The organism is uncultured Nocardioides sp. (assembly GCF_947489365.1).
In the GTDB taxonomy this organism is placed as follows: Bacteria; Actinomycetota; Actinomycetes; order Propionibacteriales; family Nocardioidaceae; genus Nocardioides.
Genome location: NZ_CANLDB010000004.1, coordinates 1 through 110,618 on the forward strand (window position 1 = coordinate 1; position 110,618 = coordinate 110,618).

The 110,618-nt window shown below is 74.4% G+C and carries 115 protein-coding genes, 1 tRNA gene, 1 rRNA gene and 1 riboswitch (1 of these 118 running past the window's edge); of the genes, 74 read left to right on the forward strand and 43 right to left on the reverse strand.

All coding sequences use genetic code 11. From position 1 onward, the window contains the following. Positions 1 to 176 precede the first annotated feature (176 nt). Positions 177 to 294: ribosomal RNA gene (rrf, locus tag Q0858_RS12020) — 5S ribosomal RNA — on the forward strand. Between the two features lie 75 nt (positions 295 to 369). Here rrf and Q0858_RS12025 read toward each other — a convergent pair. Further along, complete coding sequence (locus tag Q0858_RS12025; protein WP_299054568.1) at positions 370 to 1,512, reverse strand: DUF1015 family protein; 1,143 nt, start codon at positions 1,510 to 1,512, stop codon at positions 370 to 372. 44 nt (positions 1,513 to 1,556) lie between these two features. On the opposite strand from Q0858_RS12025, the gene Q0858_RS12030 reads away from it, so the two are divergent. From Q0858_RS12030 to Q0858_RS12085, 12 genes are all read left to right on the forward strand, one after another. Then, the gene (locus Q0858_RS12030; protein WP_299054571.1) at positions 1,557 to 2,552 is read left to right on the forward strand and encodes an HAD-IIA family hydrolase; all 996 of its coding nucleotides are present in this window, start codon (positions 1,557 to 1,559) and stop codon (positions 2,550 to 2,552) included. 10 nt (positions 2,553 to 2,562) lie between these two features. Continuing rightward, complete coding sequence (locus tag Q0858_RS12035; protein WP_299054574.1) at positions 2,563 to 2,721, forward strand: hypothetical protein; 159 nt, start codon at positions 2,563 to 2,565, stop codon at positions 2,719 to 2,721. Beyond that, the gene (locus Q0858_RS12040; protein ID WP_299054577.1) at positions 2,721 to 3,554 is read left to right on the forward strand and encodes a TlyA family RNA methyltransferase; all 834 of its coding nucleotides are present in this window, start codon (positions 2,721 to 2,723) and stop codon (positions 3,552 to 3,554) included. Before Q0858_RS12035 ends, Q0858_RS12040 begins: the two co-directional genes overlap by 1 nt. Beyond that, entirely contained in the window at positions 3,551 to 4,510 is a 960-nt protein-coding gene (locus tag Q0858_RS12045; RefSeq protein ID WP_299054579.1) for an NAD kinase, read from the forward strand. Before Q0858_RS12040 ends, Q0858_RS12045 begins: the two co-directional genes overlap by 4 nt. A 4-nt stretch (positions 4,511 to 4,514) precedes the next feature. Further along, on the forward strand, positions 4,515 to 6,275 hold the full coding sequence (gene recN / locus Q0858_RS12050; RefSeq protein WP_299054582.1) for a DNA repair protein RecN: 1,761 nt from the start codon (positions 4,515 to 4,517) through the stop codon (positions 6,273 to 6,275). Between the two features lie 62 nt (positions 6,276 to 6,337). After that, a complete protein-coding gene (gene steA / locus Q0858_RS12055) occupies positions 6,338 to 7,546 on the forward strand; it encodes a putative cytokinetic ring protein SteA (RefSeq protein WP_299054585.1) in 1,209 nt (402 codons plus the stop codon). Next, positions 7,546 to 8,484: a copper transporter gene (locus Q0858_RS12060; protein ID WP_299054586.1), complete on the forward strand. Its 939-nt coding sequence runs from the start codon at positions 7,546 to 7,548 to the stop codon at positions 8,482 to 8,484. Before steA ends, Q0858_RS12060 begins: the two co-directional genes overlap by 1 nt. Before the next feature lie 30 nt (positions 8,485 to 8,514). After that, positions 8,515 to 10,239: a CTP synthase gene (locus tag Q0858_RS12065; protein ID WP_299054590.1), complete on the forward strand. Its 1,725-nt coding sequence runs from the start codon at positions 8,515 to 8,517 to the stop codon at positions 10,237 to 10,239. Beyond that, positions 10,236 to 10,853, forward strand: coding sequence for an NUDIX hydrolase (locus Q0858_RS12070; RefSeq protein WP_299054591.1), 618 nt, complete (start codon positions 10,236 to 10,238; stop codon positions 10,851 to 10,853). Before Q0858_RS12065 ends, Q0858_RS12070 begins: the two co-directional genes overlap by 4 nt. 43 nt (positions 10,854 to 10,896) lie before the next feature. Continuing rightward, positions 10,897 to 12,009, forward strand: coding sequence for an alanine dehydrogenase (ald, locus tag Q0858_RS12075; protein WP_299054594.1), 1,113 nt, complete (start codon positions 10,897 to 10,899; stop codon positions 12,007 to 12,009). 3 nt (positions 12,010 to 12,012) lie between these two features. After that, entirely contained in the window at positions 12,013 to 12,987 is a 975-nt protein-coding gene (locus Q0858_RS12080) for a site-specific tyrosine recombinase XerD (RefSeq protein ID WP_299054598.1), read from the forward strand. Next, positions 12,984 to 15,596, forward strand: coding sequence for a DUF3516 domain-containing protein (locus tag Q0858_RS12085; protein ID WP_299054600.1), 2,613 nt, complete (start codon positions 12,984 to 12,986; stop codon positions 15,594 to 15,596). The genes Q0858_RS12080 and Q0858_RS12085 overlap by 4 nt, the downstream gene beginning before the upstream one ends. On the opposite strand, the gene Q0858_RS12090 is transcribed toward Q0858_RS12085, so the two are convergent. Next, entirely contained in the window at positions 15,593 to 16,195 is a 603-nt protein-coding gene (locus Q0858_RS12090) for an HAD-IA family hydrolase (protein WP_299054603.1), read from the reverse strand. The two genes, Q0858_RS12085 and Q0858_RS12090, sit on opposite strands and share 4 nt — an antisense overlap. A 530-nt stretch (positions 16,196 to 16,725) precedes the next feature. Here Q0858_RS12090 and Q0858_RS12095 point away from each other — a divergent pair. Genes Q0858_RS12095 through der form a run of 13 tightly spaced genes read left to right on the forward strand, consistent with a single transcriptional unit; the run spans position 16,726 to position 26,290 of the window. Continuing rightward, complete coding sequence (locus Q0858_RS12095) at positions 16,726 to 17,541, forward strand: ParA family protein (RefSeq protein WP_299055703.1); 816 nt, start codon at positions 16,726 to 16,728, stop codon at positions 17,539 to 17,541. Further along, on the forward strand, positions 17,526 to 17,855 hold the full coding sequence (locus Q0858_RS12100; protein WP_299054605.1) for a hypothetical protein: 330 nt from the start codon (positions 17,526 to 17,528) through the stop codon (positions 17,853 to 17,855). The genes Q0858_RS12095 and Q0858_RS12100 overlap by 16 nt, the downstream gene beginning before the upstream one ends. A gap of 18 nt (positions 17,856 to 17,873) precedes the next feature. Next, complete coding sequence (locus Q0858_RS12105) at positions 17,874 to 18,692, forward strand: segregation/condensation protein A (protein WP_299054607.1); 819 nt, start codon at positions 17,874 to 17,876, stop codon at positions 18,690 to 18,692. Further along, complete coding sequence (scpB, locus tag Q0858_RS12110) at positions 18,676 to 19,335, forward strand: SMC-Scp complex subunit ScpB (RefSeq protein WP_299054609.1); 660 nt, start codon at positions 18,676 to 18,678, stop codon at positions 19,333 to 19,335. Before Q0858_RS12105 ends, scpB begins: the two co-directional genes overlap by 17 nt. Further along, positions 19,332 to 20,102, forward strand: a complete 771-nt coding sequence (locus Q0858_RS12115) for a pseudouridine synthase (RefSeq protein ID WP_299054612.1) — start codon at positions 19,332 to 19,334, stop codon at positions 20,100 to 20,102. Before scpB ends, Q0858_RS12115 begins: the two co-directional genes overlap by 4 nt. A gap of 31 nt (positions 20,103 to 20,133) precedes the next feature. Beyond that, positions 20,134 to 20,787 carry a hypothetical protein gene (locus tag Q0858_RS12120; RefSeq protein ID WP_299054615.1) on the forward strand — a complete coding sequence of 218 codons (654 nt, stop codon included), beginning with the start codon at positions 20,134 to 20,136 and terminating at the stop codon, positions 20,785 to 20,787. Beyond that, a complete protein-coding gene (locus Q0858_RS12125) occupies positions 20,780 to 21,559 on the forward strand; it encodes a helix-turn-helix domain-containing protein (protein WP_299054617.1) in 780 nt (259 codons plus the stop codon). The genes Q0858_RS12120 and Q0858_RS12125 overlap by 8 nt, the downstream gene beginning before the upstream one ends. A gap of 4 nt (positions 21,560 to 21,563) precedes the next feature. Beyond that, entirely contained in the window at positions 21,564 to 21,971 is a 408-nt protein-coding gene (locus Q0858_RS12130; protein WP_299054620.1) for a VOC family protein, read from the forward strand. A 43-nt stretch (positions 21,972 to 22,014) separates the two neighbouring features. Further along, complete coding sequence (gene aroH / locus Q0858_RS12135; protein WP_299054622.1) at positions 22,015 to 22,404, forward strand: chorismate mutase; 390 nt, start codon at positions 22,015 to 22,017, stop codon at positions 22,402 to 22,404. Next, positions 22,397 to 23,485 (forward strand): prephenate dehydrogenase, encoded by a 1,089-nt coding sequence (locus Q0858_RS12140; protein ID WP_299054625.1) that lies wholly within the window; start codon positions 22,397 to 22,399, stop codon positions 23,483 to 23,485. The genes aroH and Q0858_RS12140 overlap by 8 nt, the downstream gene beginning before the upstream one ends. 11 nt (positions 23,486 to 23,496) lie before the next feature. Further along, a complete protein-coding gene (cmk, locus tag Q0858_RS12145) occupies positions 23,497 to 24,216 on the forward strand; it encodes a (d)CMP kinase (protein WP_299054627.1) in 720 nt (239 codons plus the stop codon). Beyond that, on the forward strand, positions 24,213 to 24,974 hold the full coding sequence (locus Q0858_RS12150) for a lysophospholipid acyltransferase family protein (RefSeq protein WP_299054629.1): 762 nt from the start codon (positions 24,213 to 24,215) through the stop codon (positions 24,972 to 24,974). The genes cmk and Q0858_RS12150 overlap by 4 nt, the downstream gene beginning before the upstream one ends. Continuing rightward, positions 24,971 to 26,290: a ribosome biogenesis GTPase Der gene (der, locus tag Q0858_RS12155; protein WP_299054631.1), complete on the forward strand. Its 1,320-nt coding sequence runs from the start codon at positions 24,971 to 24,973 to the stop codon at positions 26,288 to 26,290. Before Q0858_RS12150 ends, der begins: the two co-directional genes overlap by 4 nt. Positions 26,291 to 26,315: 25 nt before the next feature. Here der and Q0858_RS12160 read toward each other — a convergent pair whose 3' ends face one another. Then, positions 26,316 to 26,630 (reverse strand): helix-turn-helix transcriptional regulator, encoded by a 315-nt coding sequence (locus Q0858_RS12160; protein ID WP_299054633.1) that lies wholly within the window; start codon positions 26,628 to 26,630, stop codon positions 26,316 to 26,318. Positions 26,631 to 26,772: 142 nt separating this feature from the next. Here Q0858_RS12160 and Q0858_RS12165 point away from each other — a divergent pair. Continuing rightward, positions 26,773 to 26,846, forward strand: a tRNA-Pro gene (locus tag Q0858_RS12165). A 225-nt stretch (positions 26,847 to 27,071) separates the two neighbouring features. Here the strand turns inward: Q0858_RS12165 and Q0858_RS12170 are convergent. Further along, positions 27,072 to 27,440: a VOC family protein gene (locus Q0858_RS12170; RefSeq protein WP_299054636.1), complete on the reverse strand. Its 369-nt coding sequence runs from the start codon at positions 27,438 to 27,440 to the stop codon at positions 27,072 to 27,074. 156 nt (positions 27,441 to 27,596) lie between these two features. Here Q0858_RS12170 and Q0858_RS12175 point away from each other — a divergent pair, with 156 nt between their 5' ends. From Q0858_RS12175 to Q0858_RS12230, 12 genes are all read left to right on the forward strand, one after another. After that, complete coding sequence (locus tag Q0858_RS12175) at positions 27,597 to 27,983, forward strand: AraC family transcriptional regulator (protein WP_299054639.1); 387 nt, start codon at positions 27,597 to 27,599, stop codon at positions 27,981 to 27,983. A 9-nt stretch (positions 27,984 to 27,992) separates the two neighbouring features. After that, positions 27,993 to 28,745, forward strand: coding sequence for a GAF and ANTAR domain-containing protein (locus Q0858_RS12180; RefSeq protein WP_299054641.1), 753 nt, complete (start codon positions 27,993 to 27,995; stop codon positions 28,743 to 28,745). A 186-nt stretch (positions 28,746 to 28,931) separates the two neighbouring features. After that, positions 28,932 to 30,107, forward strand: a complete 1,176-nt coding sequence (locus tag Q0858_RS12185; RefSeq protein WP_299054644.1) for an epoxide hydrolase family protein — start codon at positions 28,932 to 28,934, stop codon at positions 30,105 to 30,107. Between the two features lie 61 nt (positions 30,108 to 30,168). Then, positions 30,169 to 30,693, forward strand: coding sequence for a GtrA family protein (locus Q0858_RS12190; RefSeq protein ID WP_299054647.1), 525 nt, complete (start codon positions 30,169 to 30,171; stop codon positions 30,691 to 30,693). Positions 30,694 to 30,813: 120 nt separating this feature from the next. Further along, the gene (locus Q0858_RS12195; RefSeq protein ID WP_299054650.1) at positions 30,814 to 31,320 is read left to right on the forward strand and encodes an SRPBCC family protein; all 507 of its coding nucleotides are present in this window, start codon (positions 30,814 to 30,816) and stop codon (positions 31,318 to 31,320) included. 49 nt (positions 31,321 to 31,369) lie between these two features. Next, complete coding sequence (locus tag Q0858_RS12200; protein WP_299054653.1) at positions 31,370 to 33,688, forward strand: FdhF/YdeP family oxidoreductase; 2,319 nt, start codon at positions 31,370 to 31,372, stop codon at positions 33,686 to 33,688. A 26-nt stretch (positions 33,689 to 33,714) separates the two neighbouring features. Beyond that, positions 33,715 to 34,344 (forward strand): endonuclease, encoded by a 630-nt coding sequence (locus Q0858_RS12205; protein WP_299054655.1) that lies wholly within the window; start codon positions 33,715 to 33,717, stop codon positions 34,342 to 34,344. 16 nt (positions 34,345 to 34,360) lie between these two features. Then, positions 34,361 to 35,608, forward strand: a complete 1,248-nt coding sequence (locus Q0858_RS12210) for an aldolase/citrate lyase family protein (protein WP_299054657.1) — start codon at positions 34,361 to 34,363, stop codon at positions 35,606 to 35,608. Then, entirely contained in the window at positions 35,605 to 36,426 is an 822-nt protein-coding gene (locus tag Q0858_RS12215) for a bifunctional allantoicase/(S)-ureidoglycine aminohydrolase (protein WP_299054660.1), read from the forward strand. The genes Q0858_RS12210 and Q0858_RS12215 overlap by 4 nt, the downstream gene beginning before the upstream one ends. Further along, on the forward strand, positions 36,423 to 37,784 hold the full coding sequence (allB, locus tag Q0858_RS12220) for an allantoinase AllB (RefSeq protein ID WP_299054661.1): 1,362 nt from the start codon (positions 36,423 to 36,425) through the stop codon (positions 37,782 to 37,784). The genes Q0858_RS12215 and allB overlap by 4 nt, the downstream gene beginning before the upstream one ends. A 67-nt stretch (positions 37,785 to 37,851) precedes the next feature. Continuing rightward, the gene (locus Q0858_RS12225; RefSeq protein WP_299054664.1) at positions 37,852 to 38,667 is read left to right on the forward strand and encodes an SDR family oxidoreductase; all 816 of its coding nucleotides are present in this window, start codon (positions 37,852 to 37,854) and stop codon (positions 38,665 to 38,667) included. Next, on the forward strand, positions 38,667 to 40,133 hold the full coding sequence (locus Q0858_RS12230; RefSeq protein WP_299054666.1) for a protein adenylyltransferase SelO family protein: 1,467 nt from the start codon (positions 38,667 to 38,669) through the stop codon (positions 40,131 to 40,133). The genes Q0858_RS12225 and Q0858_RS12230 overlap by 1 nt, the downstream gene beginning before the upstream one ends. A 334-nt stretch (positions 40,134 to 40,467) precedes the next feature. On the opposite strand, the gene Q0858_RS12235 is transcribed toward Q0858_RS12230, so the two are convergent. Beyond that, the gene (locus Q0858_RS12235; protein ID WP_299054668.1) at positions 40,468 to 40,758 is read right to left on the reverse strand and encodes a DUF1330 domain-containing protein; all 291 of its coding nucleotides are present in this window, start codon (positions 40,756 to 40,758) and stop codon (positions 40,468 to 40,470) included. A 4-nt stretch (positions 40,759 to 40,762) separates the two neighbouring features. Further along, positions 40,763 to 41,659 carry a 3-keto-5-aminohexanoate cleavage protein gene (locus Q0858_RS12240; RefSeq protein ID WP_299054670.1) on the reverse strand — a complete coding sequence of 299 codons (897 nt, stop codon included), beginning with the start codon at positions 41,657 to 41,659 and terminating at the stop codon, positions 40,763 to 40,765. Between the two features lie 56 nt (positions 41,660 to 41,715). Between Q0858_RS12240 and Q0858_RS12245 the strand changes: the two genes are divergently transcribed. Together Q0858_RS12245 and Q0858_RS12250 are read left to right on the forward strand one after the other, a co-directional pair. Then, positions 41,716 to 42,135, forward strand: a complete 420-nt coding sequence (locus Q0858_RS12245; protein WP_299054672.1) for a hypothetical protein — start codon at positions 41,716 to 41,718, stop codon at positions 42,133 to 42,135. Positions 42,136 to 42,200: 65 nt separating this feature from the next. Then, positions 42,201 to 42,722 (forward strand): hypothetical protein, encoded by a 522-nt coding sequence (locus Q0858_RS12250; protein ID WP_299054674.1) that lies wholly within the window; start codon positions 42,201 to 42,203, stop codon positions 42,720 to 42,722. 7 nt (positions 42,723 to 42,729) lie between these two features. On the opposite strand, the gene Q0858_RS12255 is transcribed toward Q0858_RS12250, so the two are convergent. The 3 genes from Q0858_RS12255 to Q0858_RS12265 are packed head-to-tail and all read right to left on the reverse strand — an operon-like array spanning position 42,730 to position 46,594. Further along, positions 42,730 to 43,692, reverse strand: coding sequence for an alpha/beta hydrolase (locus Q0858_RS12255; protein WP_299054677.1), 963 nt, complete (start codon positions 43,690 to 43,692; stop codon positions 42,730 to 42,732). Between the two features lie 17 nt (positions 43,693 to 43,709). Then, entirely contained in the window at positions 43,710 to 44,981 is a 1,272-nt protein-coding gene (locus Q0858_RS12260) for a DUF1501 domain-containing protein (protein ID WP_299054680.1), read from the reverse strand. Between the two features lie 44 nt (positions 44,982 to 45,025). Continuing rightward, entirely contained in the window at positions 45,026 to 46,594 is a 1,569-nt protein-coding gene (locus tag Q0858_RS12265; RefSeq protein ID WP_299054682.1) for a DUF1800 domain-containing protein, read from the reverse strand. Positions 46,595 to 46,964: 370 nt separating this feature from the next. Here Q0858_RS12265 and Q0858_RS12270 point away from each other — a divergent pair, with 370 nt between their 5' ends. From Q0858_RS12270 to Q0858_RS12325, 12 genes are all read left to right on the forward strand, one after another. Further along, positions 46,965 to 47,576 carry a CDP-alcohol phosphatidyltransferase family protein gene (locus Q0858_RS12270; RefSeq protein WP_299054685.1) on the forward strand — a complete coding sequence of 204 codons (612 nt, stop codon included), beginning with the start codon at positions 46,965 to 46,967 and terminating at the stop codon, positions 47,574 to 47,576. Beyond that, positions 47,569 to 48,534 carry a DUF881 domain-containing protein gene (locus Q0858_RS12275; protein WP_299054688.1) on the forward strand — a complete coding sequence of 322 codons (966 nt, stop codon included), beginning with the start codon at positions 47,569 to 47,571 and terminating at the stop codon, positions 48,532 to 48,534. Before Q0858_RS12270 ends, Q0858_RS12275 begins: the two co-directional genes overlap by 8 nt. Next, positions 48,531 to 48,863 (forward strand): small basic family protein, encoded by a 333-nt coding sequence (locus Q0858_RS12280; RefSeq protein ID WP_299054690.1) that lies wholly within the window; start codon positions 48,531 to 48,533, stop codon positions 48,861 to 48,863. The genes Q0858_RS12275 and Q0858_RS12280 overlap by 4 nt, the downstream gene beginning before the upstream one ends. A gap of 4 nt (positions 48,864 to 48,867) precedes the next feature. Continuing rightward, entirely contained in the window at positions 48,868 to 49,614 is a 747-nt protein-coding gene (locus Q0858_RS12285) for a DUF881 domain-containing protein (protein ID WP_299054691.1), read from the forward strand. 32 nt (positions 49,615 to 49,646) lie between these two features. Then, complete coding sequence (gcvH, locus tag Q0858_RS12290) at positions 49,647 to 50,036, forward strand: glycine cleavage system protein GcvH (protein WP_299054694.1); 390 nt, start codon at positions 49,647 to 49,649, stop codon at positions 50,034 to 50,036. A gap of 103 nt (positions 50,037 to 50,139) precedes the next feature. Beyond that, positions 50,140 to 50,664: an FHA domain-containing protein gene (locus Q0858_RS12295; protein WP_299054697.1), complete on the forward strand. Its 525-nt coding sequence runs from the start codon at positions 50,140 to 50,142 to the stop codon at positions 50,662 to 50,664. Positions 50,665 to 50,723: 59 nt separating this feature from the next. Beyond that, on the forward strand, positions 50,724 to 51,422 hold the full coding sequence (locus tag Q0858_RS12300) for a MerR family transcriptional regulator (protein ID WP_299054700.1): 699 nt from the start codon (positions 50,724 to 50,726) through the stop codon (positions 51,420 to 51,422). Between the two features lie 52 nt (positions 51,423 to 51,474). Beyond that, on the forward strand, positions 51,475 to 51,939 hold the full coding sequence (locus tag Q0858_RS12305; RefSeq protein WP_240236247.1) for a bifunctional nuclease family protein: 465 nt from the start codon (positions 51,475 to 51,477) through the stop codon (positions 51,937 to 51,939). A 330-nt stretch (positions 51,940 to 52,269) separates the two neighbouring features. Beyond that, positions 52,270 to 52,893: a MerR family transcriptional regulator gene (locus Q0858_RS12310; protein ID WP_299054709.1), complete on the forward strand. Its 624-nt coding sequence runs from the start codon at positions 52,270 to 52,272 to the stop codon at positions 52,891 to 52,893. Positions 52,894 to 52,972: 79 nt separating this feature from the next. Continuing rightward, positions 52,973 to 53,074, forward strand: a riboswitch (glycine riboswitch). Between the two features lie 85 nt (positions 53,075 to 53,159). Continuing rightward, complete coding sequence (gcvP, locus tag Q0858_RS12315; RefSeq protein ID WP_299054711.1) at positions 53,160 to 56,039, forward strand: aminomethyl-transferring glycine dehydrogenase; 2,880 nt, start codon at positions 53,160 to 53,162, stop codon at positions 56,037 to 56,039. A gap of 10 nt (positions 56,040 to 56,049) precedes the next feature. After that, positions 56,050 to 57,378 carry a serine hydrolase domain-containing protein gene (locus Q0858_RS12320; protein WP_299054714.1) on the forward strand — a complete coding sequence of 443 codons (1,329 nt, stop codon included), beginning with the start codon at positions 56,050 to 56,052 and terminating at the stop codon, positions 57,376 to 57,378. Beyond that, entirely contained in the window at positions 57,375 to 58,919 is a 1,545-nt protein-coding gene (locus Q0858_RS12325) for a CYTH and CHAD domain-containing protein (RefSeq protein WP_299054716.1), read from the forward strand. Before Q0858_RS12320 ends, Q0858_RS12325 begins: the two co-directional genes overlap by 4 nt. Before the next feature lie 14 nt (positions 58,920 to 58,933). Here Q0858_RS12325 and Q0858_RS12330 read toward each other — a convergent pair whose 3' ends face one another. The 9 genes from Q0858_RS12330 to Q0858_RS12370 all read right to left on the reverse strand — a co-directional run bounded on the left by Q0858_RS12330 (position 58,934) and on the right by Q0858_RS12370 (position 71,848). Continuing rightward, on the reverse strand, positions 58,934 to 60,358 hold the full coding sequence (locus tag Q0858_RS12330; protein WP_299054719.1) for a TldD/PmbA family protein: 1,425 nt from the start codon (positions 60,356 to 60,358) through the stop codon (positions 58,934 to 58,936). After that, entirely contained in the window at positions 60,358 to 61,881 is a 1,524-nt protein-coding gene (locus tag Q0858_RS12335; RefSeq protein WP_299054721.1) for a TldD/PmbA family protein, read from the reverse strand. The genes Q0858_RS12330 and Q0858_RS12335 overlap by 1 nt, the downstream gene beginning before the upstream one ends. A 9-nt stretch (positions 61,882 to 61,890) precedes the next feature. Beyond that, on the reverse strand, positions 61,891 to 64,884 hold the full coding sequence (locus Q0858_RS12340; RefSeq protein WP_299054723.1) for an SMC family ATPase: 2,994 nt from the start codon (positions 64,882 to 64,884) through the stop codon (positions 61,891 to 61,893). After that, complete coding sequence (locus tag Q0858_RS12345; protein WP_299054725.1) at positions 64,881 to 66,056, reverse strand: exonuclease SbcCD subunit D; 1,176 nt, start codon at positions 66,054 to 66,056, stop codon at positions 64,881 to 64,883. The genes Q0858_RS12340 and Q0858_RS12345 overlap by 4 nt, the downstream gene beginning before the upstream one ends. 230 nt (positions 66,057 to 66,286) lie before the next feature. Further along, on the reverse strand, positions 66,287 to 67,123 hold the full coding sequence (locus tag Q0858_RS12350; protein ID WP_299054727.1) for a formate dehydrogenase accessory sulfurtransferase FdhD: 837 nt from the start codon (positions 67,121 to 67,123) through the stop codon (positions 66,287 to 66,289). 1 nt (position 67,124) lies between these two features. Beyond that, positions 67,125 to 69,608 carry an aminopeptidase N gene (gene pepN / locus Q0858_RS12355; protein WP_299054729.1) on the reverse strand — a complete coding sequence of 828 codons (2,484 nt, stop codon included), beginning with the start codon at positions 69,606 to 69,608 and terminating at the stop codon, positions 67,125 to 67,127. Between the two features lie 43 nt (positions 69,609 to 69,651). After that, positions 69,652 to 70,290 carry a flavin reductase family protein gene (locus Q0858_RS12360; protein ID WP_299054731.1) on the reverse strand — a complete coding sequence of 213 codons (639 nt, stop codon included), beginning with the start codon at positions 70,288 to 70,290 and terminating at the stop codon, positions 69,652 to 69,654. Continuing rightward, positions 70,283 to 70,948, reverse strand: a complete 666-nt coding sequence (locus Q0858_RS12365; RefSeq protein ID WP_299054733.1) for a peptidylprolyl isomerase — start codon at positions 70,946 to 70,948, stop codon at positions 70,283 to 70,285. Before Q0858_RS12365 ends, Q0858_RS12360 begins: the two co-directional genes overlap by 8 nt. A 42-nt stretch (positions 70,949 to 70,990) precedes the next feature. After that, positions 70,991 to 71,848, reverse strand: coding sequence for an aldo/keto reductase (locus Q0858_RS12370; protein WP_299054735.1), 858 nt, complete (start codon positions 71,846 to 71,848; stop codon positions 70,991 to 70,993). 17 nt (positions 71,849 to 71,865) lie between these two features. Between Q0858_RS12370 and Q0858_RS12375 the strand changes: the two genes are divergently transcribed. From Q0858_RS12375 to Q0858_RS12385, 3 genes are all read left to right on the forward strand, one after another. Then, a complete protein-coding gene (locus tag Q0858_RS12375; protein ID WP_299054738.1) occupies positions 71,866 to 72,579 on the forward strand; it encodes a M50 family metallopeptidase in 714 nt (237 codons plus the stop codon). 96 nt (positions 72,580 to 72,675) lie between these two features. Beyond that, positions 72,676 to 73,887 (forward strand): formaldehyde dehydrogenase, glutathione-independent, encoded by a 1,212-nt coding sequence (gene fdhA / locus Q0858_RS12380; protein WP_299054741.1) that lies wholly within the window; start codon positions 72,676 to 72,678, stop codon positions 73,885 to 73,887. Between the two features lie 128 nt (positions 73,888 to 74,015). Further along, positions 74,016 to 75,500, forward strand: a complete 1,485-nt coding sequence (locus Q0858_RS12385) for an ATP-binding protein (RefSeq protein WP_299055707.1) — start codon at positions 74,016 to 74,018, stop codon at positions 75,498 to 75,500. A gap of 356 nt (positions 75,501 to 75,856) precedes the next feature. On the opposite strand, the gene Q0858_RS12390 is transcribed toward Q0858_RS12385, so the two are convergent. The 3 genes from Q0858_RS12390 to Q0858_RS12400 are packed head-to-tail and all read right to left on the reverse strand — an operon-like array spanning position 75,857 to position 78,904. Continuing rightward, on the reverse strand, positions 75,857 to 76,591 hold the full coding sequence (locus Q0858_RS12390) for an SGNH/GDSL hydrolase family protein (protein WP_299054744.1): 735 nt from the start codon (positions 76,589 to 76,591) through the stop codon (positions 75,857 to 75,859). Then, entirely contained in the window at positions 76,588 to 77,862 is a 1,275-nt protein-coding gene (locus Q0858_RS12395; protein WP_299054746.1) for a competence/damage-inducible protein A, read from the reverse strand. Before Q0858_RS12395 ends, Q0858_RS12390 begins: the two co-directional genes overlap by 4 nt. 10 nt (positions 77,863 to 77,872) lie before the next feature. Beyond that, positions 77,873 to 78,904: an adenosine deaminase gene (locus Q0858_RS12400; RefSeq protein ID WP_299054749.1), complete on the reverse strand. Its 1,032-nt coding sequence runs from the start codon at positions 78,902 to 78,904 to the stop codon at positions 77,873 to 77,875. Positions 78,905 to 78,996: 92 nt separating this feature from the next. Here Q0858_RS12400 and Q0858_RS12405 point away from each other — a divergent pair, with 92 nt between their 5' ends. Further along, a complete protein-coding gene (locus Q0858_RS12405; RefSeq protein WP_299054751.1) occupies positions 78,997 to 79,245 on the forward strand; it encodes an Arc family DNA-binding protein in 249 nt (82 codons plus the stop codon). Continuing rightward, positions 79,242 to 79,652: a PIN domain-containing protein gene (locus tag Q0858_RS12410; protein ID WP_299054754.1), complete on the forward strand. Its 411-nt coding sequence runs from the start codon at positions 79,242 to 79,244 to the stop codon at positions 79,650 to 79,652. Before Q0858_RS12405 ends, Q0858_RS12410 begins: the two co-directional genes overlap by 4 nt. Positions 79,653 to 79,689: 37 nt before the next feature. Here the strand turns inward: Q0858_RS12410 and Q0858_RS12415 are convergent, their stop codons facing one another. Beyond that, on the reverse strand, positions 79,690 to 80,283 hold the full coding sequence (locus Q0858_RS12415) for a GNAT family N-acetyltransferase (RefSeq protein WP_299054756.1): 594 nt from the start codon (positions 80,281 to 80,283) through the stop codon (positions 79,690 to 79,692). A 34-nt stretch (positions 80,284 to 80,317) separates the two neighbouring features. On the opposite strand from Q0858_RS12415, the gene Q0858_RS12420 reads away from it, so the two are divergent. Further along, positions 80,318 to 80,974 carry an ElyC/SanA/YdcF family protein gene (locus tag Q0858_RS12420; protein ID WP_299054759.1) on the forward strand — a complete coding sequence of 219 codons (657 nt, stop codon included), beginning with the start codon at positions 80,318 to 80,320 and terminating at the stop codon, positions 80,972 to 80,974. Then, positions 80,971 to 81,798 carry an acyl-CoA thioester hydrolase/BAAT C-terminal domain-containing protein gene (locus tag Q0858_RS12425; protein ID WP_299054761.1) on the forward strand — a complete coding sequence of 276 codons (828 nt, stop codon included), beginning with the start codon at positions 80,971 to 80,973 and terminating at the stop codon, positions 81,796 to 81,798. Before Q0858_RS12420 ends, Q0858_RS12425 begins: the two co-directional genes overlap by 4 nt. Here the strand turns inward: Q0858_RS12425 and Q0858_RS12430 are convergent. Both Q0858_RS12430 and Q0858_RS12435 read right to left on the reverse strand, forming a co-directional pair. Continuing rightward, positions 81,779 to 82,660, reverse strand: coding sequence for a DMT family transporter (locus Q0858_RS12430; protein WP_299054763.1), 882 nt, complete (start codon positions 82,658 to 82,660; stop codon positions 81,779 to 81,781). The two genes, Q0858_RS12425 and Q0858_RS12430, sit on opposite strands and share 20 nt — an antisense overlap. A 9-nt stretch (positions 82,661 to 82,669) precedes the next feature. After that, positions 82,670 to 83,713, reverse strand: coding sequence for a S66 peptidase family protein (locus Q0858_RS12435; RefSeq protein WP_299054765.1), 1,044 nt, complete (start codon positions 83,711 to 83,713; stop codon positions 82,670 to 82,672). A gap of 52 nt (positions 83,714 to 83,765) precedes the next feature. Here Q0858_RS12435 and Q0858_RS12440 point away from each other — a divergent pair, with 52 nt between their 5' ends. From Q0858_RS12440 to Q0858_RS12450, 3 genes are read left to right on the forward strand one after another with little or no spacing between them, the layout of a single operon-like run. Continuing rightward, entirely contained in the window at positions 83,766 to 84,374 is a 609-nt protein-coding gene (locus tag Q0858_RS12440; RefSeq protein WP_299054768.1) for a dihydrofolate reductase family protein, read from the forward strand. 9 nt (positions 84,375 to 84,383) lie between these two features. Then, complete coding sequence (locus tag Q0858_RS12445; protein ID WP_299054771.1) at positions 84,384 to 84,884, forward strand: nucleoside kinase; 501 nt, start codon at positions 84,384 to 84,386, stop codon at positions 84,882 to 84,884. Further along, complete coding sequence (locus Q0858_RS12450; protein ID WP_299054773.1) at positions 84,881 to 85,819, forward strand: phosphotransferase; 939 nt, start codon at positions 84,881 to 84,883, stop codon at positions 85,817 to 85,819. The genes Q0858_RS12445 and Q0858_RS12450 overlap by 4 nt, the downstream gene beginning before the upstream one ends. A gap of 4 nt (positions 85,820 to 85,823) precedes the next feature. Here Q0858_RS12450 and Q0858_RS12455 read toward each other — a convergent pair whose 3' ends face one another. After that, complete coding sequence (locus tag Q0858_RS12455) at positions 85,824 to 86,381, reverse strand: winged helix-turn-helix domain-containing protein (RefSeq protein WP_299054775.1); 558 nt, start codon at positions 86,379 to 86,381, stop codon at positions 85,824 to 85,826. A gap of 78 nt (positions 86,382 to 86,459) precedes the next feature. Between Q0858_RS12455 and Q0858_RS12460 the strand changes: the two genes are divergently transcribed. Beyond that, positions 86,460 to 87,029 carry an alpha/beta fold hydrolase gene (locus Q0858_RS12460; protein WP_299054777.1) on the forward strand — a complete coding sequence of 190 codons (570 nt, stop codon included), beginning with the start codon at positions 86,460 to 86,462 and terminating at the stop codon, positions 87,027 to 87,029. On the opposite strand, the gene Q0858_RS12465 is transcribed toward Q0858_RS12460, so the two are convergent. Next, positions 86,918 to 87,604 (reverse strand): dihydrofolate reductase family protein, encoded by a 687-nt coding sequence (locus Q0858_RS12465; RefSeq protein ID WP_299054779.1) that lies wholly within the window; start codon positions 87,602 to 87,604, stop codon positions 86,918 to 86,920. The two genes, Q0858_RS12460 and Q0858_RS12465, sit on opposite strands and share 112 nt — an antisense overlap. Positions 87,605 to 87,693: 89 nt before the next feature. Next, positions 87,694 to 88,857: a GNAT family protein gene (locus Q0858_RS12470; protein WP_299054782.1), complete on the reverse strand. Its 1,164-nt coding sequence runs from the start codon at positions 88,855 to 88,857 to the stop codon at positions 87,694 to 87,696. A 346-nt stretch (positions 88,858 to 89,203) separates the two neighbouring features. Between Q0858_RS12470 and Q0858_RS12475 the strand changes: the two genes are divergently transcribed. From Q0858_RS12475 to Q0858_RS12485, 3 genes are read left to right on the forward strand one after another with little or no spacing between them, the layout of a single operon-like run. Beyond that, on the forward strand, positions 89,204 to 89,647 hold the full coding sequence (locus Q0858_RS12475) for a hypothetical protein (RefSeq protein WP_299054785.1): 444 nt from the start codon (positions 89,204 to 89,206) through the stop codon (positions 89,645 to 89,647). 32 nt (positions 89,648 to 89,679) lie between these two features. Beyond that, on the forward strand, positions 89,680 to 90,120 hold the full coding sequence (locus tag Q0858_RS12480; protein WP_299054787.1) for a hypothetical protein: 441 nt from the start codon (positions 89,680 to 89,682) through the stop codon (positions 90,118 to 90,120). A gap of 47 nt (positions 90,121 to 90,167) precedes the next feature. Further along, entirely contained in the window at positions 90,168 to 90,380 is a 213-nt protein-coding gene (locus Q0858_RS12485) for a hypothetical protein (RefSeq protein ID WP_299054790.1), read from the forward strand. A 118-nt stretch (positions 90,381 to 90,498) separates the two neighbouring features. Here the strand turns inward: Q0858_RS12485 and Q0858_RS12490 are convergent, their stop codons facing one another. From Q0858_RS12490 to Q0858_RS12500, 3 genes are read right to left on the reverse strand one after another with little or no spacing between them, the layout of a single operon-like run. Continuing rightward, positions 90,499 to 91,419, reverse strand: a complete 921-nt coding sequence (locus Q0858_RS12490; RefSeq protein WP_299054791.1) for an alpha/beta hydrolase fold domain-containing protein — start codon at positions 91,417 to 91,419, stop codon at positions 90,499 to 90,501. Further along, the gene (locus Q0858_RS12495; RefSeq protein ID WP_299054793.1) at positions 91,416 to 92,159 is read right to left on the reverse strand and encodes a DinB family protein; all 744 of its coding nucleotides are present in this window, start codon (positions 92,157 to 92,159) and stop codon (positions 91,416 to 91,418) included. The genes Q0858_RS12490 and Q0858_RS12495 overlap by 4 nt, the downstream gene beginning before the upstream one ends. Then, complete coding sequence (locus tag Q0858_RS12500) at positions 92,156 to 92,524, reverse strand: DUF2834 domain-containing protein (protein WP_299054796.1); 369 nt, start codon at positions 92,522 to 92,524, stop codon at positions 92,156 to 92,158. The genes Q0858_RS12495 and Q0858_RS12500 overlap by 4 nt, the downstream gene beginning before the upstream one ends. Positions 92,525 to 92,568: 44 nt before the next feature. On the opposite strand from Q0858_RS12500, the gene Q0858_RS12505 reads away from it, so the two are divergent. Beyond that, a complete protein-coding gene (locus Q0858_RS12505; RefSeq protein ID WP_299054799.1) occupies positions 92,569 to 93,138 on the forward strand; it encodes a GrpB family protein in 570 nt (189 codons plus the stop codon). 6 nt (positions 93,139 to 93,144) lie between these two features. On the opposite strand, the gene Q0858_RS12510 is transcribed toward Q0858_RS12505, so the two are convergent. Further along, positions 93,145 to 93,954, reverse strand: a complete 810-nt coding sequence (locus Q0858_RS12510) for a hypothetical protein (protein ID WP_299054801.1) — start codon at positions 93,952 to 93,954, stop codon at positions 93,145 to 93,147. After that, a complete protein-coding gene (locus Q0858_RS12515) occupies positions 93,951 to 94,511 on the reverse strand; it encodes an RNA polymerase sigma factor (RefSeq protein WP_299054804.1) in 561 nt (186 codons plus the stop codon). Before Q0858_RS12515 ends, Q0858_RS12510 begins: the two co-directional genes overlap by 4 nt. A gap of 91 nt (positions 94,512 to 94,602) precedes the next feature. Here Q0858_RS12515 and Q0858_RS12520 point away from each other — a divergent pair, with 91 nt between their 5' ends. Both Q0858_RS12520 and Q0858_RS12525 read left to right on the forward strand, forming a co-directional pair. Continuing rightward, the gene (locus Q0858_RS12520) at positions 94,603 to 95,070 is read left to right on the forward strand and encodes a GNAT family N-acetyltransferase (protein ID WP_299054806.1); all 468 of its coding nucleotides are present in this window, start codon (positions 94,603 to 94,605) and stop codon (positions 95,068 to 95,070) included. After that, entirely contained in the window at positions 95,067 to 95,987 is a 921-nt protein-coding gene (locus tag Q0858_RS12525) for an aminoglycoside phosphotransferase family protein (protein ID WP_299054811.1), read from the forward strand. The genes Q0858_RS12520 and Q0858_RS12525 overlap by 4 nt, the downstream gene beginning before the upstream one ends. Positions 95,988 to 96,386: 399 nt before the next feature. On the opposite strand, the gene Q0858_RS12530 is transcribed toward Q0858_RS12525, so the two are convergent. Continuing rightward, entirely contained in the window at positions 96,387 to 97,700 is a 1,314-nt protein-coding gene (locus Q0858_RS12530; RefSeq protein WP_299054814.1) for an HNH endonuclease signature motif containing protein, read from the reverse strand. Positions 97,701 to 97,800: 100 nt separating this feature from the next. Continuing rightward, on the reverse strand, positions 97,801 to 99,159 hold the full coding sequence (locus Q0858_RS12535) for an MFS transporter (RefSeq protein WP_299054816.1): 1,359 nt from the start codon (positions 99,157 to 99,159) through the stop codon (positions 97,801 to 97,803). Positions 99,160 to 99,657: 498 nt separating this feature from the next. On the opposite strand from Q0858_RS12535, the gene Q0858_RS12540 reads away from it, so the two are divergent. From Q0858_RS12540 to Q0858_RS12550, 3 genes are all read left to right on the forward strand, one after another. After that, positions 99,658 to 99,834 (forward strand): hypothetical protein, encoded by a 177-nt coding sequence (locus Q0858_RS12540; protein WP_299054819.1) that lies wholly within the window; start codon positions 99,658 to 99,660, stop codon positions 99,832 to 99,834. A 100-nt stretch (positions 99,835 to 99,934) separates the two neighbouring features. Next, on the forward strand, positions 99,935 to 100,459 hold the full coding sequence (locus Q0858_RS12545) for a GNAT family N-acetyltransferase (RefSeq protein WP_299054821.1): 525 nt from the start codon (positions 99,935 to 99,937) through the stop codon (positions 100,457 to 100,459). A gap of 65 nt (positions 100,460 to 100,524) precedes the next feature. Then, positions 100,525 to 100,917 carry a hypothetical protein gene (locus tag Q0858_RS12550; RefSeq protein WP_299054824.1) on the forward strand — a complete coding sequence of 131 codons (393 nt, stop codon included), beginning with the start codon at positions 100,525 to 100,527 and terminating at the stop codon, positions 100,915 to 100,917. 82 nt (positions 100,918 to 100,999) lie between these two features. Here the strand turns inward: Q0858_RS12550 and Q0858_RS12555 are convergent, their stop codons facing one another. Both Q0858_RS12555 and Q0858_RS12560 read right to left on the reverse strand, forming a co-directional pair. Continuing rightward, positions 101,000 to 101,413, reverse strand: a complete 414-nt coding sequence (locus tag Q0858_RS12555; protein ID WP_299054827.1) for a type II toxin-antitoxin system VapC family toxin — start codon at positions 101,411 to 101,413, stop codon at positions 101,000 to 101,002. After that, positions 101,397 to 101,651, reverse strand: a complete 255-nt coding sequence (locus Q0858_RS12560; protein WP_299054830.1) for a prevent-host-death protein — start codon at positions 101,649 to 101,651, stop codon at positions 101,397 to 101,399. Before Q0858_RS12560 ends, Q0858_RS12555 begins: the two co-directional genes overlap by 17 nt. 107 nt (positions 101,652 to 101,758) lie before the next feature. Between Q0858_RS12560 and Q0858_RS12565 the strand changes: the two genes are divergently transcribed. Then, positions 101,759 to 102,457 (forward strand): VOC family protein, encoded by a 699-nt coding sequence (locus Q0858_RS12565; protein WP_299054832.1) that lies wholly within the window; start codon positions 101,759 to 101,761, stop codon positions 102,455 to 102,457. 22 nt (positions 102,458 to 102,479) lie between these two features. Here the strand turns inward: Q0858_RS12565 and Q0858_RS12570 are convergent, their stop codons facing one another. The 7 genes from Q0858_RS12570 to Q0858_RS12600 form a co-directional block, all read right to left on the reverse strand. Beyond that, positions 102,480 to 103,409 carry a class I SAM-dependent methyltransferase gene (locus Q0858_RS12570; protein ID WP_299054837.1) on the reverse strand — a complete coding sequence of 310 codons (930 nt, stop codon included), beginning with the start codon at positions 103,407 to 103,409 and terminating at the stop codon, positions 102,480 to 102,482. A 131-nt stretch (positions 103,410 to 103,540) separates the two neighbouring features. Beyond that, positions 103,541 to 104,182 carry a GntR family transcriptional regulator gene (locus Q0858_RS12575; protein ID WP_299054839.1) on the reverse strand — a complete coding sequence of 214 codons (642 nt, stop codon included), beginning with the start codon at positions 104,180 to 104,182 and terminating at the stop codon, positions 103,541 to 103,543. Positions 104,183 to 104,221: 39 nt separating this feature from the next. After that, on the reverse strand, positions 104,222 to 105,877 hold the full coding sequence (locus Q0858_RS12580) for an ABC transporter ATP-binding protein (protein WP_299054842.1): 1,656 nt from the start codon (positions 105,875 to 105,877) through the stop codon (positions 104,222 to 104,224). Beyond that, entirely contained in the window at positions 105,861 to 107,696 is a 1,836-nt protein-coding gene (locus tag Q0858_RS12585) for a gamma-glutamyltransferase (RefSeq protein ID WP_366916014.1), read from the reverse strand. The genes Q0858_RS12580 and Q0858_RS12585 overlap by 17 nt, the downstream gene beginning before the upstream one ends. 19 nt (positions 107,697 to 107,715) lie before the next feature. Beyond that, on the reverse strand, positions 107,716 to 108,636 hold the full coding sequence (locus Q0858_RS12590; protein WP_299054844.1) for an ABC transporter permease: 921 nt from the start codon (positions 108,634 to 108,636) through the stop codon (positions 107,716 to 107,718). After that, positions 108,633 to 109,589 carry an ABC transporter permease gene (locus Q0858_RS12595; RefSeq protein WP_299054847.1) on the reverse strand — a complete coding sequence of 319 codons (957 nt, stop codon included), beginning with the start codon at positions 109,587 to 109,589 and terminating at the stop codon, positions 108,633 to 108,635. Before Q0858_RS12595 ends, Q0858_RS12590 begins: the two co-directional genes overlap by 4 nt. Then, positions 109,589 to 110,618 carry the 3' portion of an ABC transporter substrate-binding protein gene (locus tag Q0858_RS12600; RefSeq protein WP_299054849.1) on the reverse strand. Its footprint extends 653 nt past the window's final position, so 1,030 of the gene's 1,683 nt are visible here — the last part of the coding sequence; its start codon lies beyond the right edge, outside the window — the gene reads right to left on this strand; it ends in the stop codon at positions 109,589 to 109,591. Before Q0858_RS12600 ends, Q0858_RS12595 begins: the two co-directional genes overlap by 1 nt.

The following is a 110,618-nucleotide window of genomic DNA, read 5'->3' on the forward strand; positions in this document are numbered from 1 at the left end:
GCCACCCACCCGCCACGAGACCCACCACGAACCCCCAGTCATGGGGAACGGTGGAGCAACTGACGGTCACTGAGCAAGGCCCGACAACGCACGTAACGAACAAGATCTTGACTCCCCTGACAGGGGGTCGCGCGTCCACTCTGCGGTATCTGAACCACCAGACGGTTCACAGATGTCACGGCGGCCATGGCGGAGCGGGAAACACCCGGATCCATACCGAACCCGGAAGTTAAGCCCTCCAGCGCCGAAGGTACTGCAGTCGAGAGGCTGTGGGAGACTAGGACGCCGCCGGACTACTACGTTGAAGAAAGCGAAAGGCCCCTCCTCACGGAGGGGCCTTTCGTCGTTCCCGGACCGGGTCGGCTGCTATCAGCCGTCGACCACGGAGCGCATCAGGACGCCCGTCGTCGGCTTCGGCTGGAACGACGTGGCCTTCTCCGGAAGCAGCCCCTGCTCGGAGACGATGCGGTGCACGACGTCGAAGCCGGGAGCCGGCAGCAGCACGGCCGTCGTCCGACCGGGCTCGGTGCGGTGCAGGGCCGCGTCCACCCGGTGCACGTACTCCGTCGCGACGGGCGACGGCTCGAGGTGGGGCAGCACGTCGTGGTGGAGGACCTCCACGGCGGCGCGACACCGGACGGCGTCCGCGGTCGCGCCCGCGAAGGTGGTGACGGCCCAGCGCTCGCCGTCCGTGAGGACCAGGGAGCCCGGGCCCAGAGCCGCCACGGCGTCGCTCTCGCCCACCTCGGCCCACTCCAGACCGGGGGCCTGCCGTACCGCCGCCCGCAGGGAGTCGAGCCCGACCCCGCGGAGCACGCGGTGGATGGCCCCGAGGAACAGGGGCGTGTCGTCCTGGTCGACGAGCATCACGAGCCCGCGGTCCCAGGCCGTGCCCGGCTGCTCCTGCGACAGGCGCAGGTAGGCGGCGTACCGGTGGTGCCCGTCGGCGATCACCGCCTGGGTCTGCTGCAGGGAGTCCTGCAGCGCGCGGACGGCGGCCGGCTCCCGCACCGCCCAGATCCGGTGCCGCTGCCCCTCGGCGTCCTCGAAGGACTGCCAGGGCTCGGCGGCCATCGCGCGGTACACCGCGGCGCGGGTGACGGGCCGTGCCCGGTGGACGAGCAGGATCGGAGCCGGGTTGACGCCCATGTCGCGCATGCGGTCGGTGAGCTCGGCGGCCTGGTCGAGGTGCACGCCCTCGTGGGGCAGCACCGCCGGCTCGACCGAGCCCTCGGTGAGGTGGGTGAGGTCCAGCGACCCCACGAGGCCCCGCACCGTGATGCCGGACGTCGTGTACTCGTGCACGTACACCGCGGCCTGCGGGTCGCGGACCAGCCGTCCACCGGCCTCCCACTCGTCCAGACGCTCCGTCACGGCTCGGTAGGGTCGCGCCAGGACGCGCGCCACACCACGATGACCGGTGCGGCGGGGGTCCAGGCTGATCGCCCGGAACGGCAGCAGCCGGAACGGCGCGGCCACCACGGGTGGCGTCGTCACCGTCACCTCGTCCACCCCACGATCGTAGGGCGGACCCTCGCGGAGCGAAGGAGACCCTCGTGCTGCCGGACTCACCGCCGCTGGTGGAGACCCACGACCTGGTGATGCTCGACCTCGACGGGGTCGTCTACGTCGGCCCCGATCCCGTGCCCGGCGCGGCGGACCACCTGGCGGCGGCACGCGACGCCGGTGCCCGGCTGGCCTTCGTGACGAACAACGCCTCGCGCCCCGCCGCGGTGGTCGCCGAGCGCCTCACCGGGTTCGGTGTGCCCGCCGAGGTCGACGACGTCGTCACCTCCGCGCAGGCCTCCGCCCGGCTCGTCGTCGACGAGCACGGCGAGGGCGCCCGGGTGCTGCTGCTGGGCGGGGAGGGCCTGGACGCCGCCGTTCGCGAGGTCGGCCTCGAGCCCGTCGGGCTGGACGGCGACCCCGTCGTCCTCCTGACCGGCTACGGGCCCGACGTCCTGTGGAGCGACATCATGAGCGCCGCGGTCGCCGTCGAGGGTGGCCTGGCCTGGGTGGCGTCCAACACCGACCACACCATCCCCACCGCCCGCGGACGGGCCCCCGGCCACGGGGTCCTGGTCGACATGCTCCGCCGCTACACCGGCGTCGAGCCCACGGTGGCGGGCAAGCCGCAGCCCCCGCTGCTGCACGAGACCATCCGCCGGGTCGGCGGCGAGCGTCCCCTCATGGTCGGCGACCGTGTCGACACCGACATCGAGGGCGCGCACGCCGTCGGGGTCGACTCGCTGCTGGTCCTCACCGGCGTCACGGGTCTGCCCGAGCTGGCGGGGATCGCCGCCGAGCACCGCCCCACCCACCTCGCCCCCGACCTCGGTGGGCTGCACGAGCCGCACCGGGCGCCGCGTCGGGGTGACGACGGCTGGGAGGCCGACGGGTGGACGGCCACCGTCACCGACGGCTCGCTCGCCGTGTCCGGCGACGGGGGAGATGCGGACTGGTGGCGCACCGCGGCCTGCGCGCTGTGGGAGCACCTCGACGAGCACGGCTCGCCCGCGGACGTCGACGGCGTCACCCCGCCCGGCCGGTAGCGTGCGGGACGTGGACGACGAGGACCAGACCGAAGCCGACCTCGCGGAGGCAGGGGTCGTCGAGGCCGCGGTGGCGGCGCTCGACGGGCTCGAGGACCGCCCGGTCGGCGAGCACCTCGCGGCGTACGAGCAGGCCCACCGCGAGCTGCGGGCGGCTCTCGAGGTCTGATGGCCCGCTCCGGCAGCCCGCGTCGACAGCGCCTCGACGCCGAGCTCGTACGTCGGGGGCTCGCGCGGTCCCGTGGTGACGCCGCCGCGCTGGTCGACGCCGGCCGCGTCACCGTCGCCGGCGTGGTCGCGACCAAGCCCGCCACCGCCGTCTCGCTCGACGTCGCCGTCGTCGTGCGCGAGGACCCCGACGACCCCGGCTACGTCTCCCGCGGGGGGCACAAGCTGGCCGGGGCCCTGGACGCCTTCGTGCCCCAGGGGCTGCGGGTGGAAGGCCGACGCTGCCTCGACGCAGGCGCCTCCACGGGCGGCTTCACCGACGTCCTGCTGCGCGCGGGGGTCTCCCGGGTCGCGGCGGTCGACGTGGGCTACGGCCAGCTCGCCTGGAGCATCCGGACCGACGAGCGGGTCGACGTCCACGACCGCACCCACATCAGGGACGTCACGACGGAGCTCCTGGGCGGAGCGGTCGACGTCGTGGTCGGCGACCTCTCGTTCATCTCGCTGCGCCTGCTCCTGGCGCCCCTGGTCGCCGTGACCGACCCCGACGGCGACCTGGTGCTGATGGTCAAGCCGCAGTTCGAGGTGGGCAAGGACCGGGTCGGCAAGGGCGGGGTCGTCCGCGACCCCGCCCTCCACCTGGAGAGCGTGCAGGGGGTCCTGGCCGAGGCCGACCGCCTCGGGTGGGGCGTGGTCGGCGTGGTCCGCAGCCCGCTGCCGGGCCCGTCGGGCAACGTCGAGTTCTTCACGTGGCTGCGCCGAGGTCCCGCGCAGCTGGACGCGGAGGCCGTGGCCGCGGCGGTGTCGGAGCGGGGTGAGAGGCTGGCGCCGTGACCGACCACCTCGCCGCGGAGCCCACCGCGGGACGCCGCGTGCTGCTCCTCGCGCACACCGGACGGGCCGAGTCGTGCGCGGTCGCCAAGGCCTGTGCCGAGGCCCTCGCCGGGCGTGGCGTCGCCGTCCGGCTGCTGCCGGGCGAGGCCGCCGACCTGATCGGCGACGGTCCCGTGCCGGCCGGTCACGAGGTCTGGTCCCCCGAGGACGCCGGCCCCGGCGGGCCGGGTGCCGGCTGCGAGCTGGCCGTCGTCATCGGCGGTGACGGCACGATCCTGCGGGCGGCCGAGGTCACCCGCGACTCGGGCATCCCGCTGCTCGGGGTCAACCTGGGCCACGTCGGCTTCCTGGCCGAGGCCGAGCAGGACGACCTCGCCGTGACCATCGACGCCGTCGTGGACCGCAGCTACGACATCGAGGACCGCCTCACCCTCGAGGTCCTGGTGCTGCTCGACGGCGAGGTCCTGACGCGGACCTTCGCGGTCAACGAGGCCAGCGTGGAGAAGGCGGAGCGGCAGCGGATGGTCGAGGTGCTCGTCGAGGTCGACGGCCGGCCCCTGTCCCGCTGGGGCTGCGACGGCGTCGTGCTCGCCACCCCGACCGGCTCCACGGCGTACAACTTCAGCGCCGGCGGCCCGGTCGTGTGGCCGCAGGTCGAGGCCATGCTCATGGTGCCGATCAGCGCCCACGCCCTGTTCGCGCGACCGCTGGTCGTGGACCCCCGGTCGGTGATGTCGGTCGAGGTCCAGGACCGCCCCGACGGCGCCGGGGTGCTCTGGTGCGACGGCCGCCGGACCGTCGACCTGGTGCCGGGGGCCCGGGTCGAGGTGCGCCGCGGTGAGCGTCCGCTGCGGCTCGTCCGGCTGCACCAGGCGCCGTTCTCGGACCGGCTCGTCGCCAAGTTCCGCCTGCCGGTCGCCGGCTGGCGCGGCGCGCCCGGCCCCGGGGAGGGCTGAGCCGGTGTTCGAGGAGATCCGCATCACCGGGCTGGGCGTCATCGACTCCTCGACCCTCGAGCTCGGCACCGGACCCGGGCTCACCGTCATCACCGGCGAGACCGGTGCGGGCAAGACCATGGTCGTCACCGCCCTGGGGCTGCTGCTCGGCGGGCGGGCCGACTCCGGCGCCGTCCGCGCGGGCCGCTCCAGCGCCCGCGTCGAGGGCCTCGTGCGGGCCGGCGCGTCACCGGGTCTCGCCGACGAGGTCGAGGAGGCCGGGGGCGAGGTCGAGGACGACACCGTCCTGCTCGCCCGCACCATCTCGGCGGAGGGCCGCAGTCGGGCCTTCGTCGGCGGCGCCTCCGTCCCCGCCTCCGTCCTGGCCCGCCTCGCCGAGCCGCTCGTCGCCGTCCACGGCCAGTCCGACCAGCACCGCCTGCTCCGGGCCTCCGCCCAGCGGGAGGCCCTGGACCGGTTCGGCGCCGCTGCGCTCGCCGAGCCCCTCGGCGCCTGGCGGGTCGCCCACGCCGACCTCGTCGCCACCGAGCGCCGCCTCGCCGAGGTCCTCGGCGCCACCCGGGAGCGCGCCCGCGAGGCGGAGACCCTCCGGGAGGCGCTGGCGCGGATCGAGGAGGTCGACCCGGTCCCCGGGGAGGACGCAGCCCTCGCCGCCGAGGAGTCCCGCCTCGGGCACTCCGAGGAGCTGCGCACCGCCGCCGAGCAGGCCCGCGAGGCCCTGTCCAGCGAGTCCGGCGGGGCCGACGCCGTCGCCACCGTCGGTGCCGCGCGCTCGCTGCTCGAGTCCGTCCGCGACCACGACCCCGCGGCCGCCGAGCTGGCCGACCGCGCCACCGAGGTCAGCTACCTGCTCTCCGACCTCGCCTCCGACGTGGCGTCGTACGCGACCGGGCTCGACGTCGACCCCGCCCGCCTGGCTGCCGTCTCCGAGCGCCGCGCCGCCCTCACGGCGCTGACACGGACGTACGCCGACACCCTCGACGAGGTGCTCGCGTGGGCCGAGCGCGGCTCGGCCCGCCTGCTCGAGCTCGACGGCACCGACGACGAGATCGAGGCCCTGCGCACGCGCCGCGACGCGCTGCGCGCGGAGCTCGCCACCACGGGCGCCCGCCTCTCCGCCCTGCGCGAGGAGGCCGCGGTCCGGCTGTCCACCGAGGTGGGGGAGGAGCTCACGCGGCTCGCGATGCCCCACGCCGTCGTCGAGGTCCGGGTCACCCAGGCCGAGTCCACCGCCCCCGCGACGCCCAACGACCCCGCGCCGGGGGACCCGCTGCGCGTGGGGAAGCGGTGGCTCGCGCACACCGCCTCCGGGCTCGACGAGGTCGAGCTCCTGCTCGCCGCCAACGCCGGCGCCCAGGCCCGTCCGCTGCACAAGGGCGCCTCGGGCGGTGAGCTGTCACGGGTGATGCTCGCCCTCGAGGTCACCCTGGCCGGGACCAGCCCCGTGCCCACGTTCGTCTTCGACGAGGTCGACGCCGGTGTCGGCGGGCGTGCCGCCGTCGAGGTCGGACGGCGCCTCGCGCGGCTCGCCCGGACCGCCCAGGTCCTGGTCGTCACCCACCTGCCCCAGGTCGCCGCCTTCGCCGACCGCCACGTCGTGGTCGAGAAGGCCAGCGACGGCTCCGTGACCACGTCGGGGCTCACCGTGCTCGACGAGGCCGACCGCGAGCGGGAGCTGTCGCGGATGCTCGCCGGTGTCGACGACTCCGACTCCGCGATGGCGCACGCCCGCGAGCTCCTCGAGTCCGCCCGCAGCACCACCTGAGCCCCGACGCGCCGTCCGACCTGCCGGGAGGCGGGGTCCGCCGGTGCCAGCATGGTCGTCCGATGAGGCTCTCCGTGCGCACCCGCCGTCCCGACACCCAGCCCGGCCTGACGGGCCGCGCCCGCGTCGTGGGTCGTGCCGTCGGTCGCCGCGACACCACGCTGCGCGGGATGCGACGCGGTGACGTGCTTGTCCTCGACCGCACCGACCTCGACCGGGCCACCGCCCAGGCCGCGATCGACGCCGGCGTGGCCGCCGTGGTCAACGCCTCGTCGTCGATCTCCGGCCGGTTCCCCACCCTCGGCGCGGGCCTGCTGGCCGACGCGGGCGTCGTCCACCTCGACCGGGTCGGGGTGAGGGTCCTGGACGCCGTCCGGGACGGCGCCGAGGTGCGGATCCACGAGGGCCGCCTGCACGCGGAGGGGTCCGACCCGCTCGAGGGGCGCGTCCTCGACGCCGCGAGCGTGGTGGAGCTGCAGGGCGAGGCGCGGACCTCCATGAGCGCCCACCTCGAGTCCCTGACCCTGCACACCGGCGAGTTCCTGCGTCGCGAGCACCGGCTGCTGCTGCACGGCGCCGGCCTGCCGGACCCCTCGACCACCATGGCCGGCCGTCCCGTCGTGGTCGTGGGCGCCGGCCACGAGCACCGCGCCGAGCTGCGCGCGGTCCGGGCCTTCGTCCGCGAGCAGCGCCCCGTGGTGATCGGCGTGGACACCGGCGCCGTGGTCGCCTCCGACGTGGGCATGCCGCCCGACGTCGTCGTGGTCTCCGCGCCCGACGACGACCGCGGTCTGCCGCCGGCCGCCGTCCTGCGCCGGGCCTCCGACGTCGTCCTGGTCGAGCCCCGGGGCGGGACCGCCGGCGACACCGACGCCCGCCTCGCCCGGCTCGGCCTGACGCCGCTCACCCTGCGCACCGCCGCCACCCCGGAGGACGCGGCGCTCCTGCTGGCCCACCACCGCGGCGCCTCGGCCGTCGTCGGGGTCGGCATGCGCGCCACCCTCGAGGAGCTCCTCGACGGTGACCGTCCCGGGCTCGGCAGCAGCCACCTCACCCGCCTCGAGATCGGCCCGAAGCTCGTCGACGCCGCCGCCCTGCCCGGGGTGTACGCCGGCCGCGTCGGCCTGCGCCACGTCGTCGGCGTGCTGCTGGTCGGGCTGCTGGCCCTGCTCGCCGCCGTCCTCGTCACGCCGGTCGGCCAGGAGTGGGCCGCCGCCGGCGTCGACGTCGTCGCCGACCTGGTCCGCACCGTGAGGGAGTCGATCCGCTGATGCCCGCTCCCACCAGCCTGCGACGCCGCCTGGCCCCGGCCGCGGCGACCGTGCTGGCCCTCGCCGTCGGGATCGCCGTCGGCGCAGGGCCGCTCTCGGACGTCGGGACCGGCACCGACCAGCTCGCCGCCCGCACCGGCGCGGCGCCCGCGCTCACCGACGCGTCCGCCGTCCGCGCCCTCGAGGCCTCGGGCGCCCTCGCCCTCACCACCGCCCCCCGCGTGTACGACGACCGGCTCGCCGGCCGCGACGTCGCGATCCTCACGATGCCCGGCGCCGACGACGACGTCGTGGACGGGCTCCGCGAGCAGGTCGCCGCTGCCGGTGCCCGGGTGTCCGGCACCTTCGGCGCCACCACCGAGCTGGCCGGTCCGTCCGGCACCGCGCTCGTCGACAGCCTGGGCCGCCGCCTGCTCGCGCAGAACCCGGACCTGCCCGTCGACGCCGACGCGCCGACGTACGAGCGCATGGGGGGCCTGCTCGGCATGGTGCTGGCCAGCCGCGAGCCCGCCGGACAGCCGCCGGTGCGGGCCACCGACGCGGTCGCCGAGAGCCTGCGACGCTCCGGTCTGCTCACCGGCCCCGACGCCGTCCGCACCCGCGCGCCGCTGGTGCTGGTCGTCCTCGGCAGCGACGACTCCGCCGGCGACGCCGGCGCCACACGCTCCGTCGACGCCGTGACCACGGGCCTGCTGACGGGTCTCGCGCAGCGCGCGGTCGGCACGGTCGTGGTCGACGACGTCGCCTCCGGGGCAGGCGGTGCCATGCGTCGCCTGCGGGACGCCGGCGCGCTCGCCGGGGTCGGCACCGTCGACGGGGTCGACCTCGAGGCGGGCCGTGTCCTGGCCGTCCTGGCGCTCATCCGCGCCGACGACGGCGTCCGCGGGGCGTGGGGCGTGCACGGCGCCGACGGTCCCGTGCCCACGCCTGCGGGCTGAGGTGCCGCGCGGAGTGTAGGTTGGAGTTCCGTGAAGGACCTGCATCACGCCCCGGCCCAGACCAAGCACGTCTTCGTGACCGGGGGTGTCGCCTCCTCGCTCGGGAAGGGCCTCACGGCCTCGAGCCTCGGCAACCTCCTCAAGGCCCGCGGGCTGCGGGTGACGATGCAGAAGCTCGACCCCTACCTGAACGTCGATCCCGGGACGATGAACCCGTTCCAGCACGGCGAGGTCTTCGTCACCGACGACGGCGCCGAGACCGACCTCGACATCGGCCACTACGAGCGGTTCCTCGACACCGACCTCAACCAGATCGCCAACGTCACGACCGGGCAGGTGTACTCGACGGTCATCGCCCGCGAGCGCCGCGGTGACTACCTCGGCGACACGGTGCAGGTCATCCCGCACATCACGGACGAGATCCGCGACCGGATGCTGGCGATGGGCGAGCACGGCGGCGGTGGGGGCGGTCGGGTCGACGTCGTCCTGCACGAGATCGGCGGCACCGTCGGCGACATCGAGTCGCAGCCGTTCCTCGAGTCGGCCCGTCAGGTGCGCCAGGCCGTCGGCCGCCAGAACTGCTTCTTCATCCACGTCTCGCTCGTGCCCTACATCGGCCCGTCCGGTGAGCTGAAGACGAAGCCGACGCAGCACTCGGTCGCTGCCCTCCGCTCCATCGGCATCCAGCCCGACGCCATCGTCTGCCGCGCCGACCGCGAGCTGCCGCAGAGCATCAAGCGCAAGATCGCGCTCATGTGCGACGTCGACGAGGAGGCCGTCGTCACCGCGGCCGACGCCCCGTCGATCTACGACATCCCGAAGGTGCTGCACCGCGAGGGCCTCGACGCGTACGTGGTCCGCCGCCTCGACCTGCCGTTCCGCGACGTCGACTGGACCGACTGGGACGACCTCCTGCGCCGCGTCCACCACCCCCGCGAGGAGGTGACGATCGGCCTCGTCGGCAAGTACGTCGACCTGCCCGACGCCTACCTCTCCGTGGTCGAGGCCCTGCGGGCCGGCGGCCTCGCGCACGAGGCGCGGGTGCAGCTGCGGTGGATCCCCTCGGACTCCTGCGAGGACCCCGCCGGCGCCGCGAAGCAGCTGTCCGAGGTCGACGCGATCTGCGTGCCCGGCGGGTTCGGGATCCGCGGGATCGAGGGCAAGCTCGGCGCCCTCACCTACGCCCGCACCCACGGCATCCCCACCCTCGGGCTGTGCCTCGGCCTGCAGTGCATGGTCATCGAGTACGCCCGCACCGTCGCCGGCCTCGAGCGGGCCGGCTCCACCGAGTTCGACCCCGGCACCCCGGAGCCGGTCATCGCGACGATGGCCGAGCAGGAGGCGTACGTCGAGGGCGCCGGCGACCTGGGCGGGACCATGCGGCTCGGGCTCTACCCGGCGGAGCTGGCGGAGGGCTCCGTCGTCGCCGCGACGTACGGCGCCACCACCGTCGAGGAGCGTCACCGCCACCGCTACGAGGTCAACAACGCCTACCGCGAGCAGCTCACCGAAGCCGGCCTGGTCTTCTCCGGGCTGAGCCCCGACGGCGGGCTCGTCGAGTTCGCGGAGCTGCCGCGCGACGTCCACCCCTACTACGTCGCCACCCAGGCGCACCCCGAGCTCCGGTCGCGACCCACCCGCCCGCACCCCCTGTTCGCGGGGCTGGTGGACGCGGCCATCACCCGGCAGCGCGAGCTGCGGATCCCGATCGACGAGTCCACGCTCGAGCGCCGCTGGGTCGAGGTCGACGCGTGAGCGACGCCGGCGCCGACCCGCAGGACCTCGCCGACCGCGAGGGCTCCTGGGAGGTCGTGAGCTCCCGCCCGCTCTACGAGGGCGAGTGGGTGGTCAACCTGCGCGAGGACGTCGTCCGGCGGCCCGGTCACACCGAGACGCACTCCCGCACCGTGATGGAGCACCCCGGTGCCGTCGTCGTCCTCGCGGTCGACGACGCGACCCCGGGGGAGGAGCGGGTCTGCTGCCTGCGGCAGTACCGCCACGCCGGGCCCGGATGGTTCGTCGAGCTGCCGGCCGGCCTGCGTGACGCCGCGGGGGAGGACCCGGTGGACGTCGCCGTCCGCGAGCTGCGCGAGGAGGTCGAGCTCGAGGCCACCGACTGGCGGCCGCTGCTCACGCTGCGGCCCAGCGTGGGGATCAGCGACGAGGTGCAGGAGGTCTTCCTGGCCCGCGGTCTCTCGCACGTCTCCCGCGGCGACTTCGAGCTGCACGCCGAGGAGGCCGAGATGGAGGTCTTCTGGGCCCCCGTCGAGGACCTCCTCGAGGCCGCGCTGGACGGGAGGCTCGGCACGAGCCCCGTCGTCGCGGCGCTGCTGGCGTACGACGCGCTGCGCCGTCGCGGCCGTCTGTGACGCCATCGATGACCGGGGACACCGGCATGGCTAGGGTGCGGACGTGAAGGTCGGCGTACCCAAGGAAGTCAAGAACCACGAGTACCGGGTGGCGATCACGCCCGTCGGTGTCCACGAGCTGGTCGCGCACGGCCACGAGGTGCTCGTGCAGACCGGCGCCGGTGCCGGCTCGCAGATCCCCGACGAGGAGTACGCCGCCGCGGGCGCGCGGCTCATGCCGGACGCCGACGCGACCTGGGGCGAGGCCGACATGGTCCTCAAGGTCAAGGAGCCCGTCGCCGAGGAGTACCACCGGATGCGGGAGGGCCTGACCCTCTTCACCTACCTCCACCTCGCCGCCGACCGGCCGCTGACCGTCGAGCTCATGGAGCGCGGCGTCACCTCCCTGGCCTACGAGACGGTGCAGCTGCCGTCGGGCGGCCTGCCGCTGCTCTACCCGATGTCGGAAGTCGCGGGCTGCCTCGCGCCGCAGGTCGGGGCGCACTCGCTGCTCAAGGCCCAGGGCGGCCGCGGCGTGCTCATGGGCGGCGTCGGCGGCGTGGCGAACGCCAAGGTCGTCATCCTCGGCGCCGGCGTGTCCGGGCAGAACGCCGCGAACATCGCCCTCGGCATGGGGGCAGACGTCACGCTCCTCGACACCGACCTCGACAAGCTGCGGATGTCCTTCTGGCGCTACGACAACCGCGTCCGCGGCCTGGCGTCGTCCAAGCTGGCGATCGAGCAGCAGGTGACCGAGGCCGACATGGTCATCGGTGCGGTCCTGATCCCCGGTGCCGCGGCGCCGAAGCTGGTCAGCAACGAGCTGGTGTCGCGGATGAAGCCCGGCTCGGTGCTCGTCGACATCGCCGTCGACCAGGGCGGCTGCTTCGAGGACACCCGTCCGACCACGCACGCGGACCCGACGTACCCGGTGCACGACTCGACGTTCTACTGCGTGGCGAACATGCCGGGCGCGGTGCCGAACACGTCGACGTACGCGCTGACGAACGCGACGCTCCCGTACGTCGTCGCGGTCGCCGACCGCGGCTGGCGCGACGCCTGCCGCCTCGACGCGACGCTCGCCGGGGGGCTCTCGACCCACGAGGGTCGCCTGTACTCCTCGCCCGTGGGCGAGGCCCACGGCATCGACGCGGCGTCGCCGGGCGACCTCTGGTGACGCGTGGCTGAAGCCCGGGCCGAGCCCCTGGGCGCGGCGGTCCGGGGCTACCTGGACCACCTGGCCGTGGAGCGGGGCCTGGCGGCGAACACGCTGAGCTCCTACCGCCGTGACCTGCGCCGCTACCTGGGCTTCCTCGACGCCGCCGGGGTGACCGACCTCGACAGCGTCACCGAGGCGACCGTCACCGACTTCCTCGCCGCGCTGCGCACCGGGGACGCCGACCACCCTCCGCTGGGCGCGGCCTCGGCCGCCCGGACCGTGGTCGCCGTCCGCGGCTTCCACCGGTTCGCCGTGGGCGACGGGCTCACCGAGGTCGACCCGGCCGGCGCTGTGAAGCCGCCCGCCCCCGCCAAGCGGCTCCCCAAGGCCCTCGGCGTCGGGGACGTCGAGGCGCTGCTGGAGGCCGCCGGCGGACCGGAGGGTCCCGACGGCGCCGTGGCGGGCCCGCTCGCGCTGCGCGACCGGGCGCTGCTGGAGCTGCTCTACGGCACCGGCGCCCGGATCTCCGAGGCCGTCGGCCTCGACGTCGACGACGTCACCACCGGCGACCGCGACCCCGAGGACGCCACCGTCCTGCTGCGCGGCAAGGGCGGCAAGGAGCGGCTCGTGCCCGTCGGGCGCTACGCCCGCGACGCCGTCGATGCCTACCTCGTGCGCGGACGTGCCGAGCTCGTCGGCTCCGGCCGCGGCGGCGCCGCGCTGTTCCTCAACTCCCGCGGCGGCCGGCTGTCGCGCCAGAGCGCGTGGGCCGTCCTGTCGCGCGCCGCGGAGCGGGCCGGGCTCGCCCAGGGCGTCTCCCCGCACACGCTGCGGCACTCCTTCGCCACCCACCTGCTCGACGGCGGCGCCGACGTCCGCGTCGTCCAGGAGCTGCTCGGCCACGCCTCGGTGACGACCACCCAGGTCTACACGCTCGTCACCGTCGACAACCTGCGCGAGGTCTTCGCCACCGCGCACCCCCGGGCCCGCGCGTGACCGACACCGCCGTCGCGTCCCTGGGCGACCTCGCCGACGACCTACGCGAACGCGGGCTCGGTCGCGACCCCGACGCGCTGTACGACGCCTTCTCCTCCTGGGTCGAGGGCCGCGGCCTGGCGCCGTACCCGCACCAGGACGAGGCGGTCATCGAGCTGTTCAGCGGCTCCCACGTCGTCCTCGCCACCCCCACCGGGTCGGGGAAGTCGCTGGTCGCCACGGCGGCGCTGTTCGCGGCGCTGGCGGCGGGGGAGCGGGGCTGGCTGACTGCGCCGGTGAAGGCGCTCGTCAGCGAGAAGTTCTTCGACGCCGTGGCCACCTTCGGCGCCGAGCGGGTCGGGATGCTCACCGGCGACGCCGCCGTCAACGCCGACGCGCCACTGGTCTGCGCGACCGCGGAGATCCTCGCGAACGTCGCGCTGCGGGAGGGCGCGGACGCCCCGGCCGGGCGGGTCGTGATGGACGAGTTCCACTACTACGCCGAGCCGGACCGCGGCTGGGCGTGGCAGTTGCCGCTGCTCGAGCTCACCGACGCGCGGTTCCTGCTGATGTCGGCGACCCTCGGCGACATGAGCACGATCGCGGCGGACCTCACCCGTCGTACCGGTCTCGAGGTGGCTGTCGTCGCCGACGCGGAGCGGCCCGTGCCGCTGGCGTTCACGTGGGCCATGACGCCGCTCGCCGAGACGTTGTCGGAGCTGATCGAGGACGATGACGCCCCCGTCTACGTCGTCCACTTCACCCAGGCGAACGCCGTCGCCCACGCCACGACGCTGCTGCGCTCGGCCGTCGCGTCCCGCGAGGCCCGAGACCGGATCCTCGAGCGGCTCGAGGGCTTCCGCTTCGCGGCCGGGTTCGGGCGGACGCTGGGCAAGCTGCTGCGGCACGGCGTGGGCGTGCACCACGCGGGGATGCTGCCGCGCTACCGCCGGCTCGTCGAGCAGCTCGCGCAGGCGGGGCTGCTCGTCGTGGTGTGCGGCACCGACACCCTCGGGGTCGGCATCAACGTGCCGATCCGCACCGTGCTGTTCACCGGCCTCGCGAAGTACGACGGCCGCCGCCAGCGGGTGCTGAAGGTGCGTGAGTTCCAGCAGATCGCGGGCCGCGCCGGGCGGGCCGGGTACGACGTCCGTGGCCGGGTCGTCGTCCAGGCGCCCGAGCACGTCATCGAGAACGCCCGCAACCTCGCCAAGGCCGGCGACGACCCGAAGAAGCGGCGCAAGGTCCAGCGCCGCAAGCCCGCCGACGGCGAGGTCGTGTGGACCGAGGACACGTTCACCAAGCTGGTCGAGGGCACCCCCGAGGCGCTCGTGCCGCGGATGAAGGTCGACAACGCGATGCTCGTCAACGTCGCGGCACGTGACGAGGACACGACCGCCGTCGTCCGCCGGCTCGTCTACGAGAACCACGACCAGCGGCCCCGCGAGCGGGCGCGGATGGCGCGGCGCGCCGTCCGGCTGGTGCGGTCGCTGGCCGACAGCGGCGTGCTGACCCGACTCGACGAGCCGGACGGCTACGGGCGGCGCTTCGTGCTGACCGTCGACCTGCCGACCGGGTTCGGGCTCGACTCGCCGCTCGCCCACTTCGCGCTGCGGGCCCTCGAGGTGCTGCCGGTGCCGGAGGCCGCGGCGGACGACGTCGCGGCGCGGACGCACGCCCTCGACGTGCTCAGCGTCGTCGAGGCGGTCGTGGAGACCCCGCGGGCGATCCTCATGGCGCAGCAGCACGCCGCCCGCGGCGAGGCCGTGGCGGCGATGAAGGCGGACGGCATCGAGTACGAGGAGCGGATGGTCCTCCTCGAGGACGTCACCTGGCCGCAGCCGCTGCGGGAGCTGCTGGAGACCGTCTGGGAGGACTACCTGCTCGGCCACCCGTGGCTGCCGGCGGACGCGATGACGCCGGCCTCCGTCGTCCGGGACATGGTGGAGCAGGGGATGGGCTTCACCGAGCTGGTGTCGCGCTACCAGCTCGCCCGGTCCGAGGGCCTGGTGCTGCGCTGCCTGTCGGACACGTACCGCTCGCTGCGTCAGGTCGTGCCGGACGCGCACCGCACCGCGGCCCTCGAGGAGATCGAGGAGTGGCTGGGCGAGACTATCCGCCAGACCGACTCCTCCCTCCTGGACGAGTGGGAGGCGCTGACCGGCGCCGGGCCCGTGGCGCTCGAGGGACGGGACCCCGGCGCGCCCCCGCCGCCGCCACGGCCGCTGTCGGAGCGCGTGCGCCCGTTCACGGTCATGGTCCGCAACACGGTCTTCCGCCGGGTGCAGCTCGCCGCGCGGGACGACGTCGACGGTCTGGCCGCGCTCGAGGCGACGTCCGCGGACCTCGGCGGCCCCTCGTCCGCGATGGACGCCGCCGCCTGGGACGCCGCCCTCGAGGCGTACTACGGCGAGCACGACGAGATCCGCACCGACGGCGACGCCCGCGGCCCGGAGCTCTTCACCGTCGAGCCCGACAGCGACGAGGGACGGCGGATCTGGCGGGTGCGCCAGACCGTCCTCGACCCGGAGGGCCACCGCGACTGGGTCCTCGACGCCGAGGTCGACCTCGACGCGTCCGACGAGGTCGGCGAGGCCGTCGTACGCACGTTGGCGATGCGGCGGCTCTAGCCGATCGCGCCCCGTCTCTCCAGCTCGGCCCGCAACGCTGCGGCGTCGGTGTGGAGGTGGCCGTGGAGCCCGGCGGCGACGGCGCCCTCGACGTTGGCCCGCGAGTCGTCCACCAGCAGCATCGCCGCGTGGTCTGCGCCGAGCGCGGCGGCGACGTGGTCGAAGAGGGCGCGGTCGGGCTTGGCCTCGCCGATCTCGGCCGAGACGAGCAGCCCGTCGACGGAGTCGAGGAGACCCAGGGCCCCGACCTCGGCCCGGGACTCGTCGGTGCCGTTGGTGAGCAGGACGACGCGGCGCCCGGTGGCACGGACCTCCTGGGCCAGCGCGACCACGTCGGCGTCGACCGTCACGGGCTGCGCGGCCCACTCCTCGACGGCCGCGGGCGCGCCCGTGCGCGCGGCGATGCCGTCGAGCCAGGCGCGCTTCGTCGTCCGGCCGCGCACCAGGGCGTGCAGGGCCTCCTCGTCGAAGGCGGCCGCGATCAGCGTCATCGGCGTCAGACCGTGGCGGGTCTCGACCGCGGTGGTCTGCTCGAGGTCGAAGAGACGCACGACCCCGTCCAGGTCGAGGAGGACGACGTCGATGCTGCCCTGGGTCATCGCGTCATCATGGCCCGGCGGTGGGACCTCGGGGTGAGCCGCGGGGCTCGACCACCGTGGTGCGGGTGGTCGTACGGCTGGCTGGGTCCCGTGGCTCGCTTCGCTCGCACCTCGACCGGCGGCGACGGGTCAGCGCCGCAGATCGCACGCACCAGGTGAGTGCGATCTGCGGCACTGGGCTCGATCGAGCCGTCAGTGCACAGCCGTGACGGCTGAGGTTTCTGAGGCGGATGCGACACGCCGGGCGTGGGAGCGCACAAGTCGTCGAGTCGACAATTAGCGTCGACGACGTGAACATGCACGCAGGTCCCGCGCCCGCCATGCCACCCCGTCCGCCGATGCCTCAGCCCCGGCCGGACGCCGAGAGGGGTCCGCAGAGGTCCACCTCCCCTGAGCCGCTGCCGTTCGAGCGGCCCGTCCCCAAGCCCGACCCCGCGACGACCCGGGAGGAGCTGCGCGCGGCCGACCCGCTGCCGCAGCCGGACGCCGTCGACGTCGCTCCCGTGGAGATCGGTCCGACGGGTCGGCCCATGCCGACCTTCCCGGACCCGCCGGCCATCGAGACGCACGGTCCCGCCCGTGTCATCTCCATGTGCAACCAGAAGGGTGGCGTCGGCAAGACCACGACGACCATCAACCTGGGTGCCGCGATGGCCGAGATGGGCCGCAAGGTCCTGCTCGTCGACTTCGACCCGCAGGGCTCCCTGTCGGTCGGCCTCGGTCTGAACCCGCACGAGATGGACTTCACCATCTACAACCTGCTGATGGAGCGCGACGTCACGGTCCACGACGTCATCGTCCCCTCCGGCGTGCCCGGGATGGACCTGCTGCCCTCCAACATCGACCTGTCGGCCGCCGAGGTGCAGCTCGTGCACGAGGTGGCCCGCGAGCAGACGCTGCAGCGGATGCTGCGTCCCGCCCTCGCCGAGTACGACGTCATCCTCATCGACTGCCAGCCGAGCCTCGGCCTGCTGACCGTCAACGCCCTGACAGCCTCGGACGGCGTCATCGTGCCGCTCGAGTGCGAGTACTTCGCGCTGCGCGGCGTCGCCCTGCTCAAGACCACGCTCGACAAGGTCTCGGAGCGGCTCAACCCCGACCTCGTCGTCGACGGCGTCCTCGGCACCATGTACGACGGCCGCACGCTGCACAGCCGCGAGGTCATGGAGCGCCTGGTGCAGGCCTGGGGGGACAAGGTGTTCCACACCGTGATCCGCCGGACCGTGAAGTTCTCCGACGCGACCGTCGCGGGGGAGCCGATCACCAACTACGCCTCCAGCTCCGCCGGCGCGGGGTCGTACCGCCAGCTCGCCAAGGAGGTGCTGGACCGGTGCCACGGCGGGTGAGCCTCCCGGCCGCGGACGACCTGTTCCGGCCCACCGACGAGAAGCCCCACCTGACCGCGGCGCCCGAGCCCGCAGCCCCGGCCGCCGAGCCCGGCGCCCGGACCGCGAGCGGTCGGGTCAAGCACGACGAGAAGATGACGGTCTACGTCACCTCCTCCGAGCTGCTCGACCTCGAGGAGGCCCGGCTGTCCCTGCGACGTCAGGGTCTGTCGGTCGACCGTGGACGCCTCGTCCGCGCGGCCATCGCGATGGCGCTCGCCGAGCTGGACGAGCAGGGCAGCGAGTCGGAGCTGGTACGCCGGCTCTCGTCCTGAGTGTGAGCGCATGAGCCGGTGAGCGAGCAGGTTCCGGAGTTCACGCTCCGGCTCGACAACTTCGAGGGTCCCTTCGACCTGCTGCTCTCCCTCATCGCGAAGCACGAGCTCGACATCACCGAGGTCGCGCTCTCGCGGGTGACCGACGAGTTCATCGCCCACGTCAGGGCCGGGGGGCCGACGTGGGACCTCGACCGGACGTCGTCGTTCCTCGTCGTCGCCGCGACGCTGCTCGACCTCAAGGCGGCGAGGCTGCTGCCCGCCGGCGACGTCGAGGACGACGAGGACCTCGCGCTCCTCGAGGCCCGCGACCTGCTCTTCGCGCGCCTGTTGCAGTACCGCGCCTACAAGCAGGTCGCCGGCGTCCTCGAGCGGCGCCTGGCCGCCGAGGCCCGCCGCCACCCGCGGGCGGTCGGGCTCGAGGATCGGTTCGCCAGCCTGCTCCCCGAGGTGCTGATCGGGATCGGTCTCGCCGAGTTCGCCCGCCTCGCCGCCCTGGCCATGGCGCCGAAGCCGGAGCCCGAGGTCGGCCTCGCCCACATCCACGTCAGCCGCGTCAGCGTCCGCGAGCAGGCGGTGCTCATCGCCGAGCGGTTGCGCCGGTCGGGGACGACGACGTTCCGCGCGCTGTGCGCCGACTCCCCGGACACCCAGACCACCGTCGCCCGCTTCCTCAGCCTCCTCGAGCTGTTCCGCGAGGGGGTCGTCGCGTTCGAGCAGGCCCAGTCGTTCGCCGAGCTCGGCGTGCGGTGGACCGGCGACGACGACACCGAGGACATCTCCGCCACCCTCGAGGTCGACGAGTTCGAAGGAGCCCCCGATGACCCAGCCCCGTGACACCAGGCCCGACGCGGCGCCCGACGAGGCGCTCGACGTCCCGCTGTCGGAGCTGCGGCCCGCGCTCGAGGCACTGCTGATGGTCGCCGACCAGCCGCTCGACACCACGAGCCTCGCCGCGGCCGTCGGCTACCCCACCACCGAGGTCGCCGAGGCGCTCGGCGGCCTCGCCGACGAGTACGACGAGCAGCGGCGCGGCTTCGAGCTCCGCTCGGTCGCCGGCGGCTGGCGCTTCTACACCCGCGAGGCCCACGCGCACGTCGTCGAGCGGTTCCTGATCGACGGCCAGCAGGCCCGCCTGACCCAGGCCGCGCTGGAGACGCTCGCGGTCGTCGCCTACAGCCAGCCGGTCTCCCGCGCCCGGGTCTCGGCCGTCCGCGGCGTCAACGTCGACGGGGTGATGCGGACCCTGCTGGCCCGCGGGCTGGTCGAGGAGGCCGGCCAGGACCCCACGAGCGGCGCCCACCTGTACCGGACGTCGACGTACTTCCTCGAGCGCATCGGCATCGAGTCCCTCGACGAGCTGCCCGAGCTCGCGCCGTACCTGCCGGAGATGGCCGACCTCGACGACGACGTGCTCGGCGGCGCACCGCCCCCGCCCTCGACCGGCCCGACGCCGGACGAGACACTGCCGGAGCAATGAGCGACCACGAGGCGACCTCCAACATCGACATCGAGCCGGACGACGAGGGCCTCGTCCGGCTCCAGAAGCTGCTCGCCCGCCACGGCGTCGCTTCGCGTCGCCGCTGCGAGGAGCTGATGCTCGCCGGCGAGGTCACCGTCGACGGCGAGGTCGTCACCCGCCTCGGCACGAAGGTCGACCCCCGCACCGCCGTCGTGCACGTCTCGGGCAAGCGGCTGCCGCCGCTGTCGGAGCACGTCTACCTGGTGCTCCACAAGCCGGTCGGGGTCGTCTCCACGATGTCGGACCCCCAGGGCCGGCGCAGCCTCGGCGACCTCGTCGCCGACCGTCCCGAGCGCCTCTTCCACGTCGGCCGGCTCGACACCGACACCTCCGGGCTGATCCTGCTCACCAACGACGGGGACTTCGCCCAGCGCATGGCGCACCCGTCGTACGAGGTGGAGAAGACCTACGTCGCCGAGGTCGAGGGGCAGGTCTACCCGAACGTCAAGAAGCGCCTGCTCGCCGGCGTCGAGCTCGAGGACGGCCCCGTCGAGGTCCGCCGCGCGAAGATCCGCGAGGGCGCCCCGGGCCGCTCCATCGTCGAGCTCGTCATCCACGAGGGCCGCAACCGGATCGTGCGGCGCCTCCTCGAGGAGGTCGGCCACCCGGTCACGCAGCTGTCCCGCACCGTCTTCGGCCCCCTCCACCTCGGCGGGCTGAAGCCCGGCCAGCTGCGCGACCTCACGCCCGACGAGCTCGGGCTGCTCCTCGACGCCGCGGGCTGAGCCTCCGTGACCCCCTGATGGCGCTGTGCCGATGATCGGGACCACCGACGGCGAGGGCTGGCAGACCACGCCGGCGCCCCGACCGCGACGCGTGGTGGCGGCCTCCGACGGCCGCCGGCACGGGGTGCGCGTCGAGATGCCCGTCATGTCGCAGGCAGCGGCGTCCTGGCTCTACCTGGTGCTCGCGGTCTGGCTGCTCGCCGGGGCGGTCGGCTTCACCGTGGTGGGCGTGCTCGTCCAGCCGCTGCTCCTCGTCATGGCCGCCGTGGTGGGTGTCCTCGGCCTGGCCGCGGCGGTCGGGTTCGTCCGGATCCGCGCGAGCGACCCGCAGCTGCGCTTCGGGCTCTGGTTGTGGCCCGAGGGCCTGACCGCCGTCCTGCCCGGCGGTGCGGTGGAGCTGGCCTGGGACGACGTCACGGCCGTCCACCAGCGCTGGAGCCGTCGCAGCGCTCCCGGCGCGCTCGGGGCGTCGGTGATCGACTGGATCGTCCTCGAGACCCCCCGGTGGCCGGGCGCGCAGCGGGCCGGCGTCCGCGGGGTGCCGCTGGCGACCTCGCAGCTGGAGGCCGACCCCGAGCTCGTGCTGGCGATGCTGCGGCACTACCTCGCCCACCCCGCCGACCGCGGCGAGCTCGCGGACGGCCGCGCCGCCGACCGGTTCGGCCTACCCTGGCCGGGTGGCTGACCCGGCGCCCCTCGTCGCGTCGCTGACGGCGTACGACGTCGTCGGCGAGCCCGGGGTGCACGTCGGGATGCCCTCCACCAGGCTCACGCTCGTCCTGCCGTACGACGACCCGCTCGACGTCGGCTGGGCCGGGGGCCCGCGGGCGCGGCTGACCTCGTCGCTGGCCGGGCTCCACACCGCGTCGGCCCTGATCCACCACGGCGTGCGGCAGGCCGGCGTCCAGCTCGCCCTGTCGCCGCTCGGCACGCGACTGCTGCTCGGCGTGCCCGCCGCGGCGCTCCGGGGCCAGATCCTCACCCTCGGCGACGTCGACCCGTCGCTCGCCGACCTGCCGGAGCGGCTGTCCGGGGTCCCGGCCGGCGCCCGGCCGCCCCTCGTGGAGGCAGCGCTGCGCCGCGCCGCGGGGCGCCGCGAGGACGGGGTGCGCGCCCGGTCCGAGGTCGGCCGGTCCCTGGCGCTGCTGACCCGCGGGGTGCCGGTGGCGTCGGTCGCCGACGACGTCGGCCTCAGCCGCCGCCGGCTGCAGGACGTGGTCCGCGCCGAGGTCGGCGTGACGCCGAAGGAGTTCGCCCGGCTGGCCCGCTTCGAGCGCAGCCACCGCCTCGTCGCCGGCGGCGCACCGCTCGCCGCCGTCGCCGCACGCTGCGGGTACGCCGACCAGGCCCACCTGGCCCGGGAGTGGCGGGCGCTGGCCGGCCTGCCGCCGACGCGGTGGCGGGCCCAGGAGTTCCCGAACGTCCAAGCCGCCGGGGGCGACGGGGCGGCAGGGTGAGGCCATGAGCGCATCGACCGTGACCCTGTGGCACTCCTTCTCCGTCCGCGACGCAGCCGTGATGACCGACTGGCTGCGCGCGGTCGGCTTCGTCGAGCACGCGACGTACCGCGACGAGGCCGACCCGACGGTCGTCGTCCACGCTGAGTGGCTGTGGGAGGGGCCGACCGGCACCGCGGGCGTCATGTTCGGCACCGAGCGCTCCACCGGGGCGGTGCACAACACCGGCGCCGCGTCGGCGTACCTGGTCTGCGCGGACGCCGACGCGGTCCGCGCGGTCGCCGAGGCGGCCGTCGCCGCGGGCGGCACGCTGGAGCAGCCGGTGGTCGACCAGGACTACGGCGGCGCCGGCGGGACCGTCCGCGACCCGGAGGGCAACCAGTGGTCCGTGGGGAGCTACCAGCCGTCCTGAGCCGCAGCCGGCGGTGCCGCCGGGGTGCCCTAGCCTTGCCGCCATGGCAGTGCGTGCGATCCGGGGGGCGACCCAGCTCGACGCCGACGAGCGGGACCACCTGCTCGAGCGCGTCGCGGAGATGGTCACCGGGGTGATGGAGGCGAACGCGCTCGAGATCGACGACGTGATCTCGGTGATCTTCACCTCCACCTCCGACCTGACCTCGGAGTTCCCGGCGTACGCCGCCCGCCAGCTGGGCTTCGGCGACGTCCCGCTGATCTGCGCGCGCGAGCTCGAGATCGAGCGGTCGATGCCGCGCGTGGTCCGGATGCTCGCGCACGTCGAGACCGACCTGCCGCGCGCCGACGTCACCCACGTCTACCTCCACGGCGCCGCGGCCCTGCGGCGCGACCTCACCCGGGTGCAGGCCGTCCCCGACGCCGATGCCTGACGCGCCGGGAGCCCCGGTCGGGCCCGGCCCGGTCCTCGTCGTCGGCACCGGACTGCTCGGCACGTCCGTCGGCCTCGCCCTGACCCGGGCCGGCCGGGAGGTCCGGCTCTCGGACCCGCAGCCGGAGCACGTCCGCACCGCCTCCGGGCTCGGCGCCGGCCGCGCCGCCCGCCCCGACGACCCCGAGCCGGCGCTGGTCGTCGTCGCCTGCCCGCCCGACGCCCTCGGCGCGGTCATCGCCGAGCAGCTGCTCGCCCACCCCACCGCCGTCGTCACCGACGTCGGCAGCGTGAAGACCGCCCCGCTGACCGCGCTCGCGTCGCGGGTGGGCCGCGACGACGGTGCCCGGTACGTCGGTTCGCACCCCATGGCGGGCAGCGAGCGGTCCGGACCGCTCGCCGCCACGGCCACTCTCTTCGAGGGCCGCCCCTGGGCGGTGACGCCCCACGCGGGCAGCGCCCCCGACGCCGTGGCCGCCGTCACCGAGGTCGCCGAGACCTGCGGGGCCGTGACCGTGACGATGAGCCCTGCCGAGCACGACCTCGCCGTCGCCCGCACCTCCCACCTGCCCCACCTGATGGCCGTGCTCGTCGCCGGCCGGCTCGCCGACGCCCCGACCGAGCAGCTGGCCCTGTCGGGGCAGGGGGTCCGCGACGTCACCCGCGTCGCCGGCGGCGACCCTGCGCTGTGGCAGCAGATCGTCGGCGCCAACGCCCCGGCCGTGGCCGACCTGCTCCGCCAGGTCCGCACCGACCTCGACGGCCTGATCGGGGTCGTCGAGACCGGGGGCGAGCTGGCGCCCGTCCTCGACCGCGGGGTCGCCGGAGTCCGCGCCATCCCCGGCAAGCACGGCGGCCCGCCCACCGCCACCTCCGCGGTGTACGTCGCCGTCCCCGACCACCCCGGCGAGCTCGCCCGGCTGTTCGCCGACGCGGGCGAGATCGGCGTCAACATCGAGGACGTGCGCATCGACCACGACCCCGGCCGTCCGGTCGGTCTCGTGGAGCTCACCGTCACCGCCGCCCACGCCGTGGTGCTGCGCCACGCACTGGGGGAGAGGGGCTGGGAGACCCAGCGATAGGGTGCTCTCCCGTGGACAGCAGCCTTGACAACGCGCGGACGACCGGCGCCGGACTGGTGGTGGCGATCGACGGCACGTCCGGGTCCGGCAAGTCCTCCACCTCCCGCGGGGTGGCCACCCGCCTGGGCCTGCGCTACCTCGACACCGGCGCCATGTTCCGGGCCATGACGTGGTGGCTGCTGCAGGCCGGGGTCGACGTCCAGGACCCGGCCGCCGTGGCCGCCCGCTGCCACGAGCCCGACCTGGTGTCCGGCACCGACCCCGCCGCGCCCAGCATCACCGTCGACGGCCGCGACGTGGGCGTGGAGATCCGCTCCGCAGAGGTCAACGCCGCCGTCAGCCCGGTCAGCGCGGTCCCCGAGGTGCGCGCCCGGCTGCTGGCGATGCAGCGGGAGGCCATCGCCGGGGCCACCTCCGGACCGGCGGGCGCGGGCATCGTCGTCGAGGGTCGCGACATCGGCTCCGTCGTCGCGCCCGACGCGCAGGTGAAGGTGTACCTGACCGCCGACCCCGCCGCCCGCGCCGACCGGCGTGCCGCCGAGGAGGGCGGCCCCGGGACCAGCGAGGCGCTCGAGGCGGTCCGCAGCTCGCTGCTGGCCCGCGACGCCATCGACAGCACCCGCGCCACCGCGCCGCTCACCATGGCCGAGGGCGCCGTCCACGTCGACACGACGTCGTCCACGCTCGAGGAGGTCGTGGACCGGATCGCGGCCCTCGCGGGGACCCCGTGACAGCCCTCCGTCGTGCCGGCCTGCCCGCCAGCGACCACGTCCGCCACCCCCCGCGCTGGCTGCTGCGCGGCGCCCGTCCCCTGACCCGGGGCCTGGTCCGTCGTCGCTTCGCCGTCCGCACCCACTCCACCGACCGCGTGCCTGCGCGCGGCGGCGTCCTGCTCGCCGCCAACCACCTCGGCTGGTCCGACGGTCCGCTGCTGGCGGCGTTCAGCCCGCGGCCCGCGCACGTGCTGACGAAGGCGGAGATGTTCACCGGCGGCATGGGCGTCTTCCTCGCCACCGCCGGTCAGGTCCCGCTGCACCGGTTCGAGTACGACCCTCGCGCGGTCCGCACCTGCCTGCGGATCCTCCGCGACGGCGGTGTCGTCGGCGTCTTCCCGGAAGGCCGTCGCGGGGGAGGGGACCTCGAGCGGTTCCACCGCGGTGTCGCCTACCTGGCGATGGTGACCGGAGCGCCGATCGTGCCCGTCGCGATCCTCGGCACCCGCGAGCCCGGTGGCCGCGCCTCCGACGTCCCGGGCCGCGGGGCCGTCGTCGACCTCGTGTACGGCGAGCCCGTGCGCCTCGCGCAGCAGGACTGGCCGCGCACCCGGGAACAGGTGGCACGTGCCTCGTTGTTGGTCCGGGAGCGCATGCTGGCCCTCCTCGACGAGGCGCGGCAGCGGACCGGCCGGGAGCTGCCCGGCCCCCTTGCGCCCGGTGAGCTGGAGGACGACCCCTACACCGGGCTCATCCTGGATGGAGAAGAGATATGAGCACGCCTGCGGTCCTGGCCGTGGTCGGACGCCCGAACGTGGGCAAGTCCACCCTGGTCAACCGGATCATCGGCCGCCGCGAGGCGGTGGTCGAGGACGTCCCGGGCGTCACCCGCGACCGCATCTCGTACGACGCGAACTGGGCCGGCAAGGCCTTCACCGTCGTCGACACCGGCGGCTGGGACCCCGACGCGCAGGGCCTCGCGGAGGCCATCCGCGCCCAGGCCGAGGTGGCCGTGACCCTCGCCGACGCCGTCCTGTTCGTCGTGGACGCGACGGTGGGCATCACCGACGCCGACGAGGCCGTCGTCCGGGTGCTGCGGAAGGCCGGCAAGCCCGTCGTGCTGGCCGCCAACAAGGTCGACGACCAGCGCCAGGAGGTCGAGACCTACGGGCTCTGGAACCTCGGGCTCGGGGAGCCGCACCCGGTCAGCGCCGTCCACGGCCGCGGCTCCGGCGACCTGCTGGACGCCGTCATCGCCGCCCTCCCCGACGCACAGGACGAGACGTTCGAGGTCGAGCGTGGCCCGCGGCGCGTCGCGATCGTCGGCAAGCCCAACGTCGGCAAGTCCTCCCTGCTGAACCGTCTCGCCGGCTCCGAGCGCGCCGTCGTCGACGACGCGTCGGGCACCACCGTCGACCCCGTCGACGAGCTCGTCGAGCTCGACGGACGGACCTGGCGCTTCATCGACACCGCCGGCATCCGCAAGCGGGTCAACCAGGCGTCGGGCCACGAGTGGTACGCCTCGCTGCGCACCACCACCGCCATCGACCGCGCCGAGGTCGCCGTCCTCGTGCTCGACGCGGAGCTGTCGATCTCCGAGCAGGACCTGCGCATCGTCCAGACCGTCCGCGAGGCCGGCCGCGCGCTGGTCATCGCGTTCAACAAGTGGGACCTGGTCGACGAGGAGCGCCGTCACTTCCTCGAGCGGGAGGTCGAGCGGGAGTTCGTGCAGGTCGCCTGGGCGCCGCGGATCAACATCACGGCCCGCACCGGCTGGCACGTCGACCGCGTCGTCCGCGCCATCGACGCCGCGCTCGAGGGCTGGGAGACCCGTGTCTCGACGGGCGCCCTCAACACGTTCCTCGGCCGTCTCGTCGCGGAGCACCCGCACCCGGTGCGCTCCGGCAAGCAGCCGAAGATCATGTTCGGCACCCAGGCGCAGACTGCGCCGCCGACCTTCATCCTCTTCACGTCGGGCCGCCTCGACGCCGGCTACGAGCGCTACATCGAGCGTCGCCTGCGCGAGAACTTCGGCTTCGTCGGCACGCCGATCGTGCTGGAGCAGCGGGTGCGGGAGAAGCGCAAGCGCTGAGGCGCGCCGGGGCCCGCCGGACTGCTCAGCCGGCCAGGGCTCGTGGCCCGCGTAGGGCACCGGGCGTCGCGGCGGCCGGTCGCAGGGAGCGGGCGACGCCGACGGTCAGGTCGAGCAGGGTCATGTCCAGCGCGCCGGAGACCGCCGCGAGGATCTCCGAGCTGGGCTCCTTGAGACCCCGCTCGACCTCGGAGAGGTACTGCACCGACACCCCGGAGCGATCGGCGACGTCACGCAGCCGGTCGCCCCGTGCCTGCCGGGACCGGCGCAGCACGTCGCCCACCGCCTCCCGCCACAGCGGGTCGAGGTCGGGAGTGGGAAGCCGCAGCACGTCGCCCATGAGGCGAACCTAACCCTGCGCGACGACAACGCGGAGCGTCGTACGCCGAGGGCAGAACGGCGTCTGCAGGAGGGCGCGGGCCGGGTCGGGTCCTCCGAGCGGGCTGCGATAGTGTTCCGGTGCGCTCGCGAGCCGGGCGCCTCGGGCTGTGGCGCAGCTTGGTAGCGCACCTGACTGGGGGTCAGGGGGTCGCAGGTTCAAATCCTGTCAGCCCGACAGTGGGCCTCTCACCTGTCACCGCAGGTGAGAGGCCCTTGTGCTTCTCTCCCGGGGGATCACCGACGCCGTGTCTCGCGTCGTCCCGGTCGCGGTGACCTCGGAGCCGGCCCCGCGTCAGGGAGAACGGGACAACCGGTCGATCTCGGGCCCGGATCGGGGCGTTTCCGGGCCGTTCTCCCGTTCTTCCCCACATCGCGAGCGTGGTCAGACCGCCTGGCGGCCTCAGCGGGTCCCGGAGCCGACCCTCAGCAGGTTGCCGCTACGGTCGACGACGGCGAACTCGGTCATCCCGTAGTCGGTCACCACGGGCGGCACAATCCGGGACCCCGTCGGCGCGTCGGGGACGACCACCGACGCCCAGCGCTCGTGCAGCGCCGTGCTGTCGTCGACGTACAGGTAGCAGCTGGCCGCGGTGGAGAGGGGGTCCACCTCGGGGTCCGCGGCGAAGTGGAGCCAGATGTCGCCACGCCCCAGGATGAGATAGCCCCACTCGGACGGTGGGGCTCCGCGGTTCTCGAAGCCCAGGGCCTCGTAGAAGGCCAGGGTCTCGTCGAGGTCCCGACTCGGCAGGATCGGCACGCTGGTCTCCATCGCGGCACCGTAGGCGGCGGTGCGAGCCGGGGCAACGGCCGCGGTCCCGGCTCGGGGCTCGCGATGCGCGACGTGGCCAGAGTGTGCGTACGGTGGGGCGATCGCGTCGGGCTCCACCAACGGGTCCGCGGGCGCGACCCAGGTGAGGACCACCTCATGTCCCCAGGGACGACAACCGACGTCGACGTCGACGTCCACCTCGACGCCGGAGCCGACCGGCCAGCCACGTTGCGGCGCGCGGTCGCGTTCATCGAGGCTCACGCCCACGAACCGGTGACCCTCGCCGACATCTCCGACGCGGCCCGGACCTCGCCGCGCGCCGTGCAGTACGCCTTCCGGCGGGGACTCGCCACCACCCCGACGGGCTACCTGCGCGGGGTCCGGCTCGAGAGGGCCCACCACGACCTGCAGGTCGGCGACCCCACCCGCGGCGACACGGTCGCGGCGATCGCCGCCCGCTGGGGCTTCGCCAAGCCCGGACGCTTCTCCGCGACGTACGCCCGCGCCTACGGCCGACCGCCCCGCCAGACCCTTCGCCAGTGAGGACCACCCATGTCTGAGTCCCTTCCCCTCGAGACGGAGCCGGTGCCCGGCGACGAGAACGCGGGCCGGCTGTCGGAACGGATGGCCGGCGCCGCCCGCGACCTCCAGATGCAGCTGGACCCCGACGCCACCTACACGATGGCCACCGGGCTCGCACACGAGAACATCGAGGGATGCCACGCGGCGAGCCTGTCGATGGTGCGCCGCGCGAGCAGCAGCCAGGTCAAGAACTTCGCGGCCACCGACCCGGCGGCGATGCGGGCCGACGCGCTGCAGGTGCGGTACGACCAGGGACCCTGCCTGGACTCCATCACCGAGGCGTCGATCACCTACAGCCCCAACCTGGACCGTGACCGTCGCTGGCCCCTGTGGGGACCCCAGGTCGTCGAGGAGACCGGGTTGCGCAGCGTGCTGTCGTTCCAGCTCTTCACGCACCAGGACACCCTCGGCGCGCTCAACCTCTACTCCCGGGACCGGGACGGCTTCACCCTCGACGACCACCGTGAGGGGCAGGTCCTGGCCGCGCACATCGCGATCGCGTTCGCCGCGGCGCAGCGCATCGACGCCCTCGACCAGGCGCTCATCACGCGGACCGTCATCGGGCAGGCCACCGGGATCGTCATGGAGCGCTTCCAGGTGTCCGGGGACGTCGCCTTCCGGATCCTGGGCCGCATCTCGTCGGAGTCCGAGGTGAAGATCAGGGAGCTGGCGCTGCAGATCGTGAGCACCGGTGACGTGCCCGGCCTGCGCCGCCACGGGTGACGCCGGTCCGTCGGACCGGCGTCCACCGCGCGGCCGCTGCATCGGCGGACCGTCGCATCGGATCCGACTCACGCGACGACGGCCCGCCTGTCCACCACTCCGCTCGGTGTGCAGAGCACTGGCGTGCGGTCCCGTGCCCCGGTCGCCCGGGTTGATGCGGGGCGGGCGCCCGGACACGCTGGGGCCATGAGCCTCGAGCCCCGACCCTTCCGCGTCGATGTTCCCGACGCCGACCTCGACGACCTGCGCGATCGGCTGCGCCGTACCCGCTGGCCGGAGCAGATCCCGGGGGTCGGCTGGGAGTACGGCGCCGACCTCGCGGTCGTCCGGGAGGTCTGCGAGCACTGGGCGACGGCGTACGACTGGCGCGCCGCGGAGGCCCGGCTCAACGCCCACCCGCAGTTCCTCGCCGAGGTCGACGGCGTCGACGTCCACTTCCTGCACGTCCGCGGCACCGGACCGGCGCCGGTGCCCCTGCTCATGGTCCACGGCTGGCCCGGATCGGTGTGGGAGTTCATGGACGTCATCGGGCCGCTGACCGACCCGGGGGCGTACGGCGGGGACCCGGCCGACGCGGTCGACCTCGTCGTCCCCTCCCTGCCCGGTTTCGGCTTCTCCTCGGCGCCCCGGGAGCGCGGCTGGGGTCCGTCGCGGATCGCCGGGGCGCTGGACACGCTGATGCGCGGTCTCGGGTACGCCGGGTACGCGGCGCAGGGTGGCGACTGGGGCGCAGCCGTCGGCTCCCAGCTCGGCGCGCTCCACCCGGGCTCGTGCCGGGCGCTGCACGTGACGATGCCGTCCGCCCGACCCCCGGAGGACCCCTCGCCGGCCACGCGGGGGTGGCTGGAGCACATGGAGGACTTCGGTCGTCGCGAGCGGGCGTACTCCCAGGTGCAGGGCACCAAGCCGGACTCGCTGACGCTGGCCCAGAACGACTCGCCGGCCGGGCTCGCGGCGTGGGTGCTGGAGAAGTTCCACGGCTGGTCCGACCTCGGGGACGGCGGCCTGCTGGACGCCTACGACGTCGACGACCTGGTCACGAACCTGATGCTCTACTGGGTCACCGGCAGGGCTCCGAGTGCGGCGCGGATCTACCTGGAGCGCAACCAGGACCCCCGCGACCGCGCCCTGTCCGAGGTCACCGTGCCCACCAGCGTCGCCCACTTCCCGGCCGAGCCGTTCGCCGCGCCGCGGGAGGTCAGCGAGGGGCGCTACGCCATCGACGCCTGGACCGAGATGGACGCCGGCGGCCACTTCGCCGCGATGGAGCAGCCGGAGGCCCTCGTCGCCGACGTCCGCGCCTTCGTACGGCGTCACGGGGACCGGGTGCTGGGCGCCGACCAGCCGCGCTCGGCAGGGTAGGGCCGGGGCGCAGCCGGGCGACGGGTCTCGGGATGGGTCAGCCCGACCGCGGTGTTGTGGGGTGCGCAGCCACCTCGTCGAGGACGCGGTCGCGGGCCGGTGGGGCGGTCACGGCTGGAGTCGACAGGACCGGGTACCCCGCTTCGCGGAGGCCCGTCGGGAGGAGAAGCAGTCGATGCCCTGGTGGGTGCGCAACGTCCCGGGCTTCCTCGTCGTCGGAGCCTGCTGCACCGCCGCCTACTTCACCCTGTACCTGCTGCTGCGGGCACCGCTGGACGCGCAGTGGGCGAACGCCGTCGCCCTCGTGGTCTCGACGCTCGCCGACACGTGGGGCAACCGCCGGTGGACCTTCGGGGTCCGCGACCCGCGCAGCGCGCTGCCCCACCAGCTGCTGGGCCTCGCGGTGCTCGCCCTGGGCGTGCTGCTGACCTCGGTCTCGCTGTGGTGGCTCGGCCGCGTCGCCCCCGGCGCGAGCACCCTCGACGAGGTGCTCGTGCTCGCCGCGGCCAACGGGCTCTCCGGCACGATCCGCTTCGCGGCGTACGCCCGGGTGATGCGCACCGACCGCCCGGCCCGGGTGGTCTGAGGGCGGGCTCGCACCTCGATCGCCCGGGGGCGTCATCGCCGTCGGATGACGGGCGGGGGAGCGGGTACCTGACGCGGCCCGCAGGCCGCGGGCGCCCGACGGCGAGGGGAGCAGCCCGTGGTGAGGACCCTGGAGGTGACCGCGGACGTGGCGGTGCCGCTGCGCACCGCCTACGACCAGTGGACCCGGTTCGAGAGCTTCCCCCGGTTCATGACGGTGGTGAGGGAGGTCGAGCAGGTCCGTCCCGCCGTCACCCGCTGGCTGGTCGGCATCGGCCCGTTCACCCGCGAGTTCCACGCCGAGATCCTCGAGCAGGAGCCGGACTCCCACCTCAGCTGGCGCAGCTGGGACCGCGACCTCCGCCACGCGGGGACGGTCTCGTTCACCCCCCGGGGGCCCGCGGTCACCACCGTCACGGTGGCCGTCCGGTGCGCCGCCTGGGAGGGGCCCGGCGTCGTCACGCTCCCCGTCGTACGACGGGTCGTCGCCGCCGAGCTCGGACACTTCGCGGCGTTCATCGAGGGCCTCGGCGACGCGGGGGACACCTGGCGCGGCACCATCCGCGGCGGCCGGTTGCAGCGCCTCGAGAACGAGCCCCCGTCGGTCCCCGGCTGGCGGCACGGCTGACCGCAGCCCCTCACCCGGCACGGCCCGAACCCCCACGAGAGGCAGCACCATGCGCACACCGGACGACGACGAGACCCCGGGCGAGCTGACGCAGACCCCGCCGAAGGAGTACGCCGCCGGGGTGCCCGCGGTGCGCCACGCGCTCGAGTACTCGCTGGGGGAGACGTCGCCCCAGCGCACGGCGCTGACCCTGCTGACGATGAACCAGGTCGGCGGCATCGACTGCCCCGGCTGCGCCTGGCCCGACCCGGCGCCCGGTCACCGGCACACCAACGAGTACTGCGAGAACGGCGCCAAGCACATCAACGACGAGGCGACGACCAAGCGGGTGACCCGTGAGTTCTTCGCCCGTCACCCCGTCTCCGACCTCGCCCGACGCTCCGACCAGTGGCTGAACGACCAGGGCCGGCTGACCGAGCCGATGCTCAAGCGCCCCGGCTCCGACCACTACGAGCCCGTCGGCTGGCGGGAGGCGCTCGACCTGCTCGCCGGCGAGCTGCGGACGCTCGACTCCCCGGACGAGGCGGCGTTCTACACCTCGGGGCGGGTCAGCAACGAGGCGGCGTTCCTGCTGCAGCTGTTCGCCCGGGCGTACGGCACCAACAACCTGCCGGACTGCAGCAACATGTGCCACGAGTCCAGCGGCGCCGCGCTCCACGAGACCCTCGGCACCGGCAAGGGCACGGTCACCCTGCTCGACCTCCAGCACGCCGACCTCGTGCTGCTGGTGGGGCAGAACCCGGGCAGCAACCACCCCCGTCAGCTCTCCGCCCTGGAGGAGACGAAGCTCAACGGCGGCCGGATCGTCGCGATCAACCCGCTGCCCGAGGCGGGGCTGAAGCGGTTCAAGAACCCCCAGAAGCCGCGCGGCGTCCTCGGCCGCGGGGTCGACATCGCCGACCGCTTCCTGCAGGTCCGGATCGGCGGCGACCTCGCGCTCTTCCGCGCGCTCAACCGGCTGCTCCTCGAGGCCGAGGACGCCGCCCCGGGCACCGTCCTCGACCGCGACTTCGTCGACAGCAGCACCGACGGCTTCGCGGCGTTCTCCACCCACGCCCGCGCCACCGACTGGGACCAGGTCCTCCTCGACACCGGGCTGACCCGGGCCGAGATCGAGGGCCTGCGCGACGAGGTGCTCGCCAGCGACCGGGTGGTCGTCTGCTGGGCCATGGGCCTGACCCAGCACCGGCATGCCGTGCCGACCATCCGCGAGATCGTGAACTTCCTGCTGCTGCGCGGCAACGTCGGCAAGCCCGGCTCGGGCGCCTGCCCGGTGCGCGGCCACAGCAACGTGCAGGGCGACCGCACCATGGGCATCTGGGAGAAGATGCCCGACGCCTTCCTCGACGCCGTGCAGCGCGAGTTCGGCTTCGACCCGCCCCGCCACCACGGGGTGGACGCCGTCAAGGCGATCCACGCCATGCACGACGGCGACGTGAAGGTCTTCGTGGGCGTCGCCGGCAACTTCGTCAGCGCCGCGCCGGACACGGCGTACACGGAGGAGGCGCTGCGGCGCTGCCGCCTCACCGCCCAGGTGTCGACCAAGCTCAACCGGTCGCACGTCGTCGTGGGCGACGCCGCGCTCATCCTGCCCACGCTGGGCCGCACCGAGCGTGACGTCCAGGACGGCGGGGCGCAGTCCGTCACGGTCGAGAACTCCATGAGCGAGGTCCACACCTCGACGGGCCGGCTCGAGCCGGCGTCGGCGCACCTGCTGAGTGAGGTCGCGATTCTGTGCCGGCTGGCCCGGGCCACCCTGGGCGAGGACAGCACGGTCCCGTGGGACACCTTCGAGACCGACTACGGCGCGATCCGCGACCGGATCTCCCGGGTCGTGCCCGGCTTCGGCGACTTCAACGCCCGGGTGGCCGAGCCGGGCGGCTTCAGCCTCCCGAACCCGGTGAACGAGGGCTTCTTCCTCACGGAGACGGGCACCGCCCGGTTCACCGTCAACGCCGCCGAGGCGCCGCGCGCGCCCGCCGGGCACGTGGTGCTGCAGACGCTGCGCTCCCACGACCAGTGGAACACCATCCCGTACACCGACAACGACCGCTACCGGGGCATCCACGGCTCGCGGCGCATCGTCATGGTCAACGCCGACGACCTCGTGGAGCTCGGCCTGGCCCCGAACGACCGGGTCGACGTCGTCAGCGTCTGGGAGGACGGCGTGGAGCGCCGCGCGCCCGGGTTCCAGGTCGTGGCGTACCCGACGCCGCGGGGCTGCGCCGCGGGGTACTACCCCGAGACCAACGTCCTGGTCCCCCTCGACCACGTGGACCAGACGAGCGGGCAACCGGCGTCGAAGAGCATCGTGGTGCGCTTCGAGCCCGTGCGCGCCGAGGTGCCGGAGCCCGTCACGGTCGCCTGACGCGCCCGCCCGGGTACCGGGGGGCCATGACGCACGAGGCACTCCTGTCGCGGCTGCTGGAGCGGCACGGCCGCACGTACGCCGACGAGGCCGGCATCACGCCGGCCGACAAGCCCGCCCCGCTGTTCCAGCTGCTCGTGCTGTCCCACCTGTTGTCCGCGAACCTGTCCGCCGACCTCGGGGTGCGGGCCGCGCGCGCGATGCGGCAGGAGTACCGGACGGCGGACGCGATGGCCGAGGCGGACGACGACGCCCGCCACGCGGTGCTGTCCGAGGCCCGGTTCCTGCGCAAGCGGAAGACGGCCGAGCTGCTCGGTCGCACCGCGCGGCTGGTCGTCGAGGTGTACGACGGCGACCTGCGCCGCCTGCGCGACCGCGCGTACGGCGACCGCGACGGGGTCGCCGCCCTGGTCCGGGAGATGCCGGGGATCGGCGAGGTCGGCGCCGACATCTTCTGCCGCGAGGTCCAGGCGGTGTGGCCGTCGCTGCGACCGTGCAGCGACTCGCGCATGGCGGACGCCGCCCGCGCGCTCGGCCTGCCCCACACCGCGCGGGGCCTGGCGGACGCCACCGGCTCCGACGACCTCTCGGTGGTCGGGGCCGCGCTGATCCGCTGCTCGCTCGCCGACGACGCGGAGGAGCTGCGGGCGGGCTGAGCGGTAGCGTCGCCGCATGCTGAGCCCCGCGGACCTCGACGCCCTCGACGTCCTGCTGGCACCCACGGACCGGCTGCTCGCCGAGCGCTACCCGGGCGACGACGGGCGGCGCCAGCCGGTGCACACCGTCTACGTGCCGGCCGACCGCTTCCACGCCGGCACGGCACGCGCGTGGGGTGACGAGGCGGCGCGGCTCGTCACCGAGCACGACGGCTGGGCCCGGCTCGCCGGGGACCTGGTGCGGCCCGACCTCGCCGACGACCTCGCCCGACGGGCCGCCGCGAAGCTGGCGACCGACCCCGTCGAGGACCTCCGCATCGACCTCGAGGACGGGTACGGCCTCCGCGACGACGACACCGAGGACGCCGACGTCGTCGCCGCGGCCCACGAGGTCGCCCGCGCCGCCGCGGACGGCCTCCTGCCCCGCAGCGTCGGGCTCCGCGTCAAGTGCCTCGAGGCACCGCTGCGCCGTCGCAGCGTCCGCACCCTCGGCCTGTTCCTCACCACCCTGCTCGAGCACGGGCCGTTGCCGACCGGCCTGGTGACGACGCTGCCGAAGGTCTCCACGGCGGCGCAGGTCGAGGCCATGCGCCAGGTGTGCGAGCGGCTCGAGACGGCCCTCGGGCTCGCCGCCGGCGTGCTGCGCTTCGAGGTCCAGGTCGAGACCCCGCCGGTCGTGCTCGGCGCCGACGGCCGCGTGCCGCTGACCGACTGCCTGACGGCGGGCCAGGGGCGGGTCACGTCGCTGCACTACGGCACCTACGACTACTCGGCCTCGATCGGCGTCGCGGCCGGCGACCAGTCGCTGGAGCACCCGGCGGCCGACCTCGCCAAGGGCCTCATGCAGCTCGCCGTGGCCGGCACCGGGGTGCACCTGTCCGACGGGTCGACGAACGTCGTCCCCACCGGCGACGCCGACCAGGCGCGCGCGGCGTGGGCGCTGCACCACCGCCTCGTCCGCCGGTCGCTGTCGCGGGGGATCTACCAGGGCTGGGACCTGCACCCCGGGCACCTGCCGACCCGCTACCTGGCCACCTTCGGCTACTACCGCGAGGGGCTCGACGCCGCCGCGACCCGGCTGTCGGCGTACCTGCAGAAGGTGGAGGGCGACGTGATGGACGAGCCCGCCACCGCCAAGGCGCTGAGCGGGTTCGTCGTCCGCGCCCTGCGGTGCGGCGCCGTCGACCCCGACGAGGTCGACGCCCGCACCGGCCTCGGCCCCGACCAGCTGGACACCCTCGCCCGGACAGGAGCCCTCCGATGACCTACCACTCCCCGCGCGGTGGCCTGCCGCCCCAGACCGACCTGCTCACCGACCGCGCCGTCTTCACCGAGGCGTACGCCGTCGTCCCCCGCGGCACGCTGCGCGACATCGTCACCTCGGCCCTGCCGGGCTGGGACGGCATGCGGATGTGGGTGATCGCGCGGCCGCTGACCGGCTTCGCCGAGACCTTCTCCCAGTACGTCGTCGAGCTCGCCCCCGGCGGCGGCAGCGACACCCCGGAGAACGACCCCGGGGCCGAGGCCGTCCTGTTCGTCACCGAGGGCACGGTCGAGGTGACGATCGAGGGGGACCGCCACCCGCTGGGCGAGGGCGGCTACGCCTTCCTGCCGCCCGGGTGCGACTGGACGATCCGCAACGCCGGCGACGTCCGCGCGGTGCTCCACTGGATCCGCAAGGCCTACGAGCACGCGGACGGGGTCGAGGTGCCGCCCGCGTTCGTGACCAACGAGCGGGACGTGCCCCCGACGCCGATGCCCGACACCGACGGCGTCTGGGCCACCACGCGCTTCGTCGACCCGACCGACGTGCGCCACGACATGCACGTCAACATCGTCACCTTCGAGCCCGGCGGGGTGATCCCGTTCCCGGAGACGCACGTGATGGAGCACGGGCTCTACGTGCTGGAGGGCAAGGCGGTCTACCGGCTCAACCAGGACTGGGTCGAGGTCGAGGCCGGCGACTTCATGTGGCTGCGGGCCTTCTGCCCCCAGGCCTGCTACGCCGGGGGGCCAGGGCGGTTCCGCTACCTGCTCTACAAGGACGTCAACCGCCACGCACGGCTGTGGCACCGGCGGTGAGCAGCGGGTCGGGCCCGCTCGACCTCCTCGACCTCGTCGTGCGTGGCCGCCGGGTGCTGCTGCCGGACGGCGAGGGCGCGGCGGAGGTCGGGGTGCGCGACGGCCGGGTCGTCGCCGTCGAGCCGCCCGGGACGGGCCTGACCGGCGCCCAGGTGGTCGACCTCGCCGACGACGAGGTGCTCCTGCCGGGCCTCGTCGACGCCCACGTGCACGTCAACGAGCCCGGCCGAACCCACTGGGAGGGCTTCGCCACCGCCACGCGCGCGGCCGCCGCGGGCGGGGTCACCACGATCGTCGACATGCCCCTGAACGCCGTGCCCCCGACCGTCGACGTGACGGCGCTGGCGCTGAAGCGGGACGCCGCGGCCCCGCAGGTCCACGTCGACGTCGCCTTCTGGGGCGGCGCGGTGCCCGGCAACGCCGGCGACCTGGCGGGTCTGCACGAGGAGGGCGTCGTCGGCGTCAAGTGCTTCCTGCTGGACTCCGGCGTGGAGGAGTTCCCGCCCCTGTCCGTCGGCGAGCTCGACGCGCACCTCGCCGAGGTCGCCCGCCTGGACTCGCTGCTGATCGCCCACGCGGAGGACGCCGACGAGATCGCCCACGCCCCGCAGCGGCCCGGCCCGGACTACAGGGACTTCCTCGCCTCGCGGCCGGCCCGCGCGGAGGACGTCGCGATCTCCCACCTCCTCGACGCCACCCGTCGTACCGGCGCGCGGACGCACGTGGTGCACCTGTCGTCGTCCGACGCCCTGCCACAGCTCAGGCGGGCCCGGGCCGAGGGGCTCGACGTCACCGCCGAGACCTGCCCGCACTACCTGACGCTCGCGGCCGAGGACGTCCCGGACGGCGCCACGGCGTACAAGTGCTGCCCGCCGATCCGGGACGCCGCGAACGCCGACCGGCTCTGGGAGGCGCTGCTCGACGGGACGCTCGCCTACGTCGCCTCCGACCACTCGCCGGCCACGCCCGAGCTCAAGCAGCCCGAGGACGGCGACTTCGCCGCCGCCTGGGGTGGGATCTCGTCGGTGCAGCTCATGCTGCCGGTGGTGTGGACCGAGGCCCGGCGCCGCGGGATCGACCTCGCGCGGGTGGTGGGCTGGATGAGCGCCGCCCCGGCCGACCGTGTCGGGCTGCCCGGCAAGGGCCGGATCGCCGTCGACGCGGACGCCGACCTCGTCGTCCTCGCCCCCGACGAGGCGTTCACCGTCGACGCGACGAGGCTGCGGCACCGCCACGCGGTCACGCCGTACGACGGCGCCACGCTGCACGGCGTGGTCCGGCGCACGTGGGTGCGGGGGACCGAGGTGGACGACGAGCCCCGCGGCCGGCTGCTGCGTCGGGGCGAGCGGGTGCGCTGAGCGGGAAGGACCGGGCCGCCTCCCGGCGTTGGGACCACAGACATCCGATCGCAGAGGAGTGGTCCGCATGAGCAAGGTCTGGTTCGTCACCGGTGCGTCCAAAGGCTTCGGCCGCGAGTGGACGGAGGCCGCGCTCGAGCGCGGCGACCGCGTCGCGGCGACCGCCCGGAAGCCGGAGACGCTGGACGCCCTGGTCGAGACGTACGGCGACGCCGTCCTCCCGCTCCAGCTGGACGTCACCGACCGCGCCGCCGACCACGCCGCGGTGCAGCGGGCCGCCGAGCACTTCGGCCGCCTCGACGTCGTGGTGAACAACGCGGGCTACGGCCACTTCGGCATGGTCGAGGAGGTCACCGAGGACGAGCTCCGCGCCCAGCTGGAGACCAACCTGTTCGGCGCGACCTGGGTGACCCAGGCGGCGCTGCCGATCCTGCGCGCGCAGGGGTCCGGCCACATCATCCAGGTCTCGAGCATCGGCGGGATCAGCGCGTTCCCCACCGTCGGCGCCTACCACGCCTCGAAGTGGGCCCTCGAGGGTCTGTCGCAGTCGCTGGCCCAGGAGGTCGCCGGCTTCGGCATCCACGTGACGCTCATCGAGCCCGGCGGCTTCTCCACCGACTGGTCGGGGCCGTCCGCGACGCGCAGCGAGGAGATCGCGGCGTACGCCGACGTGCGCGAGGCCGCCTCGAAGCGCCCGACCGCCAACGACCCGGGCGACCCGACGGCCACCCGCGCCGCGATCCTCAAGGTCGTCGACGCCGAGGAGCCGCCGCTGCGCGTGTTCTTCGGGAAGGTGCCGCTCGACATCGCCACGAAGGACTACGAGTCCCGCCTGGCGACCTGGAACGCCTGGCAGCCCGTCGCCGTCGAGGCGCACGGCTGATGGGGACCGCCTCGCTCGTCACCCCCGACCTGGGCCACGCCTACGCCGACGCCCTGCCGGAGCTGGTGAAGCCCTGGCAGGCCGCGGCGGCCCCGGACCCCTCGCTGGTGCTGCTCAACGAGCCCCTCGCCGCCGAGCTGGGGCTCGACGGCGACTGGCTGCGCAGCCCCGACGGGGTCGCGTTCCTCGTCGGCGCGCAGGTGCCCGAGGGCGCCACCCCGGTGGCCATGGCGTACGCCGGCCACCAGTTCGGCGGGTACTCCCCGCTGCTGGGTGACGGCCGCGCGCTGCTGCTGGGCGAGCTCCGCGACCCTGCCGGCGGCCTGCACGACCTGCACCTCAAGGGTTCCGGCCGGACGCCGTTCGCCCGCGGCGGCGACGGCCTGGCGGTCCTGGCGCCGATGCTGCGCGAGTACGTCGTCAGCGAGGCCATGCACGCGCTGGGGATCCCGACGACCCGTGCGCTGGCAGTCGTGACCACCGGCCGGGACGTCGCCCGCGACGGCGGGTGGTTCCCCGGGGCGGTGCTCGCCCGGGTGGCGAGCAGCCACCTGCGGGTCGGCACCTTCCAGCTCACGCGGGCCATGGACGACGTCGGGCTGCTGACGCGGCTCGCGGACCTCGCGATCGCGCGGCACCACCCGGACGCCGCCGACGCCGCGTCGCCGTACCTCGCGCTGTTCGAGGCCGTCCGCGACGCCCAGGCACGGCTCGTCGCGCAGTGGATGGGCGTCGGGTTCGTCCACGGCGTGCTGAACACCGACAACGTGACGATCTCGGGCGAGACGATCGACTACGGCCCCTGCGCGTTCGTGGACGCCGCGGACCCGGCGACGGTCTTCAGCTCGATCGACTCCGGCGGCCGCTACGCCTGGGGAAACCAGCCCGGCGTCACCGCCTGGAACCTGGCGCGGTTCGCGGAGGCCCTGCTGCCGCTGGTCGCCGACGACCAGCAGGAGGCGGTCGAGATCGCCACCGCGTCGCTCGAGGGCTATGCAACGACGTACGCCGCCGCGTGGACCGAGCAGGTCCGGCGCAAGCTGGGCCTCGGCGCGGACGCCTCCGACGAGGTCGTCGGCCCGCTGGCCGAGCAGCTCGCGGAGCTCATGCGCGGCACGCCGGTCGACCACACCGGCTTCTGGCGCGACCTGTCCGCCGCCGCCCGCGGCGACGCGGCCCCCGCCCGCGACCGGCTGCTGGACCTCGAAGGGTTCGACGCGTGGCTGGAGCGCTGGCGCGCCCTCGGCCCCGACGCCGACGCGATGGACCGCGTCAACCCGGTCCACGTGCCCCGCAACCACCTCGTCGAGTCGGCGCTGGAGTCGGCGACCGCCGGCGACCTGGCCCCGGTGCACGCGCTGCTCGCGGCCATCACGCAGCCGTACGACCCCGCGGGGGTCGACGAGGTCTACCGACAGCCCGCCCCCGACGGGTTCGGGGCGTACACGACGTACTGCGGGACCTGAGGTGACCGATCGGTGTCGCTGAGCGACACCGATCGGTCATCGGGACGCGGGGAGCTACTCCGCGGCCGAGCGGTGGTCGAGATGTGAGGCGCGCCGGCGCCGAGCCTCGAGACCCGGTGAGGGTCGTGGCGACTGCCGGAGGTCGAGGTGCGAGGAGCCCTGGCGACGAGCCACGAGACCCGCCCGGAGCCGGGGCGACCGCTGCCGGGATCTCGTGGCTCGGCCGTGGCCGGCCTCGCACCTCGATCTCCGGGGTCGACCGGTGATCGAGGTGCGGGCCGAACGGTGGTCGAGGTGTGAGGCGCGCCGGCGCCGAGCCTCGGGACGCGGGGAGCTACTCCGCGGCGGGAACGATGCGCATGTCGCGGACGGCGCCGCCGTCCAGGGCGTCCAGGGCGGCGGCGTACTCGGGGGAGTCGTGGGCGGCGACGGCGGCCTCCACGGAGTCGAACTCGATGACGACGGTGCGGAGCTCCTGGCCGGCCTCGTAGACTTGCTCGGGGGTGCCGCGGACGACGAACCGGCCGCCGGCGGCCTTGAGGGCGGGCCCGGCGAGCTCGGCGTACGCCGCGACCTTGTCGGGGTCGGTCACGTCGCGGTACATGGCGATCCAGTAGGCGGTCATGGGCTCATCCTGCCGTCCGCGCTCCACCGATGCCGAGGAGCGTCCGCGCCTCGGTGAGCGAGGCGGGGTGGTCGCCGACCGACTCCACCAGCGCGACCGCCTCCGCGAGCAGCTCGGCGTTCGACGGGGTGCGGTCGCCGGCGTGGTCCTCCAGCCCGACCCGCAGGTGGCCGCCCCGCTCCAGCGCGTACGCCGCGAGGCCGGAGGCCACGACGTCGCCGCCGAGCACGGCCACCGACCACGGGAGCCCGGAGGGCTCCAGCAGCTCCAGGTAGGCGTCGAGGCCCGTGCGGGTGGGAGGCAGGCCGAACGCGAGGTCGCCGCCGAAGTACAGCTTCACGATCGCGCCGGGCGCGACCCGTCCCGCGCGGTGCCAGGCCAGCGTCGTGCGCAGGAAGCCCGGCTCGAAGATCGAGATGCTCGGGGACGCCCCGAGCGCGGCGGTCCGGGCGAACATGTGGGCGAGGTCGGCGTACGAGTTCTGGTAGGGACCCGGCGCCGCCGCGTCCGGCACCTCGCCGTCCTCGGTGAGGCCGACGTTGACCGACCCCGGGTCGACCAGGGTCAGCCCGCCGAGGCCCCGGCGAGCGAGCTCCTCGACGTGCGCCCACCGGTCCTCGACGGCGATGCCCCGCGCGCCGGCGGCCATCGTCGGGTAGAGCAGCGCGTCGGGATGGCGCTCGACGACCGGCGTCCACGCCTCGACGTACGGCGCCACGTCGTGGACGCCGGTCTCGGTGAACATCGTGTCGTCGGTGTGGTGGTGCACGATCGCGGCGCCGCCGTCGATCGCCTCCAGCGTGGCCGCGGTGACCTCGGCCGGCGTCCGCGGGACGTGGGGGTTCACCGAGCGGGGCGTCGCGCCGTTGAGGGCGACCTCGAGGATGACGGGGCGGCTCACCCGCGTCACCGTAGTGCCGCGGTGGCGACGGCGGCAGCAGGCGGGACAATGGCCGCATGCGGTTCACGGAGAGGGAGATGACCGTCGGGGTCAAGGCGGTCGCCCAGCAGCTGATGGTCGCGACCAAGCCCTTCGGGCGCGGCTCCGTCGAGGAGCGGTGGGAGCGACTCACCCCGATGGGGCGCTACGAGAAGCTCGCCGCCGCCGGCGAGCTCGTGCTGCCGCTGCTGGTGGGCCTGCCCGACCGCCCCACCGTCGGGGCGACCCCGGAGTTCACCACCGAGGAGTGGGAGGACGCTGCCGCCGAGGCGCAGCGCTCCGCCGCCGACGCCAGGTCCCCCGGCTCCTGGGACGCGCTCAGCGAGCGCAAGAGGCGCGGGGCGGTCGCGGTCGTCGTACGCCTGGGACGGACCGCGGTCGCGGCCATGCCCGTCCGCCAGGACCCCGACGCGATCGTGGTGCCCGACCACCTCTGAGCCTCCGAGCCCGCCCAGGGGCCCGATGCGCGATGCTGGACCCGAGCAGCCGAGGAGAGGACGAGATGCGACGCACCACCCACCCGGCCACACCGATCGCCCGGTCGGTCGCCCCCTCGATCGTGGGGGTCCTGCTGGCCTGCACCCTCCTGTCGGGCTGCGGCGCGATCGGCGGCAACGACACCGAGAGCTACTGCGAGGACCTCCAGTCCGCGCAGGAGCAGGGCAACGAGCTCGCCGGCGACGGTGAGACCACCCCGGACCCGGAGGCGCTCGAGGAGTCGGTCGAGGCGACCCGGGGGCTCGCGGACTCCGCGCCCGACGACGTCGCCGACGACTGGGCGGTGGTCGACGAGAACTTCGACGAGCGCGAGGCCGTGCTCGACGAGGCGGGCCTGACGTACGCCGACCTCGCCCGGCTGGGCCCGGAGGGGCAGCTGCCCGAGGGGGTCAGCGAGGAGGACGTGCAGGAGGTCGGCCGGGAGCTCCAGGCGCTCAACACGGCCGAGTTCCAGGAGGCCAACGAGAACATTTCCGCCCACGCCCGCGAGGAGTGCGACCTGGAGCTGCCCGAGCTGCCGTCCTGAGCCCGGTTCAGGCCAGCGCGCGGGCCGCGTCCGCCACGACGGCCCGCACCGCGGCGCGGGCGTCCCGGGCGAGGCCGGGGAAGCCGAGGAACCCGTGGGGCATCCCCGGGTGGTCGACGACCAGCACCCGGGTGCCCGCGGCGGCCAGCGCGTCGGCGTACGACGCCGCGGCGTCGCGCAGCGGGTCGTGCCCGGCCAGGAGCACCAGGGTCGGCGGCAGCCCGGCCACGTCGGCGAGCGCGGGGGAGCAGCGGGGGTCGGCGGGGTCGCCGTCCGGCCCGAGGTAGGCGTCCCGGAACCACCGCAGCGCCGCGGCCGAGCCGATCGCGGCGTCGCCGTGCTCGGCGTACGAACGCGTCGCGGCCGGGCCCTCCGTGAGGTCGACCGGCGGGTAGAGCAACGCCTGGTGCGCCACCGGCACCCCCTCGTCGACGGCGCGGCGGCAGGTGACCGCCGCCAGGTTGGCCCCGGCGCTCTCGCCGACCAGGCACAACCGCGAGGCGTCAGCGCCCAGGTCGTGGGCGTTGTCGACGGCCCACCGCAGCGCCGTCCAGCAGTCGTCGACGGCCGCGGGGAACGGGTGCTCCGGGGCGAGGCGGTAGTCCGGGGCGACGACGACGGCGTCCAGGTCCTGCGCGAGACGCCCGTGCAGCCAGTCCTGCTGGCGGGCGCTGCCGAGGACGAACCCGCCGCCGTGCAGCGCCAGCACGAGCGCCCGGCGCTTCGAGGAGCCGGCGGGGTCGTAGACGCGCAGCGGGACCGGGCCGTGCCGGTGCCGCGTGACGGAGACACCGGGAGGCACCCTGCCGACGACCAGGCCCGCCAGGACGGCCACGGGACCTCGCTCGGGGAGCGGTCGCGTCCTCAGCCGCGCGATGCGGTGCTCGTCGAGCCGTGCCGCCTGCAGCGCCGGGACGACGCGGAACGCGGCCGCGACTCCCCGCGCGCCCGCGGGCATCGGCTCGGCCACGGCCCGACCGTACGCGCTCAGCGCATGAAGCCGACCGTCTCCGGCTGGAACCCCGGGAACACCGCGCTGCTGGTCGTGTCGAACCGTCGCCGCAGCACCTCGGACAGCACGCTGCGGTAGTCGGTGGTGACGACGAGGTCGGCGTCGTCGGCGTTCTGCAGCCCGGGCCAGCGGCCGTAGTACTGCCCGCCCTTGACCCCGGCACCGGCGACGAACATGACGTTGCCGTAGCCGTGGTCGGTGCCCCAGGAGGAGTTCTCCTTCACGCGCCGCCCGAACTCGCTGAGGGTCACCAGCGTGACGTCCTCGGCCAGCGGGCCGAGGTCGGTGAAGAAGGCGGCGATGGCGTCACCGAGCTCGGTGACGTTGGCCTTCATGCGGCCCCACTGCATGTTGCCCATGTCGGTGTGCATGTCCCAGTCGCCCTGGTCGACGGTGACGGCCTCGACGCCGACGTTGCCGCGCAGGATCCGGGCGACCTCGCCGAGGGCGGTGCCGAGGTCGCTGCGGGGGTACGCCGCGCCGTTGCGCGGGCCCTCGGCCACCTCGAGGACGGGGGAGAAGGCGTCGATGGCGGCGAAGCTGGAACGGACGTTGCGGCCCAGCAGCGACATGTCCCGTCCCCACAGCTTCTGCAGGGAGCGGCGGCGACCGTCGTTGACGGCGTACTCGTCGTCCCCGGCGAGCTTGACGGCGCTCGCCCCGCGGGTCGACATCACCTGGTGGGGCCCGTAGAGGGAGGTCGGGGGCACCCCGCCGCCGACGTGCATGCCCTGGAGGGACGAGGTGTTGGAGTCGAGGCCGAGGAACCGGTTCAGCCAGCCGGTGCGGGCCGACGACCCGGGGTCCGCGTCCTCGATCTCCTCCATCGCGAAGAAGTGGGAGCGGTTCGGCGCGGGCATGCCGGTGGCGTGGATCGCGGCGAGCTTGCCCGCCCTCCACAGCGGCTGCAGCGCCTTGAGGCCGGGGTGGAGCCCGAAGGTGTCGTCGCGCTCGAGCAGGGTGTCCTTGGGCACGGCGATCCGGGGGCGGGCCTTGTAGTAGTTCTCGTCGCCGTGGGGGACCACGATGTTCAGGCCGTCGGCGGCACCCCGCAGCGACAGCAGGACGAGCGTGCCGCGCGCCGGGGCGCCGTACGCGGAGGCGGGGCTCGCGCTGGTGGTGACCACGGCCGAGCCGAAGGTGGCGGTGGCCCCGAGCAGGGCGGCGCCGCGGAACAGGCCGCGCCGCGACAGGCCGGCGTACTCCTCGCAGCAGGAGGACGTGGTGGGGGAGGCGGTGACGGTCATGGTCGATCCGTTCGGCACGGCCGGCGGGGGCCGGCGGGTGGGGCTCAGCGGGTGAGGTGGGCGGGGGAGTCGAGGACGGTGCACAGCACGCGGTGCATGTTCCACTTCACGAGCCCGTGATCGCGGTGGATCCGCTCGCCGGGCGTCAGGCCGACCGAGAGGCAGCAGGCCTCGAGCAGGGCGGCGTCCGAGGGGCGGTGCAGCAGCTGGCGCGACAGGTAGTCGACGAGGAGGTCGAAGCGGATGGGGAACTTCGGGACCCACTTCTCCTTGGGCCGGTAGGTGACGTCCTTCTTGGGCCACCAGCCGCCGGACAGGGCGTAGTGGTTGTCGAACGAGGCGAGGATCCGGGACGGCGAGCTCCAGGCCTCGCCGGTCAGGGGCGGGCCGTCGGGCTGGGGCCACGAGACGGGGGTCTGACCGAGGTTGGCGACCTGCCAGAGCATCGCGTTGACCGCCGAGTCGCTGGCGGTGGGACGGCCGACCTTCATCTGCAGCACCCGGTAGGTGGCGACGAGGTCCTCGCCGGGGTCGCGGACCTTCTTGCCGGCGGAGCGCTTGAACTCGCTGGTGGCGACGAGCGCCCGCAGCACGGGGGCGATGGCGGTGTCGTTGCGGCGGTAGACCTCGGCGAGGTGGGCGACCAGCGCCTCGGACGGGGAGTCGGAGACGAACTTCACCGCGAGCTTCCGCGCGATGCGGGTCGCGGTCGCGGGGTGGTTCGCGAGGTAGCTCAGGTAGCGCCGCACGACGCCGCGGCCGTCGGGGTCGCGGTTGTCGTCGCCGAACTCCATGACGTCGACGCGGCCCGTCCAGTGCTCCTCGGGGCGGTAGGAGGCGTTCCAGGTGCGCCACATGTCGACCCAGTAGCCGGTGAGGATGCGGGCCGAGCTCTTGACGTCGTCCTCGTCGTAGGTGCCGCGACCCACGGTGTGCAGCTCGAGGAGCTCACGGCCGAGGTTCTCGTTGGGCGCCGACTTCGAGGAGCGGGCGTTGTCGAGGAACATCCCCATGGCGGGGTGGACGATCACGGACTGGAGCAGGTCCTCGAAGCTGCCGAGGGCCTTGCTGCGGATGACGTCGCCGTAGCTCTTGCGGAAGGTGAAGACGCCGTCGCCGAAGACGGGGACGTTGAAGTGGTTCTCCCAGAACTCCGTCATCACCTCGGAGAGCTGGCGCTGGGAGTAGGTGCGGCGCATGAGGAGCCAGCGCTGGTAGGACTGCATGACCTCCCAGCCGCCCTCCAGCGTGCCCTGGCTGCGCTCCCAGAGCTTCGCGGCGTCGTACGACAGCGAGGGCCACCAGCTGTCGAACCCGGCGGCCGTGCCGTCGCCGACCGCGGACGGGGTCAGCTGCCGCTCGAACCACGCCTGGGCGCCGCCGGCCTTGCGGACCTGGTTCGCGAGGGCGGGCGTGACGCCGTACGAGAAGCGGGAGACGAGGTGGCGCTCGGCCTCGGGCAGCAGCTTCACGCCGGTGTACGACGCTGGGGTGTAGCGGGCCTTCGCGGCCTGGGCCGGGGCGGCGACGGCGGTCGCGGCGACGACCGCCGTCCCGGCACCGACACCCGCCATGACGCTGCGTCGGCTGGGGGCCACGGTCGCGGTGCTCATATCCGAAAAGGTAGAGCGCAGCAAGGTCGGGTGTAGTTGTTTTCCCTCAAGAAGTGCTCAAGGGGCAGCGTCCGGGTCCCGTGTCCCCTCCTGGCCGAGTCGGCAGATCTGCGCACGCGGACGAGGTCGAGTCGGCAGATCTGCGCAGGTGGCTGGCGTCGAGTCGGCAGATCCGCGCACGCGGACGGCGTCGAGTCCGCCGTGGGTGCCGCCTCGAGGGCCCTGCGCTGCGCAGACGTGCCGACTCGAGGGTGCTGGGGTGCGCAGACGTGCCGACTCGAGGGTGCTGGGGTGCGCAGACGTGCCGACGCGGCGGCGGCGTGTCGCACGTCGCGGACGGTGGCGCCGGGGTGCGCCGTAGGGTGCTGCCGTGCCAGGTCAGCGTCGGGAGGAGGCGATCCGCACGCGACGCGTGTGGACCGTGCCGAACGCGCTCAGCATGCTGCGCCTGGCCGCGCTGCCGCTGTTCCTGTGGCTGGTGCTCGGCCCGGAGGCCGACGGCTGGGCGCTCGTGGTGCTCATGGCGTCGGGCGTCACCGACTGGCTCGACGGCTACCTCGCCCGCCGGCTCGGGCAGTACTCGACGGTGGGGGAGATCCTCGACCCGGTCGCCGACCGGCTCTACATCCTCGCGGTCATCATCGGCCTCGCGCTGCGCGACGTGATCCCGTGGTGGGTGGCGATCGCGCTGCCGCTCCGGGACCTGCTGCTGTGGGGCCTGGTGCCGCTGCTGCGCACCCGCGGCTACTCCTCGCTGCCCGTGCACTTCCTCGGCAAGGCGGCCACCTTCAACCTGCTCTACGCCTTCCCGCTGCTGCTGCTCGGGGAGAACGAGGGCGTCATCGGCACGATGGCCCTGGTCTTCGGCTGGGCCTTCGCGGTCTGGGGCATCGGGCTCTACTGGTGGGCCGGGGTCCTCTACGCCTGGCAGGTCCGCAAGCTGCTCGCGACGACGGAGCGACGGGTGGTGCACCGTGGCTGAGCCGACCCCGCACAAGGCCCCGCACAAGCCCCCGCACAAGGCCCCGCACAGGACCCCGGCATCGCCGACGCGACAGCCCGCGCCGCTGCCCGCCCACGTCACCACCCCGCTGCTGGCGCTGATCACCGCGCAGGCCCTCGACGAGGACTACGCCGTCGCCGCACGCCGCCGCGCCGACGCCCGGCACTCAGAGCCCACCCAGCCCGACCAGCCCACCCAGCCTGGCCACGCCACGCCGAGCACCCCGCCCGGACGTCGGCGTGCGGGGCTCCCGGCGCTGGCCGCCGTCGCCGTGCTTGGCCTGCTCATCACCGTCACCGCGGTCGAGACCGACAGGGACCGCGGTGCGCAGGAGTCCGACCGCGCCTCGCTGGTCGCCGAGGCGGAGCAGCGACGCGACGGCCTGGGCGACGCCCAGGCCCGGCTCGCCGAGCTGCGCGACGCCAACGTCGCGGAGAGCGCCACGCTGGCCGACCTGACCGACCGGCAGGAGTCCTCCGACGCCCGCCTGGCGCGGCTGCGGGCCGTCACCGGCTACGGCGCCGTCACGGGGCCCGGCGTGCGCCTCACCTTCGACGACCCGCCGGACGGCGACCCGGCCGACGACATGACCCAGGTGCTCGACGGGCTCTGGAACGCCGGCGCCGAGGCGATCGCCATCAACGGCCGCCGGGTGGCCACGCTGACCCGGGTGGCCAGCACCGGGCCCGCCGTCAGCCTCGACGGCCGCAGCCTCGACCCGCCGTACGTCGTGGAGGCGGTCGGCGACCCCCAGACCATGCCCGCCCGCTTCGCGGAGTCGTCGTCCGGCTCGGAGTTCAACCTCCTCGCCGAGGCGCTGGTCTTCGACGTCGAGCTCGTCACCGTCGACGACCTCGAGCTCCCCGCGGCGACGCTGCCGCCGGGGCTCGACCTCGGCGTCGACGAGCCGGAGCTGCCCGAGAGGAGCACCTCGTGATCGCCGTCCTCGGCCTGCTGGTCGGCGTGGTCCTCGGGCTGGTCCTGCAGCCCGACGTCCCGCTGGGCCTCGAGCCCTACCTGCCCATCGCCGTCGTCGCCGCGCTGGACGCCGCGTTCGGCGGCCTGCGCGCGTTCCTCGACGGCATCTTCGACGACAAGGTGTTCGTCATCTCGTTCGTCTCGAACGTCGTCATCGCGGCCGCGATCGTGTACGTCGGGGACCGGCTCGGGGTCGGCGGCCAGCTCTCGACGGGTGTGATCGTCGTGCTCGGGATCCGGATCTTCTCCAACGTCGCGGCCATCCGCCGCCACCTGTTCCATGCCTGATCCCATGCCTGACTCCGTGCCCGACGAGCAGCCACGGGACGGCCGGGAACGCCTCAAGGAGGCGTTCCGGCGACCGGGACGCGGCCAGGTCGTGGTGGCCGTGCTGCTCGCCGCCGTCGGCTTCGGCGCGGTGACCCAGGTCAACGCCAACGAGAACAACGACACCTACGCGGGCTACCGCCAGCAGGACCTCATCGACGCGCTGTCCGGCCTGGCCGGCGCCTCCGAGCGGGCACGCTCCGAGATCGAGCGGCTCGAGCAGTCCCGCGCCGACCTGCTCGACCGCACCGAGCGCCGCCGGGCGGCCCTCGAGCAGGCCCAGCAGGAGGCGGACGACCTCACGGTGCTGGCCGGGCTCGTGCCCGTCTCGGGGCCGGGCCTGACGATCCGGCTCGCCGACGAGGGCACGGTCAGCATCAACTCGATGCTCGACCTCGTCCAGGAGCTCCGCAGCGCCGGCGCGGAGGCGATCGAGATCGACGGACAGGTGCGCCTCGTCGTCAGCTCGGCCTTCGAGGCGACCGAGGAGGGCCTGGTCGTCGACGGGGTGCTGCTGGAGGCGCCGTACGTCGTGGACGTCATCGGGGAGCCCTCGGCGCTGCGCGGCGCCATCAGCTTCCCCGGCGGGCCCGAGGACTCCGTCGAGGACGACGGCGCGACCATCGCGGTGGAGCAGCCCGAGACCGTCGAGGTCGAGACCGTGGTCACCGAATCCGACGCCGCCCCGGACCTCGCCGAACCGGTGGAGTAGGTCCCCGGCGGGAGTGGGTACGCTCCTCGCCCATGAGCCAGACCCCACCGGACCTGCACTACACGGCGGAGCACGAGTGGGTCGCCGACCCGGACGGCGACGGCGCGGTCCGCGTCGGGATCACCGACTTCGCGCAGGGCGAGCTCGGCGACATCGTGTACGTCGACCTCCCCGAGGCCGGCACCACGGTGCAGGCCGGCACCACCTGCGGCGAGCTCGAGTCGACGAAGTCGGTCAGCGACGTCTACGCGCCGGTCTCCGGCACCGTGACGGCGACGAACCCGGCGCTGGGCGACACCCCCGAGCTGGTCAACTCCGACCCCTACGGCCAGGGCTGGCTGTTCGAGGTCCGGCCCGACGACGCGGAAGAGCTGACCTCGCTGATGGACGCCACGGCGTACTCGGCGAGCCTCGAGTCCTGACTGATAGGTTCGGCAACCACCGCGGTCGGAGATCGTGGTGAGGGCGCACGAGCACACGCCATCGGCCGAGGCCGGCGAGACGCAGCACCGGAGGGATGCACCAATGCCGTTCTGCACAGCCTGCGGAAGGCAGAACCCGGACGACGCCCGGTTCTGCGCCCAGTGCGGCACCAGGCTGGCGACCGACGTCACCTCGACGGGCAGCTCGCCTGCCGCCGAGCCCACGGACGCCACCGCGACCATCACGTTCGGAGCCCCCGAGAAGGAGAGCTCCGACCGTCAGCTGAGCCCGGTGGACGCCGCGGCCGTCGACGCGCTGCCGCCGGGCCACGCCCTGCTCGTGGTGCAGCGCGGCCCCGGCGCCGGCAGCCGGTTCCTGCTCGACCAGGACCTGGTCGCGGCCGGCCGCCACCCCGAGAGCGAGATCTTCCTGGACGACGTGACGGTGTCGCGCCGCCACGCGGAGTTCCGGCGCGGCGCGGGGACCTACACCGTCAGCGACGTCGGCAGCCTCAACGGCACCTACGTCAACCGCGACCGCATCGACGAGCTGGCGCTCACCGACGGCGACGAGGTGCAGATCGGCAAGTACCGCCTCGTGTTCTTCGCCGGCCACCAGCAGGGCTGACCCGCACGATGCCGGCTCACTCGGCCACGCCCTCACCGGCGGCGTCACCGGCTGCCCGGATGACGATCGGGCAGGTCCTCGACCTGCTGCGTCCCGATTTCCCGGGCGTCACCATCCCGAAGATCCGGTTCCTCGAGGACAAGGGCCTGATCAAGCCGGAGCGCACCGCCGCCGGCTACCGGAAGTTCTCCGACGTCGACGTCGAGCGCCTGCGCTACGTCCTGCGGATGCAGCGCGACCACTACCTGCCGCTCCGGGTCATCGGCGACCAGCTCGACGCGATCGACCGCGGCCTCGAGCCGCCCGAGCCCGAGGCCGTCACCCCCACCGTCCCGGTCGTCGCGCTCGGCGACGACGGACTCCCGTCGCCGGACGCCTTCGTCCGCAACGACGGGCTGCGCCTGTCGCGCCGCGAGCTGCTGAAGGTCGCCGAGGTGGACGACGACCTGCTCACCGCGCTCGAGCAGTACGGCCTTATCGCCCCGCTGACCGGCACCGCCCACTACGACACCGACGCCCTGCTGGTGGCGCGCACCGCGCGCGACCTGGCGGCGTACGGCGTCGAGCCGCGTCACCTGCGGGCGTTCCGGACCGCCGCGGACCGCGAGATCGGGCTCGTCGAGCAGGTCATCGCACCGGTCCGCGCCGGCCGCGACGCCGGCGCCCGGCAGCGCGCCGAGGAGCTCCAGGGCCAGGTGGCGGCCCTCTCGGTGCGGCTGCACGCCACCCTGGTGCGCGCCGGCCTGCGCCGCTCCTGACACTCGTGCCCACGCCCGCCCGCCGCTCGCGGACCGGGAGTAGGGTGACGGAGTGCGCGAGGTCGATGTCATCGGAGTCCGGGTCGAGATGCCCTCGAACCAGCCGATCGTGCTGCTTCGCGAGGTCAGCGGCGAGCGGTACCTGCCCATCTGGATCGGAGCGGTCGAGGCCACGGCCATCGCCTTCGCCCAGCAGGGCGTCGTCCCACCGCGCCCCCTGACCCACGACCTCCTCAAGGACGTCCTCGAGGCCACCGGCAGCCCGCTGACCGAGGTCCGGATCGACGACATGCGCGACGGCGTCTTCTACGCCACGCTCGTGCTCGACGGCGGCACCGAGGTCTCCGCCCGCCCCTCCGACTCGATCGCCCTCGCGCTGCGCACCGGCACCAAGATCGTCTGCGCCGACTCCGTGCTCGAGGAGGCCGGCCTGGCCGTCCCCGCCGAGCAGGAGGACGAGGTCGAGAAGTTCCGCGAGTTCCTCGACCAGGTCACCCCCGAGGACTTCGAGTCCTGAGCGGGCCGGTCGCTCCGGGGGCTGGGGTGTGTGCCGGGTTCCCAGGTTGCCCTGGGATGTCGGCACCTCCCGTGCGAAATTCGGCACGGTGAGTGCCGAGGTCACTGCCTACCCTGGGAAACCGGCCCGCACCCAGCGACCAGCCCTCACCCTCACCATGAAGGTGAGACTCGTGACCGACACGCCGGGGTGCCGCGTTGACCGCCCGGTGAGCCCGGCCTACCGTGAACTGTCTCCGTTGAAACTCCACCGTTGTGGTCAGCCCCCTCGCTGATCCCTCACGCGGTCCTCGGGAGTGACATCGAGCGGAGCGGACGATGGAGGACCCCCGTGGGCACCAAGGACCAGCCGGCCGACCGGCAGCACGACCAGGCCGGGCTCGAGAAGGCTGCCCAGGCCGCCGACGAGCAGGGGTTGCTCTTCACCGACGACGTCTCGCCGCTGCCCAGCGACACCGGCTACCGCGGCCCGACGGCGTGCAACGCCGCCGGCATCACCTACCGCCAGCTCGACTACTGGGCCCGCACCGGCCTCGTCGAGCCCACGGTCCGTGGGGCCAAGGGCTCCGGGTCGCAGCGGCTCTACTCCTTCCGCGACATCCTGCTGCTCAAGGTCATCAAGCGCCTCCTGGACGCCGGGATCTCGCTGCAGCAGATCCGCTCCGCCGTCCAGCACCTGCGTGAGCGCGGCACCGACGACCTGACGCAGGTCACCCTCATGAGCGACGGAGCCTCGGTCTACGAGTGCACCTCCGACCACGAGGTCATCGACCTGCTCCAGGGCGGCCAGGGCGTGTTCGGCATCGCGATCGGCGGCGTCTGGCGCGAGATCGAGGGCACCCTCGCGGACCTGCCGAGCGAGCGCACTGCCGCGGACGACGAGCCCGCCGAGGTGGCCGAGCCGGTCGCCGGCGACGAGCTCGCCCGCCGTCGCGCGGCCCGCGCCACCGGCTGACCGACCCGCTCCGCCCGACCCGCGCCCACGCGCGGAACCCCGTCCTCGCGCCGCCCCGGTGTAACCTGGGCGGCGCTGGCGATCCCGCACGGGAGAGTCGTCGTACGCCGCGAGGCGTGCGGTGCGCCGAAGGGGCAATTCCTCCCCGGAACCTCTCAGGCACCCGGACCGTGCGGACCAGGCAACTCTGGAGCAGCCCCGCGCAGGTCGCGGGGCGGTGACAGAGGGGGAGGTGACCTGGTCGCCACCCCGAGGAGCCCTGCCGCATGACCGTCCCGTCTGCAGCACCGTCGTCCGCACCCTTCGTCTCCCGCCACGTCGGCCTCGCCGACGAGGCCGTCGCCACGATGCTCGAGCGCGTGGGCCACGCCGACCTCGACGCGCTGATGGACGCCGCCGTCCCCGCCTCCATCCGCACCACGCGGCCGCCGTCGCTTCCCGAGGCGGTCGACGAGGCGACGTGCGCCGCCGAGCTGCGGGAGATCGCCGGCGCCAACGCGCCCGCCGAGTCGATGATCGGGCTCGGCTACCACGCGACCATCACCCCGCCGGTGATCCGCCGCAACGTGCTCGAGGACCCGTCCTGGTACACCGCGTACACGCCGTACCAGCCCGAGATCAGCCAGGGCCGGCTCGAGGCGCTCATCAACTTCCAGACCATGGTCGGCGACCTCACCGGGCTGCCGACCGCGAACGCGTCGCTGCTCGACGAGGCCACCGCGGCCGCCGAGGCGATGACGCTGGTACGCCGGGCGGACCGCAAGGCGACCGGCCCCTTCGTCGTCGACGCGGACGCCCTGCCGCAGACCATCGAGGTCGTCCGCACCCGCGCCGAGGCCATGGGCCTCGAGGTGCTCGTCGCCGACCTGTCGCCCGAGGGGCTGACCGAGCAGGGCGCGCTCCCGGAGCGGGTCTCCGGCGTCCTGGTGCAGTACCCCGGCGCGTCCGGCGCCGTGGTGGACCCGCGCCCCGCGATCGAGGCCGCCCACGAGCGCGGCGGCCTCGCCGTCGTGGCCTGTGACCTGCTGGCCTCCACGCTGCTGACGCCGCCCGGCGAGCTCGGCGCCGACGTCGCCGTCGGCTCCTCGCAGCGCTTCGGTGTCCCGCTGTTCGGCGGGGGTCCGCACGCCGCGTTCATGGCCGTCCGCACCGGCCTCGAGCGTCACCTGCCCGGCCGCCTCGTCGGCGTGTCCAAGGACGCCGAGGGCCGCCCGGCGTACCGCCTCGCCCTGCAGACCCGCGAGCAGCACATCCGCCGCGACAAGGCGACGTCCAACATCTGCACCGCCCAGGTGCTGCTGGCCGTCGTCGCCTCGATGTACGCCGTCCACCACGGCCCCGACGGCCTGCGCGCCATCGCGACCCGGGTCCACGGCCACGCCGCCCGCCTGGCCGCCTCCCTGCGGGCCGGCGAGGTCGAGGTCGTGCACGACGCGTTCTTCGACACCGTCCTGGCCCGCGTCCCGGGCCGCGCCGCCGAGGTCGTCGGCGTCGCCCGCGACCTGGGCCTCCACCTGCGCCACGTCGACGACGACCACGTCGGGCTGAGCGTGGGGGAGACCTTCACCGACGCCACCGCCGAGGGCGTCGTCAAGGCGTTCGGGGTGGACCTGCTGCCGACCGGTGCCGATTCGGCGGAAACGGCAGCCGCGCTGCCCGCCGACCTCGCCCGCACCACGCCGTACCTGACGCACGAGGTGTTCTCGACGCACCGCAGCGAGACGCAGATGCTGCGTTACCTCGCGAGGCTGTCCAACCGCGACTTCGCGCTCGACCGCGGCATGATCCCGCTCGGCTCGTGCACGATGAAGCTCAACGCCACCACCGAGATGGAGGCCATCGGGCTGCCCGGGTTCACCGACCTCCACCCGTTCGCGCCCGCCGAGGACGCCGAGGGCTACCGCCGCCTCGTCGCCGACCTCGAGGGCTGGCTGGCCGCGGTCACCGGCTACGACCGCGTGTCGATCCAGCCGAACGCCGGCTCGCAGGGCGAGCTGGCCGGGCTGCTGGCGATCCGCGGCTGGCAGCGCGCCCGCGGCGAGGAGCGCCGCGACGTCTGCCTGATCCCGTCGTCCGCGCACGGCACCAACGCCGCCTCCGCGGTGATGGCCGGGATGCGCGTCGTCGTCGTGGCGTCCGGCGACGACGGCGGCGTCGACCTCGACGACCTGCGCGCGAAGTGCACCGAGCACGCCGACGACCTCGCCGCGATCATGATCACCTACCCGTCCACGCACGGCGTGTTCGAGGCCGGGGTGGTCGAGCTGTGCGAGATCGTCCACGACCACGGCGGCCAGGTGTACGTCGACGGCGCGAACCTCAACGCGCTGCTCGGGTACGCCGAGCCCGGGTCGTTCGGCGGCGACGTCTCGCACCTCAACCTGCACAAGACGTTCTGCATCCCCCACGGCGGCGGGGGCCCCGGCGTCGGCCCCGTGGCGGTCCGCGAGCACCTCGCGCCGTACCTGCCCTCCCACCCGGACCACCCCGACACCGAGCGTCGCACCGGCGTCGGCCCGATCAGCGCGGCGCCGTACGGCTCGGCGGGCATCCTGCCCATCTCGTGGGCCTACGTGCGGATGATGGGCGCCGAGGGCTTGACCCGGGCGACCGCGGCGGCCGTGCTCAGCGCCAACTACGTCGCCGCCCGCCTGGCCGAGCACTACCCGGTGCTGTACGCCGGGGAGAACGGGCTGGTCGCCCACGAGGCGATCCTCGACCTCCGCGGGCTCACCAAGGAGACGGGCGTCAGCGTCGAGGACGTCGCCAAGCGGCTCGTCGACTACGGCTTCCACGCCCCGACCATGTCGTTCCCGGTCGCGGGCACGCTGATGGTCGAGCCGACCGAGTCCGAGGACCTCGCCGAGATCGACCGGTTCTGCGACGCGATGATCGCGATCCGCGGCGAGATCGACAAGGTCGGCGACGGCGACTGGGCCGTCGAGGAGTCCCCGCTGCGCCACGCCCCCCACACGGCGCGGGCGCTGGTGGGGGAGTGGGACCGCCCCTACTCCCGGGAGAAGGGCGTGTTCCCCGCCGGGATCGACGCCGACAAGTACTGGCCCCCCGTGGCCCGCGTCGACCAGGCGTACGGCGACCGCAACCTCCAGTGCGCCTGCCCGCCGCTGGAGGCGTTCGCCGAGTAGCGTCCCGCGGGTGAGCGTCACCGAGTCCACCGCCCGGCGGCTGCAGGCCGACCTCGCGCGCGTCCAGGTCGCCGGCCGGCTGCCGTCGGTCGTGGCGTGCGTGGTCCGCGACGGCTTCCCCGTGTGGTCGGACGGGTACGGCGACGTCCCCGGCCCGGTCCGGCACACGCAGTACCGGATTGGGTCGATCACCAAGACGATGACCGCGGTCGCCGTGCTCGCCCTCGCGGAGGCCGGGGACGTCGACCTCGACGCGCCGGCGTCGACGTACTGGCCCGAGGCGCCGTACGGCGGGGCGACGCTGCGCCAGCTGCTCGGCCACGGCGGCGGGCTGCCCGCCGAGCCCGCCGGGGCCTGGTGGGAGCGGGCCGGACGGCCCGACAACGCCGCGGCGCTCGCGGTCGCGGAGAACGGCCGCCGCGGGCCGCACCCACCCGGGCACACGTTCCACTACTCCAACCTCGGGTACGCCGTCCTCGGCGAGGTCCACGCCCGGGTGCGGGGCACCACCTGGGCCGAGGCGGTCCGCACCGACGTCCTCGACCCCCTCGGGATGCGGCGGACGACGCTCGAGCCCGCCGGCGCACGAGCCCACGGGTTCAGCGTGCACCCGTGGACCTCGGCGCTGCTCCCGGAGCCGGACTCCGCGACCGGGTCGATGGCGCCCGCGGGGCAGCTCTGGAGCACCCTCGACGACCTCGCCCGGTGGGTGGGGTTCCTCCTGCACGGCCAGGCCGACGTCCTCGGGGCCGACGCGCTCACCCGGGCCCGCGCCGGACAGGTCGGCGACGGCGCCGCGGGCCCCGGCTCGCGGCACGGGCTCGGCCTCCAGCTCGCGCCCGGCGGCGCCGACGGCCTCGTCGGCCACAGCGGCTCCATGCCGGGCTTCGTCGCGTCCCTGTTCGTCGACCCCGTCCGCCGCACCGGCGCCGTCCTGCTCGCCAACGGCACGACCGGCCTCAGCCCCGTCGCGGACGCCGAGCGGCTGCTCGCCACCCTCGAGGCGTGCGAGCCGTCGCTGCCGCCGCCGTGGACGCCGACGAGCGAGGTCCCGACCCAGCTCGCGCCGCTGCTGGGGGTCTGGCACTGGGGTGCCCGCACCCAGGTCTGGTCGATGGCGGGCGACGAGATGGTGGCCCACGAGGCGGGCCGCCTGCTGCACCGCTTCGCCGTCGTGCAGGGCCGGGTCACGGCCGTCGCCGGCTACTTCACCGGCGAGGAGGTCGTCCTGCGGCACGGGGTCGGCGGCGCGGAGTACCTCGACCTCGGGACCTTCGTGCTCACCCGGGCCCCCTACGCACCGGGCGATGTCGTGCCCGGTGGTACACCTACGGTGTGACCGACCTTCCCCCGAGTCGCCCCCGCCGTCGATCAGGCAGCCACCACGAGGTCGAGCGGACCTACACCGCCGGCCCCGACGCCGGGCCTACCGAGGAGCTGACGCTCCCCGACCTGGTCGGCACCGGCCCGGTCACCGCGCTCGGGGCGGCCGTTACGGCCGAGCTGGACGCGACGTACCTCGACACCGTCGACCTCCGCCTGACCCGCGCGGGCATCACCCTGCGTCGCCGCGAGGGGGGCGCCGACGAGGGCTGGCACCTGAAGCTCCCCGTCGGCCGCGGACGGGACGAGGTGCAGCGCCCGCTGGGCCGGGCCACGACCCCGCCGAAGCCGCTGCGCGACCTGGTCACCGCCTGGACCGCGGGCGCCGAGCTCGCCCCCGTGGCCCGCATCCGCACCGAGCGCACCACCCACGACCTGGTGGCCGCCGACGGCTCCGTGCTCGCGGAGGTCGCCGACGACCGGACCACCGCGATGCGGGAGGACACCACCTACCTGGCCTGGCGCGAGGTCGAGGTCGAGCTGGTCGACGGTGACGAGGACGTCCTCGACGCCTTGGAGGAGCGGCTGCTCGCCGCGGGTTTCGTCCCCGCCTCGGTGGGCCGCAAGATCGAGCGCGCCCTGGCCGACGTCCTGCCACCCGCCGAGGACGCTCCGAGGATCAGCACGAAGCGACCGGTCCACCGCCTCGTCCACGCCCGCCTCGTCCAGCAGCTCGACGAGCTGCGCCGCTACGAGGTCGAGGTACGCCGACGCCGCCCCGACGCCGTCCACCAAGTGCGGGTCGCGGCCCGCCGGCTCCGGGCGGCCCTCCGCACGTTCGCGCCGCTCTTCGAGGGCGAGGCCGCCGACGAGCTGCAGCGTGGCCTGCAGCAGCTCACCCGCGCCCTCGGGGGCGAGCGGGACCTCGAGGTCGCCGCCGAGCGCGTCGAGGCCCTGCTGGCCGAGACCCCCGACGAGCTGCTCCGCGGCCCCGTCCGGACCCGGCTGCGTACCGTCGTCCGCGACCGGATGCGCGAGCACCGCGCGGCCACCGCCACCGAGCTCGCCGCCCCGCACCACCTGGCCCTGCTCGCCGACCTCGACCGGTTCGTCGCCGACCCGCCGTGGGCGCCCGAGGCGAAGCGCCGCACCCGCGACGTCGCCCCCCGTCTGCTCGCCAAGGACGGCAAGCGCGTCGCGAAGCGGTTCGCCGCCGCCTCCGACGACGACGGCCTGCACCGGGCGCGGTCCGCCGCGAAGCGCCTGAGGTACGCCGGGGAGGCCCTCGTGCCGGCGTACGGCAAGGACGCGGAGCGGGTCGCCGCGACCGCCAAGCACCTCCAGCAGCCCCTCGGCACCCTGCAGGACACGCGGCTCAGCCGCGCCCTGCTCCTCGAGGCCGCCGCGGCCGCCGACGCCGCGGGGGAGAGCTCCTTCACCTACGGCGTCTGGCACGAGTGGGAGGCCCTCGCCGCCGACGAGGCCCGCGACCTCGCCCGCGCCCGGTGGAAGCGCGCGTCCAAGCGCCGGAAGGGCAAGGGCCTCCGCCTGTCCTGAGGCAGGCCAGGCGGTCACCGCGCTTGCGACACGCTCGACATCATGAAGTCGGGCACCCGCAGGGCCGGGGTGGCGGTGCGGGAGAAGTAGTCGTCGCCCCACTCGCGCCCGAAGCTGGGGACGGTCGCCGAGGCGTGGGTGAACCGTCCGAGGAGCTCGACGGGGCTCTCGTTCCACCGGAAGTTGTTGACCGCGCCGGTGATCTCGCCGTCCTCGACGAGGTAGACACCGTCGCGGGTCAGGCCGGTCAGCAGCATCCGCTGCGGGTCGACCTCGCGGATGTACCACAGGCAGGTCAGCAGCAGGCCGCGCTCGACGCCGGCGACGAGGTCCGCGGTGTCACCGGTGCCGCCGTCGACCTCGAGCACGAGGTTGTCGACGTACGGCGTCGTCGCGAGGCCCGTGAGCGCGGACGAGTGGCGGGTGCCGAGCAGCGAGGTCAGGACGCCGTCGCGGATCCAGTCGGTGCGGCCGAGCGGCATGCCGTTGTCGAAGACCGAGCTGAGGTTGCTCGACGCGGCGGCGGTGACGAACGGCGCCGAGCCCAGGCCCGGGGCGGCCGGGTCGGACCACAGCGAGACGCGGGGGTCGACGACCTGCTCGCCGACGCGGGTGCCGCCACCGCGGCGGCTGTAGACGCTGCCGCCCTCGTGCGCGTCGCGGGCCCCGGCGCCCCAGTAGACGTCGACCATGAGGTCGGCGACCGCGGACGGCGGGAGGACGACGTCGTACCGGCCGGCGGGGAGGTCGACACTGCGCTCCGCCCACGCCAGGCGCTGCGCGAGCTCCGCCTCGATCGCCTCGGGGTCGACGTCGGTCAGGTCGCGGCTCGACACGCCCACCCACGCGCTGCGGCCGAGGTCGGCGGACTTGCCGGTGCAGCCGAGGTGACCGGTGGGTTGGGAGTGGCGCATCCGGAGCCCGCTGCTGCTGGCCAGGTAGGTGGTCTCGACCTCGTGGTTCACGAACCCGTACAGCACCCGCTCGCCCGCGGAGGCCGCGGAGAAGGCGCGGCCCAGCGCCGGGGCGAGGTCGGCGTACACCTCGGGACCGGTGGTGGCGGGCGGCGCGTCCCAGTCGCCGGCGGGACCGGCCTCGGACGGCTCGAGCAGCGGGTTCGCGTCCTCGGACGGGGCGGCCTGGGCAGCGGCGGCCTCGGCGGCGCGGAGCACGTCCTCGGCCTGCTCGGCCGTCGTCGCGCTGCCCGTCACGGACCCCACGCTCGTCCCGGCGTCGGACGCCACGAGCGCGACGACGGTGACGGTGAGGCGGTGCGAGGCGCCGTTCGTGGTCAGGGTGGTGTTGGCCCAGCGCAGGTGGGCGCCGCGCGCGTCGCTCACGACGACGACGCACCCGGTGGTCGCGGACGCGGCGAGGACGTGCTCGGCGAGGTCCTGCGGCCTGGTGGCCGACGTCATGGTCGGCGTCGTGGAGCTCATCAGCCCTCCTCGGTGGTGTCGAGGATGCGGACGCCGCGGAACAGCGCCGTCGGGCACCCGTGGCTGACCGCGGCGACCTGGCCCGGCTGGGCCTTGCCGCAGTTGAAGGCGCCGCCCAGCTCCCAGGTCTGCGGACCGCCGACCGCCTCCATCGAGCCCCAGAAGTCGGTGGTCGTGGCCTGGTAGGCGACGTCGCGCACCTGGCCGGCGAGCTGGCCGTCCTCGATGCGGAAGAAGCGCTGCCCGGTGAACTGGAAGTTGAAGCGCTGCATGTCGATGGACCAGGACCGGTCACCGACGACGTACAGGCCGCGGTCGACGCGGGAGATCAGCTCCTCGGTCGAGGGGCCGTCCGGGGCGGGCTGCAGGGAGACGTTGGCCATCCGCTGGAGGGGGACGTGGCCGGGGGAGTCGGCGTAGGCGCAGCCGTTGGAGCGGCCGTGCTCCGGCTCGCTCGTCAGGTGTGGCATCGCGGCGGCCATGGGACGGTCGAGCTGGTAGCCGACGAGGACCCCGTCGCGGACGATGTCCCACCGCGTCGTCTCGACGCCCTCGTCGTCCCACCCGGTGCTGGCGAGGCCGTGGGGCTCGGTGCGGTCGCCGGTGACGTGCATGACGTCGGAGCCGTACTGCAGGGTGCCGACGAGGTCGGGGGTCGCGAACGACGTGCCGGCGTAGTTGGCCTCGTAGCCCAGCGCCCGGTCCAGCTCGGTGGCGTGGCCGATCGACTCGTGGATGGTCAGCCACAGGTTGGAGGGGTGGACGACGAGGTCGTAGGTGCCTGCCTCGACCGTGGGTGCCCTCAGCTTCTCGGCGAGCAGCACGGGCACCTCGGTCAGCTCCCGCTCCCAGTCGTGGGTGGCGCCGGTGAGGTGCTCCCACCCGCGTCCGGCCGGCGGAGCGATCGAGCGCATGGAGTCGAAGGTGCCGGTGGCCTCGTCGGTGCCCATCGCGGTCAGCTCGGGGTCGACGCGGATCCGCTGCTGGGTGGTGCGGGTGCCGGCGAGGTCGGCGTAGTACTTGACCTCCTTCACCAGCTGCACCGCGGCGGTCGCGTGGTCGACCGCCTCGTGCTCCCGCAGGCGACGGGTCCAGCCGACCAGCAGGTCGGCCTTCTCGGCGTCGGGCAGCTCGAACGGGTCGACGTCGTACGGCGAGACCCACTCGACGTCGGCGTGCACCGGCTCGGGCGCCAGCTCGACGGGGGAGCGGGTCATGGTCGCCGCGACCTGCGCCAGGGCGACCGCCTGCTCGGCGAGACGACGTGCCTCGTCCTCGGTGAGGGCCACACCGGCGGCGAAGCCCCACGCACCGCCGTGGACGACCCGGACGCTGAAGCCGAGGTCCTCGGTGAGGCTCGCGGTCTGCAGGACGCCGTCGCGGGCGGCGAGGTACTGGTGGCGCAGGCGCTCGAACCGGAAGTCGGCGTGGGTGGCCCCGAGGTCGGCGGCCCGGCCCAGGGCGACCTCGCCGAGCGTGCGGTGCGGCAGCGCGGCGAACGTCGGGTCGAGGGTGCCGGTCATGGGGCGAACCTATGCCCCGACGTCCACGAGCCGCACGCGACTTCCGTGAGGCCCGCCCTGGGGGCCGGGTGTCACCTCGAGCCGGCGGCCGATGCGCTCCTTCATGCTCGCCACGTGGCTGACCACGCCCACGATGCGCCCGCCGGTGCGCAGGCCGTCGAGCACCCCCATCACGTCGTCGAGCGTGTCGGCGTCGAGGGACCCGAAGCCCTCGTCGACGAAGAGGGTGTCGATGTCGACGCCCACGGCGTCGGCGGACGCCTCCTGGCTGACGACGTCCGCCAGCCCGAGCGCGAGGGCGAGGGAGACCACGAACGTCTCGCCGCCGGACAGCGTCGTCGGGGGCCGGGACGTCCCGGACCACTCGTCGCGGACCATGAGGTCGAGCCCGCCCCGGCGCCCACCCCGGGTGGGCAGGGCGGCGTCGTGCTCGAGGACGAACCGGCCGTCGGTCATCGGGGCGAGCCGCACGTTGGCGGCGTCCACGACCTGGCCGAGGCGCCACGACAGCACGTACGCCGCGAGCGAGAGCCGCAGGCGGTTGTCGGCGGACCGTCCGGTGACGAGGTCGGCCATCGCGTCGGCGCGGGTCGCGTCCTCGGCGGCGGGCGTCCAGCGCCCCCAGGCCTTCTCGAGCGCACCGGCGAGCTCGGTGACCCGTTCCTGGCGCCGCCGGGCGACGACCGCCCGTCCGGCCGCGTCGGCCGCGGCGGACTCCGCCTCGTCGAGGGCGACGCGGGCCCGGGGGAGGTCCGGTGGGTCGAGCCGGGCGGCCGACCGCGTCGCCGGGTCGGCGAGGACCGCCGCCAGCGCACGCTGCTCCTCGCGGTGGGCCTGCGCCAGAGCCTCCAGCCGGACCCGCTCCGTCTCGTCGAGGACGGCGGCCCGGGCCGCGGCGAGGTCGTCGAAGTGGTGGGCGACGGCGGAGGCCTCCGCTGCGGCGCGGCTCTCGCGGGCGCGGGTGCGGGCGGCGTCGAGGTCGCGGGCCGCGCTGGATGCGCGCTCGAGGGCGGCCTCCTCGGCGCGGGTCGCCGCCAGGGCGTCGTCGAGGGAGGTGACGGCCCCGCCGGCGTCGTCGAGCAGGGCCTCGAGGCGCCGGGCGGTCGCGTCGACCCTCGTGCGGGCGGAGCCCTCGTCGGAGTCGGCGGCGGCCACCCGGGCCGCCAGTGCGGAGCGGTGGTCACGCGCGGTGGCGAGGCCGTCCTCGGCGTCGGCGAGCAGGGAGGCGGTCTCGCGAGCGGCGACGTCCGCGGTGCTCGCGAGGGCCACGGCGCCCCGGAGGCGGTCGAGCTCCGTGCGCCACCAGGGCTCGTCGTGGTCGGCGGCCGCCGTCCGGGAGGTCGCCAGGCGCACCTGCAGCCCGTGGACCTGGTCGGTGTGCACCGCGAGGGCGCCCTCGGCGTCGTCCAGCGCCACCCGGGCCCGCTTCTCCGCCGCCTGGTCGACCGCGCCGGCGCTGCGGGCGGCCGGCGCCGGGTGCTCGCACGACCCGCAGACGGGGCAGTGGCCGCCGACGGCGAGCCCGCCCGCGAGCTCGGCCGCGATCCCCTCCAGCCGGGCCTCGCGGACGGCCAGCCAGGTCTCGTGGCGCGCCTGCTTCTCCTCGCGGGCGTCGACCTCCCGCACGCGCGCCTCGGCGACCTGCTGCTCCAGCTCCGCCGCGGCCAGCGCCGCACGCCGACCCGTGACGGCCCGGCCCTCGGCCTCGCGCAGGCCGGACAGCCCGGCGGCCTGCGCCGTCAGCCGGGCGTGCTCCGCGCCCAGCGTCGCGACGCGACCGGGCAGGGCGGTCAGTGCCTCGTCGGCGCGCGCCAGCGCGGTCCGGGCGGTCACCAGCTCACGACCCAGGCGCGTCGCCGCCTCCCGGGCATCCTGGAGCTCCGCCTCGACGGGGCGGGCGTCCTGCAGCCGCCCGAGGCGTCGCCGGACGTGCTGCAGCGCCGGCTCCACGTCGTCGGGACCACCGACCCCGGCGGAGGCGGCAGCGGCGTCCCAGCGGTGCTCCGCGGCGGAGACTGCGGCCTCGGCCGCCGCGACCTGCTGGTCGAGCAGGGCGATCGGGGCGGCCCGTCGTGCCGCGTCGAGCCGGTCGGCGTCACGGGCGAGGGCGGGCTCGGCGTCGGCCAGCGCCGCCCGGCGCCGCTCGGCCGACGCCCACGCCTCCTGGGCGCGGGCGGTGGCCCGGTCACGCTCGAGGGCGTCACGGGCGGACGCCGCCGCGGCCCGGGCGGTCGTGCCGTCGGCCTCCGCGGCGGTGGCGGCGTCGGTCACCTCGCGGCGCAGGCCGCCGAGCCACGTGGTGTCCGGGGTCGCCCGCCCGCCGTCCGGGACGGAGGTGCCGGTGGCCTCACAGAGCCGGCTGAGGACGTCGGCGGTCTCGCGACGCGCCGCCTCCTCGAGCCGGCGGGTGGCGCGGCGGTGCTCGACCAGCCAGGTGGCGACGCGGTCGTAGCGGTCGGTGCGGAAGAGCTGGGCCAGGACCTGCTGCCGCTCGTCGGAGCGGGCCTGCAGGAACGTCGAGAACTCGCCCTGGGGCAGCATCGCGACCTGGCAGAACTGGCTGCAGGTCATCCCCAGGAGCCGCCCGACGAGGTCACCCGCCTCGTCGAGACGGTTGGTCTCGTGGCGCCAGGCGCCGTCGACGAGCTGCTGGACCGAGACGGTCGCCTGCTGGGTGGTGGTGCCGTCACCCCGCTTCTTCGGCCGCTCCCACGCGGGCGACCGGGTGAAGCGGTAGCGGCGCTCGCCCAGGCTCACCTCGAGGACGACCTCGGTGGCGACGTCGGCGGCGGCCCGGTCAGACCGGGGCGCCTTCGCCTCGTTGCGGCGGCCGGGCACGGCGCCGTACAGGGCGAAGCAGATCGCGTCGAGGACGCTGCTCTTGCCCGCGCCGGTGGGGCCGCTCAGCAGGAACAGGCCGTCGGCGGCGAGGGCGTCGCCGTCGACGCGGACGGTGTCCGTGAAGGGGCCGAAGGCGGTGATCCGCAGGTCGTGGACCCTCATGCGGTGCGCTCCGCGACGGGGCCCCGGGTCGGGTCCTGGGTCGGGTCCTCGGCGCAGGCGTCGCAGGCCGAGGCCAGCAGCGACGCCTCGGCCTCGTCGGCGGCCAGGCCGCGGACGTCGGCGACGAAGTCGAGGGCCACGTCGTGCGCCGAGCGGCCGGGCAGCGGCGCACGGGGGCGGAGCCCGGCGGCCGCGGGGGCGTCGAAGGTGAGGACGAGAGCGTGCGGGAAGCGTCGGCGCAGGCGCTCCATGGCCTGCGGGGGCCGGCGTCCGGCGTCCGTGAGCGTCGCCTCGACCCAGGACCCCTCGTGGACCGCGAGGTCGGGGTCGTCCAGCAGGTCGTCGAGGTCGCCGCGCAGCCGGGCGAGCGGCCTCGGCACGGGCGCGGGCACGAACGTCGACGACGTGGCGCCGTCGGCGGCGAGGTCGACCAGCCAGGAGCCCTTGGTCTGGGTGGCCTCCGAGAAGGAGTAGGCCAGCGGCGACCCGGAGTAGCGGACGTTCTCGGCCAGGGTGTGCGGCCCGTGGAGGTGGCCCAGGGCGACGTAGTCGACGCCGTCGAACACCGACGTCGGCACGATGGAGATGCCGCCGACCGCGATGTCGCGCTCGGACTCCGAGGCCCGGCCCCCGGCGACGAAGGCGTGGGCGAGGACGACGGACCGGGCCCCCGGGCGCGCGTCGAGGTCGGTGCGGACGCGGGTCATGGCGGCGGTGAGCGCGGCCTCGTGGGAGCGGGTGGTCAGCCCCCACGGCTCGCGGACCGCGTCGGGGTCGAGGTACGGCAGGGCGTGGACGACCACCGGGCCGTGGACGTCGTCGAGCACGACGGGCCGGCCGACGTCCTCCGGACGGGTCCGCAGGTGGAGCCCGGCCGCGTCCATCACCCGCGAGCCGAACCCGAGCCGGCGCGCGGAGTCGTGGTTGCCCGAGCTGATGACCACCGCAGCCCTCGACGCGGCCAGCCGCGCGAACGTGTCGTCGGCCAGCGCGACGGCGTCCACGGGCGGCAGCGCGCGGTCGTAGACGTCGCCCGCCACGACGACCAGGTCGACGCCCTCGGTCTCGACCACCTCGAGCAGGTGGTCGACGTACGCCGCCTGGTGGCCCAGCAGGTCCTCGCGGTGCAGCGAGCGGCCCAGGTGCCAGTCGGAGGTGTGGAGGATGCGCACACCAGCAACCTAGGAGGGCCCACCGACAGTGCCGGGAGGCCACGCCGCCGTGCCCGATCTCACGGCTCGTGTCCGGGGAGGTCGAGACCGCCGACCGGCGCGGGCCGGCAGGGTCTCGACGACGCGCGCTCGCTGCGCTCGCGTGCTGCTCGACCACCTGTGGTTCAGGTGGTCGAGCAGTGGGGAGCGCCAGCGACGAGCGCGTCGGGACCAGCGGTGGGGACGGCCGCTCAGGTGTAGCGGACGACGCGCTTCGGGGACGTGAAGCCCCAGAGCACCAGGCCGGACTCGGTCGCCAGGCGGACCGACAGGCTGGTGGGTGCGCCGACCGAGACCAGGGAGCCGATGCCCGCGGCGACGGCCTTCTGGACGAGCTCGAACCCGGCCCGGCCCGACACGACCAGGCAGGCCTCGGCGACGTCCTCGCCGGCCAGCATCCGCGCGCCGGTGACCTTGTCGACGGCGTTGTGGCGGCCGACGTCCTCCCGGACGACGAGCAGGTCGCCGGCGGCGGTGAACAGCCCGGCGGCGTGGACCCCGCCGGTGCGGCTGAAGACGGGCTGGTGCTCGCGGAGCACGTCCGGCAGCCGGCGGACGACGTCCGGCGTGGGCAGCTCCCCGCCCCAGCGCCGGCCGTGGACGGCGGACAGCACCTCGCCGACGCTGTCCTTACCGCAGACCCCGCATGCCGACGACCCGGACGACGAGCCGCCGTGCCGGTGGCCGGGGTCGCGGCGCGGGGGAGCGTCGAGGGTGACGGTGACGACGTTGAACTCCTCCTCGGCGGAGAGGTCCTCGTCGGTGCAGTAGGCGACCCGGGACAGGTCGCCGGGGGCGATGACCTGCTCGTGGCGCAGGTAGCCGGCGGAGAGCTCGAAGTCGTGGCCCGGGGTCCGCATCGTCACCCAGACCCGGCGGGCGGGCTCGCCCGGCCACGTCAACCGGATCTCGAGGGGCTCCTCGGTGGCGACCCGGTCCTCGCGTCGGCGCTCGGCGTCGGGGGTCACCTCGGTGACCTTCACCCGGACGGTCGGCCCGGGACGACGGCTGCGGCGGTCCTCGGTCACGTCAGGCCCCCGGTCCGAAGGTGCGCTGCACCGCGATGCGGCGGGCGAGGTCGTCGGAGCAGTCCAGCAGCGCGCGCCGCAGCCCCGAGGCCAGGTCGTCGCGCGCGGCGAGCGTCCTGGCGCCCTCGAGGGTGACCTCCGAGAGCCACGTGCGGGGGAAGAACGCGCGGGCCGCGTCGGCCAGGGTCCAGCCGGTACGACGCTCGGCCGTCGCGGGCAGGTCGGCGAGGTAGCGGTCGGCGTACGGGGCCAGCAGCTCGCCCTGGTCGGAGTGCCAGAAGGCGTTGCCGGCGGCCTCGACCTCGTAGTTCGTGGCCTCCAGCTCGCCGGTAAAGACCTGCCAGGCCCACGCCTTGGCCTCCGCGGTCGGCATCGACGCCCGCGCCGCCGTGCGCGAGGTGACGGCGTGGGAGTTGCGCTCGCGCTCCACCTCCGCGTCGAGCTCGGCGAGGTCCGTGGCCCCGAGCATGGCGAGGCGGCGCAGGACGCGCCACCGCAGGTCGAGGTCGAGACCGCACCCGGGGGCGGGCTCGGCGCCGGCCAGCCAGGAGCGGAGGAGGTCGACGTCGCCGGCCGCGGCCACCGCGGCCTGCACGGCCGAGAGCTGAAGGGTCGAGCCGGCCTCGGCGGACGTCGCCCGGGCCAGGGCCGCCTCGTGGACCCGCTGCGCGGCGGCCTCCGGGTCCGCGGTGTGGGCGACGACGCCGGACAGCACCCAAGGCAGCACCCGGGCGACGGCGTCCTCGTCGGTCTCGGTGGGGGTGGTGGCGTCGACCAGGTCGAGGACGAGCGCCGGGTCGACCGCCGCCTCGCCGAAGCCGTTGCGGACCTGGCCCCACACCGCGGCGCGCAGGGTGCGGTCGGCGGAGCCCAGCAGTGGCGGCAGGGCGGCCAGGGTCACCGGGTCGGGGACGACGAGCGCCCACGTGTCCTCCGCGGCGTCCAGGACGACGGGGGCCTCGTCGGGCACCTCGAGAGGAGCCTCGTCGCCCGTGACGACGAGGGGGACCCGGCGCCAGTCCGGGCCGAGGGCCACCTCGACGGCGTGCTCGCGCCGGGCGCCACCCGGGGCGTACGGAGTGCAGCGGACGACGCCCGCCGCGCGGTCGAGGGTGAGCGTGTCCGGCCCGGCCGTGCGCAGCCAGCCCGCGACGAAGTCGGACAGGTCGCCGGCCCCGGCCCGCTCCCAGGAGCCGACGAGGTCGGCCAGGGTCGCGTTGCCGAACGCGTGCGCGCGCATGTGGTCGGAGACGCCCCGCCAAAACACCTCGTCGTCGCGGCGCGCGAGCTGGCGCAGGACGGCGGCGCCCTTGGCGTAGGAGATCCCGTCGAAGTCGCCCAGCGCCGTCGCGGCGTCGGGCGCGGCGGTGCCGGGCTCCCCGGCGACCGGGTGCGTGGTCGGACGGCGGTCGGCCCCCAGGCCCCAGGGGCGGCGGACGTAGGACTCGTTGGTCCAGGCGTCGTCGTACACCGTCGCGTCGGCGGTCACCCGGGTGCCGGCGTACTCCGCGAACGACTCGTTGAGCCACAGGTCGTCCCACCACACCGGGGTGACGAGGTTCCCGAACCACTGGTGGGCCATCTCGTGGGCGATGGTCGAGGCGCGGCCGATGCGCTGGTCGCGGTTGACCTTGGAGCTGAAGACCATCGGGTCGCGGAACAGCACGCACCCGGCGTTCTCCATGGCCCCGGCGTTGAACTCGGGCACGAACGCCTGGTGGTACTGCCCGAACGGGTAACGGATGCCGAACAGCCGGTGGAGCTCGTCGAAGCTCTGCCGGGTCAGCGTGAGCAGCTCGTCGGCCTCGCGGTCGAGGTCGACGGCGAGGCTGCGGCGGGCGGACAGGCCGAGGGCGATCCCGTCGTGGGAGTCCTCGACGACGTGCCAGCCGCCGGCGACCAGGGTCACGAGGTACGTCGGCAGCGGCTGGGTCCCCTCGAGGCGCCAGCGGTCGGCGTCGCCCTCGGTGCCCTCGCGGACGGCGACGCCGTTGCCCCGGACCGTCCAGGCGGCGGGAGCGGTGACGGTGACGTCCCAGGTCGCCTTGAGGTCGGGCTGGTCGAAGCAGGCGAACGCCGACGGCGCGGCGTCCATGAAGCACATCAGGTAGAGGTACGGCGCCCCGTCGGCCGGGTCGACCGCCCGGTGCATCCCCTCGCCGTCGGTGCGGTAGGCCATCGTCGCCTCGACGACCAGCTCGTGCTCCCCGGCGTCGAGCCGCAGGGGCAGGCGCCCGTCGCGCACGGAGGCGGGGTCGAGGGCCGCGCCGTCCAGCCGCACCGCCGTCACGGCGCGCGCGTGGACGTCGAGGAAGGTCTCGCCGGCCCCCGACGAGAACCGGACGGTCGAGGTCGAGCCGAATGTCTCGTCGCCCCGGGTCAGGTCCAGGTCGACGACGTAGGCGTGGGTGCGCAGCAGGGCGGCACGCTGCTCGGCCTCGTCACGGCGCAGGCTGCGCGACGGGGCGGGGGTGGGGCTGGTCACCCGGCCAGCGTAGGACGGGGTTCCGACAGCGACCCCGTGCGGTTCAGCGCGGCTCGTGGGTGCCGGTCTCGTCCGGGGTCCGCGGCCGGGTGAGCCGGAAGACCTCGGGCGGGTGGCCCCACTCGTCACGCCCGAGACGCGACAGCGGCTTCAGCGCCGCCATCGTCGGGTGGTCCCCGTCGAGCGCCGAGGTGTGCACCGAGACCAGCCGGACGTCGCCCAGCACCAGCACGGAGTTCCCCAGCTCGTGGGTGGAGTGCAGCGTGCACTCCAACGCCGCCGGGGAGTGCGCGAGGCGCGGCGGCGCGACCGTGGTGCTCGGCGCGAGCTCCAGACCGAGGTCGCCGGCCTCGTCGACGTCCGGGTCGTACGGCGCCGAGGTGTCGTTGACCGCCCCGAGCAGGTCGGCGGAGGCCACGTTGACGACGAACTCGCCGGTGGCGCGGACGTTGCGGAGCGTGTCCTTGGTACCCACCGAGGTGAAGCAGACGATCGGCGGGTCGGCGCACGCGACGCTGTAGAAGGAGTGCGGCGCGAGGTTGCCGACGCCGTCCGGGCCGATCGTCGAGACCCACGCGATGGGGCGCGGGACGACGATCGCGGTGAGCAGCTTGTAGGGGTTGACGCCCTCGTCGCCGACGCGGAACTCGCGCCGCGCCGGCTCGGTCCCGTGGTCAGTCAACGGTGACCGACTCGATCGTGGCGTCCTCGGCGGCGGCCGGCGGGCCGTCGGGGGCGCCGCCCTGGGCGCCCTCCTCGGCGATCGCGTCGAGCACGGCGAGGCCGTCCTCGCTGATGGAGCCGAACACGGTGTAGTCCGGGGGCAGCGGGGACTCGTCGTAGACCATGAAGAACTGCGAGCCGTTGGTGTCGGGGCCGGCGTTGGCCATGGCGAGCGTCCCGCGCTCGTAGGTGTCGGACGGGTCCGTCTCGTCGGCGAAGCTGTAGCCTGGGCCGCCGGTCCCGCGCAGGGCCTCGTCCTCGGTCGGGTCGCCGCACTGCAGGACGAAGATGCCCTGCGTGGTGAGGCGGTGGCAGGCGGAGTCGTCGAAGTAGCCCTGCTCGGCGAGCGAGGTGAACGAGTTGACGGTGCAGGGCGCACCCTCGGCGTCGAGGGTGATCGGCACCTCGCCGCCGGCGAGGGTGATCGTCGCGGGGATCTCGCCGGACGCGTCGGCCTCCGTCGGGGGCGCGTCGACCTCCCGCGCGGCCTGGCCGGCGGCGGGGTAGTCGCACTCGACGGTCTCGCCGCCGCCGGCAGCGGGCTCCTCGTCGTCGCCGCAGGAGGAGAGGCCGAGGGACAGCAGGACCAGGCACGAGGCCACCGAGAGCGAACGCATGACCGCGAGCCTAGGAGGCGTCCCCCAGCCCCGATCGGGGGCCTACATCTCCTCGTGGGTCTCCGGGTCGCCGCCGAAGAGACGGCCGTCCGGCTTCGCCAGGCCCGAGATGGCCGCGACCTCGTCGTCGGTGAGCTCGAAGCCGAAGAGGTCGAGGTTCTGGGCCTGGCGCGACGGCGTGGCGGACTTCGGGATCGGGACGGCGCCGAGCTGCAGCTGCCAGCGCAGGATGACCTGGCCGGGCTCGACGCCGTGGGCCTCGGCGGCCGCCGCGACCGGCGCCTCGCCGTACGGCGCCTGGCGCTTGCCGAGCGGGCTCCAGGACTCGGTGACGATGCCGCGGCGCTCGTGCTCGGCGCGCATGTCGGCCTGCGGGAAGTACGGGTGGAGCTCGACCTGGTTGACGGCCGGGGTCACTCCGGTCTCCTCGACGATCGCCTCGAGGTGGGCGGGGGTGAAGTTGGAGACGCCGACGGAGCGGACCAGGCCCTCGCGCTGCAGGTCGACCAGCGCCCGCCAGGCCTCGGTGAACCGCCCGACGCTCGGGTTGGGCCAGTGGATGAGCTGGAGGTCGAGGTAGTCGGTGCGGAGGGTCTCCAGCGAGGTGCGGACCGAGGCGATCGCGTCGTCGTACCCGTGGTGGCGTCCGGGGATCTTGCTGGTGAGGAAGACCTCCTCGCGCGGCAGCCCGCTGCGGCGCACGGCCTCCCCGACGTCGCCCTCGTTGCCGTAGTTGGTGGCGGTGTCGAGCAGCCGGTAGCCGAGCTCGAGGGCGCTCACCATCGCGGTGACGCCTTCCTCGCCGTCGAGCTGGTAGCAGCCGAGGCCGACCACGGGGATCTCGTGGCCGTCGTTGAGGGTGCGGGTCGGAACGGCCTGGGAGGAGGCGGCAGACGTCATGCGGACAAACTAGAGGGATGGAGGTCGTGACCGAGGTGTGGGACGCCGTCGTCTCGCGGCAGCCGCGCCTGGACTCCACGCTCGCCCTGGCCTCGGCCGCGGTGGCGCTCGCGCTGGTCGCCGTGCCCGGCCTGTGGCGCCGCGCCCGCCACCTGGTCACGATCGCCCACGAGGGTGGCCACGGGGTCGCCGCGCTGCTCACCGGACGCCGGCTCGCCGGGATCCGGCTGCACTCCGACACCTCCGGGCTGACCGTCTCGAAGGGACGCCCGACCGGACCCGGGATGGTGGCCACGGCGCTCGCGGGCTACACCGCGCCCGCGCTGCTCGGTCTCGCGGCGGCGTACGGCGTCGCGGCGCGGCACCCCGTGGCCGTGCTGTGGGTCGCGCTGCTGCTGCTGGCGCTGCTGCTCCTGCAGATCCGCAACTTCTTCGGCCTGTACGCCGTCGGGCTGGCCGCGGCGGGCGTGTTCGCCGTGTCCTGGTGGGGGAGCGGACAGGTGCAGTCGCTCGTCGCGCACGCCGGGGCGTGGTTCCTGCTGCTGGCTGCCCCGCGCACCGTGCTCGAGCTGGCCCGGACCCGCCGTGCCGGCGCGGGACGGAGCTCCGACGCCGACGTGCTCGCGCGGCTCACCCGCGTGCCGGGCGCCGCGTGGGTGGGCGTGTTCGGACTCGTGGCGCTCGGGGCGCTGCTGCTGGGCGGCTCGGCGCTGCTCGGCGGTTCCCGCTGACGGTGGCCTGTGCCAAGGTCGAGGGGTGGCGCAAGTCACGCCGCGTGACTCCGGTGGTCCGAGACCGGCGCGGCAGCACCGACCGAGGGAGCACGTATGTCAGGGAACCGCGTCGTCGTCTACAAGGGGCCCGGTGAGGTCGCCGTCGAGACCATGGACTACCCCAAGCTCGAGCTCCCGAAGGAGGTCGCGCAGGGCATGGGCATCAAGCAGGCCGCCCCGCACGCCGTCATCCTCAAGCTCGTCACCACCAACATCTGCGGCTCCGACCAGCACATGGTCCGCGGCCGCACCACCGCTCCCGTCGGCCAGACGCTGGGCCACGAGATCACCGGCGAGGTCGTCGAGGTCGGCGACGACGTCCTCTTCGTCAAGCCGGGCGACATCTGCTCGGTGCCGTTCAACATCGCCTGCGGCCGCTGCCGCATGTGCAACGAGGGCAAGACCGGCATCTGCCTGCACGTGAACCCGGCCCGCGCGGGCGCGGCGTACGGCTACGTCGACATGGGTGGCTGGATCGGCGGCCAGGCGGAGTACGTGATGATCCCGTTCGCCGACTTCAACCTGCTGAAGTTCCCCGACCGGGACCAGGCGCTGGAGAAGATCCTCGACCTGACGATGCTCTCCGACATCTTCCCGACCGGCTACCACGGCGCCTACACGGCGGGCGTGACCACGGGCTCGACCGTGTACGTCGCGGGCGCCGGACCCGTCGGCCTCGCCGCGGCCCACGCCGCGCAGCTGCTGGGCGCCTCGGTGGTCATCGTCGGCGACATGCAGGCCGACCGCCTCGAGCAGGCGCGCAGCTTCGGCTGCGAGACCGTCGACCTGTCCAGCGGGAACTCACTGGTGGACATGGTGGACCAGATCCTCGGCGAGCCCGAGGTCGACGCCGCCGTCGACGCGGTCGGCTTCGAGGCCCGCGGCCACGGCGAGGGTGCCGCGGAGGCCCCCGCCACGGTGCTGAACGACATCATGACGCTGGCCCGCGCCGGCGCCTCGCTGGGCATCCCGGGGCTGTACGTCACGGGCGACCCGGGGGCGGTGGACGACGCCGCCAAGGAGGGCCAGATCGGCGTCAAGCTCGGCCTGGGCTGGGCGAAGTCGCACGCCTTCGTCACCGGCCAGTGCCCGGTCAAGCAGTACAACCGGCAGCTGATGAACATGATCCTGGCCGACAAGGCGCACGTGGCGAAGGCCGTGAACGCCAAGACGATCACCCTGGACGACGCCCCCCGCGGCTACCAGGAGTTCGACGCCGGCGCGGCCACGAAGTACGTCATCGACCCGCACGGCATGGTCGCCTGACCGACGACGGGGCCGGGTGCCGGGACACGTCCTCGCACCCGGCCCCGTCGTGGGCCGCTCCGTCGGCGACAGGCACGAAACCGGTCGATCCGTCGTGGCGCGCGGGGCAGGATGTCGGCGTGGACGACATGGGGGACGACGACCTGGACGACGACCTGGCGCGTGAGCTGGTGCGGCTGCTGCGCCACGTGGCGGAGCGGAAGCAGGAGTCCGGCGGGGAGCTCGTGGCCCTCCTGGACGAGCACCTCGGACGCACCGCAGCCGACTGCACGATCGTCACCGACCGCATCCAGCCGTGGCGCCTGGTCGACGCCGACGTCGCCCTCGGCGCGCTGGACGAGGAGGCCGGGCTCGTCGGCGTCACCGTCCCCCGTGGGTACGACGGTGACCTGCGAGGCCTGCTCCGCGGCCGGGGGTCGGGCGTCGGGCTGGGACCGGTCGACTACTCCAGCGTGCCCGTCGGACCCGGTCGGGAGCGGCGGGTGATGAGCAGCGGCGTCCGTCTGATGACCTACGACCGGAGCCCGGTGGTGGTCCTGCAGCGCGCCGCCGACCCCGACTGGGGTCGTCGGACGGCGACGATGGAGATCATCGGCGCCGACGCCGCGGTCGTGGACGCCTTCCGCGCCGACGTCCGACGGTTGATGGTCGAGCGCAGCGTGCTGCGGGGCCAGGTGATCAGCTTCAGTGGCGGCGGGTTCGACGAGGAGCTCGGGGGGATCGTCTTCGCCGAGCGCCCGGCGGTCCACGCCGACGAGGTGATCCTCCCCGACGGCGTGCTCGCCCGCCTGCGCCGGCACGTCAGCGGGGTGGCGGAGCACCGCGAGCGGCTCCTGGCCGCGGGCCAGCACCTCAAGCGGGGCATCCTGCTGCACGGCCCGCCCGGCACGGGGAAGACGCACACGGTGCGTCACCTCGTCGGCCGCGCCGACGGAGTCACCGTGCTCCTGCTGTCGGGGTCCTCGATGCGTTCGGTCCGCGAGGCCTCCCGCCTGGCCCGTGCGCTGGAGCCCTCGATGATCGTGCTGGAGGACTGCGACCTCATCGCCGAGGACCGCGGGATGGGTGGCGGGGGCGAGCTCCTCTTCGAGCTGCTGGAGGCGCTCGACGGGATGGACGGCGACGCCGACGTCGCGTTCGTGCTCACCACCAACCGCCCCGACCTGCTCGAGCGTGCCCTGACCCGCCGACCCGGCCGCATCGACCTCGCGATCGAGGTCCCGCTGCCGGACGAGGCGGCCCGCGCGCGGCTCTTCGGGCTGTACGCCGCGGGCCTGGGGCTGTCCGACGGCGTGCTCGCCGAGGCCGCCGCCCGCGCGGAGGGCGTCACGGCGTCGTTCGCGAAGGAGCTGGTGCGGCGCGCCGTGCTCCTCGCCGCCGTCGCCGGCGAGGACCTCGCCGACGCCCACCTCACCGCCGCGCTCGACGAGCTGCTCGACGACCGCGAGGCGCTCACCCGCAGCCTGCTCGGCTCCGGAGCGAGGGCGACCGTCGACCAGGGGCCGGGAGCCGGCTCGGACGGGGGCTGGCTGGCCTACGCCGATGATCACGCCGACGATCTCGACGATGACGAGGGGGAGTCGGGCTCGAGCTGGACCATGCGCTGGGACTGAGTCGGCCCGAACGCACGCCTCAGCAGGGCCGAGTCGGCCCGAACGTACGCCTCAGCGGGGCCGAGTCGGCCCGAACGCACGCCTCAGCGGGGCCGAGTCGGCCCGAACAGACGCCTCAGCGGGGCCGAGTCGGCCCGAACGCCTATGCCCGGGTCACCGGTAGCGGTCCCGGAACTCGCCGCGGAGGCCGTCGTCCGCCATGGCACAACGCGGTGGCGTCATGCAGCAGGTGTGTGAGGCGTGCGCTGGGGCCGACTCGGCGGGTGTGGGACGTGTGTTGGGGCCGACTCGGCGGGTGTGGGGTGTGCGTTGGGGCCGACTCGGCGGGTGTGGGGCGTGTGTTGGGGCCGACTCGGCTAGGTGTTCTCCGCGAGCGCCTGGCGGACGACGGGCTCGAAGGCCTCGGCGATGGCGGCGTACCCGGCGTCGTTGGGGTGGAAGAAGTCCGGGGCGAGCCTCCCGGACCACGACTGCGGGCCGGCGGTCCGCATGTCGACCATCCACAGCCGGCCCCGTCGTACGCCGGCCTCGACGTGGCGGTTCGCGCCCTCGGCCGCGGCCGCCGGCTGCGGCAGCGTCGTGACGACCGCACCGTCGGGCAGGGCGTCGAGGAGGCGGCGGAAGGAGGCGGGCAGCGCGTCGCGCAGGGCGCGGCCGCCGAAGAGGTCGTTCGAGCCGATCATCACGGTCACGAGGTCGGGCCCGGCGTCCGGGCCGGGCGCCGGAGGCAGCGCCGCCAGGACCGGCAGCTGCTGGTCGAGCACGTCGAGCGCCCGGGCGCCGGTCGCGGAGAGGTTGACGACGTTCGGCGGCGCCTCGTCACCGAGCAGGTCGGCGAGGTGACCCACCCAGCCGCCGTCCACGGAGGAGGCGCCCACGCCCTGCGCCATGGAGTCGCCCAGGACGATCCACCGCCGTCCGGGACGCCGCACCGCCTCGGCGTTGCGGGCCCGCCAGGTGTCGGCGTACGGGTCGACCTGCGCGCGCACCCGCGCCACCCCGGGCAGGACGCGCCCGAGCACCCGCAGGACGCGTCCCGACGGCCGCCCCGTCCGGTTGTCGTAGTCGAGCAGCCCCTCCGGGGAGGTCACCGGTCGAGGACCTCGCGCAGCAGGTGGAGGACCGAGACGACCGTGCGGCGGCGCACGTGGTCGCGGTCCCCGCCGAGCATCAGGCGACGCGGCTCGACGCCATCCGGTCCGGCGACCGCGACGTGGACCAGCCCGACGGGCTTCTCGGCGGTCCCGCCGCCCGGTCCGGCGACGCCGGTCACGCCGATGCCGTACGTCGCGTCGTACCGGCTGCGGACGCCGAGGGCGAGCGCGACGGCGACCTCCTCGCTGACGGCGCCGACGCTCTCGATCAGCTCGGCCGGGACGCCGACGTGGTCGGTCTTCACGTCGTTGGCGTAGGCGACGACCCCGCCGCGCAGGTACGCCGAGGAGCCGGGCCGGTCCGCCAGGCGGCCGGCCACGAGCCCGGCGGTGCAGGACTCGGCGGTCGCGACCGTGGCGTCCGCGGCGAGCAGGGCCTCGGCGACGAGGTCGTCGACGCGCTCGCCGGTCGGCGCGAACACCGCCTCGCCGAACCGCTCCTGCAGCGCGGCCAGCAGGGCGTCGGTGTGCGGCTGGGCGTGGGGGACGTGGCGGACGACGACCTCCAGCTCGCCGTCGCGCAGGCAGGTGGTGACCTCGAGGTCGTCGAGCGCGCCGGGGTGCGTGGTCTCGTGGTCGCGCAGCAGCTCCGCGAGCTCGGCCTCCGGCGGCCCCCACAGGCGCACCGTGGTCTGCCGCAGCTCCTCGGCGCCCGCGAGCGCCTCGCGCACGAGCGGGTGGTCGACCGCGTCGGTCCACATCGGCTGCAGCTCGCGCGGAGGACCGGGCAGGACCACCACGACCGGGCCGTCCTCGCTCGCGGGCACCACGAGCCCGGGGGCCGTGCCGACCGGCTCGAGGACGCCGGCGCCCTCCGGGACCATCGCCTGCTTGCGGATGCCCGCGGTGAAGGCCGGGCTGTCGCCGTCCCAGCCGCGCTGCCGGGCGATGCCGGTGGCGATCGCGCTGATCCGCTCCTCCAGGTCGGGGTCGAGACACATCGTGCGGCCGCGCAGGTCGGCGACGACCTGGGTGGTGAGGTCGTCGGCGGTCGGGCCCAACCCGCCGGAGGTCAGGACCAGGTCGTGGTCGGCCAGCGAGGAGATCGCGGCGACGAGGTCGTCGGGACGGTCGCCGACGACGACGATCCGCCCGACGTCCACGCCCCGGGAGCGCAGGTCCTCGGCCAGCCAGGGGCCGTTGGCGTCCGCCACCCGCCCGGTGAGCACCTCGGTGCCGGTGACGACGATCCCCGCGCGTGCAGTCATGACCCCGAGTCTAGGAAGCCGTCCACGTCCGCTCGTGGGCGTCGATCTCCGCGAGGAGTGCCGCGGCGTCGGCCTCGGGCAGGAACGAGGTGCGGACGGAGGCGCGCGCCAGGTCGGTCACGCCCGCGGTGTCGAGACCGAGCAGGTCGGCGGCGACGACGTACTCGTCGTTGAGGGTGGTGGCGAACATGGGCGGGTCGTCGGAGCCGATGCTCAGCTCGACGCCCGCGGCGACGAGCGTGGGCAGGGGGTGCTCGGCGAGCGAGGCGACGGCCCCGGTGCAGACGTTGGAGGTGGGGCAGACCTCGAGGGCGACGCCGTGCTCGACCAGGTGGGCCATCAGCGCGGGGTCCTGGGCGGCGGCGATGCCGTGCCCGATGCGCTCGGCGCCGAGGTGGGTCAGCGCGTCCCAGATCGTCTGCGGTCCGGTGGTCTCGCCGGCGTGGGGGACCGAGCGGAGGCCCTCGGCGCGGGCGGCGTCGAAGTACGGCGCGAACTGCGGCCGCGGCACCCCGATCTCCGGCCCGCCGAGGCCGAAGGCGACCAGCCCGTCCGGACGCTGCTCCAGCGCGACGGCCAGAGTGCCCGCGGCGGCCGGCAACCCGGCCTCGCCGGGGATGTCGAAGCACCAGCGCAGCTGGGTGCCGACGTCGCGGGCGACGCGGTGGCGGGCGTCCTCGATGGCCTCGCAGAAGGCGGCGGCGTCCATGCCCCGCGACGTGTGGTTGTACGGCGTGACCGTGAGCTCGGCGTACCGGACGCCCTGCGCGGCCATGTCGACGCCGATGTCGTAGGTGAGGTCCGCGACGTCCTGCGGGTCGCGGACCAGGTCGACCACGGACAGGTAGACCTCGACGAAGTGGGCGAAGTCGGTGAACGTGAAGTAGTCGCGCAGCAGCGCCGGGTCGGCGGGCACGGTGGTCGACCCCTCGTGGCGGGCGGCGAGGCGCGCCACCGTCTCGGGGCTGGCGGAGCCCACCTGGTGGACGTGCAGCTCGGCCTTCGGGAGGGTGGCGACGTAGTCGGTCAGCGCGTGGGGCACCCGGGCAGGGTAGGCCGCCCGCGACGTCGGGACCCCACGGGTGGTCTAGTCCGGCCCTGCTGTCGCGGTGCAAAAGTTGTTAGCGTCCCGCCATGTCAGCGATCACCGTGCGGCGCCTTCCCGAGGGCGTCAAGCAGCGCCTGCGGCTCCGCGCCGCGGCGAACGGTCGCTCGATGGAGGCGGAGGCCCGCTGCATCCTCGTGGACGCGCTGCACGCCGACCGACGCGTCGACCTCGACTGGGTGGACGGGCTCATGGCGGTCGGCGCGGAGCTCGGCGGCGTCGAGCTCCCCGAGGTGCCGGACGACCCGGCGGACGCGGCGCGCTTCGACGGGCCGTGATCGTCCTCGACACCGGCGTCCTCGCCGAGCTGGTCCGCGGCCCGCGCGCCGACCCCGGCGTGATCGGCTGGGTGCGGCAGGTGGTCGAGCAGCCCGTGACGACGGTGGTCAACCGTGCCGAGCTCCTCGCGGGCATCGCCTTGCTCCCGGCGACCAACCGTCGTACGGCGCTCGCGACCGCGGTCGAGGACGCGCTCGCCGACCTGCCCCACTGCCTGCCCTTCAGCGACGACTGCGCGGCCGTCTACGCCCACGTCGTCGCCACCCGCGTCGCCTCGGGATCACCCCTCACCACCCGGACGGCGATGGTCGCCGCCATCGCGTCGGCCCACGGGGCGGCCGTCGCCACCACCGACCCCGCGGCGTACGCCGGGCTCGACCTGCGCATCGAGGCGGCCCGCATGTGAGCCGGTCGAGCGCGTCGAGACCACCGGGCCACCGCGATCACCGGGACGCGGCGGGCGCCACCTCGAGCCGCATGACGCAGTTGAACTGCCCCTTCGACCGGTCGTAGGTGAACCCCACGCGCTCGTACATCCGCCGGGTGCCGTTGTAGAGGAACGACGACGAGGTCTTCTTGCCCTCCTTGAGGGCCATGTCGTGCGGGTAGCCCTCGACGAGGCCGCCGCCCGCCGCGGCGATCAGGTCGAGCGCGCCGCGCAGCGCCACCTCGGCGAGGCCCTGGCGGCGGTGGTGCTTGAGCACCTGGATGCACGTGACCCGCCAGTCGGGGTCGGCGGCCTTGGTGGCGTCGTACTCCTTGCGGTGGTGCAGGTTGGTGAGCTCGGCGGGCGCGCCGTACTGGGCGTACGCGACCGCGTGGCCGTCCCGGACGACGAGGGCGGCGTGGGCCACGCCCTCCTCGACGAACCGCCGCTTCATGGCCCGGTTGTCACCGGTGGTCTCGTGGGCCCACGGGGGGTCGGGGTGGAAGTGCACGCACCAGCAGCCGCCGAACAGCCCGCCCTGACGGTCGAAGAACTCCTCGAACAGCGGCCAGGTGGCCGGGGTCAGCGCCTCGATCGCCTGTCCGTCCATCTCGGCAACCTAGGCCGCCCGGCAGACTTGTGCCATGCCTCGTCGGAGCCGTCTCGTCCTGCTCGCCCTCGCCGGCGTGGGTGCGGGCGGTGTCCTGGCGGTCGTCCTCGCCAACGTCGTGGTCGTGCAGCGCGCCGACCAGCACGTCACCGGGGACCTCGAGGCTCTCGCGCCGGCGCAGGTCGCGATCGTGCCCGGTTCCCTGGTGCGCGGCGACGGGACGCTGGGGGACGTGGTCGCGGAGCGCGTCGACGCCGCGGTGGGGTTGTACGACGCCGGCGTCGTCGACGCCCTCCTGGTCTCCGGCGACAACGGCACGCCCGACTACAACGAGCCCGACGCGATGCGGGACGCCGCCCTCGCGGCCGGCGTGCCGGGAGAGGACGTCTTCACCGACTACGCCGGGTTCAGCACCTGGGCGACGATGCGCCGGGCCACGGAGATCTTCGGCGTCGACAGCGCCGTCGTCGTCACCCAGGACGCGTACGCCGCCCGCTCGGTCGACCTCGCCCGCGCGGCGGGGATCGAGGCGCAGGCGCTCGAGGCGGGCACGGCCGCGGGCGGGCCGCGGGAGGTGCTCGCCCGGGTACGCGGGCTCGGCCAGGCGACGTGGCGGCCCGAGGTGACTGGCGGCGAGACCATCCCGATCACCGGCGACGGCCGCCGGTCCTGGGCGGACGAGCCCGCGTGAGCCTGCTCGACCCGAGCGACCTCCACTGGGCGCGTCCCTCCGCCGGGGCGGGCACCGGCGTCCTCGTGGTCGCCGGCTCCAGCGGGCGCGTGGACACCGCCCGGGCGGATCTCCTGGCCGCCGCGGGCGCGACCGCGCTCGCGATCCGGTGGTTCGGCGGGGTCGGCCAACCCACGCTGCCGCGCGAGGTCCCGCTCGAGACGTTCACCGGCGCGCTCGACCTGCTGGCCGCGGAGTGCGACCGGCTCGCCGTCGTCGGGCTCTCGTACGGCGCCGAGGCCGCGCTGCTGACCGCCGTCCGCGACCCGCGGCTCGACGCCGTCGTGGCCATCGCCCCCACCGACGTCGCCTGGGAGGGCCAGGCGGAGGCGGACGACGACCCGCGACGCCCGAAGTGGACCTGGCGGGGCCAGCCGGTGCCGTTCGTCCCGCTGAGGCGGACCTGGACGCCCAGGACGGACCCGCCGTCCTACCGCCCGCTCTACGACGCGAGCCGTGAGTCGGCCGGCCCGGCGACGGTGGAGGCCGCGCGCATCCCGGTGGAGCGGTTCACGGGCGAGCTCGTCCTGGTGGCGGGCGGGGACGACCGGGTGTGGGGGAGCGCGCCCGCGGCCCGCACGATCGCCGCCCGGCGGTCGGCGGCCGGGCTCCCGACCACCGTCGTCGAGGACGCTGCCGCCGGGCACCCCGTCGTCCTCCCCGGCGAGGACGCCCCCGACCCCCGGCGGCCGTACCGCGTCGGGGGCGACGACGGCGCCGCGGAGCGCCTCGGCGCCGCGGCCTGGCCGGCCATCGTCCGGGCGCTCAGGCTCCCCACCCGATGAGGGCGATCCCGGCGGTGACGACCGCAGCGGCCGCCAGCCGTCGCGCCGGCGAGCCCTCGTGCATCAGCACCGCCGCCCCGAGGGCACCCATGACGACGCTCGAGGCGCGCAGCGGGGCGATCACGGCGAGCGGAGCCAGCGTCATGGCGAACAGCATCAGCAGGTAGGACAGCGGCACGAGCACGCCGACGCCCAGGACGGTGAGGGGCGCGGTCCGTGCGGCGTCGCGGGCCCGGGACACCCGGCCCCGCCCCGCGACGGCCAGGACGACCAGCAGCTGCACGAGCCCCGTCACCGCGTAGTAGGCGAGGGGGTCGGCCCCGCGCGCGTCGACGGCGTGGTCGTCCCAGACGGTGTAGGCGCCGATCGTCAGACCCACGACCAGACCGCCCACGACGCCGGCGCGCACGCCTCGGCGGCGGCTGCCGGCGTCGCCCGGCTGGTCGGAGGCGGCCAGCAGGACGCCGGCCAGCACGCAGGCGATGCCGGCCCACCCGAGCGGGCTCGGCGCCTCCGACGCGACCCAGGCGCCGGCGAGGACCGCGAGGAGGGGCCCGGTCCCGCGGGAGACCGGGTAGACGATCCCGACGTCCCCGTGCCGGTAGGACACCTGCAGCGAGACGGCGTACGCCGTGTGCAGCAGCCCCGAGACCACGCCGAGGACGAGCGCCTGCCGCAGCACCGCCCCCGGGTCCGACGCCGAGGCGAGGCTGACGCCCGCGACGGGGAGGACGGCGACCGCCCCGACGAGCGAGTAGGCCAGCAGGAACGCCCGGCTGTCGCCCGGTCCCCGCGCGGCGAGGAGGTTCCACGTCGCGTGGGCGAGCGCGCTGAGCAGGACCAGCGCGATCGCGAGCGACACCCGCGGACCCTAGGCGTAGTCGGCGTACACGCGCTGCGCCTCGCCGTCGACGGTCACCGTCCCGCCGTACGGGAGGATCCACTGCGGCCGCGTGTGCCCGAACGGCGGGCCGACGACCACGACGGCGTCGGGGTTGTACGCCGCGACCGTCGCGATCGCGACGTCGCGCTGCTCGTCCCGCTTCGCGCGGCGGACGTCGGCGCTCGGGCGGGTCTCGAAGTCCGAGGTCGGCGGACGGGCGACGACGACGGCGTCCACGGCGGCGAGGAGCCCGCGCTCACCGAGGGAGCGGAGGATGTGGCCGAAGTCCCGGGCCCCGATCAGCTCCTCGGAGGACTCGAGCAGCAGCACGCCGCCCTCCACGACCGCGGGGTCGGCCGGGAAGCGGCCGGCGGTGAGGATCCACTGGACGACCTCGATGCACCCGCCCCAGGTGCGACCGGTGACGGAACGGGCGGGTCCGGCCCAGGTCCAGGGCTCGGTGGGCTCGCGGTCGCCGTACTCGGTCAGGGCGCGCGGGTCCTGCCAGTCGTGGCCGATGTCCTCGGACTCGCCCGGCTCGGTGACCTCCAGGCGGTCCCCGGTGAGCAGGGCGGCCCGCAGCGAGGCCTCGTGGACCGCGTCGAGGCCCGGGCCGGGGCCGAGCTGCACCTGCGTCGAGCCGCCGTAGAAGCCGGGCACGCCGTGGGTCCACAGCCAGCTCAGGATGTTGGTGTTGTCGCTGTAGCCCAGGAACGGCTTGGGGTCGCGCCGCACGACCTCGGGGTCGAGGTGTGGGACGACGGTGATCTGGTCCTCGCCGCCGATCACCGCGAGCACGGCCCGGATCCCGGGGTCGCCGAAGGCGGCGTTCAGGTCCGCGGCGCGGTCGACCGCGGACGCGCCCAGGCGGCGGGTGGTCGGGTACTCGACGGGCACCAGACCGGTGACCGCAGCCAGCCGCTCCATGGCCTGCTCGTGGACGGCCGGCGCCACCGCGGGCGCGGCGAAGGAGGGCGAGAGGACGGCGACCTGGTCGCCGGGGCTCGCCTTGGGCACTCCGAGGAACTCCATGGGTCGACCGTAGGCGGCGCGTCACCCGGTTTTCCTCGTCCCTCGTCCGGCGATGAGGACGACGCCCGACACCGGTCCACCCGTCATGGGCTCCCTCCTCTACTCGATGATCACCTCCCTCGACGGCTACGCGGAGGCCGCGGACGGCGACCTGGGCGGGGGTGCCGACGACGAGGAGCTCCACCGCTTCGTGGACGAGACCTTCCGCTCGGTCGGCACCTACCTCTACGGCCGGCGGATGTACGAGACGATGGTGTTCTGGGAGACGGCGGCCGACGACCCGTCGCACCCGGCGTACGTCCGGGAGTACGCCCGGGCCTGGCAGGCCGCTGAGAAGGTCGTCTACTCCACGACGTTGCCGGACGTCTCGAGCGCCAACACGCGGATCGAGCGGCGCTTCGACGCCGACGAGGTCCGTCGGCTCAAGGACCGGACGGCGCACGACCTCACCGTCGACGGCCCGACCCTGGCGGCGCAGGCGATCCGCGCGGGCCTGGTCGACGAGTACCACCTCTTCACGACGACGACCGTCGTCGGCGGCGGGACGCGCTTCTTCCCCGACGGGGTGCGGCTGGACCTCGAGCGGGTGGGGCAGCACCTGTTCGACGGCGGGATGACGTACACGAGATATCGGGCGCGCGCGGGGCGGTCGGAGGACTAGCGTCGACGGGTGGGCGCCCGCAACTACCTCGTCGAGGGCGTGTCCGGCACCGGGAAGACGGCGGTGTGCCACGCCCTGCGCGAGCGGGGCTTCGAGGCCGTGAACGGCGACCGCGAGCTGGCCTACCAGGGCGACCCGGTCACCGGGGAGCCGACCGACACCGCCTCGCACTGGCACCACGTGTGGTCGGTGCCGCGCCTCACCGCCCTCCTCGAGGACCGCCGCCACCCGGTGACGTTCTTCTGCGGGGGCTCCCGCAACACCGCGTCGTTCCTGCATCTGTTCGACGGGGTCGTCGTGCTCGAGGTGGACGTCGACACCCTCACCGGGCGCCTCGCCGGCCGCGGACCGGACGAGTTCGGTGGAGCCGCCGACGAGCGGGACCTCGTCCTGCGGCTGCACGCGACCGGCGAGGACACCCCGACGGCGGACCTCCGCGTCGACGCGACCGCACCGCTCGACGAGGTCGTCGACGCGATCCTGGCCGGACTCGGCCTCACGGGCCCGTGACGTCGCTCGACGCGGCGGCGACGCGCGCCCTCCTCGACGCCGGGTACGTGCCGGGGGCGGTGCTCGGCTCCGGCATGGAGGGCACCGTCGTGGACCTCGGGAGGGACCGGGTCGCGAAGGCGTGGCACGGGCGCGCAGTCGCGGGGCTCCGTCGGTTGCAGACGTTCCACCGCGCGCTGCGCGCCGGCGGGATGGCGCTCGCGACGCCGCTCGTCGAGGACGTCCTGCCCGTCGGCGACGGCAGCGAGCGCGGCGTGACCGTCGAGGCCCGCCTCGGAGGCAGACCGCTCCGTGCCGACACGGGGGAGGGGGAGCACCACGTCGGCGACCCCGAGATCGCCGCCGTCCTCGACGTCCTGCGCGCCCTGGCGGCGGTGACGCCGCACCCCGACCTCGGCGTGCTCCCCGTGCTCGACGGCGAGCCGCCCTTCGACGCACGGGACCCGTTCGCGGCGAGCCTCGCGGGCCTGGTCGAGCGGCGCCTGCGGGCCTCGGGTCACGTGCTGCGCCGCCGCGTCCCGGACGTGGACCGGGTGGCACGCGCCGTCGTCGACCGGCTCCACGCGATGGGGCCGGGCACGACGACCGTCGTCCACGGTGACCTGGTCCCCGGCAACATCCTCGTCACCGGTGACGTGGCCTCCGGGGTGCTGGACTTCGGCTTCCTCACCACGCTCGGCGACCCGCGCTTCGACGCGGCCGTCGCCGCCTCCGTCCACGACATGTACGGCGTCCGGGCCCGCCACACCGAGGCCGCGATCGACGCGGCGCTGGTCTCCGAGCTCGGCCACGACCCGGAGGTGCTGCACCTGTACCGGGCGGCGTACGCGCTGGTCACGTGCACCAGCTACAGCGCCTCGGGCAGCGACGGGCACTTCGCCTGGTGTGCGCGGATGCTCGACCGGGACGACGTCCGGCAGGCCGTCGGGCTCTGAGGCGTCAGTCCGCGGGCGGGAGCCGCGGGTGGTCGGTCGGGTAGACGCCGATCGCGAAGCCGTAGACGGTCTCCCCGGAGCGAGGCAGCCGGTCGAACTCCTCGACGACCGCGGCCATGCGGTCCCAGAAGGCCGAGACCTGGTCCTCGGACAGCCGGGCGTGGCGGATGAACCCCCACAGCCTCCCCTCGTCGTACGCCGGCGCCGACTCCCGGGCGGCGACCTCGAGGTCGTTGAAGTCCCGCTCACCCCCGGCCTCCGAGGGCTCGGCGGAGACGAAGAAGAGCCGCGCGGTGCGTCCCCAGAAGCGCTCCTCGATCGCCCGCACCCGGCGGGTGCGGACGACCCGGACCAGGCCGTTGCGCGCCAGGACGCCGACGTGGTGCGCGACGGTGCTCTTCGGTCGGCCGAGCGCCGACGCCAGCTCCGTGACCGTCGCGGCACGCTCGTGGAGGAGCTGCAGGATCGTCGTTCGCAGGGGGTCGCCGATGGCCCTGACCTGGGCGGCCGTCGTGAGCGCCATCCGGTCGGCGAGCTCGTGGTCCGGGGGGTTGTCGCCCATGGCGGATCAGACTAGCCTCATCGAACGTTCCATTTGTACGGATCATTGACGCGGATTATCGCAACCAGGGGAGTCGACGTGGCCGAGGTGCTGCTGTTCCACCACATCCAGGGACTGACGGACGGGGTCCGGGCCTTCGCGGACGACCTGCGCGCGGCCGGCCACACCGTGCACGCGCCGGACCTCTTCGACGGCCGGGTGTTCGGCTCGATCGAGGAGGGGTTCGGCCACGCCCGCGACACCGGCTTCGACGTGCTGCGGGAGCGGGGCGCCGCCGTGGCGGAGGGCCTCGGGGAGGACCTGGTGTACGTCGGCCACTCGTTCGGCGTCACGATCGCCCAGCGGCTCGCCCAGACGAGGCCCGGCGCCCGCGGGGCGCTGCTCCTGTACTCGTGCCTGCCCGTCGCCGAGCTCGGCGCCTGGCCGGACGGCGTCCCGGTGCAGGTCCACGGCAAGGAGGGCGACGAGTTCTTCGACGAGGACCTCCCCGCGGCGCGCGAGCTGGCCGCGACGGTGCCGGGCGCCGAGCTGTTCGTCTACCCGGGCGACGAGCACCTGTTCGCGGACCCCTCCCTCCCGGCGTACGACGCCGAGGCGGCCTCGCTGCTGGGCGAGCGGGTCCGGTCGTTCCTGGCGCGGGTCTCGTAGGTCACGTGCAGGGCGGCCCCGCCGACGACGACCTCGACCTGCCGCAGTGACCGCGGCGCGGCGGCGGCGAACAGCGGGGTGCCGCCACCGAGCACGACCGGCGCCACGTGCAGACGCAGGAGATCGAGAAGACCGACGTCGAGGCAGCCTCGCACCGTCGCGGCACCGCCCATGACGTAGACGTCGCGCACCCCGGCGAGCCGCCGCGCCTGCTCGACCGCCGGCCTCAACCCGTCGGTGACGAAGGTCAGGTCGTGCGTCGCCGCCAGCCGCGGCCGTCCTGGCGGCAGGGCGGTCACGACGACCAGCGGCGGACGGGCGTCGCGGTCGGCGCCGTACCCCGTGCCGTCGGTCCAGCCGTGCGGTCCGTCGACGACGTCGAACAGCCGGCGGCCCATCACGACCGCCCCGGCCTCCGCGGCGCGGTCCAGGGTCTCCCGGTCCGACGCCGCCCCGGAGCCGACCCACCGGTGCAGCTCCTCACCACCGCGGCCCAGGCCCGCGTCGGGGCCCGGGTCGGGTCCCGTGACGAAGCCGTCGACGCTGACGCTGATGTCGCCGATCACGAGGGTCATGCGGGGATGGACCATCACCGGGCGTGAGGCTCATCGCGGTGCGCGCTGCGTAGCCTGCCTTGCGCTCCGCTGCCCGGCGCTGCAGCCGGTCAGGAGGCGGGCGGGTCGTCGTCCAGGCGGGCCCAGAGGTCCAGGTCGGCCCGGGTGCCGTCGGCGCACAGCCGGGACCGCAGGGTGCCCTCGCGGCGCAGGCCGGCCCCGGCGTACGCCGAGGCCCGCAGGTCGTCCCCGGGTGCCGCCACGGCGGTCACCCGGTGCAGTCCGAGGGTCCTGGTCGCGTGGTCGACCGCGTGCTGCACCGCGGCCGCCGCGCCGGCCGGGGTCCGTGGGTCCAGCACGAACACCTCGGCCGCCGAGTGCCCGGGGTCGACGTCGCGGACGCCGCAGGTCACGGCGTCGCCGTCCACCGTCACGGTGAAGGTCGGGTCGGACTCCTGCGCCTGCTCGCCCCGGTGGAGGCGGGCCTTGATCCGGCTGGCGGTGTAGCGCGCGAGCGCGACGCGGCAGGCGGGCGAGGAGGGGAGGTGGTCGGCGCGGCGGGCGCGCCGGACGGTGGCGGGTCGGGCCTCGAGCTGTCGCGACGCGAGGCGGTCGGCGAGGAGCCCGCCCGCCGGGCGCTCGGAGGCGAGCACGGAGAGCAGGTCGTGGTCGCCCCAGGTGCCGCTGATGTGGGAGTAGCCGCGCATCGTGGCCTCGGCGGTGAACCCGATGTGCCCCGCGGTCACCACGGCGGGCACGTTGGACGTGCTCACCGGTGCCGTGACGAGCTCCAGGCCGAGGTGGTCGAAGGCGAGGTCGATGACCGCGCAAGCGGCCGTCGTCGCGACGTCGCGATGGGCGACGGCCCGGTCGCACCAGACCCCCAGCTCGGCGGTGCGCGTCTCGGTGTCGATGCCGCTGAGCGTCACCTGCCCGACGAACGACCCGTCGAGCTCGAGCACGAACGACAGGCCCCTGCCCACCGCGGCCTCGTGGCGGTGGTCGTTGACCTCCCGTGCCCAGCGCCACTCCGTGTGCTGCTCGGCCCAGCTGAGGTCGGAGGTCGGCCAGAACCGGGTGATGGCCCGTTCGTTGCGCAGCCGGACCTCCCGCCACCGGGCGTGGTCGTCGTAGCGCGGGGGTCGCAGGACCAGCTCACCGTCGACGACGGGGACCGGACCCAGCTCGATGGGGGCGTGGGAGGCCACGAGGGCTGCCGGGGTCCCACGACCGGACCGCGCGCTACGGGGCAGTGTGCCGTGGATGATGGTCACCCTCCGAACGTAGAGCGACCACCTGGCCCGAACCTGTCAACCGCCTGGGTCTTCCCGCAGAGGCGCGCCTGCCTCGCTCATCCGTGGTGGTGCGGGTCGTCTTGCGATGCCGGGGGCCAGTGTCCGGCCCACGGCCGCGGCGGCCTCACCAGTCGATGACGCGCTGGGCCGCCGCCAGTGTGCAAGCGCAGCGCGGGCATGGGCAGACCCGTCGCATACACGCGTAGGCGTCGTGGCGGTGCACGACCGAGACTCACCGGGGCGACCATCCGGTGTCACGTGATGAGGTCGTGACGGAGCCACCGAGCGGCCCCTCTCCGTCGTCACCCGTCTCTAGGCTTGAGTCATGGGAGGGCAGACCGCGGGTCGGGACGCGGCCGAGGTCTCGAGACCCGACCGGGCGTGGATCGGCTGGGTCACCTTCGTCCTCGTGATGCTCTACCTGACCTGGTACCTGCTCTACGCCGCATATCTCGCGGTCTTCAGCGGTGAGGGAGCCCTTCCGCCGACGTGGCGTGATCCGGATGTTCCCGTGGGCGCCGAGGTGGTCTCGGTCGGCGAGGACCTGTGCGGGTCCGGCGGGTGCGCGCGCCGCATCAGCATCATCCCGGCGGAGGGAGAGAGCGCCGGGGAACTGGCCCGCGAGATGGGGCTCCGCGCTGGTGTGGAGGAGACGTACGGCTGGCGTCCGACGAACCCCGCGAGCGTCGTGGTCTACCTGCCCAACGGGTACGGCGACGGCGACGTGCTGACGGTGGCGGTGAGGTACAAGAGCCCGTTCGGCTACTGAGCGTCGACCGCGACCACGCCTACGCTGGAATCGTGGGGGAGAGCAGGCAGGCCCCCGACCGGGACGGGTCGGGCTCCGCAGCACGCAGCCGCTCGTGGATGGGCTGGATCGCCCTCTACCTCGTCACCCTCTACCTGATCTGGTACCTCTCGTACGCCGCCATCCTCTTCGTTAGCGAGGGGGCCCTTCCGCCGACGTGGCGTGACCCCGCCATCCCCGCAGGCGCCGAGGTCGCCTCGGTGACCGAGCGCTGCGACAACGGCGGATGTCGGCGCGAGATCCGGGTCGTGCCCGCCGACGGCGAGGACGCCGAGGACCCCGCCGTCGAGATGGGCCTCGATGGTGACGGGTCCCGGTCCTACGGTTGGCGGCCCACGAACCCCGCGAGCGTCGAGGTGTTCCTCCCGTACGGGTACCGCGGCAAGACCTCACTGAGGGTCGTGGTGCAGTACGACAGCCCGTTCCCGTACTGAGGGCGGTCCGGCAGACAAGACGGACGCGTCGGACTAGCCTGCTCCAGGTGGACCAGTGGATGCAGATGACGGCTCTCGTCGTCGCCGCGACGGCGCCGTACCTGGCCCTGGGTCTGCTGTCCGCGATCGGCCAACGCCGGCGTGGCGGACGCTGGTGGCACCTGCTGCTAGCGCTCGTCCTCTGGCCGGGTGCCTGGACAGTCTGGTACCTCGTCGACGGGCGCGGCGTGGCCGAGACAAGGTCGGCGTCCACGGTCTGAGGAACCGGCGCTCGACCGGCGCGGAACCCCACCATCGTCACCGTCGGGGAGACGGCGGTCGACGAGACGACCCGGGTGGACGACAACTCCCGAGGCACGGATGACCGCAGCGGTCACGTCACTGCGTCGTGATCCCCGCGCGGTGGAGGGCGAGGACCTGGGCGTCGCGGAACCGGCGACTGACCGGCGCCTTCGCGAACAGGACGTCGAACCCGTGGAACGCCCCCGGGACCTCGGTCACCTCGCAGTCCACGCCCGCGGCGCGCAGTCGCCGCGCGTGGGCGAGGTCCTCGGCGTGGAAGAGGTCGAGGTCGCCGACGCCGATCCACGCGGGCGGCAGACCGGACAGGTCCTTCCGCCGGGCCGGGGCGGCGTACGGCGACACGTCGGGGGAGCCCGGCGCGGTCCCCAGGTACGTCGACCAGCCCAGCCGGTTGCTGCCTGCGCTCCAGACGCGGGTACGACGGTCGTCGACGGGGCGGGCCGCCGTCCGGTCGTCGAGCATCGGGTAGGTCAGCAGCTGGAAGGCGACGTCGACCTCGCCGCGGTCGTGGGCGAGGAGGACCAGCGCGGCCGCGAGCCCACCTCCGGCGCTGCTGCCGCCGACCGCGAGCCGGGTGGTGTCGACCCCGAGCTCCTCGGCGCGCTCGACGAGGGCGCGCAGGCCTGCGTACGCGTCGTCCGTGGACGCCGGGTACGGCGCGGCGGAGCCCAGCCGGTAGCGCAGGGCGGCGACGCCGATGCCGAGCCGTTCGACGAAGGCGATGTTCTGGGCGTCGTCCTGCTCGGGCGAGCCCGCGAGGTGACCGCCGCCGTGGAGCCACAGCAGGCAGGGGAGGGGACCCTCGACGCCGGCCGGGCGGAGCAGCCGGAAGGACGCGGTGTCCGACACCCGCACCTCGGTCGCGACGACCGACGGCGGCGTCCTCGCTGCGGGCCGGGTGGGGAGGCGGTCGAGCAGGCGCACCAGCCTCGGGGTGACGGAGAAGCGGGGGATGAAGCGGGCCCGGGCGAGGTCCGGGTGGAACGGGGCGGTCACGGCTGCTCCAGGTGGTCGAGGTCGCGGACGGCGTACCGGTGGTGCTCCCACTCCTCGTCGAGGATCGTGTGCAGGCAGGACAGGACGGTCTCCGCGTGGTCCGGCGCGTGCGGGTTGCGACGGGTTTCCTCGAGCACCTCCGGCGTCACGGACGCCAGGAACCCGCGCACCTGTGACTGTCGGTCGGCCCGCACCGCGAGGACCTCGTCGAATGCGGGCGCGACGTCCGAGAAGGTGCCCGGACCGTAGGCCTCCGTGTCGCCGTCGTCGTTCGGCAGACCGAGCGGGTGGTACGGCTGCGCGCGCTCCAGGACCGCCCTGCCCAGCCAGGTGTCGGTCGCCATCACGAGGTGGCGCAGCGTCTGGGTGAGGGACCACTCGCCGTCGACGGACGCCTCGACGGTCCCCGCCGGCATCGCGACGGCGCGCTCCAGCGTGGCCGACCAGGTGCGCTCCAGAGCTGTCCACGCCGTCCGGAGTCCCTCCGGATCGGTCGCGGTGCGCAGGCCCCGGCCGGGGAAGCGGCGGTCGAGCTCGGCGTCCACGAGGGGCACGACGTCCACCCCGTTCACGACCAGCCGGTTGTCGTTCTCCACCAGCCAGGGGGAGTCGATCTCCATCCCGGCGACGTCGCTGCCGCGGACGACGACCCTCGACAGGTCGCAGTCGTGGAAGCGGGTGCCCCGCAGGCTCCGGTTGCGGAAGGTCCGGTCCGTCAGCACGGGCTCGTCGGTGCTCATGGCTCCACCCTGCCCCCGGCCACCGACATCGCGCGACGGTGACGCTCGAGGGTCCGCTCGCGCACGAGCAGGAACAGCGGGATGGCGAACGCGGCCGCGACGACCCCGCACAGCACGAGGTAGACCACCGGCCACCGGATGCCGAGCCGCCGGGACTCGACGAGGACGAGCACCACGCAGGCGGCGGCGAGGACGGCCAGGTCGATCGTCACCGAGCGGCCGGCCGGGGTGCTGACGGCGTCGGTGACGAACCCGACGGCGCTGCCGTCGTGCATGACGTTGTTGGCCACCGTGCCGACCGCGCCGACGACCGCCAGGACGCCGTACGTGACCTGACGGAGGATCGACCAGCGGGCGGGGCTCACGCCAGCACCCTGGCACGGGGAGCCGGGTCCCGTAGCGTCGTGCCGTGGACGAGAGCCAGCACCCACCCGCGCGCCGACGCGCCGACGTCACCGACGTCGAGCTCGTCGGCGGGGTCGAGAAGCGGGACCTCTACCTCGTGGCGTACGACCCGTCGTGGCCCGCGCAGTACGCCGCCCACGAGGCCCGGATCACCGCAGCGGTGGGGAGCGCCGCGGTCGACGTCCAGCACATCGGGTCGACGTCCGTCCCCGGGCTGGCGGCCAAGCCGATCGTCGACGTCCTGGTGACGGTCGTCGACATCACGGCGGAGGAGGACCACCTCGACCCGCTCCTCGGGGCCGGGTACGTCCTGCGGGTCCGCGAGCCCGGTCACCGGCTGGTCCGCACCCCCGAGCTCGACGTCCACGTGCACGTCCGGGAGCACGGCGGGCCCGGGGTCGCCGACTACGTGCTGCTCCGCGACCACCTCCGGGCCGACCCTGCGGACCGTGCCCTGTACGAGGCGACCAAGCGGGAGCTGCTGGCGGGCGACTGGCCGGACATGAACGCCTACGCCGACGCGAAGACGGCGGTGATCGAGGAGATCACGGCGCGGGCGCGGCAGCGGGGGTAGCCCCGGTCAGCACCCGTGGTTGGCCTGGAGACAGGTGTCTCGCACCGACCACGTCAGCTCGTACGTCTCCGCGGTGTCGCCGTACGCCACGTCGACCTCGATCGGGTCCAGGTCGAAGACGCTGCCTCCGCCGTTCAGGACCCCGCCGGTCACGGTGTACTCCATCTCCCACCAGGTGCGGCCCGCGTCGTCCGTGACGGTCGCGGCCGGCTCCCGGTGGCCGTCGGGGAAGCCGTAGAGGATCTCGGCGTCGGTGACGCCGTCCGGCAGCAGGCCGCCCGCCACGTACGTCGAGGTCCGTGCCCTCGGGAAGAGCGAGCTGACGCCGTACGCGGCCTGGTCGTCGGGCGTGTCCAGGGCGCGCGGCCGGTGGACCGTGGGTCGGCCGCCATGGGTGCTGCACAGCGTCCACCGGTCGTCGGTGACGTAGAAGGTGGTCGCGCCGGTCTCGGACAGCGTGGTGACGACCGGCTCGGCGCCGCGGAGGACGCCCTCGACCTCCCGCTCGCAGGCCGGGTCGGGTGGGCCCGTCGGGTCCGCCGAGCGGGGGCTCGGCTCCTGCGAGGGTGGGGAGGACGACTCCTGCGCCGCCGGCCCGACCGGCGTGGCCGGGTCGTCGGGGAGGGCGACGGCGGCCCCGACCCCGACCACGGCGAGGACGGCCGCCGCCGCGGCGGCGGGGACGACCCAGCGGCGCGGCGGGCGGTCGGGGGCCTCGTCGAGGCCGGCGACGACGCGTGCCCGGAGCCGGGCGCGGGTGGCGTCGTCCAGCGGCGCGACAGCGGGCGGGGCAGGGAGGTCGTGGCGGTCGGTCATGCGGAGGGTCCTTCCGGGGCGAGGGTGGAGAGACGGCGCCGGGCGCGTGAGAGGCGCGACCTGACGGTGCCGACGGGGACGTCGAGGGCCGTGGCGGCCTGCTCGTAGGTCAGGCCGGTCCAGGCGACGAGCGCGACGACGTCCCACTCCCGCTGCGGTAGCCGGGCCAGGGCGTCGAGGACCTCGCGCACCCGTTGCTCGGTCCCCACGCGATCGGTCACGGCGTCGGCGTGGTCCGGGTGCGCGAGGTCGGGGGAGAGACGTCCCACCGCGCGCAGGTGGCGACGGCGTCCGCGGGCGAGGTTGCGGCACACGTTGGTGGCGACGCCGTACAGCCACGGCAGCGCCGAGCCGTCGTGCTCGCGCACCCGGTGCCGGTGTCGCCAGACCTCGAGGAACGTCTGCGCGGTCGCGTCCTCGGCGTCCGAGCGGTCGCCCAGCAGGCGGTGGCAGTGCACGTGGATGCGGTCGGCGTACCGGTCGAAGAGCGCGGCCACGGCGTCCGGGTCGCCGGCGCGCAGTCGCGTGACGAGCGCGGACTCCGATGCGATCGCCATGGTCTCCTCCGCGGGGCTCATACCCTGACATGTCCGCTCGGGCGACGAGGTTCCCGCAGCGCCCGAGGTCGGGTGGTGCCATCGTGGGGGCATGTCCGGCCCTCGCGAGCGTCCGCTGCGGCTGGCGAGGCTCGAGGACGCCACGCAGCTCGTCCGTCTCTGGTCGACGTTGTTCGACCCCGACGAGGACGCCGGGGGAGCGGCCTGGGTGGCTCACGCCCACGCCTGGTTCGCCGGGGTCGTCGACGACCCCACCGCACGCTTCCCGGTCGTGGAGGACGGAGGTGAGGTCGTCGCGACGGCGATCGGGACCCTCGAGGTGGGTGTGCCCAACCCGATGTGCCCCCGAGGGCGCACCGTGCAGCTCAAGAACGTCGTCACCCGCCCTGAGCTGCGCGGTCACGGCCACGGCACGGCCCTGGTGCGCGACGTCGTGGACTGGGCACGGTCCGTCGACGCCGACCGGGTGGACCTGAGCGCCACCCCGGAGGGACGCGGGATCTACGAGAAGGCGGGCTTCGTCCTGACCTCCGCGCCGCGGATGAAGCTCGTCCTGTGAGGGAGGACGAGGGCCGGGTCCCGGACATCGAGGTGGTGGCCCAGCTGCTCCGCGAGCAGGCCCCGCACCTGGCCGACCTGCCGCTCCGCGAGACCGAGGCGTCCGGGAGCAGCAACTGGGTGTTCCGCCTCGGTGAGCACCTCGCCGTCCGCCTGCCCCGGTCGGACGACTACGTCACCGACCTGGAGAACGAGGTCCGCTGGCTGCCCGAGCTCGCGCCCCACCTGAGCGTCGCCGTCCCGGAGGTCGTCGCCGACGGTGCGCCGAGCGCGGTGTTCCCGCGGCCCTGGGCGGTCGTCTCCTGGGTGCCCGGCGACCTCCCGCTGACCCTGGCCGGGGCGCAGCAGGAGCGCCTCGCCGAGTCCCTGGGTGGGTTCGTCCGGAGCCTCCACGCCGTCGGCACGGCCGACGTACCGGCGGGGCCCGACCGGTGGGGCTACCGCTGCGGCGAGCCGGTCACCGACACCATCGACCAGTGGGCCGAGCACGCCGCGACCGAGCTGTCGGACGTCCTCGACGCTGCCGCCGTCCGCGAGGCGTGGCGGCGCCTGCGCGAGGTCCCACCGGCGACCGCACCGGCGTGCTGGGTGCACACGGACCTGTCCGAGGAGAACCTCCTCGTCGGGCCCGACGGGGGACTGGCCGGAGTGATCGACTTCGGCGGCGTCGGGGTGGGGGACCGGTCGGTGGACCTGCTCTACGCGTGGAGCCTGTTCGACGCCACCGCCCGCGAGACGTTCCGGGGCGCGTCCGGGGTCGACGCCGCCACGTGGGCCCGCGCGCGGGCCTGGTCCTTCGTCGGCCCGGGTCTCCTCACGATCGTGGGCTACCGGCACACGATGCCCGCCCGGACGGCGCGCCTCACGACGATGGTCGAGACCGTCGCGGCAGAGGTGGGCGTCGCCCTGCGGCGGTGAGCGCGGCCGGGCCGCCGCCGGCGTGCTGGCGCGAGACTCCGACACCGCCGAGGTCCTCCTGCAGCTCTGCGAGGCGACGATGCAATCTGGAGTCTCCTGGGCGGTCCTGGGCGTGTGACCGTGCCAGCACGCACTCGGCACCCGGGTGAGACGTCGGGGGTCGCTCTCGGCGTCCTCGCGAACACGTCAACAGGGAGTGATCGGTGCGCCCAGGTTCAGGGCCGGAGACGCTCGAGGTCCATGCAGGCTGGGTAGCCAGGGCACGCCGCGACTCGTCATCTCGAGGGAGCTGTTCGACCAGCACGACGTCCGGCCCCACCGTCGGCCAGGTGGGTGACGGCGCGGGGTGTGAGCGCGGAGGATCGCAGCGCGTGACGCGCTGAGATCCGTCCTGTCGGTTTAGGGCCTGAGGTGGAAGGTGGCTTCGCCGTCGGCCCAGCGTGTCTCGTAACGGGGGTCGTGGACGCGGCGGTGGTGGTGGGGACAGAGCAGGGCGACGTCGTCGAGGCGGGTGGTCCCGCCTTTGGCCCACGCCTTGAGGTGGTGGCCGTCGCACCAGGCCGCGGGCACGGTGCAGCCTCGGGCTTGGCAGTGGTGGTGGGCGATCTCGGCGGCGCGGCGCAGGGCGCCCTCGATGAGGCGTCGGGTGCGGCCGGCGTCGAGGATGACGGACTTCCCGGACAGCACGTAGGGGTAGACGCGGGCGTTGCACAGCAGGCGGCGGGCTTGTTCGTAGGTGATGTCGACGCCGGTGGTGGTGCTGACGGGCGCCGCGAACCCGGCGTCGACGAGGTCTCGACGCAGTGCTTCTTCGTCGATGAGGACGGCGACGGACACGGCGGTGCCGTGACGGTGGGGGAGGTCGGTGGTGTCGAGGTTCTCCAGCAGGGTGCAGAACGCTTGGCCGCGTCGTTCGGGGCCGGTGAGGTGCTGGCCGTCGTCCGCCGTCTGGTTGTCCCCGTGGTTGGTGGGGCGTGACGGGTTGCCGATCGCGTCGAGGAGCATGTCGAGGATCGAGGCGTGCAGCGCGGGGATGTCCGCGGTCACCCGGACCAGGCCCTCGCCGATGGGCTTCGCACTCAGCTTGGTGCGGCGCCAGGCCTCGCGTTCGGCGCGGGCGAGGCGTTCGGCCTCGATGCGGTCGGCGACGTCGGGGGCGACGGTCTCGAGGATGCGGCGGCCGAGGTGGGTGACCTCGGTGGGGGTGAACGCGGTGCAGTAGCCGACCAGCATCTCCTCCGCGGCGGCCATGGTGGTCTCGTCGACCAGGTCCGGGGGTAGCGCGTCGAGGCAGTCGACGACCGCGCGGGCGTGGTCGAGCGAGGCGTGGCCGTCGAGCATCGCCGCGGCCAGGACCCGGCGACGTTCGACGCGGGCGGCGAGGCGGGCCTCCCCACCCACGCGACGGCTGTTGAGGTGGAGGCGGTGGGCGAGCCAGTCCGCGGGGGTCCGGGCGCCGGTGATCGAGGCGACCCCGTCGGGTCGGTCGACCGCGGTCAGGGTCGAGAGCTTGAGCGCGGCGAGGCGGGACTCGCACTGCGCCAGCCCGACCAGCAACAGGCCCTGGTCGGTGGCGTCCAACCAGCCCGGGTCGGTGCCCGCCGCCAGGGCGGCGGACGCCGTGTCGAGGGCGGCCTCGATGGTCGCGACCGCGGACAGCAGCGGGTGGGAGCCCTGTTCCCACCCCGCCTCACGCGTCGTCTCGCTGACCATGCGTCGAACATACGTGCGACCACCGACATCGACGGGCGTTGTCGGGCGTCATCCACAGGCCCCGAAGATCACGAATCGGTTACGGTCCCCGACCGGCCGGTCAGGCCGCGCACGGCGCGTCGTCCACGGACTCGGTGTCCTCCGGGTCCTCCGGGTCCTCCGCGCCGTCGCGCAGCGGATGCGCGAGCTCGTCGGCGGGCAGCCTCGCCCAGACGACGGCCACGACCGCGGCGAGGACCGGGACGGTGCCCGCAGCGACGAAGGTGGCGCGCAGCCCGACGAGCTCCGAGATCGGGCCGGCCAGCGCCATCGAGACGGGCATCAGGCTGAGGCTGACGAAGAAGTCGAGCGAGGCCACGCGTCCGAGCAGGTGGGACGGGACGCGACGTTGGAGCAGCGTGCCCCAGATGACCGTCGGGGCCGAGAAGAGCGCACCGAGCAGGAACCCGGCGACGACGACCTGCCACACCGCGGTCGCGAACACCATGGCGCCGAGGGGGAGGGCAGCCAGGCCCCACGTCACGTTCATCACGGTGAGGTAGCGCCGCGGCATGGGCAGCGACCCCATGACGAGCGAGCCGACGGCACCGCCGATGCCGAACGAGCCGAGCACCATGGCGTGGGCGCCCGGTCCGCCGCCGAGACCATCCTTGAGCAGGAACGGCACGAGCACCTCGAGCGGGCCCATCATCATCAGCACCATCACCGACGCGAGGAGCAACGTGGCCAGGAGCCACGGCGTACGCCGCATGTAGGCGAAGCCCTCACGAACGTCGGCGACGGCCGTCGCGAGCGGTCCGCGACCGTCGCCGGACGAGGACGACGCCTGGCGACGCACGGGCGTGCGGGGGACCAGGGTCAGGGCCAGCAGTCCTCCGAGCGCGGCGAGTGCGGCCACGCCGATCGCAGCGGCCGGAGCGGCGGCCGCAACCACCGCGCCGGCGACCGCCGGGCCCAGCGCCTGGCCGATGGTCGGCCGGACCATCCCCTCGAAGCCGTTCACGGCCATCAGGTCCTCGGCGGGCACCAGCGCGGGCAGCCAGGCTGAGTAGGCCGGGTAGTAGAAGGCCATGCCCATGCCCGTGACGAAGGAGACTCCCATGAGCGCCACCACGCTCCCGACGTCCAGCGCGGACAGGCTCGCGACCGTGACCATCCCCGCCAGCTCCACCGAGGCGACGGCGAGGAGGATCGTCTTCTGCGGCACCCGGTCCGCGACGACGCCGCCGACAAGCGCCGGCAGCAGCACGCCGACCGCGCTGGCCGTGGTCACGAGCGACAGCTGGGCGGGCCCGCCGCCGAGTCGGATGACCTCCCAGACGAGCCCGACGATCCACACACCGGACGCGAAGCTGCTCAGCACGAGCGCCACGGCCAGTCGTCGGTAGCCGGCATGGCGGAACGGCGTGAGCGCGCGGGGGAGCCGGCGCTGCGTCGTACTGGGGGTGTCGACGGTCATGACGCCTTCCTTCCGGGTGGGGTCGATGGACGGGCCGACCGACGGCCGGGCTCGAACTCATCGGACGGACCCCATCCGACGACCTCAGGTGCACTCGAGGTCAAGGACGACGACGAGGACATCCGGCGAGCTCCCGTGGCAGCCTGGACCAGTGACATCGACCCGGCGTGGGGGAGCGGCCCAACGGGGACGACGGCACGAGGACGGGTCACCCGCCTCCTGGGCTCGATGGCGGCCCACGACGACACCGAGGACGCACACCTGGGGGGGCGCGCCGGTGGGTGCAGTCCGGTGCCGACCTGTACCGAGTGGTCTCGTCACCGGTCGAGCCCCGACAGCACCTCGTGTCCTCCTTCCTGGTGGTCGACACCGCACACCGGCTGGTGCTGCTGGGGGACCATGTCACGTCCGGTCTCTGGCTGCCGTCCGGCGGCCACGTCGACGGCACCGTTCTTCCTCACGGTCACCGAGACGGTGGGCGACGATCCCCATCGCGACGTGAGCCTCTGGTACGTCCACGAGAGCAGCCACCTCGACGGGCTCACGCTCGACCCGCGCGAGTACGCCGAGATCCGGTGGTGGGCGCTCGACGAGCTCCGTCGAGCCGACCCGATCGCCCTCGACCCTCATCTGGGCCGGATGCTCGACAAGCTCGACGCCGGCCCATGGTCCTGACCCAACTCCCGGCTGAGCTCCCGACGACCGACCCGATGGCATTCGCCCTCTGAGGTCGTGCCCACGCGAGCGGGCGACCTGTCGTGGAAGGATGCTCGTTATGTCAGGTGGCGGACAGGTCGCCCTCGAGACGAAGCGCCTGCTGCTGAGGCCGTGGCGGGTGGACGAGGCCTCCGTCCAGCGGGAGATGTGGATCGAACGCGATCCCCGCGTACCGCCTCACCGCCGCATCGACGCGGACGGACACCCCACGATCGACGAGCTCGAGCAGGCGATCCGCGCGGAGGAGCCGTCGTCGGTCGGCCTGCTGGCCATGGAACGGAAGGGTGTCGGCGACACGATCGGTTACTGCGGCCTGGTCGCCGCTGGTCAGGGTGCGCAGGGTGTGGGCGGACCGGAGCTGGCCTTCGAGCTCCTGCGTCGGTCCTGGGGACAGGGCTACGCCACCGAGGCGTCGTGGGCGGTGCTGGACTGGGCGAGGTCATCCGGGCACGAGCAGCTGTGGGCCTCCGTCTGGGAGTGGAACACCGCATCTCGCCGCGTGCTGACGAAGGTGGGATTCACCGAGACGGCCCGCGAGGAAGCGATGTACGGGACCAACCTGGTCATGACGAGACAGCTCTGATCCGTCTGGTTCACCAATCACGCGCCACGACACCTGGGGCAGAGATTCGTCCATACGCTGTCACCGTGGGGGAGACACAGCCGACTGTGAGCCGGAGCCGGTCGTGGGTGGGTCTCGTCACCCTCTACCTGGTCTGGTACGTCCTGTGCGCCGCCCTCTTGGCCACGATCGGCAGGGAGTCCTCCGTGCCACCCACCTGGCGTGACCCCGACATCCCGGCGGGCGCCGAAGTCGTCTCGGTCGGTGAGGAATGCGGCAACGGCGGGTGCTGGGGAGCGATCAAGATCCGACCGGCGGACGGTCAGAGCGTTCGAGACCTTGCTGGTGAGATGGGTCTCGGCCCCGACAGCTCGCTGTCGTACGGATGGCGGCCAACGAACCCGGCGAGCGTGTCAGTCTTCCTGCCCTACGGACACCGAGGCGAACGCGGGCTCCTCACGGTAGGGGTGTCGTACTAGCCGGTGGCCTGGTTGTCAGCCGTTCAAGGCGGGCCGCGAGAGAAATCGTAGTGACATAATGTCACTTATCGGCGATAAGGTATCAGACCGCGATGATGGTCAGGACACCCTCGAGGCCGACGAAGTCGTCGGCGTTCCTCGTGACCAGCGGCAAGCCGTTTGCCAGGGCGATCGCGGCGATCTGCAGGTCCGCGAGTCGGCGCCGCGGCGTACGGCCCGCAGCCACGACGGCGGCGTAGACCAGTCCGTAGGCACGGGCGGCCTCGGCGTCGAACGGCATCGGGTCGAAGGTGGCCTCGACGCGTTGCAGACGGTCCTGACGGCGAGCACGCTCGAGCGGGTCGGTCGTCGCGGCCGGACCGGCGACGAGCTCGGCCAGGGTCACGACGCAGATGCCCACGGACGCCGGCAGGAGCTCGGGATCGACGTCGGGCAGATCGATGACGACCGACGTGTCGAGCAGGCCCGCCGACACGCGTTCAGGCACGAGGCTCATGCCCCTGGTCGAGGAAGGCGTCGACGTCCTCCCGCAGCCGACCGGCGTCGAGCCGCGGCGCCCGTTCGAAGACTGCGGTGACCAGGCCGGCATCCACCAGTCGGTCGCGACGCAGCGGTCGCAGCTCGCCGATCGGTTGACCGTTGCGGCTGATCACGAAGCTCCGTCCTTCGTCCAGCGCACGCATGATGCGGCCGTTGTCGTTGCGCAGCTCGCGCTGGCTGATCGACTCGGTCACGACGACAGTGTAGCACTTGGTGCTACACGTGGGTCCTGACGTGTCTCCTCCCGCCCGGACCGCCGACGTACAGACAGCACGCTCGGGAGTGGCTAGCGTCGCCGGGCATGGACATGCTGAGTCGTGAACAGATCGCCAAGGCCGGGCTCACGCACTGGGTCAAGCTCGCGCAGGGCCTGCACGCGCGATTCCTCACCGACGACTTCGCCGCGGGCGCCCGCTTCGTGGCGGCGGTCGGTGAGGCCGGTGACGTCCTGGGCCGCTACCCCCAGGTGACGATGGGCGTCGCCCACGTCGACCTCAAGCTGGTGACCGACGACGCGATCTACCGCGACGACGACGGCACCGAGCACATCGTCCAATGGGTGACGCAGCTCGACGTCGACACAGCCCGCCGGATCAGCGACATCGCGGCCGACCACCACCTCGCGGCGGACACCGAGTCCGTCGCCGTGGTCGAGCTCGGCCTGGACACGGCACGACCCTCCACGGTCGCGCCGGTCTGGGCGATGCTCCTCGCCGGGGAGCCCGAGGCCCAGGGCCGAGGGACGCCGGGCGACGAGGTCCGCGACGCCACCGGTCGTACGCCGAACCTGTGGTTCGACGAGGCCGACGACACCAGTGGCTCGCGCCAGCGGATCCACGTCGAGGTCTACGTGAGCGCCCGGGAGGCCGAGCGGCGCCTCGCCGCGGCGGTCGCCGCCGGCGCGGTGGTCGTCGACGACAGCCAGGCGCCCGGCCTCACCGTCGTCGCCGACCAGGACGGCAACCGCGGCGTCGTCTGCGTGGCGGCGGCGCCGGGCTGAGCAGCCCGACTCCCCTGGCCCCTCAGCGGCGCCGGACCAGCCGGCGTACCTCTCCCCTGGCCCTCGACGCCACCGCGCGGGCCCGTCGTACGACGGCGCTCCGCGGCGACCGTCCCGCGGACGTCGCCGCGGACGTCGACGCGGACGGCGATGCGGACGTCGATGCGGACGGCGACGGCTTCGGACGCTGCGGCGGGCGGGCGTACAGCGCGCGGGACTTGTCGAACGCCTCGACCACCCGCGGGCTGTAGTGCTCGCTCAGCAGGCCACGCAGCAGGTCGTGCTGCTCGTCGCCCATGCGGCGCAGCGTCGTCCACGGCATCCAGAACGCCTCGACGGCCGCGTCCTCCAGTCGGTCCGTCCCGAGCGTCAGGTCCAGCGAAAAGAGGTTGCCGCGACGCGCCTGGTAGCGGGTGCGGTGGCTCTCGGGGAACTGGTCGAAGAGGTACTTCGGGCCGACGCCGGGTGCGGTCGGCTGGGTCTTGTAGAGGATCAGGTCGTGGTGGAACAGGAACATCGGTCCGGACATCCGGGTCCGCAGGAACAGCGTGTCGAGCAACGGCCACGGGTGCTGGTGGCTCCCGTCGACGAACCCCATCTCGAACGTCTCGTCCCACGACGGCACCTGCTCGCTCGTCGCGGGTGACCGCAGGTCGATCCGCACCCGGTCGCCCGTGTAGATCTGCTCGGCCAGGAAGCCGGTCGCCTTCGAGTCGTCGCGGTAGTAGCGGTCGTTGAGGTCGACGCTGACCAGGTGCTCTCCCCCGTTGTCGTGCAGCATGTGGGCGATCAGCCCGGTCGAGAGCCCCGACGACGTGCCGACCTCGATGAACGACCGGGGCCGGTGTCGCTCGATCTCCCGCAGCATCACCTTGCCCTCGGACTTCGCGATGGGGCCCGCGGTCCTGATGACGTACTGGTCGTGGAGACGGGCGACGTCGTCGGGATTCATGGGCGGAGACGCTAGCGCAGGACGACGGTCCGACGAGGGACCTCGATCAGCGGCCCTCGGGCTGCACCCGGGGGTGCCGGCGGAGGACGTCGGCGCTCCTCCACGTGCCCCGAGCAGGCCCGAAGCGGGCCTCAGGACGGCGCGTGACGCAGCAGGTAGCCGTCGAGCGAGGCCTGCACGTGCTCGCCCATCAGGCGGGCGGCGAGGTCCGGGTCGCCGGCCGCGACGGCGTCCGCGATGGCGGCGTGCTCGGACCACGAGTGCGGTCCGCGCACGCCGACGTCCATCGCGTAGAGCCACTCGATCTTCGCCGCGACCTGGCGGAACAGCGAGACCAGCACGGTGCTGCCGCTGAGGTCCGCGACCGTGGCGTGGAAGGAGGTGTTGAGCGCGGCCACCTCGTCCGGGCTGTCGCGCAGGGCAGCGCTGCCCATGGCGACGAGGTCGCGCAGGTGCTCCGTCCTGCCCGGCAGGTCGCCGTCCCGCACCCGGGTCGCCGCACGCCGGGCCGTGGTCTCCTCCAGCGTCGTCCGGACGGCGAACAGGTCGGCGGCCTCGTCCGGCCCGAAGCGGACGACGCGCACCCCGGCGTACGGGCGGGACACCACGAAGCCTTCGGCCTCGAGGTGGCGCAGCGCCTCCCGCACCGGGACGCGCGAGACCCCGAAGTCCCGGCACAGCCCCGCCTCGGTGAGGCGGGTGTCCGGCGGGTAGGAGCCGTCCACGATCCCGGCGCGCAGCCGCGCGACGACCGTGTCGGCGAGCTTGCTCACCTCTCCCCCGGCCCGCTCAGCCGACTCGGTGGCGTCGGCTCACGAGAAGAACCCGGCGCCGGGGATCGCGTCCAGCAGGTCGCGGGTGTAGTCCTCGGCGGGCGAGGCGAACACGGCGTCCACGGTGCCGTGCTCCACGACGCGGCCGTTCCGCATCACCACCACGTCCCGGGCGAGCTGGCGCACCACCGCGAGGTCGTGGGTGATGAAGAGGAACGAGATCCCCAGGTCGCGCTGCAGGTCCTCGAGCAGCGTCATGACCTGGTCCTGGACGAGGACGTCGAGCGCCGAGACTGCCTCGTCGCAGACCATCAGCCGGGGGTCCAGCGCGAGGGCGCGGGCGATCGCGACCCGCTGCCGCTGACCGCCGGACAGCTCACCGGGGAACCGCTGGCCCACCGACGCCGGCAGCGCCACCTGCTCCAGCAGGTCGGTGACCCGCGCGCGCCGCGACCTCTTGTCGCCCACCCCGAACACGCGGAGCGGCTCGTCGACGATGCGCTCGACGGTGAAGGTCGGGTCGAGCGAGGCGTACGGGTCCTGGAAGACCGGCTGCATCGCCCGGCGTACGGCGCGCCGTGCGGCCCCGCGGGCCGTCCGGACGACCTCGCCGTCCAGGCGGACCTCCCCCGAGGTGGGTTCCTCGAGCCCCAGCACCATCCGCGCGACGGTCGTCTTGCCGGACCCCGACTCCCCCACCACCGCCGTCGTCGTGCCGGCCTGCAGGGAGAAGGAGACGTGGTCGACGGCCACCAGCGGCTCGCGGCGGCCGCGCACCCGGTAGGTCCGCACGAGGTCGTCCACCTCGAGCAACGGCCGGGCCGACGCGTCCGGGCCGGCGGACCGCTCCGTCACCGACACCCCGCCGGCCGCGACGACCTTCGAGGCGTTGACGGACGGCGCGGCGGCGACGAGCCGGCGGGTGTACTCGTGCTGCGGGTCGCGGAGGATCGCCTCCGCGGGGCCCGTCTCGACGACGTGACCCTTCGACATGACGACGATCCGGTCCGCGCGGTCGGCCGCCAGCCCGAGGTCGTGGGTGACCATGAGCAGCGACGCCCCGCGGGAGGCGCGCAGCGTCTCGAGGTGGTCGAGGATCCGGCGCTGGACGGTGACGTCGAGCGCCGAGGTCGGCTCGTCGGCGATCAGCAGCGCGGGCTCGCAGGCCAGCGCCATCGCGATCAGCACCCGCTGGCGCATGCCGCCGGAGAACTCGTGCGGGAACTGCCGGTAGCGGCGCTCGGGCTGCTCGATGCCCGCCTCCACCAGCAGCTCGATCGCCCGATCCCTCGCGGCGCGGCCCTTCGCCAGCCCGTGCGCGACCAGCGTCTCCGCGACCTGGGCGCCCACCCGGGTGGCGGGGTTGAGGTTCGACATCGGGTCCTGCGGCACCAGGCCGACCTCGCGGCCGCGCAGTCGTCGCAGGCGGGACTCGGGGGCGTGGGTGACGTCCTCGCCCGCGAACCGGATGCTGCCGGCGGTGACGCGTCCGCGGCCGGGAAGCAGCGCCAGGACGGCGGCCGCGGTCGTCGACTTGCCCGAGCCGGACTCCCCCACCACCGCGACGCGCTCGCCGGTGCCGACGGTGAGGTCGACGCCGTGCAGCACCGGCACGTCGCCGTACGAGACCTCGAGGCCGGTGACCTCGAGCAGGGGCCCTGCCCCCGTCGTCCCCACCTCAGCGTCCGACGGCATAGCCCTGCGCTCCCCTCGGGTTGGCGGCGGCCCCGAGCAGCCCCGTGCCGGGGTCGCGGGTGACGGCGGAGAGCCGGCCGAGGGCCCAGTCGCCGGCGCGGGTCACGACGTGGCCGCGGGCCTCGAGCCCGGCGATGACCTCGTCGCCGAGCCGGTCCTCGACGACCGCGCCACCGGGGGTCCACTCCCGCGGCCAGAACGACCCGGCCATGGACGTGGTGTGCAGCGTGGGGGCGTCGATCGCCTGCTGCGGGGTCCACCCGCCGACGATCGTGCGCAGCAGGTACGACAGCTGCCACTGGTCCTGCTGGTCGCCGCCGGGGGTGCCCAGCGCGGAGACACCGACGCCGTCGCGCAGCAGCAGGGTCGGGGTCAGCGTCGTCCGCGGGCGGCGCCCGGGCCGCAGCGCGGACGGCGACGCAGGGTCGAGCCAGGTCATCTGGAGCCGTGTGCCGAGGCAGAACCCCAGCTCGGGGATGGTCGGCGAGGACTGCAGCCACCCGCCCGAGGGCGTGGCGGACACGAGGTTGCCCCAGCGGTCGACGACGTCGAGGTGGCAGGTGTCGCCGCGGGTCGAGCCAGCGACGGTGACCGTCGGCTCCCCCGCCCCGGCGGCCGCACCGGCCGCACCGGGACCACCGGTGGCCACCAGCGCCGGGAGGTAGGGCTCGCGGCCCTCGACCGTGCCCGGTCGGATCTCGTGCGAGGCCCGCTCGCCGATCAGCGCGCGGCGCTCCTCGGCGTACGCCGACGACAGCAGCACCTCGAGCGGCACCGGCGGCTCGTCGCCGGCGGGGTCCGGGTCGCCGTACCAGGCGTCGCGGTCGGCGAGCGCGAGCTTGAGGGCCTCCAGCACCCGGTGGGCACCGGCCTCGGTCGACGGGTCGACCTCCTCGGGCGCGAAGCCCTCGAGGATCGCCAGGGTCTGCAGCAGCACCGGGCCCTGGCCCCACGGACCGGTCTTGGCCACGGTGACGCCGTGGAAGTCCAGCGTCGTCGCCGGCTCGTACGTCGCCTGCCACGACGCCATGTCCGCGGCGGTGAGGACGCCGGCGTGGTCGGTGCCCGAGGAGTGGCGGTGCTCCGTGCGCAGGAACCCCTCGACCTCCTGGGCGACGAAGCCGGAGCGCCACTCCCCCAGGACGGCGTCGATCCGCGCCTCGCGGGTCTCCCCCGCGCCCGCGTCGAGCAGCCGGCGCAGGGTGCGCGCCCACACGGGCATCGGCAGGACGGCGCCGACGGCCGGGCTCTCCCCGCCGGGCAGCCACAGCTCCGCCGAGGTGGGCCAGTGGTCGGTGAAGAGGTCGAGGACCCCGGCGATGGTCGAGGCCACGCGGGGGCCGATCGGGACGCCGGCCTCGGCGTAGCCGATGGCGGGCTCGAGGACGTCGGCGAGCTCCCAGGTTCCGTGGTCGCGCAGCAGGGTGAGCCAGGCGTCGACCGCGCCGGGGACGGCGGCCGCGAGCGCCCCGGCGCCGGGGACGAGGTCGAGGCCCTCGCCGCGGTAGTGCTCGATCGTGGCGGCCGCGGGCGCGGGTCCCTGGCCGACCAGGACCTGCGGCGCCGGGTCGTCGGCCCGGGCGAACAGCGCCGTCACGTCGCCGCCGGGACCGTTGAGGTGCGGCTCGGCGACGTGCAGCACGAACGCCCCGGCGACCGCCGCGTCGAAGGCGTTGCCGCCGCGCTCGAGCACGGACTGCGCGGTGGTGCTGGCCAGCCAGTGCGTCGAGGCGCACATGCCGAACCGGCCGACGAGGTCGGGCCGGGTCAGCTCGGTGGGCGGGTCGGGGAAGGTGGTCACGGTGGCCTTTCCGGTCACGGGCGGGGTCGTCGGCGGGTCAGCGGCGGGACGTCGGGTCCAGCGCGTCGCGCAGGGCGTCGCCGAAGAGGTTGAACCCCAGGCAGATCACCGCGATGGCGACGCCCGGGAAGATCGCGGCGGACGGCGCCCGGAAGATGTACTGCTGGGCGTCGGACAGCATGATCCCGAGGCTCGGCGTGGGCGGCTGGATGCCCAGTCCGAGGAACGACAGGATCGCCTCCCCGATGACGGCCACGGGCATGATCACGGTCGCCTGCACGATGATCGTCGACGCCGTGTTGGGCAGCACGTGCTGCACCAGGATCCGCGGTGCCGACGCGTCGAGGCTCCTCGCGGCGGTGACGAACTCCAGCTCCTTGACGCGGATCGTCTCCGCGCGCACGACCCGCACCATCGTCGGGACCTGCGAGATGCCGAGCGCCACCGCGGCCCCGGTGAGGCTCGCGCCGTTGATGGCCGCCAGGCCGACGGCGAGCACGAGGAACGGGAAGGCCAGCATCAGGTCGGTCAGCCGCGAGACCAGGGCGTCCAGCCAGCCCCACCACCCGGCCGCGAGGCCCAGCGGGGTGCCGACCGCGACGGCGAGCCCGACGGCGATGAGCCCGACGACGAGCGACGCGCGGGCGCCGTACGCGATGCGGCTCCACACGTCGCGCCCGAGGTCGTCGGTGCCGAGCGGGTAGCCGACGGTCAGGGGCTTCTGGAAGGGCAGGTCGAAGTCGACCTGCGTCGGGGAGTAGCCCGTGATGAGCGGCGCGAGCAGCGCCACCAGCACGACGAGCAGCAGCAGCCCGCCGCCGACGAGGCCGAGCGGGTTGCGCACCAGCTCGCGCACGACGCGTCCGCGGCGCGAGCCGAGGCCGGACGCGCCGTCCTTCGGCGTCTCCGGGGGCGGGGGCGGTCCGCCGACGGGCGGGTCGACCGGGGTGGACGTCATGCCTGGCTCCCTCCGACGCGGATCCGTGGGTTGATGACCGAGTAGAGGACGTCGACGGCGAGGTTGATCACGACGTACGCCGCGGTCACGACGACGACGACGGCCTGGATGACCGGGTAGTCGCGGGTGAAGACGGAGTCGAGGGTCAGCTTCCCGAAGCCGGGCAGGCCGAAGATCCGTTCGGTGACCACGGCGCCCGAGATGAGCCCTCCGAGCTGGAGGCCCACGATCGTGACGACGACGATCAGCGAGTTGCGCAGCGCGAACCGGGTGAGGACCTTGCCGCGCGGCATGCCCTTCGCGCGGGCGGTGCGGACGTAGTCGGTCGACAGCGCCGTGATCATCGAGGCGCGCGTCTGGCGCATCACGACCGCGGCCAGCGCCGTGCCGAGGACGACGGACGGCAGGACGAGGTGGTAGGCCCAGCGCAGCGGGTCCTCGCGCAGTGGCACGAACCCCGAGGCGGGGAACCAGCCGAGGCCGACCGCCAGGTAGAGGATCGCGAGGATGCCGAGCCAGAAGCTCGGGACCGACAGGGCGACGAGGGTGAAGCCGTTGGCCAGCCACTCCGGCCAGCGTCCGCGGTACACGGCCGCCGCCACCCCGGCGCCGATGCCGACGACGATCGCGACGAGCAGCGCACCCAGCGACAGCCACAGCGTGACGGGCAGGGTCGCGGCCAGCAGCTCGGTCACCGGCTGTCCGGTCCGCACCGACGTCCCCAGGTCACCGCGTACCAGCTGGCCGAGGAACGCGAGGTACTGCTGGGGCAGCGGGTCGTCGAGCCCGAGGTCGGCGCGGATCGCCGCGAGCGTCTCGGGCGTCGCCTCCTCGCCGGCGAGCGCGCGGGCCGGGTCGCCGGGCAGCGCTCGCACGCCGAGGAAGACCACGATCGACGACAGCACCAGGGTGACGACGGACTGCAGGGCCCGGATCCCGAGGTAGCGACCCATCATTCCCCCTCGCCCGCGGCGTCGGCCACGTCGTCGGGGTCGGCGAGGTACGCCGCCCGGCCGAGCCGCACCACGCCGTCGGCGTACGTCGAGATGTTGGTGACCTCCCGCGAGTACGCCGTGAGGCTGGTGACCCGGTAGAGGTAGACGATCGGCAGGTCCTCGCGGAGCACGTCGATCGCCTCGCCGTACGTGCGGGCCCGACGGGCGGTGCCCTCCTCCTGCGCGGCGCGGGTCATCAGCTCGTCGACCTGCGGGTCGGAGTAGCCGGCGACGTTGTCGGGCTGCTCGGAGACGACGAAGCCGAACAGGTTGCCGTGGGGGTCGATGCGCCCCGACCAGCCGAGCTGGAGGGCCTCGAAGTCGCCGCGGTCCTGCTGGTCGAGCAGCGTGGAGTACTCGACGGGCGCGATCTCGATGTCGAAGCCGCCCTCGCGGACCATCGCCTGCAGCGCCTGCGCCAGCCGCAGCGTGTCGGGGGTGTTGCTCACCGTCATCTCGATCTCGACGGGGGTCTCGACGCCGGCCTCCTCCAGCAGCCGCAGCGACTCCTCGGGGTCGTGCTCGGGACAGGCGTTGCTGGCGTCGGTCGCGTACGGCGTGTCCGGCGAGATCGCCGAGCAGGCCGGGGTCGCCTCGTTGTTGAACACCGAGTTCACCAGCGCCTCGCGGTCGATGCTGAGCTCGAACGCCTGCCGCAGCCGGGGGTCCTGCGCGAGCGGCGTGTCGATCTCCCCCGGCGGCTGGCCGACCCCGTCGGTGTTGCCGAGGTTGAAGGTGACGCCCTGGTAGCCGAGCGAGCCGACCTGCAGCGTGCCAAGGCTGTCGTCGCGGCGCAGGTAGGAGATGTCCTGCGGCGAGACGGTGTCGATGACCTGGACCTCGCCGGCGCGGAGGTTGGCCGCGCGGATATTGGCGTCGGTGATGATCCGGTAGGTGATCTCGTCGAGCATCACCTCGTCCGCGTCGTAGTAGAGCGGGTCCTTCTCGACCGTGATGGACGTCTGCGGCACCCGTTCGACGAACGTG

Excerpts from the sequence above, each read along its gene's own strand:
- Q0858_RS12040 (WP_299054577.1), top strand. The coding sequence starts at position 2,721 with ATGGCCCGCTCCGGCAGCCCGCGTCGACAGCGCCTCGACGCCGAGCTC.
- steA (WP_299054585.1), top strand. The coding sequence starts at position 6,338 with ATGAGGCTCTCCGTGCGCACCCGCCGTCCCGACACCCAGCCCGGCCTG.
- Q0858_RS12060 (WP_299054586.1), top strand. The coding sequence starts at position 7,546 with ATGCCCGCTCCCACCAGCCTGCGACGCCGCCTGGCCCCGGCCGCGGCG.
- Q0858_RS12090 (WP_299054603.1), bottom strand. The coding sequence starts at position 16,195 with ATGACCCAGGGCAGCATCGACGTCGTCCTCCTCGACCTGGACGGGGTC.
- Q0858_RS12095 (WP_299055703.1), top strand. The coding sequence starts at position 16,726 with ATGCCGACCTTCCCGGACCCGCCGGCCATCGAGACGCACGGTCCCGCC.
- scpB (WP_299054609.1), top strand. The coding sequence starts at position 18,676 with ATGACCCAGCCCCGTGACACCAGGCCCGACGCGGCGCCCGACGAGGCG.
- Q0858_RS12115 (WP_299054612.1), top strand. The coding sequence starts at position 19,332 with ATGAGCGACCACGAGGCGACCTCCAACATCGACATCGAGCCGGACGAC.
- Q0858_RS12120 (WP_299054615.1), top strand. The coding sequence starts at position 20,134 with ATGATCGGGACCACCGACGGCGAGGGCTGGCAGACCACGCCGGCGCCC.
- Q0858_RS12130 (WP_299054620.1), top strand. The coding sequence starts at position 21,564 with ATGAGCGCATCGACCGTGACCCTGTGGCACTCCTTCTCCGTCCGCGAC.
- aroH (WP_299054622.1), top strand. The coding sequence starts at position 22,015 with ATGGCAGTGCGTGCGATCCGGGGGGCGACCCAGCTCGACGCCGACGAG.
- Q0858_RS12140 (WP_299054625.1), top strand. The coding sequence starts at position 22,397 with ATGCCTGACGCGCCGGGAGCCCCGGTCGGGCCCGGCCCGGTCCTCGTC.
- der (WP_299054631.1), top strand. The coding sequence starts at position 24,971 with ATGAGCACGCCTGCGGTCCTGGCCGTGGTCGGACGCCCGAACGTGGGC.
- Q0858_RS12160 (WP_299054633.1), bottom strand. The coding sequence starts at position 26,630 with ATGGGCGACGTGCTGCGGCTTCCCACTCCCGACCTCGACCCGCTGTGG.
- Q0858_RS12170 (WP_299054636.1), bottom strand. The coding sequence starts at position 27,440 with ATGGAGACCAGCGTGCCGATCCTGCCGAGTCGGGACCTCGACGAGACC.
- Q0858_RS12175 (WP_299054639.1), top strand. The coding sequence starts at position 27,597 with ATGTCCCCAGGGACGACAACCGACGTCGACGTCGACGTCCACCTCGAC.
- Q0858_RS12180 (WP_299054641.1), top strand. The coding sequence starts at position 27,993 with ATGTCTGAGTCCCTTCCCCTCGAGACGGAGCCGGTGCCCGGCGACGAG.
- Q0858_RS12185 (WP_299054644.1), top strand. The coding sequence starts at position 28,932 with ATGAGCCTCGAGCCCCGACCCTTCCGCGTCGATGTTCCCGACGCCGAC.
- Q0858_RS12200 (WP_299054653.1), top strand. The coding sequence starts at position 31,370 with ATGCGCACACCGGACGACGACGAGACCCCGGGCGAGCTGACGCAGACC.
- Q0858_RS12205 (WP_299054655.1), top strand. The coding sequence starts at position 33,715 with ATGACGCACGAGGCACTCCTGTCGCGGCTGCTGGAGCGGCACGGCCGC.
- Q0858_RS12210 (WP_299054657.1), top strand. The coding sequence starts at position 34,361 with ATGCTGAGCCCCGCGGACCTCGACGCCCTCGACGTCCTGCTGGCACCC.
- Q0858_RS12215 (WP_299054660.1), top strand. The coding sequence starts at position 35,605 with ATGACCTACCACTCCCCGCGCGGTGGCCTGCCGCCCCAGACCGACCTG.
- Q0858_RS12225 (WP_299054664.1), top strand. The coding sequence starts at position 37,852 with ATGAGCAAGGTCTGGTTCGTCACCGGTGCGTCCAAAGGCTTCGGCCGC.
- Q0858_RS12230 (WP_299054666.1), top strand. The coding sequence starts at position 38,667 with ATGGGGACCGCCTCGCTCGTCACCCCCGACCTGGGCCACGCCTACGCC.
- Q0858_RS12235 (WP_299054668.1), bottom strand. The coding sequence starts at position 40,758 with ATGACCGCCTACTGGATCGCCATGTACCGCGACGTGACCGACCCCGAC.
- Q0858_RS12245 (WP_299054672.1), top strand. The coding sequence starts at position 41,716 with ATGCGGTTCACGGAGAGGGAGATGACCGTCGGGGTCAAGGCGGTCGCC.
- Q0858_RS12250 (WP_299054674.1), top strand. The coding sequence starts at position 42,201 with ATGCGACGCACCACCCACCCGGCCACACCGATCGCCCGGTCGGTCGCC.
- Q0858_RS12260 (WP_299054680.1), bottom strand. The coding sequence starts at position 44,981 with ATGACCGTCACCGCCTCCCCCACCACGTCCTCCTGCTGCGAGGAGTAC.
- Q0858_RS12265 (WP_299054682.1), bottom strand. The coding sequence starts at position 46,594 with ATGAGCACCGCGACCGTGGCCCCCAGCCGACGCAGCGTCATGGCGGGT.
- Q0858_RS12285 (WP_299054691.1), top strand. The coding sequence starts at position 48,868 with ATGCCTGACTCCGTGCCCGACGAGCAGCCACGGGACGGCCGGGAACGC.
- gcvH (WP_299054694.1), top strand. The coding sequence starts at position 49,647 with ATGAGCCAGACCCCACCGGACCTGCACTACACGGCGGAGCACGAGTGG.
- Q0858_RS12295 (WP_299054697.1), top strand. The coding sequence starts at position 50,140 with ATGCCGTTCTGCACAGCCTGCGGAAGGCAGAACCCGGACGACGCCCGG.
- Q0858_RS12300 (WP_299054700.1), top strand. The coding sequence starts at position 50,724 with ATGACGATCGGGCAGGTCCTCGACCTGCTGCGTCCCGATTTCCCGGGC.
- gcvP (WP_299054711.1), top strand. The coding sequence starts at position 53,160 with ATGACCGTCCCGTCTGCAGCACCGTCGTCCGCACCCTTCGTCTCCCGC.
- Q0858_RS12330 (WP_299054719.1), bottom strand. The coding sequence starts at position 60,358 with ATGAGCTCCACGACGCCGACCATGACGTCGGCCACCAGGCCGCAGGAC.
- Q0858_RS12335 (WP_299054721.1), bottom strand. The coding sequence starts at position 61,881 with ATGACCGGCACCCTCGACCCGACGTTCGCCGCGCTGCCGCACCGCACG.
- Q0858_RS12340 (WP_299054723.1), bottom strand. The coding sequence starts at position 64,884 with ATGAGGGTCCACGACCTGCGGATCACCGCCTTCGGCCCCTTCACGGAC.
- Q0858_RS12365 (WP_299054733.1), bottom strand. The coding sequence starts at position 70,948 with ATGCGTTCGCTCTCGGTGGCCTCGTGCCTGGTCCTGCTGTCCCTCGGC.
- Q0858_RS12370 (WP_299054735.1), bottom strand. The coding sequence starts at position 71,848 with ATGACGTCTGCCGCCTCCTCCCAGGCCGTTCCGACCCGCACCCTCAAC.
- Q0858_RS12375 (WP_299054738.1), top strand. The coding sequence starts at position 71,866 with ATGGAGGTCGTGACCGAGGTGTGGGACGCCGTCGTCTCGCGGCAGCCG.
- fdhA (WP_299054741.1), top strand. The coding sequence starts at position 72,676 with ATGTCAGGGAACCGCGTCGTCGTCTACAAGGGGCCCGGTGAGGTCGCC.
- Q0858_RS12385 (WP_299055707.1), top strand. The coding sequence starts at position 74,016 with ATGGGGGACGACGACCTGGACGACGACCTGGCGCGTGAGCTGGTGCGG.
- Q0858_RS12395 (WP_299054746.1), bottom strand. The coding sequence starts at position 77,862 with ATGACTGCACGCGCGGGGATCGTCGTCACCGGCACCGAGGTGCTCACC.
- Q0858_RS12405 (WP_299054751.1), top strand. The coding sequence starts at position 78,997 with ATGTCAGCGATCACCGTGCGGCGCCTTCCCGAGGGCGTCAAGCAGCGC.
- Q0858_RS12415 (WP_299054756.1), bottom strand. The coding sequence starts at position 80,283 with ATGGACGGACAGGCGATCGAGGCGCTGACCCCGGCCACCTGGCCGCTG.
- Q0858_RS12420 (WP_299054759.1), top strand. The coding sequence starts at position 80,318 with ATGCCTCGTCGGAGCCGTCTCGTCCTGCTCGCCCTCGCCGGCGTGGGT.
- Q0858_RS12435 (WP_299054765.1), bottom strand. The coding sequence starts at position 83,713 with ATGGAGTTCCTCGGAGTGCCCAAGGCGAGCCCCGGCGACCAGGTCGCC.
- Q0858_RS12440 (WP_299054768.1), top strand. The coding sequence starts at position 83,766 with ATGAGGACGACGCCCGACACCGGTCCACCCGTCATGGGCTCCCTCCTC.
- Q0858_RS12455 (WP_299054775.1), bottom strand. The coding sequence starts at position 86,381 with ATGGGCGACAACCCCCCGGACCACGAGCTCGCCGACCGGATGGCGCTC.
- Q0858_RS12465 (WP_299054779.1), bottom strand. The coding sequence starts at position 87,604 with ATGACCCTCGTGATCGGCGACATCAGCGTCAGCGTCGACGGCTTCGTC.
- Q0858_RS12475 (WP_299054785.1), top strand. The coding sequence starts at position 89,204 with ATGGGAGGGCAGACCGCGGGTCGGGACGCGGCCGAGGTCTCGAGACCC.
- Q0858_RS12495 (WP_299054793.1), bottom strand. The coding sequence starts at position 92,159 with ATGAGCACCGACGAGCCCGTGCTGACGGACCGGACCTTCCGCAACCGG.
- Q0858_RS12510 (WP_299054801.1), bottom strand. The coding sequence starts at position 93,954 with ATGACCGACCGCCACGACCTCCCTGCCCCGCCCGCTGTCGCGCCGCTG.
- Q0858_RS12515 (WP_299054804.1), bottom strand. The coding sequence starts at position 94,511 with ATGGCGATCGCATCGGAGTCCGCGCTCGTCACGCGACTGCGCGCCGGC.
- Q0858_RS12520 (WP_299054806.1), top strand. The coding sequence starts at position 94,603 with ATGTCCGGCCCTCGCGAGCGTCCGCTGCGGCTGGCGAGGCTCGAGGAC.
- Q0858_RS12530 (WP_299054814.1), bottom strand. The coding sequence starts at position 97,700 with ATGGTCAGCGAGACGACGCGTGAGGCGGGGTGGGAACAGGGCTCCCAC.
- Q0858_RS12535 (WP_299054816.1), bottom strand. The coding sequence starts at position 99,159 with ATGACCGTCGACACCCCCAGTACGACGCAGCGCCGGCTCCCCCGCGCG.
- Q0858_RS12545 (WP_299054821.1), top strand. The coding sequence starts at position 99,935 with ATGTCAGGTGGCGGACAGGTCGCCCTCGAGACGAAGCGCCTGCTGCTG.
- Q0858_RS12555 (WP_299054827.1), bottom strand. The coding sequence starts at position 101,413 with ATGAGCCTCGTGCCTGAACGCGTGTCGGCGGGCCTGCTCGACACGTCG.
- Q0858_RS12565 (WP_299054832.1), top strand. The coding sequence starts at position 101,759 with ATGGACATGCTGAGTCGTGAACAGATCGCCAAGGCCGGGCTCACGCAC.
- Q0858_RS12570 (WP_299054837.1), bottom strand. The coding sequence starts at position 103,409 with ATGAATCCCGACGACGTCGCCCGTCTCCACGACCAGTACGTCATCAGG.
- Q0858_RS12580 (WP_299054842.1), bottom strand. The coding sequence starts at position 105,877 with ATGCCGTCGGACGCTGAGGTGGGGACGACGGGGGCAGGGCCCCTGCTC.
- Q0858_RS12590 (WP_299054844.1), bottom strand. The coding sequence starts at position 108,636 with ATGACGTCCACCCCGGTCGACCCGCCCGTCGGCGGACCGCCCCCGCCC.
- Q0858_RS12595 (WP_299054847.1), bottom strand. The coding sequence starts at position 109,589 with ATGGGTCGCTACCTCGGGATCCGGGCCCTGCAGTCCGTCGTCACCCTG.